We start from the raw sequence: 115343 nt of genomic DNA, 5'->3' as shown, positions 1-115343 counted from the left end.
CCAGAAATCGTTTGCTCCTCGTTCAGTCGGACAACCACGAGATCCGCCAGCGCCGCCGGAGTCGGGCACTGGTAGAAGACGTCCGCCGGCCATTCCACACCGGTCAGGACGCCCAGGTGGTCGCGCAGTTCGATCGCGGTCACGGAGGACAGGCCCAGATCGAAGAACTCGTCCTCGGCGCCGATCTCCACCGCCGAGTCGTGCCCCAGCACGGCGGCTGCCAGTTCCCGTACCCCGGTCAGGACCGCGACGTCCCACTGGTCGCGGGGCAGCGCCGCCAGGGCTGTTCGCAGACCTCCGTCCGGCGCGGGACCGACCGGGACCGGCTCGGCCACCGGTTCGGGACGGGCGACGGGTGCCGGCGGCTCCGGGACCCACGGGGGTGCGGCGGCCGTCGGCGCCCCGCCGGCCGGGTAGGCGCGGACGAGGCGTACGGCCGGGTCGGTGGCTGCCACGGCCTGCCACAGACCGGCCACCGCGGCCCGGGGGTCGAGGCCCGGATCGACCGCCACCGCCACCGTGGCCCGACCCCTGTCGACCAGCTCCGCCGCCGACGGGTCCGTCCGGTGTCCGACCGAGACCAGCGCGACGAGGGGCGCCGTCACCCCTTCGAGACCGGTGCCGGCGCGCACCAATGCCGCCGAGAGGGTCGTCAGGTCCCCCGGGTTCCCGGCCGGGAGCGCGCCGGGCGGGCACCCGACACCGCCAGTGACCAGGCAGCGGGCACCGGCCAGCAGGACCGCGTCCACCATCGCGGCCGTCAGCTCGTCCGCCGGCCCGGCGACCAGGACATCGCCCTGCGGTCGCCACCGGTCGGCCGGCGGCGCGTCGACATACTCGCTGACGAACACGCCCTCCGGCCGGATCCGCGCCTCGCGGTAGCCGGCGGCGATCACCGCGCACAGGCGGGTACGGGCCCGGGCGTCGGCCTCCGGTGGCAGGTCGACCACATGGTCGCCGGCCGCGCTGGTGCCGCCCCGGGTGAGGATCCACAGCGGTACACCCGGCGTGGCGACCGGCTCGGCGCCCGGCAGCGCGATCACCAGGTCCGGTCGCTGGGTGCCGTTGACCGACACCCGCGCGCCGTGCCTGGTCAGGGCGCCGACGAGGGCGTCGGTCAGCTCCTCGTCGCTCGTCGGCGATGGAAGAAGCGCAACGACACAATCGAGCGCCGGGACCGGCACGTCCGGCACGTGCCGCCATTCCACCCGCTGTCGGATCGGCGGAAGCACCCCCGCGCGGAACCGGGCCACGGCCGCGAGGACCTGGATCGGTGTCTCGTCACCGCGCAGGTCCAGCAGGCTCAACGCGGTGGTCGGATCGTCGAAGTCGATCGTCGGCCAGGGGGCGTCGGACGCGGGCCGCGCCGCCGGCCCACCCACCACCGGTTCCGGCCAGTAGCGGCGGCTCCGGAACGGGTACCGCGGCAGCGGGCGGCGCCGGACCGGCCGGTCCGCGTGCACGGCCCGCCAGTCGACGGGCAGTCCGTAGGTGTGCAGGGCGCCGAGCGCTTCGGCCGCGGCGCGAACCTCGTGCCGGTCACGCCGGGCCAGTGCCACCGCAACCACCGGGGCGTCCGGCAGGCAGGCTCTGGCGGCGGGAGCGAGCACGGCGTCCGGGCCGAGTTCGAGGAATGCGGTGGCGCCGGCCCGGTCCGCCGCGTGCACGGCGTCAGCGAAGCGGACCGAGCCACGCAGTTGGTCGACCCAGTACGCGGGCGAGATCATCTTCTCCTCGGTCCGTACCGTGGAGATGATCGGAATCCGGGGCTGCTGGAACGCGATCGTCTCGGCCACCGCCCGAAACTCGCCCAACGCCGGCTCCACCCGTGGCGAGTGGAACGCCACCCCGACACGCAGACGGCGCGTACGGTGCCCAGCGGCGGCCAGCAGATCGGCCAGTTCCAGCACGGCGTCCTCGTCGCCGGACAGCACGACCGCGCGAGGAGCGTTCACCGCGGCGATCGCCACCCGGTCCGCGTAACCGGCCGACAGCGCGAGCACCTCGTCCTCGGCGGCGCGTACCGACACCATCGCACCGCCCGGTGGCAGGCCGGCCATGGCACGCCCCCGCGCGGCGACCAGGGTTGCTGCGTCGTCGAGCGACAGCATGCCCGCCACGAAGGCCGCCGACAGCTCACCGATCGAGTGGCCGACCAGCATGTCCGGCCGGAGCCCCCACGAGGACACCAGCCTGTACTGGGCCACCTGGAGGGCGAACAGGGCAGGCTGTGTGTACTCGGTGCGGTCGAGCAGGTCGCCGTCGCCGAACACCGCGTCCCGCAACGGGGTGTCGAGCGAGAAGCGCGCACACACCTCGTCGAAGGCACGGGCGTACGCGGGAAACGCCTCGTAGAGGCCGCGTCCCATCCCCGGTAGCTGGCTGCCCTGACCGGTGAACATCAGCACCAGCCGCTGCCGCCCGGAAACGGCTCGCAGCACTCCCGGCACGGCGCGATCGCCGGCCAGCGCGGTCAGTCCCGCGCGCAATGCCGCCTCGTCCGGACCCGTGACCATCGCCCGATACCGGTGGGCGGCCCGGCCGGTGGCCAGGGAGTACGCCACGGCCGGCAGGTCGGCCGTCATCGTGGCCGCCAGCCGCGCCGCCTGCTCCCGCAACGCCGCCTCCGAGCGAGCCGACAGCAACCACGGCACGCCGTCCAGGGAGGGCTGGCCCGCCTCGACGGCCGGCGACGGTGGTGCCTGCTCGATCACCACGTGGGCGTTGGTGCCGCTGATCCCGAACGAGGAGACGCCCATCCGCCGCGGACCCGGATGCTCCGGCCAGGGCTGCGCCGACGCCAGCAGCTCGACGTCGCCCGCCGCCCAGTCGACGTGTGGGGACGGCGCGTCAAGGTGCAGGCTGCGGGGCAGCAGGCCGTGCCGGATCGCCAGGACCGCCTTGATGACGCCCGCGACTCCGGCGGCTGCCTGGGCGTGCCCGACATTTGACTTGATCGACCCGAGCCACAGTGGCCGTGGACGGTCGTGGCCGTACACCGCCAGCACGGCCTGGGCCTCGATCGGGTCGCCCAGGGCCGTGCCCGTACCGTGCGCCTCGACCGCGTCGACGTCCGCCGGGCGCAGGCCCCCGGCTTCGAGGGCCGCGCGGATCACCCGCTCCTGGGCGGGACCGTTCGGTGCGGTGAGGCCGTTGCTCGCCCCGTCGGAGTTGACGGCGCTGCCGCGCAGCACAGCCAGGACCTCATGGCCCTGGACACGAGCGCGGGACAGTCGCTCCACCAGGAGCACACCGACGCCCTCGCCCATGCCCGTACCGTCGGCGGCCGCGGCGAACGGTTTGCACCGCCCGTCCGGGGCGAGCCCGCGCTGCCGGCTGAACTCCACGAACACGGCGGGCGTGGCGAGAACGGTCACCCCACCGGCGAGGGCGAGATCGCACTCCCCCGCCCGGATCGCCTGCGCGGCGAGGTGCAGGGCGACCAGCGACGACGAGCAGGCGGTGTCGACGGTGACCGCCGGGCCCTCCAGCCCGAACGTGTACGCCACCCGTCCGGACAGCACCCCACCACCGACCCCCGGGGCGAGGAACCCCTCGGCAGCCGCGCCCTCCAGGAGCCGGCCGTAGTCCTGGTACATGGCACCGATGAAGACACCGGTCCGGGTGCCTCGCAGGGTGCCCGGATCGATCCCCGCGTCCTCGCAGGTCTCCCAGACCGTCTCCAGCAGCAGCCGCTGCTGCGGGTCCATCGCCACTGCCTCGCGGGGTGACACCCCGAAGAAGGCGGCGTCGAACTCGGCCGCGCCGGACATGAACCCGCCGGACCGGGCGAGGGAGGTTCCGGCCACGGCCGGATCCGGGTCGAGCAGTTGGTCGAGTGGCCAGCCCCGGTCCTCGGGGAAGGGCACGATCGCGTCGCGCTCGGCGACGAGCAGGTCCCAGAGGTCGTCCGGGCCGCGTACGCCGCCGGGCAGCCGGCAGCCGATCCCCACCAGCACCACGGGATCGTCCGCGTCGCCACCACCGGATCCTCCGGCCGGCGTCGTCGCCATCGCCGCGCCGGTTCCCGCGAGCCGGTCGTCGAGGTGCCGGGCCAGCGCGGTCGGGTTGGGATGGTCGAACACGAGCGTGGCGGGCAGCCGCAGCCCGGTGGCGGCGGCGAGCCGGTTGCGCAGCTCGACCGCGCTGAGCGAACCGAAGCCGGCGTCCTTGAACGCCCGATCCGGGTCGACCAGGTCGGGTGAGGCGTGTCCCAGCACGGCGGCGGCGTGCCCGAGCACCAGTTCGAGCAACACCTGACGCCGGTCGGCCGGGGTCTTCCCGGCGAGGCGTACGGCGAGCTCGGAGTCGACGGCCCCGCCTGCACGGACGGCAGTACGCCTCGTGGGTGCCCCGACGGTCGCACGGAGCATCGGCGGCACGTCCGCCCCCGCAGCCCGCAGCGCGGGCAGGTCGAGCCGGATGGGCACGAGCACCGGATCGGGTGCCGCCAGGGCGGCGTTCAACGCGGCAAGTGCGTCGTCGCTCGCGAACGGCGGGAAACCCGAACGGCGCAACCGGTTCAGATCGGCGCCGCCGGTCATGTCGCTCTCCGCCCCCCACAGCCCCCAGGCCAACGAGACGCCCGGAAGGCCGCGGGCCTGTCGCAGGCGGGCCAGCGCGTCGAGTCCGGCGTTGGCGGCCGCGTAGTTGGCCTGGCCCAGACCGCCGAGCACGCCGACCGCGGAAGAGAACAGCACCAGCCTGGCCTGCGGCCGGAGCTCGTGCAGGAGCCAGGCCGCGTCGAGCTTGGGCCGCAGCACCCGGGCGAGCCGCTCGGGCGTCAGGTCGGTGACGAGTCCATCGTCGAGAACACCCGCGGCGTGGACGACCGTGGCGATGTCGACCGTGCCGAGCAGCGAGGCCAGCTCGGCTCGGTCGGCGACGTCACACGCCACCACGTCGACGCGCGCACCGGCCGCGGTCAGCTCCGCCGCGAGCGCGGCCGCGCCCGGGGCGTCCGGCCCGCGCCGGCTCGCCAGCACGAGGGTACGGACGCCAAGCGCGTGCACGAGATGCCGGGCAACGAGCCGGCCCAGCGTTCCGGAGGCGCCGGTCACGAGTACCGTGCCCAGCTCACCGATCGGGGCCGGGGTCGGGGCGACGCGGACCAGCCGCAGTTCACGCCCGGCGCCGGCGGCGAGCCCGAGCTGCGGCTCGCCCGCGGCCAGCGCGGCGGGAACGGCCGCGATCGTGGCGTCGTCGTCGTCCGCGAGATCGAGCAGCGCGAAGCGGTCGGGATGCTCCAGCTGCGCGCACCGCACCAGGCCGGCAACCGCGGCTTCGCCGGCGTCGTCGAGCACCCGACGGGTGACGACGACGAGCGTCGACGTGGCGTGGCGTTCCTCGGCGAGCCACTCCCGTACCAGGGCGAGCGCGCGTTCGGCGGCCGCCCCGGGCGTGCCGGAGGGGGCCGGGACCAGGACGAAGCGCGCGGCGGCGTCGGTGGGCCGGACCTGGAGCAGCTCCGCGAGGCCGGGGTCGCGCACCGCGTACCCGTCGATCGGCCCGTCGGGCAGGGACCGTGCCGCCCATTGTGGGCGCAGCAGGTCACCGCGGTCCGGCAGGCCGAGGGCGCCTTCCGGAAGCGGGCTCAGCACGAGTGCCTCGATCGACGCGACGGGAGCGTTCGACGGGTCGACGAGTTCGACGCGGACCGTGTCGGCGCCGACCGCAGAGAGCGTGACGCGTACGGTGTCCGCGCCCGCCGCGTGCACCCGGACGCCCGACCATTCGAATGGCAGTGACGGACGGTCCGGTGGGCCGCTGAGGAAGCCACTGAGCGCCACCGGGTGCAGACACGCGTCGAGGAGGGCGGGATGGATGCCGAACTCGCCCGGCTCGGCCCCGGGCAGCGCGACCTCGGCGTACATGGTGCGGTCAGAACCCCGCCACATCGCCCGTACGCCCCGGAAGACCGGCCCGTACCGAAGCCCCGCACCCTCCAGCCGGTCGTACATCTGCTCCACGTCGAGCGGTTCGGCATCGACCGGCGGCCAGGTGCTCTGCGGCGGCCGTGGTTCGTCGTCGCCGGGCACGAGGATGGCGGTGGCGTGCGGCGTCCAGTGGCCGGCGCCGACCCGGGTGTGCACGGTCAGTGCCCGGGAGCCGTCCGGCTCGGGCTCGGCGACATCGATGCGCAGCCGGATGTCGACGTCGTCGGGCACGACGATCGGGGCGAGCAGGGTGAGCTGTGCCGTCGATCCGCAGCCGGCCTCGTCGCCGGCCCTCGACACCAGGTCCACCATCGCCGCTCCGGGCAGCACGACCTGCCCCTGGACCGCGTGGTCGGCCAACCACGGGTGGGTGGCCAGGGAGATCCGTCCGGTCAGCACGAGCGTGCCGGTGCCGGACGCGGCGGCCCGGAGGAAGGGATGCCCGACGGCATCGAGACCCAGGGTGGTCGCGTCGCCGCCGTGGGTCGTGGGCAGCCAGTACGACTCGGTCACGAACGCGGTGGTGGGCAGCTCGACGGGACGGGTGCCGGGCCAGACCATGGACCAGTCCGGCCGGACCCCCCGGACGTGCAGGTGTGCCAGGGCGCGGACCATCTGTTCGAGGCCGCCCTCGTCGCGCCGCAGGGTGTGCAGGACGGCGACGTCGGCGCCGATGGCCTCGACGGTCTCCTGGGCGCCCGTCGCGACCACCGGGTGGGGGCTTACCTCCAGCAGCCTCGTACAGCCGTGGTTGACGAGCGCGGTGACAGCCGTGTCGAAACGCACGGGTTCGCGCAGGTTGCGGTACCAGTATTCGGCGTCGAAGGCATCATCGCCGTCGATCCATCGACCTTCGACCGACGAGAAGAAGGGCACCGTGGGGACCTGCGGCGTCACCGGCGCAAGGGCGGCAAGCACTTCTTCCCGTACGGCCTCGACGTGCGCGCTGTGCGACGCGTAGTCCACGTCCACGCGTCGCACCCGGACGCCTTCGGCCTCAAGGGCGGCGAACAACTCGTCCAACGCGTCGCCGTCCCCGGAGACGACGACGGAGGTCGTACCGTTGACCGCGGCCAGCGAGAGTCTTCCCGCCCAGGCCCGCAGGCGGTCGCGGACCTCGTCGGCCGGCAACGCCACCGACATCATGCCGCCGAGGCCGGACAGTTCCACCAGTGCCCGGCTGCGCAGCGCCACCACCCGGGCGGCGTCCGGCAGCGACAGCGCCCCGGCTACGCACGCCGCGGCGATCTCGCCCTGGCTGTGGCCGGCGACGGCGGCCGGCCGTACGCCAACGGATCGCCACACCTGCGCCAGCGCGACCATCACCGCGAACAGCACGGGTTGCACGACGTCGACCCGGTCGTAGCCCTGGTCGCCGCGGAGCACCGCGGTCAGCTCGAAGTCGACGTACGGTCGCAGGGCGGTCTCGCACTCGGCGATCCGTTCGCGGAACACCGCGCTCGTCTCCAGTAGCCGCACCGCCATGTCGCGCCACTGTGCTCCCTGGCCGGGGAAGAGGAAGGCCACCGGGCCGGGCGATCCGGTCACGCCCTCGACCACGGCCGGCGACGGCCGTCCGGCGGCGATCTCGGCAAGGCCGGCCAGTAGAGCGGCACGATCGGTGCCGCAGACGACGGCACGGTGCTCGTGCCCGGCCCGTGCCGTCAGCAGGGACCAGGCGACGTCGGCCGGATCGAGATCGGGCCGTGACGCCAGGTGCTCGGCCACTTTCGCGGCTTGGGCACGCAGTCCCGCCGGCGAACGGCCCGACACGGCCCAGGCCGACGGCCACCGGCCGCCCTGCACCGCCACCGCGGCGGTGACGGCTGGTGCCTCTTCGAGAATCACGTGGGCGTTCGTGCCGCTGACGCCGAACGACGACACGGCCGCCCGGCGGGGTTCGTCGCCGGGTGGCCACAGCACCTCCTCGGCGAGCAACTCCACCGCACCCGCCGACCAGTCCACGTACGGGGTGGGCGCGTCCAGCCGCAGGGTACGGGGCAGCACGGCGTGGCGCATGGCCATGACCATCTTGATGATCCCGGCGACACCCGCGGCGGCCTGGGTATGCCCCAGGTTCGACTTGATCGAGCCCAGGCGCAGCGGGACCGGGCGCTCCCGACCGTAGACGGCGAGCACGGCCTGGGCCTCGACCGGGTCGCCCAGCGGAGTGCCGGTGCCGTGTGCCTCCACCACGGCGACCTGGGCCGGGGTGAGACCCGCGTCGACCAGGGCGTCCCGGATGACCCGTTGCTGGGCCGGGCCGTTGGGGGCGGTGAGGCCGTTGCTGGCGCCGTCGGAGTTGACGGCGATGCCGCGTACCACCGCGAGGACCCGCCGGCCGGCGGCGAGCGCGGCAGAGTGGCGCTCCAGGACCAGGACCCCGACACCCTCGGACCATGCCGTCCCGTCGGCAGCCGCCGCGAACGGCTTGCACCGCCCGTCGGGTGCGAGCCCGCGCTGCCTGCTGAACTCCACGAAGGCGCCGGGGGTGGCCATCACGGTCACGCCACCGACGAGCGCCATGTCGCACTCCCCCCGGTGCAGCGCACGTACGGCCTGGTGCAGCGCGACCAGTGACGACGAGCACGCCGTGTCCACCGTGACGGCCGGGCCACGCAGGCCGAGCTGGTAGGACACCCGTCCGGACACGACGCTGCCGCCGCCCTGGGAGCCGGGATAGTCGTGGTGCATCACCCCGGTGAAGACCCCGGTACGGGTGTCGCGCAGAGCGGTCGGGTCCAGACCGGCCCGCTCCACGGCCTCCCACGAGGTCTGCAAGATCAGCCGTTGCTGCGGATCGGTGTGCAGCGCCTCCTTCGGCGAGATGCCGAAGAAGGCGGCGTCGAAGTCCGCCGCGTCATGCAGGAAGCCACCGTCACGGACGGTGGAGGTGCCCGGGTGGTCCGGGTCGGGGTGATACAACAGGTCCAGGTCCCAGTCGCGGTTGCGCGGGAAACCGGTGATGCCGTCCCCGCCCTCGTGGACCAGGGACCAGAGGTCCTCGGGTGAGTCGACGCCGCCGGGATAGTGGCACGCCATGCCCACGATCGCGACCGGCTCACCAGCCCGCTGCTCCACCTCGCGGAGCCGCTGCCGGGTCGACTGCAACTCCGCGGTGACCCGCCGCAGGTACTCCCGTAGCCTGTCCTCGTTCGTCATTGGTTGCGCCCCTCCTGCCCCGGTACCGGGCTGCCGAGTTCGGCGTCGATCAGCGCGAAGACCTCGTCGTCCGTCGCGGTGGCGAAGGCGTCCAGCGACGCCGGACCCGGACCCGGCGCCAGGGCCGCGAGCAGGTCACGGACCCGCTCCGCCACCCGGTCGCGGGCCACGTCGTCGGCCGCCGCGCGTCTCAGCTCGGCGGCGAGCCGGTCGAAGTCGGCGAAGAGAGCGGGCAGGTCACCGGGGGCTGCCTCGCCGCCGAACCGCCCGTCGAGGTGCTCGACCAGGTCGGCCGGTGTGGGATGGTCGAAGACGAGAGTCGCCTCCAGCGACAGCCCGAGTGCGGCACCGAGTCGGTTGCGGAACTCCACCGAGCTGAGCGAGTCGAAACCCAGCTCCTGGAACGCCCGGTCCGGGTCGATCGCGGCGGCACCGCCGTAGCCGAGCACGGCGGCGGCCTGGCCACGGACCAGCATGGACAGGCGTGCCCGCCGCTGCGTCGGGCTGAGCTGGGTGAGGCCGTGCTCGACGGGCTCGATGGGGGCCGCTTGCAGGAGGCCACGCAGCAGAGGGGGCACGACGGCCGTCCCGTGCGGGTGCAGCCGGACGGCGACGACGTCCGGGGCCCGGCCGGCCAGGGCGGCGTCCAGCAGTCGCAGTCCCGCGTCGACCGGCAGACGCTCGATGCCGGTGCGCCCGAGCCGGTCACGGTCGACGACCATGCCGCCATCAAGGCCCCAGGGGCCCCAGGCGACGGAGACGGCCCGGCCGCCGGCCGCCACGCGATGCCGTGCGAGCGCGTCGAGGTACGCGTTGGCGGCCGCGTAGTTGCCCTGACCGGGACCGCCGAGCACGCCCGCGAGGGAGGAGAACAACACCAACTCGGCATCCGGCAACAACTCGTGCAGGTGGAAGGCGCCGTCGGCCTTGGGACGCCACACCACGTCGAGCCGGCGGGCGTCCATTGCGGTGACCACTCCGTCGTCGAGCACACCAGCGGCGTGCACGACCGTGGTGATCGACCGGCCCGCCAGCAGCGCCGCCAGGGCGTGCCGGTCGGCGACGTCGCACGCGGCGACCTCGACCCGGGCGGCCAGCCCGGACAGGCCAGCGGGCAACCGGCCGCCGCGGCTGACCAGCAGCACGTCCGTCACCCCGTGCCGCTCGACGAGGTGACGTACCACCGGCGCCGCGAGGGTGCCGCTGCCTCCGGTGACAAGCACCGTGCCGAGGCCGCGCGGCTCGGGCGCCTCGGTGACCGGGGCACGAACCAGCCGTGCCGCCAGTAGCTGACCGTCGCGCACGGACAGGTACGGTTCGTCACTGGCCAGCGCGCCGGCCAGTAGCCGGGCCAGCGCCCCGGGGTCGTCGGCGTCGATCAGCGTGAACCGGCCGGGGTGCTCGGACTGCGCCGACCGCACCAGCCCCCAGGCCGCAGCGGTGGCCGGATCGGGGTTCACGGCGACGAACACGAGTCGGGCGGCGGCGAACCCGTCATGGGCGAGCCAGTGCCGCACCTGGCCGAGAACGTCCCGGGTGAGCGCGTGGGCCGCGGCCGCCGCCGGTCCGCCCGACGTGACCGGCACGATCACCACCGGCGGGACGTCGAGCAACTCCGCCAGGGTGTTTACCCGGCGTACCCTCGCGCCGGCGGCGCCGAGTGCGGCACCGACGCCGGCGGAGTCGGGGCCGACGACGACGTGGCTTCCGGGCGGGCCGTCATCGGCGGTGTCCACCGGTAGCCAGTCGACGCGGTGCAGCGGCTCGGCAGCGGCACCCGCCGGGCGCAGCGTCACCGAGTCGACCGACGCCACCAGCTGACCGGCGGCGTCGGTGAGTTGCACCGCCACCGTGCCGGGCCGGACGGGGGTCACGCGGGCCCGGACGGAGACCGCCCCGGGGACATGCACACGGACACCGGACCATGCGAACGGCAGGTGCGGACGATCGCCGACGACGAAGCCACCAAAGGCCACGGAATGCAGGGCGGCATCGAGCAGGACCGGGTGCAGGGCGTACGGTCCGGCGTCGCCGCCGGGAAGGACCACGTCGGCGTACACGGTGTCGCCGGCGCGCCAGGCTCGGCGTAGGCCCTGGAAGGCGGGCCCGTAGCCGGACAGCCGCTGGTAGAGGCCGGTGAGGTCGAGTTCCTCGGAGGCGGCGGGCAGGGGCGGCGACTCGGCGGCGTCATGGCCGGCCGGGGCCAGGGCCCCTGTCGCGTGTCGGGTCCACGACCCGCCGGAGACCCGTGCGTGCACCTCGAAGGCGCGTCGCCCGCTCGGGTCCGGTGACGCCACGGTGAGTCGCAGGTCGGTGTCATCGAATGGCAGCGGCACCTCGGTCACCAGCTCGACGACGACCGGATGGCCGAGCCGGCCTCCCGCGTGCAGGGCCAGCTCGACGAGGAAGGTCCCGGGCACCAGTCCGGCACCGTCGACGGTGTGGTCGGCGAGCCAGTCCTCGGCGTCGCGCGAGATCCTCGCGAGGAACAGGTGACCGTCGGGAAGCTCCACCAGCTCGGGCCGTCGGTGGATGGCCCGGCGGCCGCCGCCGACCCAGTGCCGGTCGCGCGCGAACGGATAGCCGGGCAGCGACAGCCGGCGCGGACGATCGGGTGGCGGGATCGTGATCTCGGCACCGGTGACCCACGCCTCGGCCAGCGCGTCGAGGTCGTCGCCGATCACCGGTCCGGCCGTACGCCGTCGCCGTCCCCGATGACTTCCGACGCCGGTACGCAGCGCGGCGACGACCTCGGCGGTACTGGTGGCCACGACGGCGAGCCGCTCGTCGAAGTGGTCGCGCCCGGCCCAGAGGGTGAACGCGAGCGCTGCCGGATCCACCGGGACGGCGGTTGCCGCGAGCTTGACGGCCAGCTCGGCGGGGGTGGTCTCGCCGTCGATCGTGGGACGGACCCCGAACACGGCCTCGATCCGGTGCGCGAGCTCCGCGAGGTCCGGGTAGTCCAGGCCGAGTTCCGCGAACGGCTCGTTCGGATTGTCCGCGGTTCCCCCGACCTCGGCCAGCACCGCAGTGAGGGCCGCGGAGACGTCCCCGCCGGCGCTCTCCAGATAGGTCACCAGCTCCGCCACCGCCTGATCGAGACGGGTGGTGTCCTGGGCGGAGACCACGAACATCCGGGGCCTGACCGGCTCCGGCACGGCCTCCGGCGCGGGATGTTCGGCCAGGACGACATGCGCGTTGGCGCCGCCGGCGCCGAAGGAGCTGATCGCCGCGACGCGCGGTACGCCGTCACGCGCTTTCCAGGTCGCCAGGTCGCGCTGCACGCGGAAGCGTGACCTGTCCCAGTCCACCGCGGTGGTGAGCGGATCGGCGTGCAGTGACGGAACCAGTTCCCGGTGACGCAGCTGGAGCACCACCTTGGTGAGCGCCGCGATGCCCGCCGCCGACTCCAGATGCCCGACGTTCGACTTGACCGACCCGAGCGGCCAGGGGCCCCGGCCGGCTCCGATCCGGTCGAAGGCCTGCTCCAGCGCCGCCACCTCGATCGGATCGCCGAGGCTCGTACCGGTGCCGTGCGCCTCAAGGTAGCCGAGGTCCGCGGGATCCAGGGCGGACCGCTCCAGCGAGTCCGCGATGAGCGCGGCCTGCGACGCCGGGTTGGGGACGGAGAAGCCCCCGGTCCGGCCACCGTGGTTCACGGTGGTGGCGCGGATGACGGCATGTACGTGGTCGCCGTCGCGGATGGCGTCGCGCAGCGGCCGAAGCAGCACCACACCGACGCCCTCGCCGGGCACGTAGCCGTCCCCGCCTTCGCCGAACGCGCGGCAGCGGCCGTCCGTCGACAGGAAGGAGGACTGGCTCAGCAGCAGGTACTTGTTCGGATGGACCGCGAGGTTGACCCCACCCGCCAGAGCCGCCTCGCACTCGCCCCGCCGGATCGCGTCGACGGCGAGGTGCAGTGCGGTCAGGGAGGACGAGCACATGGTGTCCAGGGCGACGCTGGGTCCCCGCAGGTCGAGGAAGTACGACACGCGATTGGCGATCGACGCGCTGAACGACGAGGGCACCGGTCCGGGTTCACCGCCCACCCCGTGCAGCTGGTACTGGTTGTACATCACGCCGACGTACACTCCGACGGCTCGTCGGCGCCAGGCCGACGGCGCGTGCCCGGCCTCCTCGAACGCGTGCCACGCCTCCTGGAGGAACAGTCGTTCCTGTGGGTCCAGCACGGCTGCCTCGTTCGGCGAGATATGGAAGAACACCGCGTCGAACTCGTCCACGCCGTCGACGAACCCGCCCCACCTGCCGTACGAGCGACCGGGCACGCCCTTGCTCTCGGCGTGGATCGCGGCGTGGTCCCACCGGTCGGCGGGTACCTCGGTGACGCAGTCGCGGCCGGACCGCAGGTTTGCCCAGAATTCGTCGAGGTTGCGGGCCATCGGATAACGACCGCTGATGCCGACGATCGCCACGGCGTCGTCGACGTCGTCCGGTTCGCGGTTCCCCTCGGCGGTCGGTCCGCTCTCTTCCTCGGCGGTTGGTTCGCCGTCTTCCTCGGCAGGCGGTTCGGTGGCTTCCTCGGCAGCCGGCTCGGTGGGGGCGAACTCGGCGGTGATCCTGGCCGCGTCGCCAACGAGGGCCACGACATGGGACCGGCCACTGCCCACGGCCCGCAGCAGCACGTCCACGGCGGTCGGAGTGTCCATCGCCCGCAGGCCCATCCGCCGCAGCCCCTCGGCGTCGACCGGCATGCCGCCCTCGGCCCACGCCGGCCAGCCCACCGACACGATGTCCCGCCGGCCCTCCGCGAACCGGTCCAGAAAGGCGTTCGCGCACGCATAGTCCGACTGGCCCGGGTTGCCCCAGGTGCCCGCGGTGGAGGAGCACAGCACCAGGAAGTCGAGCGTGAGGTGTCGGGTTGCCTCCTCAAGGTGGCGAGCGCCGTCCACCTTGGGCGCCAGCACCGCGCGGACATCCTCGGCGCGCTTGCCCACGATCAGCCCGTCCCGGAGGATCGCGGCCGCGTGCACGACCCCGGTGAGGCCACCGAACCGGGCCAGTGCGGTGTCCACCGCCCGGCGGACGTCCTCCGCGCTGGTCACGTCCATGACGATCGTGGCGACCTCGGCACCCAGGCCGGTCAGCTCCGCGATCACGGCCGGATCGGCCGGCGTGCGCCCGCACAGCACAAGCCGCGCCCGCACGGTCCGGGCCAGGTGCCGGGCCAGGGCGAGTCCGACCCCGCCGAGGCCGCCGGTGATCAGGTAGACACCGTGCGGACGCAGCCGAGCGGCCCCGTCGGGCACCGGCATCGGGCGGACGGCGCGGACCTGACGGGTGCCGTCCACGTACCGGACGTCCACCTCGGGCAGGCCGGCGGCGAGCTCGGCCAGGGCGTCCGCCCGCCGGGGTGACCGCACCACGGCCGCACGAACGCCGGGGTGCTCGCGGGTGAGGGTCCGGAACAGACCGCTGACAGCGGCGACCGGTGTGTCGTCCGCGAGGTGGCAGACGAGCCGGAGGGAGCCTCTCCCGGCGTGCATGGCGGCCTTGGCGAACTGCGTCAGCGCGACCGCCTCGCCGGCGAGATCCTGCGGGTCCGCGGGGAGCCAGAGCACATCGTTCGCGGTGGTGGCCGCGAGCATCGCCGGCCATTCCCGCCGCGTCCGCGCGTCGATCGTGAGCAACGGCGCCGGTACCGGGCCGGACGGCAGCGGCGCCGCCCGCCAGTACGGCTCGAACCACACGACCTCGGTCGGTGCCTCGCTCACCGGGGCCTCCGGCACCGGCCCGGCCACCACCCCGTACGACCGCAGATGCTCGACCAGCGAGGCGTACGTGTTGTACTCGAACAGCAGGGTCGGTGAGAAGTCGGTGCCGAAGACCTGTTCCAGGTCCGTCGCGACGCCCAGCAACGCCGTGGAGTCCAGGCCCAGCTCGTAGAATCCGATCGTCTCGTCGAAGTCGGCACCGCCGACCCGTTCCTCGATCAGTTTGTGGACGACCCCGTCCACCGGTTCGGGGGAGGGTTGTACGGCGTCCAGCCGGGTGATGGCGGACTCGTCGCGGATCCGCTTGGACGTCAGGCCGTGCAGCCACAGCTGAACCGACCCGTTGTCGTCGTAGAAGTCGAGGTCGCACGTGGTCAGGTCACCGTCCGGACCGGCGTGGCGAGGCGGGGTGGCATGCACCAGGTTCCGGGACCCGAGCTGCCCGCGGGCGCGGACCGACTCGATCAGCATCGGGATGTACGGCCGCGCCGGGCCGCCGGTTCCGGCCGGGGCGAACTGGGTGGGCAACAGTGTCGACGAGTCGAGCGCGGCCGGGTGCAGGTGGAAGTAGCCGGCGTACGGGGCGGCCTGCGGGCTCAACGAGAGTTCCGCGAGCAGTTCCCCCCGGGCGACGTGCAGGGTGCCCCGGGCACGCATGAAGTCACCGTGCTCGATGCCGGTCGTCCGTACCGTCGCGTACAGGTCGGCCATGTCGACGATGTGGTCCGCCCGCGCCCGCAGAGCCGCCAGGTCTCGGGTCTGCTCCGGAAACGGCAGGTCGAGATGCAGCTGGCAGTCCAGTACCGCCTCGGTGAGCCCCGACGGGCGACGGGTCCCCGTGATCGACACCCGGAAACGTCCGCCGTCGGCGGTGAATCGCAGGGTCAGTTCCGTGTCGAAGTCCGGCCCGGCCGCGACCGGGTTGCGGAACAGCACCCGGCGCAGTTCGGCCTGTGCGGTGTCGATACCCCGGACGTGCAGGATCCGGTAGATCATGTCGAGAATCGACACGCCGGGCAGGATGCGCGTGCCGTGCACCCGATGGTCGCGCAGCACCGGATCGCTGCCCCGGACCAGCACGGAGCACGTCAGTCCGTCCAAGGTGTCCATGAGTTCCCTTCTCCCCGTCTAGAACTGGAGCTCGAAGAACGGCAGCGGCGCCTCCGGGTCCGTACGGTGCCGATGCCCGGTGCCGTTCGTGAGTGGCGGCACCGGCACGTCGAACCAGAACCGTCGGCGCCGGTACCGCGGCGGATCCAGCGCGGGCCGGAGCGCGGTGTGGTCGTCCGGGGCCTGTCGCACCACCAGGTGCGCGTTGGTGCCGCCGAAGCCGAACGAGCTGACCGCCGCCCGGCGTACCCCGTCGCGGCCGCTCCACGGCTGCAACCGGCGTACCGGGTACAGCGGTGACTGGTCGAACTGGAAGCGCCGGTTGAGCGTCGTGCAGTGCAGGGTCGGGGGCAGCTGCCCGTGATGTACCGAGAGCACGATCTTGATCAGGCCGGCGATGCCGGCCGCGCTGAGGGTGTGGCCGATGTTGGTCTTCACGCTGCCGACACCGCAGAATCCGGTCTCGTCCGTGGCCGCGCGGAACACCTCGGTGAGGGCCTTCAGCTCCATCGGATCGCCGATCATGGTGCCGGTGCCGTGCGCCTCGACGTAGCCGATCTGCTGCGGGGACACGGCGGCCGCCGCGAGGGCGGATTCGATGACCTCCCGTTGGGCGCGGGGGTTCGGCGTGGTGATGCCCATGGTGCGGCCGTCGTTGTTGACCGCGCTGCCCTCGATCACCGCGTACACCCGGTCGCCGTCGCGGACCGCGTCCGCGAGCCGTTTCAGGAGCAGCACGCCGACGCCCTCGCCGAGGACGATGCCGTCCGCGCGCTCGTCGAACGTGTGACAACGACCCGTCGGCGACAGCGCTCCCGCGCCGCTCATACCGACGAACGGCACCTCGTCGAGGAGAATCTCGACGCCGCCGGCGAGTGCCAGTTCCGACTCGCCGGTCCGCAGGCTCTGCGCGGCCAGGTGCACCGCGACGAGCGCGGACGAGCACGCCGTGTCGACGACCACGGCCGGACCCCGCGCGTCGAGGTAGTGCGAGAGGTGCGCGGCGATGAAGTTCTGCGCCATCCCGCTGATCGAGTGCGGGCCCGCGGTCGCGTGGTGCGCGCCGAAATTCGCCGCCCGGGCGCCCGCGAAGACGCCGATCCGCCGACCGGCCACGTCCGCGGGAGCGAGTCCCGCGTCGGCCAGGCACTCGGCCCCGGCTTCGAGGAACTGTCGCACCAGCGGGTCCACGTGGGCGGCACCGGCCGGATCCAGCCGGAAGTGCTCCGGGTCGAAGTCCTCGATCCCGTCGAGGAAGCCGCCCCACTTGCTGACCGTGGTGCCCGGTGCCGGCACCGGCCGCCAGAACCGGTCCGGATCCCAGCGCGAGCGCGGTACCTCGGTGACCGAGTCCACGCCGTCGACCAGGTTGCGCCAGAACGACGCGTGATCGGGTGCTCCGGCGAAGTGGGCCGCGATCCCCACCACGGCGATCCCGTCCGTCGGCGTCGGCCGGGGTACGGCTCGCGCCGGCTCCGGCGTACCGGCCGCCCGGTCCCGGGCAGCGGTCACCGGTGGTGTCGGCACGGGCTCCGGGTCCGGGGCGGGGGCGTCCGGCGCCGGCAGCTGCCCGCGCAGCGCGGCGGCGAGCAGTTCCACGGTCGGGTTCTCCAGGAGAGCGGACGGCTCGGCGACCACGTCGAGTTCGCGTTCCAACGCGGCGAGCAGCTGGGCGATCATGATGGAGTCCACGCCCAGGTCGGCGAAGTCCGCGTCCGGCCGGATCTGGGCGACGTCGAGGCGGAGCGTCGTCGCGAACACCTCGGTCAGCCGCCGGACGTCGCCGTCGCCGGCCGGGCCATCGACCGGCCGGGTCTCGGGCGCAGGGCCCGGCCTGACGGGCGCGGTCACCGCCAGCAGGGCACCGGTGTCGAAGCGTCCGGCGTCCACGACGCAGGGCAGGACGACCGGATCGGGTCCGGCCAGCGCCGCGTCGAGCAGGGCCAGTCCGGTCGACGGGCTCAACGTCCGCAGGCCGAGGTCCCGGTACACCGGCGTATCGACCTCCGGCATACCGGCGGCCTGCCAGCTCGGCCACTGTAGCGCCCGGACGACCGGTGTCCCCGCGCCCGTGGCGGTCCGGTACTCGGCGACCCGGTCCAGCACCGCGTTGGCGAGCGCGTAGTCGCTCATGCCGACGGCGAGCGCGGGCACCTGTCCGGCGGCGGACGAGTACAGCACGACGAACCGCAGCGGGTCGTCCGCGCACGCGTCCAGAACCGCCTGCAACCCCGTCGTCTTCGGCGCCAGGACCCTGCGCATGTCGTCGGTACGCTTTCCGACGAACGCCGGGTCGGTCATCACGCCGAGCCCGGCGCAGTGCACGATCCCGACGATCGGGCCCAGCTCACCTCGGGCGCGGTCGAGCACCGCGCCGGCTTCTTCCAGCGGCACGCTCTCGATCAGCACGCGTACCCCCGGACGGTCCAGCGCCTGGAGATTCCGCAGCCGCGCGGCCAGCGCGGGGTCGGTGTCGGGGGCGGCGATCAGCGCGGGCCAGGTCTCCCGGACGGGCAGCGGCGACTGACCGAGCAGGACCAGTCGGTTCGCGCCCCGCTCGACGAGCTCCCCGGCCAGCAGCCGCCCGAGGGCGCCCGTCCCACCGGTGATCACCACTGTCCGCCCGGCCAGGTCGGCCGACCAGCGCACCGGCGCCGGCGATGCGGGCGGGCCTGCCGTACGCATCACCGGCACGTACCGCACGCCGCCCCGCAGGCACACCTCGGTGACCGGGTCGGTCGCCGCGAGTTCGGTGGCGACCAGCTTCCGCAGGGCGTCCGGGTCCAGGGTGTCGATGTCGACGGTACGCGCGAACACACCCCGGTACTCCGCGGTGAGCATCCGCACCAGCCCCGCGAACGCCGCGCCCCGCAGGGTCGGGTGCTCCGCACCGAAGGTGGTCAGGCCACAGGTCAGATGCAGGTACGCGAATCCGGTGGTCCGATTCGCCGCTGTCAACTCCCGTACCAGCACGATCCGGGCCCAGTCGACCCGGACGGTATCCACCGGCACCGCGGACACGTCGACGAGGTCGACCACGGTGGACACCGGACCGACCGACGCGGCGATGCGCAGACCGGCCGCCTCGGCGTCGTCGTCCAGACGGATCACCGTCGCGGCGGGGCCGAACGCGGCCACAGCCAGAGCTTCGGTCTCCGCGTTGACGAGAACCACGACCTCGCCCAGTGGGCCGGCGGATCGCAGCGGGGCGGGTTCCCAGGACTTCACCAGTAGGGTCGCCGGATCCGCCGGCACCGCGTCGACCACGGTCGAGGTCCGCTGCTCGTCCGGGTACGGTCGCCCGTCGGCGGTCGTCAGCCAGTGCCGTTCACGCGCGAACGGGTAGGTCGGCATGGAGGTCAGCGCCGGTCGTTCCGTCCGCAGCGCGGGCCAGTCGATGTCGGCGCCGTCCTGCCAGAGCCGGGCGATCCGGTCGAGCCGGCCCTCGCGGGCCAGCCGCCCCAGATAGCTCGTCCCCTCCGGCTCGGCGAGCCAGGTGTGGTCGCCGGTCGCGGCACCGGCCTCGACATCGCCGCCGAGGAAGGCGGCCAGTTGGTCGCGCAGGTGGTCCACGGAATCGGCGACCAGCGCGAGGCGGACCGCCATGGGCACCCGGCCGGTCTGCGAGGTGTACGCGACGGAGGACAGCACGGGCCGCTCCCGCTCGCCGAGGAACGTCCACATGGCGGTGGCGTACCGGCGCAGTGCGTCCCCGTCCCGGGCGGACAGGAGGAACACCTCGGGGCCTCCCGAGGCGATCGGCGCCGTCGCGGGTGGCTCCTCCAGCACCACGTGGGCGTTGACGCCGCCGAACCCGAACGAGCTGACGCCGGCGCGCAGCGCGACGGGCCTGTCGTCGGTGTCCCGGGGCGCCCATTCCCGGGTCTCCCGTACCGGCTCGAAGGGCGTCCCACTGAAGTCGATCAATGGATTGAGCTGCTCCAGATGCAGCGTGGGCGGCAGCTGCCGGTGCCGCATCGCCAGCATCACCTTGATCACGCCAGCGATGCCGGCGGCCGGTTCGAGGTGGCCGATATTGCTCTTCACCGTTCCGACGCCGCAGGTGACCGCGGGTTGCTCGGCGAGCCTGGCCCGGGCCCGGATCAGGGCGTCGATCTCGACCGGGTCGCCCAGGGAGGTGCCGGTTCCGTGCAACTCGATGTAGGACACCGTCTCGATCGGCACCCCCGCGTCCCGGTACGCGTCGACCAACAGGTCGGCCTGGGCCAGCGGGTTCGGCGAGGTCAGTGACGACGCGCGACCGCCGTGGTTGACCGCGCTGCCGCGGATGACCGCGTGTACCCGGTCCCCGTCGGCGAGGGCGCGGGACAGTGGCTTGAGCACGAGGACTCCGACGCCCTCACCCTTGACGTAGCCGTCGGCCCGCGCGTCGAGGGCCTTGCACCGGCCGTCCGGTGACAGGACCCCGAGCTGGTTGCCGGCCACCACGGTCTGTGGGGACAGCACGAGGCTCACCCCGCCGGCGATGGCCAGGTCGCTCTCCCCCGACCGCAGAGCCCGGACGGCGCGGTGCAGGGCCACCAGCGAGCTGGAGCACGCGGTGTCGATACTCTCGCTCGGGCCCCGCAGGTCCAGCAGGTACGAGATGCGGTTGGCCAGCATCGTACGGGCCAGGCCGGTCCCGGCGTGAGCGTTGACCTCCTCGCCGCGCAGCACCATCGCCTCGTAGTCGGTGAACTGCACCCCCGCGAACACGCACACGCGACGGCCGGCGAGCTGATCGGCCCGGCAGCCGGCATCCTCCAGCGCGGCCCAGGTGTGTTCGAGGAACAGCCGGTGCTGCGGGTCCATGACCTGCGCCTCGGCCGGGGAGATCCGGAAGAACAAGGGGTCGAAGCGGTCGACGTCGGTGAGGAAGCCACCCCACCGGGCAGTGCCCTTGAAGCGCCGCGCGACCTCCCGCCAGTCCCACCGGTCGGCGGGGGTTTCGGTGATCAGATCCCGGCCTGCGGCGAGGTGCTGCCAGAACGACTCCAGGTCGGGCGCACCGGGAAGCCTCCCGGCCAGGCCGATGATGGCGATCGGCTCGTCGGCCAGTGACCGGGGGACGGCGGGTGCGGGTACGGGTGTGGGTGCGGGCACCTGGACCGGCTCGACCGCCGCGGCCGCGACGGGCGGCGTCCGGACCACCGTCGACGGGAGTTCCTCGGCCAGGTGGCCAGCCAGTTTGGTGATCGTGTTGGCACCGAAGAGCGTTGTGGTCGGCACGGTCACGTCGTACCGCTCGGTCAGCGCCGCAGCGAGATTCTGCATACCGAACGAGTCCAGGCCGTACTCGCCGAAGCCTGCGTCCGGGTCGAGCGTGGTCGGGGCGATCCCCAGAATCTCGGCGACGATCGCCCTGAGCTGGTCGGTCAGCTCAGCCGGAAGCCGGGACGGCTGGGGGCGGGACACCGGAAGCGGCGCGACGGTCGGGCCGTCGTCACGCAGCCGCATGCCCTCGACCAGCTCACGCATCCGCCCCGGCTCGCCCGGAAGGACGGCGACCTGGGGATGGCCCAGCCGAAGCACGAGGTCGAGCACCCGCTCGCCCTCGGCCGCCTCAAGGTAACGGAAGCCGGTGCCGACCAGGTAGCGGCGCTCGTCCTCGGCGTCCACGTGCATACCGCCGACCCGCCACATGGGCCAGTCCACGGATACCGTGCGGCCGTGGCGCTGGCCGGCGAGGCGCCGCTCCTCGCGTTCCACGGCGAACCCGTCGAGATACCGGGCGCCGACCGCATAGTCCACCAGGCCGTAGTCGCCGAGGTGCCCGGCCAGGGACGAGTACAGGACGAACAGGTCCAGCGGCAGATCGCGGGTGACCTCATCGAGCACCCGTGTGCCCACGAAGCGTGCCCGCAGGTGCGTGCGCAACTCGTCGATGCGCTTGTCCGGCAGCGGGTTGCGCGACGCGGTGCCCGCGAGGTGGAAGACACCGTTCAGGGTGCCCCAGGTGGCGGTCACGGCCGCCACCACGCCGGCCATCGCGGCCCGGTCGTCGACCGGGGCCGGGTAGTACTCGACGTCACCGAGAGCGCGCAGCTCACCCAGCTCGGCTGCACGATCGGCGGCCGGCGACCGACCGGTGAGCGCCACCCGCGCGCCGCGCGCCAGCAGCGTCCGGGCCAGCAGCAGACCGAGGCCGCCGAGGCCACCGGTGACGAGATAGACGCCGTCCGCGCGCAGCGACGACGACACCGCCGGCTGCGCCGCGATCTCGCTCAGCGCCCGTACGGTCCGGCTCGTGGCCGACAGTCGGACGGCCGCGCCGGAGAGCCGACCCGCGGCCACCTCGGCGAGCAACACCCCGGGGTCGACCGGGCCGGCCACCCGTACCACACCGAACACCGTGCCCGGCAGTGCCGCGCGCAACGACGCGTCGAAGCCTCCCCACGCCTCTGCCAGGGCGCCGTCGGCCACCAGCACCTGGATCCGGGCCCGGATGCCGGCCGCCATCAGCACCTGTGCGAGCAGGAACATCGCCTCGATGCCCAGCTCCGGGCGGTCGGGGGCGAGCAGTGGCCACTCGAACACGATCCGACCGGGCGGTTCGGCGAGCAACCGCGCGTAGTCGTCCGGCTCGCCGGGGCGGATCGTGATCACGGAACCCTCGACCGCGTACTCGACGCCGGGGCGGACGTGCACGGCGCCCGGCACCGGCAGGTCCCCGAAGACCAGCGGCCGGTCGGCGTGATCTGCCGCGACCGGCACCGGCTCCGCCGACCAGGTGGCGGCGAAGTAACTGACCGGCGGCACCTCGGTGGTTGACCGCACGGAATCCCCGTCGGTGAACCAGTGCCGTTCCCCCGCGAACGGGTAGGTCGGCAGGGACCGCCGGTTCGGCGTCCGGATCCACCGGGTACGCCAGTCCACCAGTGCACCCCGGACCCATGCCGCAGCTGCCTCGTCGTCGCCACCACCGTCGTACGGGCTCCGGTCCGCGCGCCGCTCCACCCGGCCCACGTGGACGCCGGAGGTGTCACCGGCGAGGAACCGCCGCAGGGTGGCGACCGCGTGCTCGGCAGTGTCCGTCACGAACGCGAGCCGCTCGGCGTGATCCCCCCGGCCGACCTGGAGGGTGTAGGCGGTGCCCGCCAGATCGTCCACCCACCTGTCCTGGCGGTCGACGAACTCCCGTGCGTACGCGCGCAGCCGGGCGTCGTCCCGGGCGGAGAGGGTGAACACGACCGGCGCCAGCGTCGGAGACGGTTCCCCGGCCCGATACTCCTCCAGCACGACGTGCGCGTTGACCCCGCCGTACCCGAAGGAGCTCACCCCGGCTCGGCGCGGCACACCGGGCGCGGGCGGTGCCCACTCGCGGCCCTGGGTCGCCACCTCGAACGCGCTGCCCGCCAGCGCCAGGTGCGGATTCAGCTCCGGGCCGTGGGGATCGCCGCTGATCCGGCCGTGCCGCAGCGACAACAGCACCCGCAGCACCGCGGCGATGCCCGCCGCCGGCTCAAGGTGTCCGATCGTGTTCTTCAACGCCCCGAGGGCACAGTGCGGCCGGGTGGGGGCGGCGTGACCCCACTCGCGGTAGAGCTCGGCGAACGCCTGGCGCAGGCCGTTGGTCTCGGCCGGGTCGCCGATGACCGTGCCGGTGCCGTGCGTCTCGACGTAGCCGATCGTCGCCGGGTCGACACCGGCCTCCCGGTGGGCTCGCTTGATCACTTCCGCCTGGGCCCGGGGGTTGGGCGCGGTCAGGGAGTTGGACCGCCCGCCGTGGTTGACCGCCGTGCCGCGCACCGTGGCCAGAATCGGGTTGCCGTCGGCGCGGGCCCGGCTGAGCCGCTTGAGGACGACGGCACCGACGCCCTCCCCACGGACGTAGCCGGCGGCGTCGGCGTCGAACGCCCTGCCGGTTCCGTCCGGGCTCAGCATTCCCGCGCGCTCCAGGGAGGCGAACGTCACCGGCGACAGCATCAGGCTGACGCCCCCCACGATGACCGTGCCGCAGTGCCCCAGCCGCAGGACTTCCACCGCGCGGTGCAACGCGACCAGCGAGCTGGAGCAGGCCGTGTCCACTGGTTCGCTGGGGCCGTGCAGATCCAGGAGGTAGGAGACCCGGTTGGCCAGCATGGACGGGGTCAGGCCGGTCGAGGAGTAGGCGTCGGTGGCCGCGCCGGACCGTTGGATCAGCTCGGCGTACTCCGAGGATCCGACCCCGACGAACAGTCCGGTGTCACTGCCCGCCAACTCGGCCGGGTCGATTCCCCCGTCCTCCAGCGCCGCCCACACCGTACGGAGCAGCAGCCGTTGCCGAGGGTCGATCCAGCGGGCCTCCCGGGGCGAGATGCCGAAGAACAGGGGGTCGAACCGGTCGATGCCAGCCATGAAGCCGGCGCGGGTGATCCGGGTCCGGTCGGGGTGCCGTGCGGGATCGCCGTAGTGCGCCCGCGCGTCCCAGCGGTCGGCCGGCACGTCGCTGAACAGGTCACCGCCCCGTTGCAGGTGTGCCCAGAACTCGTCCAGGTCGGCAGAGCCGGGCAGCACCCCCGCCATGCCGACGATCACCACCGGGTCGTCCGCCTCCACCTCCGCCTCCACCTCCGGCTCCACCTCCGGCTCCACCTCCGGCTCCGGCTCCGGACCGGGCGGGGCGGCGACCGGCGGGTGCTCGTCCACCAGCCACTGGGCCAGGGCCGTCGCCGTGGGCGTGGCCAGCAGTTGGTCGGGTCCGATCGGTACACCGAGCTCGCCGGAGACGTCACCGGCCAGCCGAAGCAGGCCCAGGGAGTCCAGTCCGTGGTCGTGGAACGAACCGGAGGGGTCGAGGTCGGCCACCGGGTAGCCGCTGACCGCACTCAACAGCCGCAGCACGGTGTCCAGCACCGGCGCGGTCGCCGGTCGGGACGGCAGCGACGGTTCGGCGGGGACCGACGGCGGGGCGGCGGGGCGGATCCAGCAGCGGTTGCGGGCGAACGGGTATCCCGGCAACGACAGCGGTCGCGGCCCCCCGCCGGGCCCACCCGACCACTCGAAGACCTCGCCGTCGACCCAGCCGCGAGCGACGTCGTCCGGATCGGCGGACGGCACGACCGCCGCGCCGGGCTCGACGGTGACAACGCCGGCGTACGCCCGGGACCGCCCGGCCAGGAAGCCGGCAAGCTCGTCGATCAGCTCGGGCACCGAGTGGGCGACCACAGCCAGCCGATGGGCCATCGACTCGCGCCCGGTCTGGAGGGTGTGCGCCACGCGGCCAAGGTCGACCGCCGGGCCGGCACCGGGCAACGCCTCGGCGAGTTCCCGCAGCGTGGATCCGCTGTGCACGGCCCCGCTGCGCAACACGGTGTTCCGGCCGACCAACCTCATGATCGCGGCGGGATCCAGCCCCAGCTCGTCGAGCGGCTCGTCCACCGCGCTCACCGGCACACCGGCAGCCGCAGCGACGCCGGCCACGTCGGTGCCGGACGACGCCGCCCGTAGCCAATCGAGCATCCGCTCGGCGACGCGGCGCAGCGCTTCGGCGTCGCGGGCGGAGAACGGGAACACGGCGGGTACGGCGACGACGCCGGACCACGGCGCGGACCGGTACTCCTCGACCACGAGGTGTGCGTTGGAGCCGCCGGCCCCGAAGGCACTGACACCCGCGCGCAGCGGCCCGGGGCCGGTCCAGGGTGCGGCCTCGCGCTGCACCCGGAACGGCACAGCCGCCCAGTCGACGGCCGGGTTGAGGGTCTCGGCGTGCAGTGACGGCGCCAGTTCCCCGGCGCGCAGTTGCAACAGGACCTTGGTCAGGGCGGCGATGCCTGCGGCCGATTCCAGGTGCCCGACGGCCGACTTCACCGAGCCGAGGGCGATCGAGCCGACGGGGCGGTCGCCGAAGGCGCGGGCCAGCCCCGCCACCTCCGCCGGATCACCCAGTGCGGTCCCGGTGCCATGCGCCTCCACGTAGGACACCCCGGCCGGATCGACGTTCGCGGCCCGGAGCGCGTCCGCGATGACCTCGCCCTGCGCCGCCGGGCTGGGTACGGCGTACCCCCCGGTCTTGCCGCCGTGGTTGACGGCGCTGCCCAGGATCACCCCGAGGATCCGGTCACCGTCGCGCTCTGCCGCTGCCAGGGGTTTCAGCAGGACCGCGCCGACGCCCTCGCCGGGGACCATGCCGTCGCCGCCGGCCGCGAAACTGCGGCACCGGCCCGTCTCGCCGGTGAACCCACCGGCGGCGAGCTGTCGGTACTTCCGCGGGTGCGGGGTGAGGTTGACGCCGCCGGCGAGCGCGTAGTCCGCACCGCCGCCGGCGAGCGCCTCGCAGGCAAGGTGAATGGCCGTCAGAGACGACGAGCACATGGTGTCGACGGCCAGGCTCGGGCCGTGGAGGTCGAAGAAGTACGAGACACGATTCGCGATCGAGGCGTACCCCATACCGCCGGCGAGACCACGCTCGTCCTCGAACAGCTGGTAGTGCCCGTACATCACGCCCACGTAGACACCGACCCGGCTGCCGCGCAGGCGGGCGCGCGGATATCCCGCGTCCTCAAGCGTGTGCCAGGCCGTCTGGAGGAACAGCCGTTCCTGCGGGTCGGTCAGCTCGGCCTCGCGCAGCGACATCTGGAAGAAGCGCGGGTCGAACTCGTCGATCCGGTCGAGGAAGCCGCCCCACCGAGTGATCGGCTTACCGTCCACCTCGGTCATCGTCGCCGAATCCCAGCGGTCCGCCGGCACCTCGCGTACGCAGTCGCGGCCCGCGCGCAGGTTGGCCCAGAACGCGTCGACGTCGTCCGCGAGCGGGTACCGGCCCGCCATGCCGATGATCGCGATCCGAGTGTCCGCCGCCGGTTGTGGTGTCGGTCGGGCCTCGACCACCTCGGCGGTGGCCGGCACGGGTACTTCGGGCAGCAGGGCACGGACGGCGTCCGCGTGCTGCTCGACGAGGTGGTCGGCAACCTCCCGGATCGTCGGGTACTCGAACAGCAGGGTGGCTGGCAGGTCGCCCATGCGTTCGGAAAGCAGGTCGGCGATCCGGGGCACCGCCAGCGAGTCGACGCCGAAGTTCTCGTACGTCTCGTCGAGCCACAACCGGTCCCTGGGCACCTGCAAGATCTGCACGAACGCGTCCTTGACGTATTCGCGGGCGGCCTCGGTCAGTCGGTCGCCGGCGGCGTGCTGCCTCGTCACCGCCCGCTTCGCAGAGGGCGGCACCGCGATCGCGATGGGCGCCTCGGCGGCCGGGTCTGTCTCCGCGATCACGACGTGCTGGGTGAGCCCCTCGTCGGCCGGGAAGGCGCGGCTGCGGGCGAACCCGGCCAGTTCGAGCGCCGTGCACCAGCCGGGTCCGGAGAGCAGCGGCGATCCCGGCAGTCGCAGCTCGGTGTCCTGGTGCAGCCACCAGCCGTCGAGCAGGCCGAAGGTCAGTGTGGCGGTGACGACGTTGCTGCTGGCCTCGTTGAGCACCAGTCGTCCACCGGGCTTGAGCAGCGTCGCCACCGCGCGCAGCGTGTGCAGCAGGTCGGCGGTCGCGTGCAGGACGTTCGCCGCCACCACCAGGTCGGCGCTTCCCGGCGTGAAGCCCTGCGCGGCCGGGTCGGCCGAGATGTCGAGCTGTTGGAACCGCAGTGTCGGGTACTCGGCCGCGAAGCGCTGCCGGCCGTGCTGCAAGAAGGCGTGGGAGATGTCGGTGTAGACGTAGGTCACCTCCGCGCCGGAGGAGGCCAGGGCGGGCAGCAGGCTGGCGGTGGTGCCGCCGGTGCCGGCACCGACCTCGACCACCGTGAACGGGCCGTCGTGGTGGGCCAGCCGGTCGAGGACAGCGGTGACCACGAGCCGGTTCGCCTGGTCGACGACGGGACTACCCCGGTACGCGCCCTCCACGAGGGCGGTGGACCCGCCGGGGAACATCACCTCGGTCGCCCGTACGGTGCCGCGCAGTACGCCGAACAGGTGGTCCATGCAGGGCCGCAGCAGCCGGTCGAATCGGTTCAGGGCGGGCTGCCGCTCGCACAGCGCGATCAGGTCGCTCTCCGGGTCCACCGGAGCCGGGCGCGTCGTGGGGAGCAGGTCGGTCCCGCTCTCCCGGAGGAAGCCGGCGACGGTGAGTACCCGCAGCAACTCGGTGAAGAGCCTGTCCTGCCCGGGAACGATCCGCAGCTGCCGCCTGAGCCGCGCCGCGGTCCATCGCTCGGCCTGGTCCAGGAACACGCCCTCGCGCCGGAAGAGGGTCCACAGCCAGCCGAGCACGATCTCGTCGAGCCGGTGCTGCTCGGCCTCGGTCAGCAGCCGCGCGACCGGGGGCAGCGCCGCCAACCCGGGGGCCAACTCCCGATCGTCGGCCGGGGCGTCGGCGGGCTGTTCGACCCCGCCGGCGGCGAGCACGGCGGGGTCCGCCTTGATAACCAGCACCTGCCGCTCGGTGCGGCCCAGTACGTCGTGCACCGCCGCCATGCCCTCGGCCGGCGTGATCGAGTGGATTCCGGTCCGCGCCAGCCGTTGCCGGTAGTGCTCGTCGGCGACGATTCCCACGGTGCCCCAGAAACCCCAGTTGATCACGGCGACCCGGGCGGCCAGGATCCCGTCGAGGTGATGTGCGAAGGCGTCCACGAAGGCCGACCCGGCGGCGTAGTTGGCCTGCCCGGCGCTGCCCGAGAGCGCCACCGCCGAGGAGAAGAAGAGCACGAAGTCCAGGTCGGCCGCGTCACCGAGCGCGGCGTGCAGCGCCACCGACGTACGGGTCTTCGCCTCAAGGACCGTCCTGAAGGTGTCCTCGGTCATCGTCGCGACGGTCCGGTCGCCCAGGACGATCGTCGCGTGCACCACCCCGTGCAGCGCGCCGTACGTGGCCCGGGTTTCCTCGACCACCTCACGCAGCGCCGTCACGCTGGTCGCGTCACACCGCCGGTACGAGACGAGCGAGCCCGACGGGTCGATGCGCCGCAGCCGCTCCAGCCGCTCGGGGCCCAGCTCGCTCCGCCCGACCAGCACCACCCTCGCCTGGTAGCCCCGGACAAGCCAGTCGGTGAGCTCCAGACCGATGCCCCCGGCCCCGCCGAGGATCAGGTAGACCCCGGCACGGCGGATCGCCTCCCGCGCGGGCGTGGTGTCGGCGGCGACCAGGCGCCGCCGGTGGAGGACGCCGGCGCGCAGGGCGTACGGGCCGCCGGCCGGCGCGTCGAGCACATCGGCGGAGACGGGATCGGTGGACGCCCGGTCCACCACCGCCACCCGCCACCGTGGATGTTCCTGGGCCAGCGACAGTGCCAGGCCGTGCAGGCTCGCCCCGTACGGGTTGCCGACGGCATCGGGCCCGGTGGTCAGCGCGTCCTCGGTGACCACGGTCAGCCGCACCGGCGTACCGGACCGCTGCAACACCTTGGCGATCCGGAAGAGTGCCAGTACACCGCGATCCTGTGCGGCGTCGAGCACGTCGGGGTCGTCGGTCCGACCCGCCACACCGGCGAGCACGATCACGTGGTCGGGCGGCCCGGTCGGCAGGTCGAGCCGGGTCGGGTCGAGTTCGGTGACGCTACCGCCGATCCGGGCCACGAGGGCCGCGGCGAGCGCCGCGCATTCGGGGCCGCGTACCAGCCAGGTGTTCCTGCCAACGGGTTCCGTGGCTTCCCCGGGCAGTGGCGACCAGCGCGGCACGTACATGAGGCCCGCCACCGACGGCGGCGTGAGCGCCGCTCCCTGTCGGGGCGGCACCGGTGCCGGTCGCGGCGCCGGCCGCAGGGAGAGGTCACGCAGCCGGGCGCAGACGCGGCCGGCCGGGTCGGTCAGGCTCAGGTCGTAGCGGTCGGGGCCGACGGCCCGCACGTGGGCGTACGCCCGCTCCGGCACCGGAGCCAGGACCTCGACGGCGGTGAGGGCGAACGGCACCATCGCGGGTCCGGCGGTGCGGTCGCGCAGGACCGCGAACGTGTGCAACGCGCCGTCGATCATGGCCGGGTGCAGCGCGCAGCCCGCGAACCGGGCGGCCTCGGCCGGAATACGCAGGCTCGCCAGCGCCTCGCCGGCGCCTACCGCCACCCACTCGACGGATCGTAGTGCCGGGCCGTACACCAGACCGGCCTCGGCGAGATCGGCGTAGATGCCGGCGCCGTCGTGCCGGTGAGGCAGGCGGTCCCGGATCTGATCGACCGCGACGGTCTCCGTCGCGGCATCCGACAACGCCTCGACCCCTCCTTCCACGAGCAGTTCACCGGCGTCGTCGTGGAGTGAGAACGCGAGACCCGTGCCGTTGCGGCGCAGCCGCGTGCGGGTGGACCGGGTGGCGCCGTTCACCACGAGCGGCCGGACCCACCGGACGTCGGCCAGGCGTACCGGCGTGGCGTACCCGACGTTCGCGGCTGCCGCCCGCGCCATCTCCAGCGCCGCTGCGCCGGGCAAGAGCCGGATGTCACCGACGCGATGTCCATCGATCAAGGGGTGTCCGGCGCTGAACTCGGTGCGGTAGGTCAGTCCGTCGAGACTCTCCGCGGGCTCGACGTCGTCGAGCAACGGGTGCGCGGCCCGGGTCGCCGAGGGCGGGGACCAGATTTCGTCCGTGAGCCAGCAGCGGAGCCCCTCGAACGGGTAGCCGGGTAACGGCACCCGGCGACCGGTCCCTTCCGGCCAGCCGATGGTGGCGCCGTCGGCCCAGGCGGCGGCGAGGTCCGGCAACTCGGCGGACGCGGGTTCGGCGACCCGGGACGCGGCACGACCGCGTACGGTGCCGGTCCACACGCCTCCCCCGGCGCCGGCCCGCAGCCGGGTCACCAGTTCCACGACCGACGAAGCCAGCACCACCATGCGGTCGGCCCACGCCTCGCGCCCGTGCTGGAGTGTGAAGGCCACGTCCGCGAGTGGGTGGTCGAGGCCCTGCTCCACGGCGTCGGCCAACTGCGCGGCCAGCACCCGCAGGCGCTCCGGCGTCCGGGCGGACAGCGGGAACAACCAGGGGCCCGCCCCGGTACGGGGTGCCGGCGCGACGAGGTGCTCCTCGACGACGAGGTGGGCGTTTGATCCACCCGCACCGAACGAGCTGATGCCGGCGCGACGCGGTGCCCCGGACCTTCGCGGCCACGGCGCGACCTCACGCTGCACCCGCAGTGGTGTCGAGTCGAAGTCGATGTTCGGGTTCACCGGGTCCGCGTGCAGCGACGGCACGAGCTCCCCGTGTTTCATTTGCAGCAGTACCTTGCAGAGCCCGGCCATTCCGGAAGCGGACTCAAGGTGGCCGATGTTGGATTTCACCGAGCCGATCGGCAGGCTGCCCGGCGGCAGCCCCGAGGTGCCCAACGCTCGGGCGAGCGCCCGGATCTCCACCGGGTCGCCGAGGGCGGTGCCGGTGCCGTGCGCCTCCAGATAGCCGAGCGAGGTGGCGCTGACGCCGGCCTCGGTCAGCGCCCGCTCCACAAGATCGCCCTGGGCCACGGGGTTCGGCACGGTGAAACCGTTCGTCCGTCCGCCGTGGTTGACGGCGCTGCCGAGGATGACGCCGTGGATGTGGTCGCCGTCGCGGATCGCGGTCGCCAGCGGCTTGAGCACGACGGCTCCGACGCCCTCGCCCGGCACGTACCCGTCCCCGTCCGCGCCGAAGCTGCGGCATCGCCCGTCGCTGGACGTGAAGCTGCCCTGGCCGAGGAAGCGGTACTTGTACGGATGGACGTGCAGGTTGACCCCGCCGGCGACGGCCAACTCCGCCTCTCCGGCGCGCAGATCGCGGACGGCCAGGTGAATCGCGGTCAGCGAGGACGAGCACATCGTGTCCACGCCGAGGCTGGGACCGGTCACCCCGAACGTGTACGAGACACGGTTGGCGATGGACGCGTGCGAGGACGCACCGATTCGGCCGTCTCCGGCCTCGTACAACTGGTACAGCCCGTACATGGCGCCCACGTACACCCCCACCCGACGGGAGCGCAGGTCCGCCCGCGTCCGACCGGCGTTCTCCAGGGCGTGCCAGGCGGTTTGCAGGAACAGCCGCTCCTGTGGGTCGACGATCTCCGCCTCCCGGGGCGAGATGCCGAAGAACAGCGGGTCGAACAGGTCGATGCCGTTGAGGAAACTGCCCCACCGGCTGTACTCGGCCGCCCGGTCGGCCGGCGTCGCCTGGTCGTACGCCCGCCAGTCCCAGCGATCCGCGGGAATCTCGGTGACGAGGTCGCGCCCGGCCCGCAGATTGGTCCAGAACTCCTCCAGGGTGTCGGACTCGGCGAAGCGGGCCGCGACGCCGATGATCGCGATGGGCGCCGAGCTGTCCGCGACCGATTCCTCCACGACGACCGGCCGTACCTCGTCCACGACGACCGGCTGTCCCGCGGCCACGACGACCTCGGCCGGCGTGGTCACCGCTTCGGCCGGGGGCGGCGCCAACTCGACGAGCCGGGCGGAGTGCTGCTCCACGAACCAGCCGGCGAGCCCACGCAGGTCCTGGTACTCGAAGAACAACGTCTTCGGCAGTGACCCGAAGTGCTCCTCCAGCCGGCGGGTCATGTCCATGATCAGCAGCGAGTCGATGCCGTACTGCTCGAACGCCGTGTCCGCGTCGATGTCCTCCGGCGGATAGTCGAACGCCTCCGCCAGCAGGACACGGAGGAAGTCCTCGGCCACGCGGGCGACAGGCTCCGCCACCTCCGCCACCTCCGCCACCGATGGCGGTACGGGTGCGGGAGCCGGTGCGTCGAGCAGCGTCCGGAGACGGTCGAGGTCACCGTGCGCCACCAGTACGTGGTCCCCGTCGTGACCCATCGCGCGGTCCCAGGCGCGCAGCGCGACCTCCGTCGGCAACGGCCACAACCCGACCCGGCGGGCGATCCTGGCCGCCGTGGCGTCGTCCGCGTCCATCCGGATCCCGCCGTCGGCCCACAACGACCACAGCACGCTCAGGCTCCGGCCGGGCCGGTTGCTGCGCCGCCGCCACCCGGCGAACGCGTCGAGGAAACGGTTCGCGTAGGCGTAGTCGGCCTGTCCGGGGCTGCCGGCGGCACCGGACATGGAGGAGAAACACACGAAGAAGTCGAGCGGATCGCCGGCCGTGGCCCGGTCCAGCTCCACGGTGCCACGGACCTTGGGCCCCAACACCTCCGTGATCTCCTCGTCGGTCTTCCGCATCAGGAAGGAGTCACGGGTGACGCCGGCCAGGTGCAGCACGCCGTGCAGCGGTCCGAACATCTCGTGTATCCGGGCGACGAGTTCCTCTGCCGCGCCGGGGACCCCCAGGTCGGACCGCAGGTAGTGCACGTCGAGGCCGGCAGCGCGCAGGCCGGTCAGGTCGGCGTGGGCGGAGCGGCCGGTCAGCACGTACCGCGCCGACGGGCCCAGGTGCGCGACGAGGTGCCGGCCGAGGGCGCCGGCCCCGCCGGTGACCAGCACCGTACCGTGCGGCACGAGCGGTGCCGCCGTCGGCGCGATCGGCTCCCATCGGGCCACCTGCCGGCCCGCGGCCGTGTACCTGACCTGGAACTCGTGGTCGGCCGCGGCCTCGGCCGACGCGACGTACGCGAGATCGGTGAGATCGGTGGTGACCACCGCGACCCGGAAGTCCGGATGCTCGTTGGCGATCGTCCGTGCCATGCCGTCCAGGGCGAGCACTCGCGCATCCCCGGCACCGCCGGTCGGCCGGAACAGGTGCAGCACCCGCACCGGATGCCGGTTCGTCTGCGCGGCCCACGCCCGGAACAGCCGCACCAGGCCGGGCAGGGGGTCGCTGTCCTCCACCCGGACGACGAGGATCGGCCCGGAACCGGGGAAGACGCCTTCCTCGCCGACCCGTTCGGCACCGGCGAGCACGATGTCGCCGAGCGTCACCATCCGCCGGTCCGGTGTGCCCACCGGCGTACGGGCGTCCTGCCAGCGCCGCGTCAGCAGGTGGGTCCCGGCGGACTCGTCCGGTTCGGCCGCCCCCTTCACCGCCCGGGTCACCACCCCCCGCAGACGTACGAGCACCCGGCCGTCGTCGTCGGCGAACGAGATGTCGTGGCCCGCCGGGGTAGCCACGGCATGGACGTGGCCGTGGTCGGGAAGCGGTCCGAAGATGTCCACACCGTCGACGGAGAAGGGCAGTTCGCGGGGCCGTGGCGCCGACGGGTCGGCGCTGGTCCAGAGCGCGGCCTGGAGCATCGCGTCGAGCAGTGACGGATGCAGGGTGAAGTCGGTGAACGGGAGGTCCACCGCCGCCGGAACCGCGACCCGGGCCAGCGCCTCACCCGGTGTGGACCACACCGATCGCAACCCCTGAAGGCTCGGCCCGTAACCGCCGCCGAGGGCGGCGAACACCGCGTAGCAGTCCCGGGCCGAAGCCGTCCGGGGCAGGCGGGCGCGTACCGCCGCCAGGTCGATGCGGGGAGCATCCGGGGTCCTGCCGAACCGGAGGGTGCCCGTCGAGCACAGTTCGCCATCCGGCGTGTCGTCGACCCGCCGCAGCTCGTACGACACGCCGTCGGCGGCCGGCGCCAGTCGCAGCCGTACCCGGACCGGCTCGTCGGTGACCAGGACCGGTCGCGCCCAGAGGACGTTCTCGATGCTGCTCGCCTGACCGTGCCCGGCCCGTGCGGCGGCGTCGACGGCGAACTCCAGTGCCGCCACCGCAGGCAGGACGCGCACCTCGCCCAGCGCGTGGTCTCGCAGGAAGAACTCGCTACCGGTCAGGAGCCGCTCCGCCGGGGCAGCCACCAGCGCGGCCGGTGGGCTTATCCAGTACCGGCGGGTGACCGGGGGCGGCTGGGGCAGCGACAGCCGGGGCGGACGACCGGACGGCATCGACGGCCAGCGGACCGGGGTGCCCTGCACCCAGAGCCGGGCGGCCTCCTGGAGGTCAGTGGTCGCGACCGGCTCGCCGCGGACGGCCGGGGCGGTGCCGAGTACGACACCGTCACCGTCCCGCAGCCGGGCGACCAGTTCCCCGACGGTCGACACGACCACGGCGAGTCGCTCGGTCAGCGCTTCCCGGCCGGTTTGCAGCGTGCCGACGATCCGGTCGAGCGATGCCTGTGGGTGCGCGTCCAGCCAGGTCAGCAACTCGTCCCGGTACTGGTCGAGCTGTTCGCGTCCGCCGGCCGACAACACCACCAGCCGAGCGGTACGGTCCTGCGTGGTCCCCATCAACGTTCCCCCGCTTCCGCCACGACAACGTGTACGTTGCTGCCACCCATGCCGAAGGAGCTGACACCGGCTCGTGCCGGTACGCCGTCAGGCGGCTCCCACGGCTGTGCTTCGACCTGTAGCCGAAACGGGCTGCCGGTGAGATCGATCATCGGGTTCGGGGTGCCGAGGCCCACCAGACCGGGCAGCAGGCGATGCCGCATGGCCAGCAGCACCTTCACCACGCCGGCGACACCGGCGGCCGCCTCCAGGTGACCGATGTTCGACTTGACCGAGCCGAGCCCGGTCCGTCCGGGGACGACCGGGATCCGCCAGTCGTCGTAGAGCTGTCGGAAGGCGTCCCGGAGCGCGTCGACCTCGATCGGATCGCCGAGCGGCGTCCCCGTGCCGTGGGCCTCGATGTAGCCGATCGTGTCGGGGGAGACCGCCGCCGACCGGTGCGCGGCGATCAGGACGTCCCGCTGGGCCTGTGGGTTGGGCACCGTGAGCGAATGGGTGTGCCCACCGTGGTTCTCGGCCGAGCCGATCAAAACCCCGTGCACCGGGTCTCCATCGGCCAGTGCCCGGTCGAGCAGCTTGAGTGCCAGGAGGACGACGCCCTCGCCCCGGCCGTAGCCGTCCGCCCGTTCGTCGAAGGTCTTGCAGCGCCCGTCGGGGCTGAGCATCCCGGCGCGGCGCAGCCCGGTGAATCCGTACGGGGACAGCAGCAGGTTCGCGCCGCCGGCCAGGGCGAGTTCGCAGTCCCCGTGCTGGAGCGCCCGAGCCGCACGGTGGATCGCCACCAGCGAACTGGAGCAGGCCGTGTCGTAGACCGCGCTGGGGCCGTGCAGGTCGTACAGGTAGGAGATGCGGTTGGCCGCGATGGAGGCGACGTTGCCGATCAGGAAGTGATCACCCATCTCCGGGGAGCCGGGGCCCAGCAGGCTGAGGTAGTCGGCCCCGCTGAGGCCGACGAAGACCCCGGTACGGCTGCCCGCCAGCCCGGCGGGAGCGTAGCCGGAGTCGAGCATGGCCTCGTGCGCGGCGTGCAGCAGGAGTCGGTGCTGCGGATCCATCTGTGCCGCCTCCCGCGGCGAGATCCGGAACAACGCCGCGTCGAACGAGTCCACGTCCCGGACGAAGGAACCACGGAAGCGCTCGGGGAACACCTGTGCGGAGAAGCCCCGCTCCAGCGGGTAGGGACCGGTGAGGTCGCGGCCGTCGGCGAGGTGGGTCCAGAACTCGCCGAGGGACCCGGACGCCGGCAGCCGTCCGCCGACGCCGATGATCGCCACCGGCGGGTAGCCGGTCACCGCGGCCGATGCGGCGGGCTCGCTCAGCCGGACACCGGCTGGTTGTCCGGGCGCCCCGAACGCGTCCGGGTGGCGGTCGGCCAGGTGGGCCGCGAGCGCGGTGAGCGCGGGATAGGCGTAGAAGACCGTGGGCGCGAGGGCAATACCGAAGCGGGTCCGCAGGGCCATCGCCAACCGGGTGAAGCCGACCGAGTCGAAGCCGGCCTCGCCCAGCGGGCGATCGACCGGGATCTCCTCCGGCGGCACCCCGGCCACGCCCGCCGACAGCGCCCGCAGGTCCGCAAGCAGCGTCCCGTCGCCGGCCGGACCGGTCACCGTCTCGGTACGGTGACCGTATCGGCGTACCAGGTCGTCGACGGACAGCGCGGTCAACGGCGCCACGTCGACCTTGGCGTTCGGGGTCAGGGGAAGACTCGTCAACGCCACCGTCCGGGACGGGATCATGTAGTCGGGAAGCCAGGCACCGATCCGGGCGGCGATCGTCGCCGCGACGTCGGGCGGAGCGACGACGAAGGCGACCAACCGGGGGTGTCCGGGCGAGTCCTCGCGCAGCACGACGCGGGCCTCGTCGACGGCGCCCGTACGCCGTACGGCGGCTTCGATCTCACCGAGTTCGATCCGGTGTCCCCGGAGCTTGATCTGCCGGTCGGTGCGACCGAGGAGCACCATCTCCCCGGTGTCCGACCACCGGCCCAGGTCACCGGTGCGGTAGCGGCGCGCTCCGGCCTGCCCGGTGCCGACGAAACGCTCGGCGGTCAGCGCGGGCCGCCCACGGTAGCCTCGCGCGACACCGTCGCCGCCGATCAGCAGTTCCCCGGGTGCGCCGAACGGCACCGGTCCGCCGTCCGGCCCGACGAGGTGGAACGTGGTGTTGGCGATCGGGGTGCCCACGGTGATGGGGCGGTTGCGGCGTACCCGCAGCACCGACGACCAGATAGTGGTCTCCGTCGGGCCGTACATGTTCCACAGTTCGCCGCACCGGTCCAACAGCGCGGCCGCGAGTTCGGCGCTCATCGCCTCCCCGCCGCAGAGCAGTCGCGGCAGGTGGCCCGCCCAACCGGCGGCCAGCAGCATCTGCCAGGTCGCCGGGGTGGCCTGCACGATCGTCGCGCCGCTGGCGTCGAGCAGTTCGGCCAGTGCGAAACCGTCCCGGACCACGCCCGCGGGTGCTATGTGCACGGTGGCACCCCGGGTGAGCGGCAGCAGCAACTCCAGGCCCGCGATGTCGAAACCGGCGGTGGTCACGGCCAGGATCACGTCGTCCTCGGCGCAGCCCGGCCGGTCCGCCATCGCGGTCAGGAAGTTGACCAGGTTGCCGTGGCTGACCTCGACGCCCTTGGGCTCGCCGGTCGAACCGGAGGTGTAGAGCACGTAGGCGAGGTCGGTGTCCCGGCAGGCCACCGGCTCGCCGGGGGTCACGGATCCGGGGTCGCCGAGCGGGATCCGGGCACCCGGCGCGTCATCCGGCAGCCGGTCGCCGAACTCCGGATCGACCAGGACCGCCGCGAGCCCGGCGTCGGTGGCGACGTGGGCGAGCCGGGCCACCGGAAAGTCGGGGTCGAGCGGGACGTACGCGGCGCCGACCGTCTGCACCGCCAGCAACGCCACGATCAGCGCCGCCCGCCGGCCCGACAGGACACCGACGAGGTCTCCCCGTCCCACGTCGCGGTCGCGCAGGGTACGTGCGAGAGCGTGTACCCGTCCGGCCAGCTCGGCGTAGGTCAGCGAGCCGTCGGCGTCCACGACGGCGACCCGATCCGGGATCCGCGCCGCGCGGTTGAGCACCAGATCCGCGGCGGTCACGTCGTGCGGCCGCTCGGCGTACGTGGCGTTGACGCCTTCGAGCAGTGTGCGCTCCGCGGGGGTGGTGAGGTCGAGGTCGGCGACCGTCCGGCCCGGATCCGTGGTGATGGCCTCCAGCAGCAGCCGGTAGTGCTCGGCCAGCCGCTCCACCGTGGCGCGGTCGAAGAGGTCCCGGTCGTACTTGAAGTAGACGAGTGCGGCCGATCCGCGCAGGACCACCTCGACGACGAGGGGGTTCTCTCCTTCCTGGGTCAAGCCCAGGGCGTCCCGGAAGACGGTCTGCCCGGCCGCCATGTCCTGGTCCCCGCCGACCCCCTGTTGCAGATAGAAGCCGATGTCGAAGCTCGCCCCGGTGTCCGAGGTCTGGCGCAGGTCGCCGACCACCGAGGCGAACGGGTAGGCGGCGTACTCCTCGGCCTGGACCATGTGGTCCTGAACGGCGCTCATCAGCTGGGCGCAGGTCCGTCCGGGGTCACAGTCCACCCGTACGACCACCGGGTTGATCAGGTAGCCGACGGTGCGGTCGAACCGCTGCGTCGGACGGCCGTCGGTCGGCACCATCACGCTGATGTCGCGGTGGCCGGAGTGCCTCTGCAACAGCGCGGCGAAGGCGCCGAGCACGACGCTGAACGGGGTCAGTCCCGCCGCGCGGGCGGTGTCCCGGACGGCGGTCCAGGTCGTTTCCGGCAGGCGGATCTGCACCATCGCGCCGGTGTCGCGCGGCGCCGGACCGGCACGGCGCCGGTCGGCGATCGCGTTCAGGACCGGGGCACTCGACGCACCGGCGAGCCGCTCCAGCCACCAGCGCCGGTGCGCGCCGGCCTCCGGCCCGTCGAGCATCGTCTGCTGCCACCGGACGAAGTCGCGGTACGGCGCGGCCGGTTCGATCGGCGGCAGGACGCCGGTGCCGGCCAACGCGTCGTAACAGGCCACGATGTCACGCAGCAGCAGGTGGCTGGAGACGCCGTCGGTGATCAGATGGTGGAACACCAGCAACAGCAGTGCCGCACCACCGGGCCCGGCGATGATCCACATCCGGTGCAACGCGTCCTGCTCCAGGTCGAACGGCAGGTGAACCAGACCCCGCAGGCGCGCCGCGAACTCGGTGTCGGTCACCTGGGTGAGATCCAGCCGGAACACCTCGGCGGGTCGATCGGTGACCTCCTGGACCGGCACGGTGCCGTCCAACCGGACCGTGATCCGCAGCCCCGGGTGCCGATCCACCACCGCGACGAGCGCCTCGGCGAGCACGTCCGGGTCGACCTGGTCACCGAGCCACAACCCCAGCGGCAGGTTGTACGACGTGGTGCCGGGATCGCTCGCGTGGATCGCCCACAACGCCGCCTGGCCGCGACTCAGGGGGTACGGTCCCGGCTCCGGCGCGGGGTTGATCAGGCCACGCAGCAGCGACTCCGCGATCTCGTCGGGGAGTTCTCCCGCGGCGACCGCGGCGAGTACCTCTCGCAGTGCCGGGCTCATCGGGTGGTCCCCCGCTGGAGCTCGGCCAGGGCGTCGTCCACCCGGACGGATCCGTCGCGCAGCCCCGCCAGGAGGGCGCCGAGGCCGTTGGCGGCCGGCGTCGGCTCGGGTTCACCCGCCGCCGGCAGGGGCCCGTACGCCTCGAACACCGAACGCGCCAGTACGCGCACTGTCTGCCCGACACCGAACATGCGGGCCGGTACGTCCACGCCGTAGGCGGCACCGAGGCGTCGGCTGAGCCGGCGCAGGCCCAGCGAGTCCACCCCGGCGTCGGACAACACCCGGTCCGGCGGCAAGCGGTCCGGCGCCACCCCCAGGTGTGCGGCGAGCAATCCGCGAACGTGCTGCCGGACGGCCGTCTCCGGATCGCCGCCGCCCAGCGCCGCGACCCCCACCGGCTCGGCGACGGGTTCGGGCTCAGGCTCGGCGACGGGTTCGGGCTCAGGCTCGGCGACGGGTTCGACGCCGTGGTCAGGATCCACGCCGACCAGTCCCGTACCGCCGACCTGCACCTGGTCGAACCGGGGTCCCGGGGTGATCCAGTAGCTCTCCCGGGCGAAGGGACTGGTCGGTGCCGGCACACGTCGCGGAGCCGTACCCGGCCACAGCTCGACCCAGTCGATCGCGGCGCCGTCGACCCACAACCGGGCCACCTTGTCGACCTTGCCGGCGTCCACCACGGCCCGCAGGTACTGACGTCCCTCGGGCCCGTCCAGCAGCAGGGCGGTGCTGGTGCCCCGACCGTTCCCGGCGAACACGCCGGCGGGGGTCGTGCCGGCCAGCCACGCCTCCAGGCTCGCCGCCAGGCCACCAGCGTCGTCGGCGACGACGGCGAGCCGCTCGGAGAACATGTCCCGACCGGTCTGCAACGTGTAGGCCAGTGCGGCCGGATCGAGGCGCTCGGTGCCGTGCATCCAGCGGGCGAGCCGCTCGGCATAGCCGCGCAGCCGGTCGGCGCTGCGCGCCGACAGCACGAACAGGTACGGGCCGGGGCGACCGACCGCCGGCTCCGGCCGGTACTCCTCCAACACCAGGTGCGCGTTGACCCCGCCGAGACCGAACGAGCTGACTCCGGCACGCAGTGGCGCGTCGGCGCCGTCGGATGTCCTGACCCGGCGCCACGGCTCGCGGTCACGCAGGACCCGCAGCGGGCTGCCGTCGAGGCGCAGGTGCGGGTTGAGCGTCTCCAGGTGCAGGTTTCCGGGGAGTTCCTGGTGCCGCATCGCCAGCAGCACCTTGATCAGCCCGGTGACGCCCGCGGCCGCTTCGAGGTGGCCCGTGTTGCTCTTCACCGCGCCGAGTGCGACGTGCTGCCCCGCGGCCGCGACGCCGTGATCGGCGTACAGCTGGGTGAATGCCGCCTTCAGCCCCTCGACCTCGACCGGATCGCCCAGCTCGGTGCCGGTGCCGTGGGTCTCCACATAGGTGACGGTCCGCGGGTCCACGCCGGCCCGGCGATGTGCCTTCACGATGCAGGCGGCCTGGGCCACCGGATTCGGCGCGGTCAGCGAGTTGGTGCGGCCGCCGTGGTTCACCGCACTGCCCCGCAGCACCGCGTGGATGACGTCGCCGTCGGCGATCGCCGCGCCCAGTCGCTTCAGCACCACCATCCCGGCGCCTTCGGCCCGGACGATGCCGTTGGCCCTGGCGTCGAAGGTCCGGCAGCGGCCGTCCGGGCTCAACATGTCGGCCTGGCTCATGTCGACGAACAGCGTCGGCGACGCGATCACGTTCACGCCGCCGGCCAGCGCGACCTCGCACTCTCCCCGGAGGATCGCGTCGGCGGCGCGGTGTACGGCGACGAGCGAGGACGAGCAGGCGGTGTCGATGGTCTCGCTCGGACCGTGCAGGTCCAACAGGTAGGACACGCGGTTGGTCAGGATGGCGTGTGCCCGGCCGACGGTGTTGTACCCGTCGAGTGGCACACCCAGGGCGTGCTGCAACTCGAAGTAGTCGTACGTGCTGCTGCCGATGAAGACACCCGTGTCGGTGCCGGCGAGGGCGGAGGGGCGGATGCCGGCGTCCTCGATCGCCGTCCACGCCGCCTCCAGCACCAGCCGGTGTTGCGGATCCATCGCCACGGCCTCGGTGGGTGAGATGCCGAAGAAGTGTGGGTCGAACAAATCCACCCGGCGCATGAAACCGCCCCAGCGGGCCGTGGTGCGGAACTGGCCCGGCTCCGGGTCGCCGTGTATGCGCCGCCAGTCCCACCGGTCCGCCGGGATCTCGGTGACCAGGTCGTCCCCGGCCACGAGATGGGCCCAGAACTCGGCCAGGTCGTCGGAGCCCGGCAGCATCCCGGCCATCCCGACGATCGCGACGGCGTCCGGGGTGTCGCCGGTGCCCGGCACGGAAGGCGGTACCGACCGGCGCGGTGCCGGTGGTGCCGGTGGTGCCGGTGGTGCCGCTGGTGGCGGTGGTGCCGCTGGTGGCGGTGGTGGTGGCGATGGTGGCGCGGTCTGCTTGGCGGGTGGCGCCTGGCGGTGCCGGATAGCGAGGGTGGGGCCGTACTCCTGAACGATCTTGGTCACGAGGTCGCCGGCGGTGGCCACGCCGAAGAACGCCGCCGGCGTCACGCCGAGGTCCCAGCGCACGTTCACCTGGTGGCTGAGCTTCGTGTACATGATCGAGTCGAAGCCGACCCGGCCAAGTTCGTCGTCCGGCGCCAGCTCACCCACCCGCAGCCCCGCCACCTCGTGCATCAACGCCAGCAGGTCCGCGGTCATGGCCTCGCGCCAGGGCGTCTCCCCGGGCGCGTCCTCCCCGGCCGGCGTCGACACACCGATGCCGGCCAGCGCGCCGTCCGTACCCGACACCACTGCCACCTGAACCTCCTGCTGGCCGAGCGCGACGGTCAATGCCTCGATTCCCGTCCGTGGTGGGAGCGGGTGAAGACCGGCCGCGGTCAGCCGGTCCCGGTGCTGCTCGGTGAGCGCCGAGCCGGCCCAGGGCCCCCAGTTCAGGACCCGGACCGGATAGGGCAACCGGGCCGCGAGCGCGTGCCCGATCGAATCCTGGGCGGTACAGGCGGCGGCGTACGCGGCCTGGCCGGGATTGCCGAGAAACGACTGGAGCGAGGAGAACACCGCCAGGAAGTCCAGTTGGCGTACGCCCAGCGCGTCGGCGAGTGCCAGGGTGGTCCGGGTCTTCGCGGCCAGGCCCTCGGCGAACCAGCTCTCGTCCAGGGCCGCCAACGACCGGTCCCGGGGCACGGTGACCGAATGCACCACCCCGTGGATGACACCCACCCGGTCGAACACCGCCCGGAGCTGGGCCGCGTCGGCGGCGTCGGCCCGATGGAAGTCCACCAGCGTGCCCGACGGGTCGAGATCGCTGATCCGGGCGGCTCTGGCCCCGTCCGGGCGGGAACGACCGACGAGGACCACCCGGGCACGGTGCTCGCGGACGAGGTACTCGGCCACGTCCAGGCCCACGTCGCCGGTGCCACCGACCAGCACGTAGGTGCCGCCGTCGCGAAACGCGGGAAGCGGCCCCGCCTCGTCGTCGAGCGGTCGCAGTATCCGCCGGTACCAGCGACCCGACCGCAGCGCGTAGTCGCCGGGGGTGGCGACCGACACGGTGGTGGGATCGTCGGCACCGACGTCGACCGCGCTGACCCGCCACCGCTCGCACTCCCGGCGGGTGGACTTCACCAGTCCGTGCGCGGCTGCGGACACCGGGTCGGTGATCGGGCCGTCCACCGGGACGGCGTTTCTCGTCACGACGGTCACCGACACCTCGCCCGCGCCAGCCGGCCGCGCCTGTAGGTGCTTGATGACCCGGAACAGATCGAGGACGGCCGGCTCTCCGCCGGTGACCACCGCGTGCACCACGGTGGGCGTGGGCAGGGAGTCGAGCGGCGCGGACGTGACCCGATGGACGTCGGCCGCCGGGTAGTCGTCGACGCCGAGCACCCACACGGGTCCGGTGGCCGGCGGGCGTACGGCGATGTCTCCGATCGGCTGCCAGCGGGGCGCGTACCGCCGGACCGGCGCCGCGGGCGCGGGTTGTGCCGGGGGACGCTGATCGATCCAACACCGGCGCCGCTCGAACGGATAGGTGGGCAGCGCGACCAGCGAGCCGCTGCCCGACCAGTCGACCGAGTGTCCCGCCACCCACCGGTCGGCCACCGTGGGGCCGCCGGGACGGGCCAGCGCGGGATGGTCCACACCGTCGATCGCCGCACCCAGGGCTGCGACGAGTACGTCCCGGTCGCCGGCGGTCACCGCCAGCCGTACGGTCATCGCGTCCCGGCCGTGCTGCATGGTGTACGCCACATCCGCCAGCTCGGCCGGCTGTGCCAGGTGGGCGCGCAGCGCGGTCGCGTAGCGACGCAGTGCCTCCGGTGTCCTGGCCGACAGCGGAAACACCCACGGACCGGCCGACGGTGATCGGGACGGTGCCGGTGCCGGTGCCTCTTCCAGCACGATGTGGGCGTTCACGCCGCCGTACCCGAAGGAGCTGACCCCCGCGCGGCGCGGGCCACCCGCCGGGCGCAGCCAGGGGGTGGCTTCCCGGACCAGGTGGAACGGGCTGCCTGCCAGACGCAGGTGCGGATTCGCCTCGGTGAGACCCGCCAGGGGTGGCAGGACGCCGTGCCGGATCGCCAGCAACACCTTGAGCACCCCGGCGATGCCAGCGGCGGACTCCAGGTGCCCGATGTTCGCCTTGACCGCCCCCAGTCCGCAGAACGGCTCGTCGGGCAGCGGGGTACCCCCACGACGCGCGAGTTCGTCGAAGGCCAGCCGCAGGCCGTTGATCTCCACCGGGTCGCCGAGCTCGGTTCCGGTGCCATGTGTCTCCACATAGCCCACGGTCGCCGGATCGACGCCGGCACGTTCGTAGGCGCGTACGATCATCGCCGCCTGTCCGGCCGGGTTGGGCGCGGTCAGCGACCGCGCCCGGCCACCGTGGTTGACGGCGGTGCCGCGCAGCAGGGCACGGACCCGGTGCCGGCCGGCACGGCTCGCCCTGGTCAGGACGACCAGGCCCAGGCCCTCGCCCCGGACGAAGCCGTCCGCGCGGGCGTCGAACGACTGGCACCGACCGGACGGGCTGAGCATTCCGGTGCGGCTGAGCAACAGATGGTTGTGTGGCGACAGGATCAGGTTCACCCCACCGGCAACCGCGATGTCACACTCCCCCGCGCGGATCGCCTCTGCGGCACGGTGGAGCGCCACCAGGGAGCTGGAACATCCGGTGACCACCGGCTCGCTCGGTCCGTGCAGGTCGAGCAGGTAGGAGACGCGGTTGACCAGGATGGTGGGCGAGGTCGCGGTGGCCGCGTGGGCGTCGATCGGGACGTCGGCCGCGCGCCGCAGTTCGTCGTAGTCGCTGGATCCGGCACCGACGAACAGGCCGACGTCGGTGCCCGCGAGCGTGCCGGGCGCGAGGCCCGCGTCCTCCAGCGCCGCCCATACCCCTTGCAGCAGCAGACGTTGCTGGGGGTCCATGCCGTTGGCCTCTTCCGGCGAGATCCCGAAGAACAGCGGGTCGAACATCTCGACGTCGGTGATGAACCCGCCACGGCGGGCGTGCACGTCGCCGGGCAGCGAGCGCCAGTCCCACCGGTCCACCGGCACGTCGGTGACCAGGTCGTCGCCGGCCACCAGATGCGCCCAGAAGTCCTCCAGGTCACGACTGCCGGGCAGGCTGCCGGCCACGCCGATCACCGCGATCGGGTCGTCGGTGGAAGGCCGCGGGGCCGGTGCCGGCTGGTCGGGGGTCGCGGGAGGCTCCGCCGGCACCGGTACGCCGGCCACGTACCGGGTGTGGAGACGGTCGGCGTAGTCCTGTTCGAGACGACCGATCAGTGCCCGCAGGGTGGCCGTCTCGTAGAACAACGCCGGTGTCACGTCGAAGCCGAACGTGTCGTTCAGTCGTCCGGCGAGCAGGCTGTAACTCACCGAGTCGAAGCCGTAGTCCCCGATCTCGGTGTCGAGGTCGAGTTCCCCGACGGGGATCCCCGAGGCGGCGGAGGTCAGGCCCAGAATCTCGGTGGTGAACGAGGGGCCACCCCGGGCCACGGGGGCTGGGCGCGCCGCCGTGGCCACGACGACGTGCTGGAAGTTCCCGGCGGTCAGGTCGCTACCCGGCAGCGCGACGACGCGGTCGTACCCGGAATCGGTCAGTACGGCGTTCCAGCCCGCCACGTTCAGCAGGGGTGACCCGGGCAGCCTCAGGTGTGCGTCGCTGTGCGCCCACCAACCGTCGAACAGGCCGTAGGTCACCGTGGCCGCCAGGGTGACGGTGGTCAGCTCGTTGAGCAACACCTCGCCCCCGGTACGCAGCACGGCGCGCAGGTGTCGGACGGCGCGGCCCACGTCCGACGTCGCGTGCAGGACGTTCGCCCCGACCGCGAGGTCGAACCCGTCCGCGGGAAAGCCCTGGGCGACGAGATCGCTGTCGAGGTCCAGCCGCTTGAACCGCACGAACGGATACCGCGAACCGAACTCCCGCTGACCGTGGGCCAGGAACGCCACCGACAGGTCGGTGTACCAGTATTCGAGGTGCTCGCCGTGGTGGGCCAGTGCCCGGAGCAGCCCTGCGGACGTACCGCCGGTGCCGGCGCCGACCTCCAGGACACGGATCCGGTCGCCGGGCCCCAGCTCCGGCCGACGCCGCTCGACGTGCTCTACGAGCCGCGCGGTGAGGATGTCGTTGTAGAGGTCGCTGATGGGGTTGCCCCGGTACACCCCCTCCATCAGCGACGTGCCGGAGGCGGGGAAGAGCAGGTCGGTGGCGAGCAGGTCACCGCGCAGCAGGTCCGGATAGCGGTCGAGGCAGCGGCTCAGCAGCCGGATGAACACCGCGGCGGCGGGGTGGGTCGCGGCCAGGTCGTCGAGACGCCGGGCGTGGCCATCGGCGAGTGCCTCGGCCAGCGCGGCGGGGCCCGGCCGCAGACGTCCGCCGCTGATGGCGACCGTACCGGCCTCGGCGAGCATGGTGAGCAGGGTGGACAGCAGCCGCTCGTACCGGGGGACGACGCCGACGCGGCGGGCGATCTCGGCGACGTCCGGATCGGGCCCGTGCCACGCTCCCATCCGATCCAGCAGTGCCAGCAACGCTCCGCGCGCGATGGCCGTCATCTGCTCGTCGACGGCGTGGAAGTCCCCGACGACCCGCAGGTCCGTGCTGCTGAGCAAACCGTCGGTGGGCGTCACGGCCGGTGCCTTCCTTTCGCTGGGGGCCATCCGTTCCCGGAGCGCGGCCGTGCCCGGCACCACGACGACCTGGCTGGCGGGCCGGCGCAGCGCGTCCGCCAAGGCGGTGAAGCCGGTCTCGGGGGTGATGGAGTGGAATCCCGCCGCGATGAGGTCGGCCCGGTACCTCTCGGTGGAGACCGAGCCGACCGTGCCCCAGAAGCCCCAGTTGATGACGCGGACCGGGTACGGCAGGCGGTCGTCGAGTGCGTGGGCGTACGCATCGAGGAAGGTGGACCCCGCCGCGTAGTTGCCGAGACCGGGGTCGCCCAGGAACGACTGGGCGGAGGAGAAGAGAAGCAGGAAGTCCAGGCTCCGCCCACCGAGCGCGTCGACAATGGCGGCGGCCACCCCGGACTTGGCCGCCAGGCTCTCGCCGAGGTCGTCGTCGGAGAGGTTGCGGACCAGCCGGTCCCGCTGGACCATCGCCGCGTGCACGATCCCGTGCACCTGGCCGACCTCGTCAAGCGCCGCCCGCAGCTGCCGGCTGTCGGTGGCGTCGGCTCGCAGGTACCGGATCCCACCGGCGGTGGCGACGTCCGGGCGCTCGCGCCGACCGATCAGCACGACCTCCGCAGCCCAGTCGGCGGCGAGGTGCCGGGCCAACGCCAGGCCGATCCCGCCCGCACCACCGATGATCACGTACCGGCCGCCGCGGCGCAGGAGGCCCGGCCCGTCGGCGGCCGGGGCCGGGCGCAGCACCTGACGGTGGCGGGTCGTCCCGGCGTACGCGACGCGGGTTCCCCGCTGTCCCACGGTCACCAGGTCGGCGGAGAGGTACGCCGGATCGAGGTCGACGGTCGCGACGGACCAGCGCGGATGCTCGTTCTCCAGCACCCGGGCGAAACCGACGACCCCGGCCACGTACGGATCGGTGACCCGGCGGCCCGGTGCCGGCATGGCGCCGGCGGTCACCAGGACCCAGTCGAGTTCGGTCAGGTGGGCCCAGCGGCGGGCATAGCCGGCCAGGGCGCGAACGCCGGTCGCCTCGCCGCTTGCGACGCGCGCGGCCTCGGACTCTCCGATCGTCCCGGGCCCGGCCAGGAGGTACACCACGCGTGGATCGCTCGTGATCGGGGTGCCGAGTTCGGCGAGAAGCGCGTCGTGGTGCCGGCCGGCGAGTTCGGCCGCCAGGCCGGCCCATGAGGGCGTATGGAGCACCACGATCGGGCCGTTCGACGGCACCGGCGCGGGCGGCGGTGCACAGGTCTCCCATGACGCGGTGTCCGGGACCGCGGTCGGGTGCCGCACCGGCGTCGCCGGGGAGCCCGTGTCGACCCAGCAGCGCACCCGGGCGAATGGGTAGCCCGGCAGGGCGACCTTGCGCCGGTGGCCCCGGTGCAGCTCACGCCAGTTCGGCGCGGCACCGGCCACCCATGCCCGGGCCAGGGCGTACGGGTCGGTCGTATCCCCGGCGACCGCGGTGGTGCGCCCCGTGACCGTTCCCCGGTACGCCCCCACCTCGGCGCCGTCCAGGAAGCCGCGCAGCGCCCGCCGCAGTTCCTCGACGTCGCTCGCCACCACCGCGAGCCGCTCGCCCATGGGTTCACGACCAACCTGGGTGGTGTACGCGATGTCCGCCAGTCGGATGTCCGCTCCGGGTCGGGGCGGGAGCGCCGCGGCGAGGGAGGAGAGGCTGGACTGGGCGTTCACCTGTGGTGACCGGTCGGCGCGCCCGTCGGTGAGCACGAGGGTCAGCCTGCGGAGGTCGTCGGCGTCCAGGCCGAGTTCGTCGAGTGGGGCCTCCGGGTCGGCGTCGGCGAGTCCGGCGAGTTCCGCCAGCTCCGCCACCCGGTCGGACGCCGGCAGCTCCAGCTCCGCGTAGCGTTCGGCCAGTGCGCGCAGGGCCTGCGGCGTACGCGCGGAGAGCAGCACCACCTGTGGCCCGGCGATGATCCCGTCGGCCACCGTCGGCTGCGGGAACTCCTCGACGATGACGTGGGCGTTGCTGCCCCCGGCACCGAACGCGCTGACGCCGGCCCGCCGAAGTGTCCCCGCTTCGGCGGCCCACGGTGTGACCTGCCGCTGAACGCTCAACCGCGCCGTGTCCCAGTCGATCGCCTCGTTCGCCGGCTCCGCGTGCAGTGACGGGACCAGGGTGCGGTGACGTAGCTGGAGCAGTACCTTCGTCAGCCCGGCGATCCCCGCGGCGGACTCAAGGTGGCCGATCCCGGACTTGACCGATCCCAGCCGGCATTGCCCGGCGCCGAAGACCTGGCTCAGTGCCGAGACCTCGACGGGATCGCCGAGTGCCGTGCCGGTGCCGTGCGCCTCCAGGTAGCTGACCGACGCCGGGTCGACGTCCGCCCGGTGCAGCGCCCGCCGGACCACGTCCGCCTGTGCCGCCGGGTGGGGTACGAAGAAGCCGCTGGCCCGTCCACCGTGGTTGACCGCACTGCCCTTGACCACCGCGAGCACCCGGTCGCCGTCGTCGAGTGCCCGCGCCAGCGGCTTGAGCACGACGGCTCCGACGCCCTCGCCGGGCACGTACCCGTCGCCGCCCGCGCCGAAGGCCCGGCACCGGCCGTCCGACGAGACGAATCCGACCTGGCTGAGGTGCAGGTACTTGTACGGGTGGACGATCACGTTCACGCCGCCCGCCAGCGCCAGCTCGCATTCCCCGGACCGCAGGCTCTCGCAGGCCAGGTGCAGTGCGGTCAGGGAGGACGAGCACATCGTGTCGAGCGCCAGGCTGGGCCCGCGCGCGTCCAGGAAGTAGGAGACCCGGTTCGCGACCGCCGACGAGAAGGACGTCGGCAGTACCGGCAACCGGTCCTCGGCGCCGAGACCCAGCATCTGGTACTGGGTGAACATCACCCCGGCGAAGACTCCCACCGCCCGGCCGGCGATGTCGGCCCGGGTGAGCCCGGCGTCCTCCACCGCGTGCCACGAGGTCTGCAAGAACAGCCGTTCCTGCGGGTCCATGGCCTCGGCCTCGCGTGGCGTGATGCGGAAGAACCCGGGATCGAACTCGTCGATCCCGTCCAGGAAGCCACCCCACTTGCTGTACGACCGGCCAGGGGTGCGGGACGGCTCGTAGAAGCCGGCCATCGTCCAGCGCTCCGCCGGGATCTCGGTGACGCAGTCCCGCCCCGCAAGCAGGTTCGCCCAGAATTCGTCCAGGTCCCCGGCCATCGGGTAGCGCCCGGCGACGCCGATGACCGCGATGTCCCCGCCGGACGGTCCCCGGCCGCCGGCGCTCACCGACGGCACGGCCTCGGCCGACACGCGGCCAGAAGGCACAGACTCGGCCGACACCGGGACAGAAGGCACAGACTCGGCCGGCGCTAGGCCCAGTGCCTCGCGGGTCCGGTCCGGGTCGCCGTGCAGCACGACGATCTCGGAGCCGCGGCGGCTCCGGACGGCCTCGAACACCGCGAGACCGGCGGCCGTCGGCAGCGGGAGCTGACCCTGGCCACGGAACATCGCCGCCGTCGCGGCATCGGTACGCATGCCACCGTCGGCCCAGAGCGGCCAGGCGATCGAGGTGAAGCCGCGCTCGCGGGCGCAGGCGTCGAGGAAGGCGTTCGCCGCCGCGTAGTCCGCCTGCCCCACGTTTCCCGCGACGCCGGTCACCGAGGAGAACGCGACGAAGAAGTTGAGATCGAGATGCTGGGTCGCGTCGTGGAGCAGGAGCGTGCCCCGCACCTTGGGTGCCAGCACCGCCGCCAGGTCCGCGGGGGACTTCCCGGGTAGCAGGCCGTCCCTGAGCACGCCGGCCGCGTGCACCACCCCGTTCAGTCTGCCGTGCCGGGCGACGATCCCGGTGATCAGCGCCCGTACGTCGGACGGCACCGTGATGTCGGCCCGGACGAACTCCGCGTCCAGCGGCTCCGGCGGCGGGGTACGCCCGGCGAGCACGACCGTCGCACCCTGCGCGGTCAACGACGCGGCCAGGGACCGGCCGAGGCCACCGGCCCCGCCGACGATCAGGTAGGTGCCGTCGAGCCGCGCCGACGGCGTACCGTCGAGGTTCACGCTGCGGTAGCGGCGGACGTACCGCCCACCCGCGTGCCGCACCCACGCCTCGCCTTCGGCCGCGAGCTCCGCGAGCAACGCCCGGGGGTCGGGGTCACCGGCGCACTCCACGGCGGTCACCGCGAGTCGGGGCTGTTCCAGGCGTATGGTGCGGGCCATCCCCGCCACGGCGGCGGCGACCAGCGGCTCCGACACGTGCACGATCGGCACCGGCGTGTCCAGCAGGACCTGTGCGAGGGCGAGCACCTCGCCGCAGGCCGACTCCACAGCCTCGGACGTGTTCCGGCCGACCGCTTGCCCGATGTGCACGACCGCCTCGGGTCGGCCGTCGAGATCGGCGAGGAGCGCTCGGAGATCGCCGCTGTCGCCGGGGCGGAGTTCGTAGTCGTGGTGACCCAGTCGCCGGAAGGCCGGGCCGCGCCGCACGGTGATCTGGCCCGGCAGCAGCCGGAGATCGCCGATCACCAGCAGGGACGCGACCGGCGGTACGGCCGGTCGGGGGGTCGCCTGCCAGACGCCGGTCAGGCACGTCGTCGTCGGTGGCGGGTCCGCCCGCCGCGCGGCGATGCTCGTGCTGCCGTTCCGTCCCTCGGGAAGCAGTTCCAGGAGGTGAGCCGCGACCGCGTCGACGGTCGGGTACTCGAACAGCAGGGTGGGGTAGAGCGTCACATTCCACCGTTGCTCGAACGACCGGACCAGCGCGAGCAGATGCGTCGACTCCAGACCGAGTTCGTAGAAGCCGCGGTCGCCCTCCACCTCCAGGCCCTGGTCGTCCGCAACCCGCCGGACCAGCGCGACGATCTCCGTCCGGACGGCCGCGAGGTCACCGGCCGGGTCCGCCGCTGGCGGAGCCGGCACGGAATCGGGTACGGGCGGAGGCGTCGGCGTCGTGAGCCGGGTGATCGCCGAGGTGGAACGGACTCGTTTGAGGACCAGTCCCACGAACTGGGCGGCCGGCGCGCCCGACCGGTCGTACAGGTCTATGTCCGCCTTCACGATGTCGGCGGCCGGCCCGGCCGGTGCGAGCCTCAGCTCGACGGTGCAGGCATCGCCAAGTGGCCGGACGGCGCGGAAGGACTCGATGTGCAACGGGATCAGGGGGCGGCCGTCGGCATCGACACCGGCGAACGCCAGCGCGTAAGCCTGCATGGTCGAGCCGTCGAGCAGGGCCGGATGCAGCAGGAAATCCTCCACCGTGGCGCGAGCCTCGTCGCCGAGCTCAAGCTCCGCCCGTACCCGATCCGTCGTGACCTGCATGGTGCCGAGGCACCGCATGAACGTCCGATGTTCGATCCCCGCCGATCGGCCGGTCGTGTAGACCTCGGCGATGTCGCGTGACGCCGTGGCCGTCACCGGGCGCGGCGAACCGGTGAGCGTTCGGGCATCGGTCCGTACGGTGGCCCGCAGATGCGTGGTTTCCGTATCGTCGAGCGGGGCCCCGCCGTGCACGCGCCGGCTCGTCGCCGTGACGCGGAAGACGGCGCTGTCCGGCTCAACCAGGACGACCAGCTCACGGTCGAACGTCTCGGTGGTCACCACCGGCTCGACGAAGAACACATCGGTCAGCTCCGTACGGTCCAGCGGGAATCCGCTGTCGTCGAGCAGGCGGTACACGATGTCGAGGAAGGTCACACCCGGCAGGGTGCGCACCCCGTAGACCCGATGATCGTCGACGATCGGGTTGTCTCTGGTCAGCTGAAGGACGCAGCGAACGGCCGGACGTTCCACGTGTTCTCTCCCGTTGGTGGCGACTCAGCGGAGGGACGGATCGCGCCCGGGCGCCGTCGCCCGCGTCACGGTGAGGTCGAGCCGGGCCGACCGGGCCGGTACGGCGAGCCGGCCGGGCCCGGCCGAACGGTGCCAGAACCTGCGGCGCTGGTAGGCCGGTGGCGGAAGCGGGGCCCGGCCCACCCCGTCGGGTGTGCCCCGGCCGAGAACGACGTGGGCGTTGGTACCGCCGAACCCGAAGGCGCTGACCGCCACCCGGCTGCCGGCGGGCAACTCCACCGCCGCGCGTACCGGGAAGAACGGCGATTCGGCGAATGCGAAACGCGGATTCGGCCGGTCGCAGTGCAGCGTCGGTACCAGCCGGCCGTGCCGCAGCGTCTGCACGGCCTTGATGAACCCGGCGATGCCCGCGGCGCTGAGCAGGTGACCCATCGAGCTCTTCACACTGCCGATCCCACAGTAGGACCGGTCACTCGTGTGCCGTCGGTAGACGGCGGTGAGCGCCTGTAGCTCGATCGGATCGCCGATCATCGTGCCGGTGCCGTGAGCCTCGACGTACCCGATCGTGCGCGCGTCGATTCCGCCCCGGGCGAGCACATCGGCGATCAGCGCACGCTGGGCGCGGCCACTCGGCGTGGTGTGACCCATGGTCCGGCCGTCGTTGTTGACGCCGGACGACTCAATCACCGCGAGGATCCGGTCGCCGTCACGCTCCGCGTCGGCCAGGCGCTTCAACAGCACCATCCCGGCGCCCTCACCCGGGACGAAGCCGTCGGCGGATTCGTCGAACGTACGGCAACGGCCGGTGGGTGACAGCGCCTTGCCGGCGCTGAGCATCAGGTACGGTTCCTCGTCGAACAACAGGTCCACACCGCCGGCCAGGGCCACCTCCGACTCGCCCAGCGCCAGGCTCTGCGCCGCCAGGTGGACGCTGACCAGCGCGGACGAGCACGCACTGTCGATCACGAGGTTCGGTCCGGTGAGGTCCAGGAAATGCGACACGTGTGCGGCGATGTAGTTCTGGTTGACCCCGATGATGGATTCCCGGGTCAGCGGTCGAAGATGTTCGCGGTGGTTGCCCGTCCTGGAGCCGACGAAGACCCCCACCGGGCGGCCACGGAGTTCCTCCTCGGTGTACCCGGCGTCGCGGACGCACTCGACGGCGACCTCCAGGGTCTTGCGGACCAGCGGGTCGAGCTGTCGCGCGGTCTCGTCGTCGAAACCGAAGTAGCCCGGATCGAACAGCGCGGCGTCGTCGAGGAAGCCGCCCCACTTGCTCTGGCTCCGCCCGGGACCCCCGCCGGGGTGGTAGAGCGACGCGATGTCCCACCGGTCCGCCGGCACCTCGGTGACCAGGTCACGTCCGCCGAGCAACGCGTCCCAGAGTCGCCCGGGATCGGCAGCGCCCGGCAGACGGCAGCCCATGCCGATGACGGCGATACGCGTCGGCCCGCCGTCCGCCGCCCGCCCCGCCCCGACGGCCGGCGCGGAGGTCGGTGCCGGCGTGCCGTCCGGCGCGGAGGGCCGGGCAGGTATGTCGGCCGGCGCTCGTGGACCGGTGGGAGCGATCGCGGCGGCGAGGCCAGCCAGCGTCGGATGTTCCTGCAACAGGCTCGGATCGACCACGTCGCCGAGCACCGCCTCCAGATCCCGGACCAGTTCGGCCATCAACAGCGAGTCCACGCCGAGGTCGGTGAGGGTTGTCCCGGGTCGCAGCAGGGCCGGCTCGGACCGGGTCGTGCGAGCCACCACCTCGGTCAGCCAGCTGATGTCCGTCGCGGGTGGCGGACCGGGCTCCCGGTGGGTGACGAGCGGGGGCGCCAGGAAAAGTTCGTCCGTCGCCACCGCCGTCCTGCTGGTCACGCAGGGCAGCAGGACCGCCTCGTCCGGCACCCGCAGGGCGAGATCGAGCAGGCGCAGGGCGTCGGTCTCCGTGAGATCGGGAATTCCGAGGTCACCGCTGACGCTGGTCCGCCGCGTGCCCATACCCACGTCTCGCCAGAGCGGCCAGCGCAGGGAACGGACCACGCATGCGGCACCGTCGGAGTGGGCCTCGGCGAAGTCGTCGAGCGCGTTGTTCGCCGCCGCGTAGTCGAGATAGCCCGCCGCGAGTCGTGGCGAGGTGCCCGCCACCGACGAGAACAGCACCATGAGCCGGGGCAGGTGGGTTCCGAACGCCCGCCACAGCGCCTCGATGCCATCGGCCTTCGGCCGCAGTACCTCGGAGATCTCGTCGGCGGTCTTGGCCAGGAACGACCGGGGAGGGTGCATGACGCCCGCGCAGTGGAAGACGGCCGTGATCTCGCCCGAACGGCTCCTGACCCCGTCGAGCAGTCTGCCCAGCGAGGGCACGTCGTCCAGCGCGTGGGTGTGGACGGACAGGGTCACCCCCCGGTCGACGAGAGCCAACAGGGCCGTCAGCCGCGTACGCACTAGCGAATCGGTCGACTCCGCCGCGACGAGCGACGCCCACTCGCTGGGGGCGGGCAGGTCGGAACGGCCGATCAGGACGATGTGCCGGGCACCCCGGTCGGCCAGATGGGCCGCGAGACGCAGACCGATCCCGCCGGTGCCACCGGTGATCAGCACGGCGCCCCGGCCCAGCTCGCCGAGCGGGTCGCCGCCGGTGGTGGCAGACGCGAACTCCGTCACGCGACGGCGGCGCTGGAGCCCCGCGTACCGGAGCTCGGTCTCCCGGTCCTCGGCCGTCACCTCGGCCGCGACGACGGCCGCCAGATCGCTCAGCTCGCCGTCGACCCGGACGGTTCGCGAGACGACGGCGGGAAGTTCGCCGGAGAGTGCCCGGTAGAAGCCGGCGAGCACGGAACGCCGGGCACCGCTGACGTGCAGGAAGTGCAGGCCCGATCGTGGATGCGTGCGCAGAACGTGTTGCAGCAGGGCGATCCGCTCCGTGATCAGGGCACCCGGCTCGGTCCAGTCCACCAGGTCGACCACACCGGTCAGGCCGTCCACCACCGGCAGCGGCTCGCCGGGCAGGTACGCGATGCCTCGACCGCCGAGCACCGCCGGTACGAGCCCCGGTTCGGTCGTGACGACCAGGAAGGGACCGCTGGGAACCGGGGCCGGCATCGGCACGTCCTGCCAGGCGACGGTCAGGATCTCGGCTCCCGCGGTGGGCGCCGCCCAGTGCTGGTTGCGGCTGAACGGGTAGGTCGGCAGGGACACCGGTGGGGCCTGCGGGATGCTGCTGTCGGGGTCGACGACCGGCTCGCGGTCGAACACCGAGGCGAGTCCCGCCGCGAGTTCGCCGAGGTCGGCGGCCTCCACGACGACGCGGCACGCCAGTGCGGCCCGTCCGGTCCGCATCGTCCGCGCGATCGAGGGCAACGGTGGCGCATCCGGCGACCTGACCACGTCCAGCAGCGCGGCCACGGCTTCCCGTAGTGCTTCCGGGGTACGGGCCGAGACCGGAACGGCCACCCGGCCCACCGGCGGCACGTGCGGTGGCGGCGGCGCCTCCTCCAGCACGACGTGCGCGTTGGTACCGCCCATGCCGAACGAGCTGACCCCGGCCCGGCGCGGCCCACCACCGGCCGGCGCTTCCCACGCCGCGCGCTCAAGCTGTAACCGCAGTGGCGAGCCGGTCAGGTCGATCATGCGGTTCACCTGCCGGACGTTGCGGGTCGCCGGAAGGATCCGGTGACGCATGGCCAGGATCACCTTGATCATGCCGGCGATTCCCGCTGCGGCCTCCAGGTGGCCGATGTTGGTCTTGACGGACCCGACGCCGCAGTGCGGTTCGCTCGGCACCACGCTCGTGGATCGCTTGTAGAGGCGCCGGAACGCCGCCACCATGGCCGATACCTCGATCGGGTCCCCCAGTCGGGTGCCGGTGCCATGTGCCTCGATATAGCCGACGGTCGCGGGATCGACACCCGCGGCGGTGTACGCGCTGACGAGCAGATCGGCCTGGGCGTCGGGATTCGGCGCGGTGAACGACTGCGCCTGCCCGCCGTGGTTGACCGCTACCTCACGGATCACCGCGTGCACCTGGTCGCCGTCGGCGATCGCCTGGTCGAGGGGCTTGAGCAGCAGGGCGCAGACCCCTTCGCCGCGGACGTAGCCGTCGGCGCTGTCGTCGAACGTGTAGCAGCGCCCCCGCGCGCTCAACACGCCGGTTCGGTCATAGGCGCTGTGCCGGCCCGGATCGCACAGGACGTTCACCCCGCCCGCGAACGCCTGGTCGCACTCCCCGCTCCGCAGCGCGGCGACGGCATGGGCAACCGCCACCAGGGACGACGAGCACAGGGTGTCCACGGTGACGCTTGGCCCGCGCAGGCCGAGGGCGTAGGAGACGCGGTTGGCCACCAACGACGGTGAGATCGCCACGCTCAGATGCGGTTCGTCCCGGCCGGCGTGTTCGGCCAGGACCGAGGCATAGTCGGAGTGGCAGACCCCGGTGTAGACCCCGGTCCGGCTGCCCGCCAGCGTGGTGGGATCCCACCCGGCGTCCTCGGCCGTCGCCCAGGCCACTTCGAGCATGAGTCGTTGCTGGGGGTCCATCAGGGCGGCCTCGCGCGGACTGATGCCGAAGAACTCGTGGTCGAAGCGGCGGATGTCATCGAGCAACGCGGCCCTTCCCACCGTGTCGGGGTGGGCGGCGGTGTCCCAGCGGTCGACCGGGATGTCCCGTACGGCATCCTCGTCGCGGCCGAGAAGGTCCCATAGCTCGGTGACGTTGGCGGCGCCGGGGAAGCGACCGGCCATGCCCACCACGGCAATGGGCATCGAGGTCGCCGGCCGCGACGCGACCGGCGCAATCACCGGGTCGGCCTCGCGGTGTTCGCCGCGCAGCACCCGGACCATGCCGGCGACCGTGGATGCCCGGAACATCGTGCTCGGGTCGATGTCCAGCCCGTGCTCGTCCCGGGCCAGTACGACAACCTCCGACATCGAGAGGCTGTCCAGGCCGCGCCGACGCAGGTCGTCGTCTGCGGTGAGCGTGCCGGCCGGCTGCTCCAGCGCTCGCTCCAGCAGCGGCAGGAGCACCTCTTCCAGGTCGTCCATCCGGGACGGCGGCGGGGCGGCGGTCTTGGCGGAGGCGACCTCGTCGCCCCACAGCCGGCCGAACACGCTGTGCCCGTTGAGGGACCTCACCGTCTCGATCCGGGCCAACGGCCTGCCGTCGCGCTCCCGCACCAGTGTCGAGGTCAGCACCGCTCGGTGGCCCGGCTCCAGGCGGCACTCGTCGACCCGGTACCGCACCGTGTCCTCGACGCCGCAGTTCGCCAGGTAGACGATGTCACGGCTGACGGTGGCCGCCGCGGTGGACCACTCCCCGTCCGGCACGAGCGAGTGAAGGTACTTGCGCTCGCCGTGGTCGTTGATGGGCGAATACGAGGCGAAGTAGAGCAGGCCGAGGGCATTGACGTCGGCGACCGGATTGAGCTCATAGCGTTCGGTGTGCAGGCCGGGGCCATCCGTCTCCCGCCCGGCCTGTGCCCGGAAGTCGCGGAAAAAGGCCAGCTGATCGGCGGCCGGTTCCCGCACCGGCAAGCGGGCGGACAGTTGTGGCACGCCGGGGGTAAGCCAGTTGTCGGCCGTTCGGCGCACGAACACCGTGAGCAGCCGGACATCGACGTGTGCGGTCGCCGTGGCGAAACGGACGTCGGAGAGGAAGGTTCGCTCGTCCAACCTGATCAGCTCGCCGCTGATTTCTCCAGCGTCGAGTTCGGCGAACGAGGCAAGCGAATCACTCGCCGTGAGGCGTACGCGGACGAACGCGGGAAGCAGCCGAGTGCCGTCGCTGTCGGTGAGCTCGGTGACCGGAACTCCGAAGTGCTCCCCGATGAGCGACCAATGGAGATCGCCGGACTCCCGCAACAGCCAGTTCTCGGACAGCCCACCGGGAGCGAGGCTCGGCAGTCCCAGAACCACGTTCCGGACCATCATCTCCGGGTACCCGAGGGCCTGGTCGGCCCGAGCGAAACGGAGACGTGCTCCCACCCGTCAAATCGTACTTTTTCGCAGGATAGACTGAACCCGATCTGGCAGCCAGGCATCAAAACCTCACTCTGTGTCATCCAACGAGTTCCTACCGTAGCGCAGCCGGAAGCAAAGGTCGATAGACATAGGTGATTGGATAACGGTGACCTGACCCGTAGTGCCCTGTGACATTTTGGTCTAGGGTGGTCCCTCGATAGAACAGTCTCGTTGATGTCACTGTGGACCTACTTGAGGCTGTTCACCTGCACGGTGCCCCGGCCGGGGTTCGCCGGCAGGTCCGAATCGTTGACCATGGCCGGGTGGCAAGACCGGGTGGTGTCGTTACCAATCGGGGGGCTGATACCTGACTGGCGACGGAAGCCGATCCGACCGATGGCGGGTCGACCGGAAGGCGAACATGACCAAACGTTGAACAGTTCGTGACGTACACCGGTGAGACGTAAGCCCGGTCTGGTCCGGCTCGCTCAGCGGATGAATACCGCTATCGGCCCGGTGGAGTGTGAGCTCGATTACATCGGCGGACTCAAGGGCGGTCCGCGTCACCGGGCCTTCCCCGGCAATACACCGTGTTTTCGTTACCGATCACCGGAATCAATTCCCGCCGCCGAACCTGTCACCGGCCGGGCGACCGCCACGCCCAACCGAGCAGCGAACGGTACGCGGCCATCATCGAGAGGCCACCACCGGCGGCCCACCGTTGCGGACCCGCGGCTCAGTCGGCCAGCTCGACCAGTGGGAAGGCCCGGTGCCGTCGGGGCGGGACCAGGAAGTTCTGCCGACGGGTGCAGGTCAGGAAGCGTTCCAGGCCGTTGTCCTGCTCGGCCACCCGGTGCTTGCGCGCCAGATCCACCGCGGCCTGGCTGTGCCGCATCCGGGCGAAGACGTCGGCGGTCGGCACGAAGAGGCTGAAGTGCAGCTTGGGCTGACTGCTGCCGTCCGGAACGTCCATCGCGTCGAAGCCCGGGCCGTCCACCCGCAGGTGCATCGGCGTGCCGTCCGGCGCCCGAGAGCTGCGCTGGAGGGTGGACAGGTGACCCATCCGACGCTCGCCCGAGGGCAGGCCGACCCCCTGGGCGGTCCGTTCCGCGTAGTCCGGCCCGCGGTTGTCGGCGGGCAGGAAGGACGGCCCACCGCCGTCGGTGAGCTGGTCGGCGTTGCCGGGGTGCACCGGCGGGGCGTGGAACATGTACTGCACCCGCTTGCTGAAGTTGCCGTTCTCGCTCGGCGGGGTGTCCGGCGAGGCCATGTCGTAGAACTGGAGCATGTCGAGGATGACGTGCGACACGTGCTGGATCCCGCCGTTGTCGAGGTAGTCGCCGGGGCGGGCGGTGGTCAGCCGGGCCGAGGGATGGCCGGCGAAGGTGCAGATCGCCGGTGGGCCGGAGGCGTTCACCTGCTGGTCCGAGAAGCCCATCCACATCGGTGAGTCGGGCTGGATGAACCGGGCGTAGGGCAGCCGGTTCTGCTCGGCCACCGAGCGCGGCAGACCGGCCTGGGTGAACATGTGCCGGCTCGATGTGACGGTGAGCAGCCCGGCGAAGTCCGGCGAGGGCGTCGGCGTACCGGCCAGCGTACCGCTGCCGTCGAACCAGCCCAGCACGTCCTGGATCACCGCCGCGCGGTCGCTGCGGAAGGTGAACAGGAGGTCGTTCTGCTCGATCCGGACCGGCACGGTGAAGCGTTTCTTGGTGACCCCCGGATTGTCCGGGTGCACGTCGGTGGGTGCCGGCACCGCCTCCTCCAGCACCGACCGGGTCGGGTCGGCGAGCAGCCGGGGCAGGTGCGCACCGACCAGGTCCCCGGTGAGACCGCCGGGCAACCGCCGGAAGTACGGCAGACCGTACGACACGAAGGTCAGCAGCCCGGCCGCACCGAAGGCGTACCGCGACTCCAGCAGGGTGAGCACCCGGTTCAGCTCCCGCTGGTCGTCGCGGCCGGGACTGCGGCCGAGCGCGGCGGTCAGGTAGACGGTGTGCACCGGTGGCGTGACGAACGGCCCGCCGGTGGGCGAGGACTGTTCGGGCGCGCTGAAGCGGGCGACGTCGAACTGGATGTCGGGCAGGTCCGCCGCCGGGTCGGACGCGGCGGGACGGATCGGCGTACGGGCGTCGGCCGCGCAGGCCGCCAGCGCGGACGCGGCCATGGCCAGCGCTCCCCCGGCCAGCATCGTCCGGCGGCGCAGCCGGGACTCGTCACCCACCGCTCAGTGGGACCGGTCGAGTGCCGCGCGCAGGGTCCGGCCCAGTTCGTCGTCGTCCGGGTCGGTCAGCCGCACCGCGTGCTCCCCGAGCCCGACGAAACCCTCTCGCGGGCCGCCGTTGCGGGTCGGACTCACCAGCACCTTGTCGGCGTCCCCCTCGATGTCGACGTGCCGGGTGCCCTTGGCGTACGTGGCGAAGGAGCGCAGCCCGAGCGCGTCGAGGACCGGCGCGAAGGGCGACGGCCCACCCCGCAGGTCGGGAGCTGGCACGCCGGCGTGCGAGGCGTCGAGCATCCGGCGCACCGCCGCACCCAACTCCCGGTCGTCGGCCGGCTCGTCGAGGAGGTCGAAGACCCCGTTGGCGACCCACATGCCGTCGGTGGTGAGCGAGGAGGAGTGCGCGACGTACCGACCTCTGCGCAGGTCGAGTGCGGCGAGTCTGGTCATCGGGGTCCTCGGTCGGTGGAGGGGGACGCCCAAGGATATCGGCAGGGCGTCCCCGACGGTTCCTATCTGATCGGGATGATCCGTACGGTGACCCCCTTCTGCGCGCCGTACTGGACTATCTGGTTGAGCGCGTTGCGCTGGGCGGCGGTGGCCGTACCCTGCCGTACCGCGATCTCCAGCTCTCGGGCCGCGACCTGGCCCGGTTTGATGGTGACCCCGTCCCAGCTGACCGGGTTGTTCTTGGCGAAGCCGGCCGCCTTGTCCACATAGCCCTGCAATCGGCTGGTGAGCTGGCCGGCGCTCTGGTAGCTCTTGGCGGTCAGATCGACGCTCTTGATGCTGGTGGCGGTGCCGTTGGCGAACCGGTCGATGGTCGGGAAGCTGCGCGGCAGGTTGCCGCCGAGCTTCGCCTCGATGGCCAGGCCACGCTCGAACTGGTTGAGCTTCCAGACCGAACTGCCGGCCTTCAGGTACGCCCCGAGGCCGCCGCTGATCGCACCCAGCGCGCCGCCGATCGCGAAGTCCCGCAGCGCGTCGCCCATGCTGTACTTGCGCCCGGTCAGGGCGGCGACACCCGCGCCGATGCCGACCGAGGAGGCCCCGCCGATCAGCGCCCCGATCAGGATCGGTACGCAGATCGGGCAGTCGCCGTTGGGGTCGGAGAGGTTGACCGGGTCGTTGAGGGCGTACGTGTAGAGGTTCGCGCTGCCGCCGCCGAATCCCGCCGGGTCCTGGCTGAGGAACCGCCCCGTCTCCGGGCTGTACCAGCGGGCCCGGTTGTAGGACAGCCCGGTGGCGGCGTCGCGCTCCCGGCCGGTGAACTGCTGGGTGTTGCCGCTGGCGGCGCCGCTGGTGGTGACCGCGCCGAACGGGTCGTAGCTGTACTGGGTGGTCAGCGTGCCGGCGGAGTTGGCCAGACCGAGCACGCTGCCGAGCGCGTCGGTGATCGGCATCCGGGCGCCGTCGCCGTCGGTACGGACCAGCGTCTGGTCGAGCCCGGCGGTGAGCCGGTCGGCGGCGGTGGCACCGGTCTGCTCCCGTACCAGGTTCGGCCCGTCGTAGAGGAAGCTGGTGCTGGCCCCACCGGCGGTACGGGTGCCGAGGCGCCCGGCACCGTCGTAGCCGTACGAGACGGCCAGCCCCGGCCCGGTGACCCCGGTCAGCTCGTTGCGGGCGTTCCAGGTGTAGCCGAGCAGGCCATCGCCGGTCAGGTTGCCCTCGTCGTCGTAACCGAACGTCCGGTCGCCCCGGCTGGTCAGCCGGTTCGCGGCGTCGTAGCTGACCGCCGGCCCGGTGCCGGGAATGGTGACGTTGGCGAGGCTGCCGGTCAGGTCCAGCACCCGCCCGGCACCGTCGTACGAGTAACCGAGGTCGCCGATCGGCACCCCGCCGGCGCTCTCGTAGAACATCCCGGTCAGCTGGGAGGCGCTGTCGTACGTGTACCGGGCGGTGACGCCGCCCTGCTCGACCCGGTCGGTGCGGCCCGCGGCGTCCCGGTGCCAGGTGGCGGTGGTGCCGCCCTGGGTGATCCGCTCGATCAGGCCGGTCTGGTCGTAGCCGTAGGAGATCGCCGCCTGACCGGGCACGGTCATCCCGGCCCGCCGACCGGCCGCGTCGTAGGAGTAGCCGATCGTGCCGGCCGGGCCGGCGACACTGACCACCTGGTCGAGGTCGTTCCAGGCGAGGGTGACCAGCCCGCCGCCGGCGGAGTCGTCGATGGTGGCGAGCCGGTCCCGGACGTCGTAGTTGAACCGCTTGGTGCTCTCGTAGCTCGGTCCGGCGGTGGCGCCGTACCCGATGAACGTGGTCCGGCCGAGGACGTCGTACTGGGTGACGGTGGTCTTGCCGCGCCGGTCGGTGGCGGAGACCACCCGGCCGAGCACGTCGTAGGTCTGCCGGGCCTGCTTGCCGAGCGGGTCGGTGACGGTGATCGGGCGGTCGGAGTTGTCGTAGGCGACGGAGGTGCTGTTGCCCCGGGCGTCGGTGACCTTCGTCAGGTTGCCGTTTCCGTCGTACTCGAAGGCGGTGACCCGGCCGAGGCCGTCGGTGCTGGCGACGATCTGGTTGTCCGGGTCGTGGCGGACCTGCTCCAGCACCCCGGTCGGGTCGGTGACGGCGACCGGGCGGCCGACGGCGTCGACGAAGCTGCGGGTGGTCCGGCCCAGCGGGTCGGTCACCGCGACCAGGTCGCCCTGCTGGTACGTGTAGCCGGTGGTGTTGCCCAGCGGGTCGGTGTACGAGGTGACCTGACCGGCGGTGTTGTAGGCGTAGTGCCGGCTCCGGCCGGCGGTGTCGGTCGCCTTGACCAGGTTGCCGGTGGCGTCGTACTCCATTCCGATGGTCCGGCCCTGGTCGTCGGTGACCGAGGTGATCTGCCGGTACGGGCCACCGGAGGTGACGGTGGCGGACTGGGCGGCGGCGGTGCCGGCGAGCGCGGTGAGCGAGGTGAGCTTCCCGCTCGGGTCGTAACCCAGCGTGGTCTGCCGCCCGTACGGGTCGACCAGCATGGTCGGCAGGTCGGTGACCGGGTCCCGGGCGGTGGTGGAGGTGCGCGCCTGGGCGGTGCCGGCGGCCGTGGTCTCGGCGACCACTCGGCGGTCGGCGTCGAAGCTGGTCTCCCGGACGGCGCCGTCCGGCTCGGTGACGGCTGTCTTCACCACCTTGCCCGCGGCGTCGGTGGTGTAGGCGAAGCCGTAGGTGACACCGTCGGGCATGGTCTGGGCGGACACCCGTCCGGCGGCGTCGTAGGTGTTGGTGAGGTAGGTGATGCCGCGCGCGTCGGTGACGGTGGTCATCCGGTTCGCGCTGTCGTAGCCGTACCCGGTGGTCCGGCCGCCGGGCGAGGTGACGCTGGTCAGCCGGCCGGCGGTGTCGTAGCCGTAGACCACGGCCCGGCCGGCGTTGTCCTGCGCCCGGACGACCCGGCCGCTGGCGTAGCTGAGCTTGATCCAGCGTCCGTTGGGCGAGGTGATCTGGGTGATGTCACCGGACTGTCCGCCGCTTGCGCGGGTCAGGGTGATCTGGTTGCCGTGCCGGTCCCGGATGGACTGCAACGGGGTGTTCTCGCCGAAGACGTAGACCATGCCGTCGGTACGGACCAGGTCCCAGCCGTCGCCGTTCCAGCTCATCACCGCGTCCCGGAACGGGCCGGTGGTGCCGACGGCCTTGAACACCGCGTCGGTCCAGCCGGTTCCGGGGCTGATCCGGTCCATGTGGACCTTGCCGCTGTCCGGGAAGACCAGGTCGGCCTCGGTGTACTCGTGTTCGGAGTAGATGAAGATGCCGTAGGTGAAGTTCGCCCCGATGCCGAACTCCCGCATCTGGGTGTCGTTCTGCCGGTAGGTGCGGGTGATCGAGATCGGCAGCACGTCGTTGACGGTGAGGTCGGTGTGCTCGTCGACGAAGAGCCCGCTGGCCAGGTCGACCGGGTCGCCGCCGGCGTCGCCGTCCTCGCCCGGACCGGTGCCGGCGGGGCGCTTGCCGCTGCCGTTGAACATCGCCCCGGTGAACTCCCAGACCCGCACGTCCGGGTCGGGTACGACCTGCCGGCCGTCCGGCGTGACGGTGCCGCGGCCGTAGACGTACCAGCCGGCCGCCGCGCCGGTCACCGCGCAGACCGAGGGCGCCTTCGCCGCCGTGCCCGGCTTCTTCGGGTACGACTTCACCGGCGCGTTGGTGCACGGGACCCGACCCGGGTCGTAGTCCCAGAAGTCCAGCCGGCTGCCCGGCGCGAGGCCCTGGGTGTTCGGGTAGATGATCTGCGCGCCCTTCGGCAGGATCACCGACCCGCCGGGCTGCACGGTGAAGTAGACCGGGGTGCGTACCCCGGCGGGGAGCGGGAACGGCGGCTGGTCCACCGGCAGCGCGGTGATGGACAGTTCGGTCACGGTCTTGCCGGCCCGGTCGCGGATCACCGAGCCCTTGGGCAGCCGCACCTCGAAGCCGGGAATCGCCGGGGTGGTGATGACCGTCTGCCTGGTGGTCGGCGAGGGGAAGCGGACGCTGTTCGCGGTGTCGAGCCGGGTCATCCAGATCGGGTACGACAGCTCGACGGTCTCCCCCGCCCGCAGGTCCACCCCGGTCTCGAAGCGGCCGAAGGCGCGACCCGGACTGCTCGCCGTGGCGCCGTCGATGACCAGTACGTGGTGCCCGGCGGTCAGCCCGGTGAGCAGGAACCGGCCGGTGCCGTCGGTACGGGCGCTGTGCCGGCCGACCGTGAGGGTGACGCCCGCGAGCGGGCGGCCGTTGAGCAGCAGGGCCTGCCCGGCGAGCGCGGTGGTCCCCCGCTGCGCGCGCAGCGCCGGCTGGAGGTTGCCGTAGGCGCCGGTGCGGTGGCTCTCCCAGTCCTCGCCGGCGAGGTTGAACCGGTCCGGGGTCCAGGTCTCGGTCACGTCGGCGACCGGCTGGGCCGGTGGCGTCTTCGCGACGGCGGGCGCGGCGGGCAGCCGTACCTGGCCGGTCAGGCTGCCGACGGTGCTGGACGACGGGTCGACGAAGACGGTGTACGTGCCGGCGGTGGGCAGGGTGACCGAGGTGAAGGTGCAGCTGGCGCCGCAGTACGCGCTGCTGCCGAGGTTCGTCCCGTCCGGTTTGCGGATGATCGCGGTGGCGTTGTACTGGCTGTAGGTGCCGGCGGTCATCGCCACGGTGACCACCTGGCCGGCGGAGCCGGGGAAGGTGAGCGTCGCGTTCTGGCCGGGCACGGTGGTGGTCAGGGTGGTGGCCGGTCCGCCGGGGGTGGTGGCCGAGGTCGGGTCGGCGGGGACGGCGTGCACCTGGAGGGAGACCGCGCCGGTGTACGTGGTGTCCGGGTTGAGCAGGATGGTGTACGTGCCGGCCACCGGCAACGTCGCCACGTCGAAGAAACACGTCGCCCCGCAGTACGCGCTACCGACCAGGTTCGACCCGTCCGGCTTACGCACCAACGCCGTCGCGTTGTACGTCCCGTACGTACCGGCACTGCCCTGCACCGAGATCCGCTGCCCGACGGTGCCGGTGAACGACAGCACCGCGTTCTGGCCGGGGACGGTGGTGGTCAGGGTGACCGGGGCGGCGCCCGGTGTGGTGCTCGCCGCCGCGTCGGCCGGGACGGCGTACAGCTGGAGGGAGACGGCACCGGTGTACATGCCCTCCGGGTTCAGCAGGATGGTGTACGTGCCGGCCACCGGCAACGTCGCCACGTCGAAGAAACACGTCGCCCCGCAGTACGCGCTACCGACCAGGTTCGACCCGTCCGGCTTACGCACCAACGCCGTCGCGTTGTACGTCCCGTACGTACCGGCACTGCCCTGCACCGAGATCCGCTGCCCGACGGTGCCGGTGAACGACAGCACCGCGTTCTGCCCCGGAGCCGTGGTGGCCACCGACACCGCCGGCCCGCCGATGGTGGCGTTCACCGCCGCGTCCGCCGGCACGTCGTAGACCCGCAGGGCCACCGCTCCGGTGTAGGCGCCCTCCGGGTTCAGCAGGATCGTGTACGTGCCGGTGACCGGCAGCGTGGTGACGTCGAAGAAACACGACGCCCCGCAGTAGGCGCTACCGAGCAGGTTCGACCCGTCCGGCTTACGCACCAACGCCGTCGCGTTGTACGTGCCGTACGTGCCACCGGTCCCCTGCACCACTATCCGCTGACCCGCCGAACCGGCGAACGACAGCACCGCGTTCTGCCCCGGAACGGTGGTGGTGAGGGTGACCCCGGCCCCGCCGATCGTCGCGGTCGCGGCGGCGTCGGCCGGCACGTCGTACACCTGGACGGTGAGCGCGCCGGTGTAGGTGCCCGCCGGGTCGAGCAGGAGGCTGTACGTGCCGGTGGCCGGCAGCACCACCGTGTCGAACAGGCAGGACGCCCCGCAGTACGCGCTGCTGGTCAGGTTCGACCCGTCCGGCTTGCGCACGATCGCCGTCGCGTTGTAGGTCCCGTACGTGCCGCCGGTGCCCTGGACGAGAATCCGCTGCCCGGCGGTGCCGGGGAAGGTCACCACGCCGTTCTGCCCGGGGGTGCTGGTGGTCACGGTGACCGGGGCGCCGCCCGGGGTGGTGCCGACGGTGGCGTCCACCGGCACGTCGAAGACCTGCGCGGTGAGGCTGCCGACGGCCGCGGCGGTCGGGTCGACCAGCAGGGTGTAGGTGCCGGCCACGGCCAGCGACACCGAGCTGAACGAGCAGGTCGTCGCGCAGGAGGAGGAGCTGGTGAGCGTGCTGCCGTTGGGCGCGCGCAGCGCCACGAGCACGCTACCGCCGCCGAACGCGCCGGCGGAGAGGCTGGCGGTGACGACCTGTCCGGCCGTACCGGGGAAGGAGATCACGGCGTTCTGACCCGGCACCGTCGTGGTCACGGTGACCGCGGCCCCGCCGGGCGTGGTGCCGACGGCGGTGTCGGCCGGAACGACGTACACCCGGGCGGTGAGCGCGCCGACGGCGGTCGTCCTCGGATCGACGAACAGGGTGTACGTGCCGTCGGCCGGCAGGGTGGTGACGTCCAGGAAGCACGCGGTGCCGCAGGACGAGTTCGACACGATCGAGGTCCCATCCGGCCGACGCAGCGTCACCACCGCCTCGGACGAACCGAACGTGCCAGCCGAAAGCTGCACCGCCACCCGCTGACCCGACGTACCCGGAAACGACACCACCGCGTTCTGCCCCGGCACCGTTGTCGTCACCGACACCGCCGCCCCACCAGCGCTGGCGGTCGCCGCGGCGTCGGCCGGCACGTTGTGCACCTTCGTGGTGATGCCGCCGACGACCGTGCCCCTCGGGTCGATCAGCACGGTGTACGTGCCGTCGACCGGCAGGGTCGTGACGTCCAGGAAGCACGCGGTGCCGCAGGACGAGTTCGACAGAATCGAGGTCCCGTCCGGCCGACGCAGCGTCACCACCGCCTCGGACGAACCGAACGTGCCAGCCGAAAGCTGCACCGCCACCCGCTGACCCGACGTACCCGGAAACGACACCACCGCGTTCTGCCCCGGCACCGTCGTGGTCACCGGCACCGCCGCACCACCCGGGGTGGTGTTGGCGACCGCGTCGTTCGGCAGGTCGTGAACCTGGGCGGTGATGGCGCCGAGGGTGGCGTCGGTGGGGTTGACCAGGACCGTGTACGTGCCGGTGGCCGGGAGCGTGATCGCGTTGAACGAGCAACTGGTGCCGCAGTAGGTGTCGGCGACGACGGTGGAGCCGTCCGGGGCGCGCAGCCTCGCGTAGGCGTTGTAGGTGCCGAAGGTGCCGCCCGACATGATCACCGAGACGGCCTGCCCGGCGGTGCCGGGGAAGGAGACCACGGCGTTCTGTCCCGGGACGGTGGTGGTCAGGGTGACCGCGGCCCCGCCGGGCGTGCTGTTCGCGGCGGCGTCCGGTGGCACGTCGTGGACCTTGACGGTGGCCTGGCCGAGGTAGGTGGTGTCCGGGTTGAGCAGGATCGTGTACGTGCCGTCGACCGGCAACACCACCGTGTCGAAGAAACACGACGCCCCGCAGTACGCACTACCGGTCAGATTCGCACCGTCCGGCTTACGAATCACCGCACTCGCGTTGTACGTCCCGTACGTACCACCGCTGAACTGCGCCGAGATCCGCTGCCCGGCCGTGCCGGTGAACGACACCACCGCGTTCTGCCCCGGCACGGTGTTGCCCACGGTGACCGGGGCACCGCCTGGTACGGCGGTCGCCGTGGCGTCGGCCGGCACCAGGTGGACCTGCACCGCGACCTGGCCGACGGTGACGCCGTCCGGGTTGAGCAGGATCGTGTACGTGCCGTCGACCGGCAACACCACCGTGTCGAAGAAACACGACGCCCCGCAGTACGCACTACCGGTCAGATTCGCACCGTCCGGCTTACGAATCACCCCGGTCGCGTTGTATGTCCCGTACGTACCACCGCTGAAGTGCACCGAGATGCGCTGGCCGGCCGTACCGGGGAAGGAGACCACGCCGCTCTGGCCGACGGTGGTGGCCACGGTGACCGCACCCGCGCCGGGCGTGGTGCTCGCCGTCGCGTCCGCCGGTACGACGTGGACCTGCGCGCCGACCGCACCGACGTAGGTGGTGTCGGGGTTGACCACGATGGTGTACGTGCCGTCGACCGGCAGGACCGTCGTGTCGAACAGGCAGGACGCCCCGCAGTACGCACTACCGGTCAGATTCGACCCATCCGGCTTACGGATCACCCCGGTCGCGTTGTACGTCCCGTACGTACCGCCGGTGAGGTGGACCAGGACCCGCTGCCCGGCGGTGCCGGGGAACGAGAAGACGCTGTTCTGGCCGGGGACCGTGGTGGTGGCGGTGACCGCCGGCCCGCCGGGCGTCACCGCGACCGAGGCGTCGGCCGGCACGTCGTACACCTGGACGGTGATCGCGCCGGTCGAGGTGGACTGCGGGTCCACGAAGAGGGTGTACGTACCCTCGGTCGGCAGCACGGTGGTGTCGAGGAAGCAGGCGGTTCCGCAGGAACCGTTGGAGACGACCGTGCCGCCGCCCGGCCGGCGCAGCGTCACCGCCGCGTTGTAGGTGCCGTAGGTGCCGTCGCCGAGCCGGACCGAGACCCGCTGGCCGGTGCTGCCGGCGAAGGTGACCGCGGCGTTCTGCCCCGGCACGGTGGTGGTGACGGTCACCGGGCCGCCGCCCGGCGTGGTGCTCACCGTGGCGTCGGCCGGCACCTCCCGTACGGTCGCCGAGATCGAGCCGGTGGCCCCGTTCGCCGCCGCCAGCAGCAGGGTGTACGTGCCCGCCGTCCGGGCCGTCACCACGTCGACGAAGCCGGTGGCGCCCACACACCCGGACGACGCCGCGGTACGCCCGAACGGGTCGAGCAGCTTCGCGCTGGAGATGCCGCAGGAACCGAGGGTGCCGCCCGCGAGTTGCACGCTCGCCCGCTGTCCCTCGGTCAGGTCGAAGACGACCAGGGCGATGTCGCCCGCGCTCGGGATCGACACCGACCCGGTGCCGCCGAGCGCGACCCGCGAGCTGTGCGCCACGTCGGCGACGGTGTACGGGGCGGGCGCGACGAACACGTCGGCGGTGCCCTCCCCGCTGCCGTACCGGGTGCGTACCCCGATCCGGCCGGAGCCGGCCCCGGCCGGCACCTGGACGGTGAGGCTCGCGGCGGCGGACGTCGGGGTGAACGCCCGGGTGCGGTTGAGGGTGACGGCGTTGTCGACGGCCTCGGCGGCGAAGCCGGCGCCGGTGACCGTGACCGTGTCGCCGGGTGCGACCACGTTCGGGGAGACCGCGGTGACGGTGGGCGCGGACTCGGCCGGCCCGGTGACCACGAAGGACTGTGGGCCGGTCGCGGTGGCACCGCCGACGGCGACGGTCACCGGTCCGGTGGTCGCTCCGGCGGGGACCCGGGCCACCAGGCGCCGGCCACCGGCCGAGGTGACCGTGGCCGGTACGCCGTTGAACGCGACGGTGTTCTCGGCGATCACGTCGGAGAAGCAGCCGCCCTGGAGGGTCACCTCGGCGCCGACCGCCGCCCGCGCCGGCACCACCGACAGGAGACTGAGGGCGGGGCTGCCGTCGTTGGTGACGGAGGTGATGTTGCCCGCCGCGTCGTACCCGTACCGGGCGGTCCGGTCGCTGCGGTCCTGGGCCCCGGCCAACTGCCCGGCGGCGTCGTACGCGTAGCCGATCGAGTCGCAGAGGACCGAGGCCGGGACGATGTCCGGCAGGTCGCCCCGCACGCCGAGGCCCAGCAGGAGGGTGAGCGCGGCAAGCGTCGCGGTCGACCTCGTTCGGGCACCCGCCCAGACCCTCGATCGGATGGTGCGGTGCCCAGCGGGTCCCGACATGCTGCCTCCTCAGACGCGACCTCTGGAAGGCAAGTTAGGCGAGATCCATCGACCAGAATAGACAGTCGATCGGTCGAAGGTCCCTTCGAGCCCACTCACCCACAGTGATCGCGCCCTTTACCGGCAGGAACCATCGATGCCATAGATGGCGGTGTCGACTATCAGACAGTCGATTGCCCTTTCGTCGGGCGGGCTACTGCGCGATCCGCGAGCGGACAAACTCGACCCGAACGCCCCAGCCACATCTGTTCGAGCCAGGCGAGTACGGGGGCGGCACCATCCTCGCCCCGGATGCGGTCCGCGAGGTCCCGTGCGCGCTCCCGGTAGGCGGCAACGGAGACCGCTTCGCGGATCGCGGCGGCGAGCCGGTCGGCGGTGAGCTGTCTTAACGGGACCGGAGCCGGTCCGGTACCGAGTTCGGTGACCCGTCGCGCCCAGAACGGCTGGTCGGTGTACATCGGCACGGTCACCGCCGGTACGCCGGCACGCAGCCCGGCCGCGGTGGTGCCGGCGCCGGCGTGGTGGACCACCGCCGCCATCCGGGGAAAGACCCAGTCGTGCGGCGTGTCGCCGACGGCTTTGCAGGCGCGCGCCCAGCCCGGCGGCCGGGACGACGTCACCCCGGGTGCCGGGTGCGACCATCGGGATTCGCATGGGGCTTCTCCTCGCCGCACGTCGAAGTTTGCGAACAGCGTTGCGACCCGCGACGAACTCGTCGACCTCATGGTGGACGCCGTCGCCGGGGAGTACGAACTGGTTCCGCCCAGCGACGACTGGCTCGCGGACCTGGTCGACCTCGCCCGGCAGACCCGTACGATCACGCGCCGTCACCCGTGGCTGGTTCCCCTCGTGACCGGCCAGCCCGGCATCGGCCCGAACTCCCTCGACCTGGTCGAACACGCCCTCGCCCTGCGACACGTCGCCGCCCAGGGACGGCATCCGCGCCTCGCTCGGGCCATCAGCCGGGACCCGACCGGAATCACGGCCGAGCAGGACCAGTTCGAGCTCATCGTCGCGCGCACCATGGTCGGCATCCTCGGGCCGGCGACGGACGCATGAGGAAACCGAGACGCGGCGAGTGGTGACGAGGCATACGACTACGGCGTGATCGGGACGTACCGGTCATTCCTCCGACCCACCCGTTCACCTGTCGGGTTGTAGTCATTGCCCTACTGTCGGTATTGACGACGGAGCCGGGGCGACCGCGTGTACGTCAGACTGCCTAGATCGCCATAAGGAGCCAGTAATGCGGCCAACCCCTGCTCGCGTACTCGTCTCGGCACTCTTCGCCGTCGCCGTACTGACGGGCTGCGGCCAGCCCTCGTCCACCTCGCCCGGCCTGCCCGGCGGACCCGGCGGCGACACTCCGGTCTCCGCGACCCATCCGCCGGCCGATCCCAGCCGGGCGAGCAACCGGGGCATGGTCACCGGCACCGTCGCCCGCGCCGACGGCTCCCCGGTGCCCGGCGTGGGGATCGAGGTGAAGTCAACGGACAAACCGGCGAAACCCGTCCCCGAGCTGGTCGTCACCACCGACGCCAAGGGTGTCTTCCAGTGGAACCTGGAGCCGGGCCGCTACGAGTTCCACATCCGGACCGGGGGCACCTCGATCTCGGGCCGGGCGGCACCACAGCCGGCCACGGTGACGGTCGGGCAGACCTCGACGGTCAACTTCACCCTCACCTGAGCGGCCGTCAACGCCGGATGCGTTGCCGTGCCGCCGTACGGATCGCGGGCAGGTGGTCGGTCAGGGTCCGGGCGTACTCCGCCAGGACGTCGGTCGACCGATCCACGTACGCCCACAGTGCCTCCTCCTCCGCGCTCAGTCCGGGTTCGCATTCCTCGGAGTCGACGTCCCTGAGCCGTGCGATCCGATATGCGGCGCCAAGGACCTCGTCCACCGCCAGGCTGGCGGTCCGGATGGCGTCGACGACGGTGGCCGGAACGCCGCCGTTGGTGAACGCCGTGGCGAGTTCGTCCGAGGGCAGGAGCAGGGGCATCTGGTGGTCGATCCAGGTGTCACCCCACATCCGACGCATCCGGGCATCCGGGAACGGGTCATCGACGACGGTCACGTCGCCCGTCGCCGAGCGTTGCAGGGCGAGTCCCGCCCGTGCGGCGAATTCCCGCGCGTCCAGGCGAGGGGCGTCGGCGATCGCTCCCAGGTTCTGGGGCGTGTCCACGAAGAAGGCCGCGAGTCGGGCCAACGTCCTGACCTCCTCCGACGGTCCCGGGAGGTGACGGAGTTCCTCATCCTCCAGATAGGCGCTGGGATCGGCACCGGCCGCGCGCACGGGATTGATCGGTTCGCCGGCCGCGGTGGACAGCGCGACATAGGTCGCCAGGTCCGCCCACCATGCGACGAGTTCGCGGCTGGACCGTCGCAAGTGGCGGGCGTGGTGGATCGCGTGGGTCAGGCGCAGCGACGTGAGCGCCCGTTTCGGGTGCGGACAGCTGCGCTGGCCGGCGGCATGCGCGCCCCGGGTGAGCCACCGCTCGTCCTCGTCGTTACGTTCGTCGAGTTCACGGTGGGCGGCGGCGCATTCCGCGACGAGAAGGTCGCTTACCTCGGCAAGGTCGGCCAGGACGGCGTCGATGGCCTCGGCTGTCATCTCGGCGGTCGCCGGCGGTGTCGCGTGTTCCGGAGAATCGGTGGTGTCCCGCACAGGTACTCTCCCTCGTCGCGTGGTGGGGTCGGGGCGATGACGGCCGCCAAAAGCTGGCGTCGATGGAGGCTATGCGGCCTCCGAGACCGAACCCACTACGACGCGCGAGCGAAGCGAGACTTTACGTAGTTGCGCCGATCGTGGGACACCTCCGCGACGGGACCTCCCGCCCCTGACCGCGAGCAACCTCCTCGCCGGCTCGGGTCTGCCGGTGACCGTGCCGGCCCGCGGCTGTCTGTCGCATCGAGCCGGGCGAGGTGATGGCTCAGGAGCGCGTCGCCGTGACGGTCACCGTGGTGTACCGCATCGGGAAGCTGCCGCCCACCGCGTCGATCGCGGCTCCGACGCCGACGAGCAGTCGGTCGAGTGTCGCGGCCGGGAGGTTGGTGTGCAGCCCCTGGGTGGGCAGCAGATCCAGCCAGGCTTCGCGGGTGTACGTGCGTTGCCAGTCGTCCCGCCACCGCTCGGGTTCGCCGAACGCGCCCGTCTGCCGGATCCCGTCGGCGGCTGTCGCACACAACGGGTCGTACGCGTCCGGGCCGACCGCCCGCATCCGGCCGGTCATGGGCGAGTCCGGCAGCACCCGCCGATACACCTCGGCGAACGCCTCCGCGAGGTCGGCCGGCGGCTGGTCGACGTTCCAGAAGGCGGCGAACCGGCCGCCCGGCCGCAACGCCTCGGCCGCCTTCGCGGCACCGGCCACCGGGTCGACCCAGTGCCAGGTCTGGCCGGCGACGACCGCGTCGAACGTCCGACCGGCCGGATCCCAGCTCTCGAACGTCGCCATCTCGACGGCGAGGCCACGTTGGCGCGCCCAGGTGGCCATCCGCGGGTCGGGTTCGACGCCGACGACGGCACAGCCGGCGGCCTGTAACTGTCGGGACGCGATGCCGGTGCCGCAACCGACATCGAGCACCTCCGACCCCGGACTGCTGGCGGCGATCCGCCGGATCAGGTCGTCGGGATAGTCGGGCCGGGTGCGGTCGTACCGGCCGGGGTCGACGCCGAACGACTCGGCCACCCCGCGGTGGCGATACGGCGGGAGGTCGGCCCCGTCCGGGGCGGCACTCGGCGATGTAGTGGGCACGCGCCCACCATAGTGGGCACGCGCCCACTCGACAAGGTCACGCTCACCCATCGCCACCGAAAGCGGGACGCGGCGCCAACCGGGACGCAGCGCCAACCGGGACGCAGCGCCAACCGGGACGCAGCGCCAACCGGGACGCAGCGCCAACCGGGACGCAGCGCCAACCGGGACGCAGCGCCAACCGGGACGCCTCTCGGGCCCGGCGTAATGCGACACAACAAGGGGCAACACACTCAAGTTGGTCGATCTACGGAATGTCCTGCGGGACGTCGACGCGACCGCACGCGGTGCTACCTTCCCGCCACGCGACAACCCTGGCGATACCAGCGGCGGCCGCCGGGCTGCGCCAGAAAGGTGTCCGATGAGCAGTCGGGTCGAACCGCGCACCTGGCGGATGACGGTCAACGGTATCCGCACGCCGGTCCGTGAGGTCGGGCCGGGCGACGACCGGGAGGCCGTCGTCTTCCTCCACGGCAACCCCGGTTCCGGCGCCGACTGGCTCGGCCTGCTGGGCCGGGTGGGTGGCTTCAGCCGCGCCGTCGCCTGGGACGCGCCCGGCTTCGGCCAGGCCGACAAGCCGTCGGACTTCCCGCAGGACGTCGACAACCACGCCGCCTTCGTCGCCGCCGCCCTCGACCAGCTCGGCATCGAACGCGCACATCTCGTGCTGCACGACTTCGGCGGGCTGTGGGGCCTGGCCTGGGCGGCAACCGACGCGGCCCGGTTCGCCAGCGTCGTACTCGCCGACACCGGGCTGTTGGTGGACTACCGCTGGCACCGGCTGGCCCGGATCTGGCAGACACCCGGACTGGGCGAACTGTTCATGGCCGCCACCACCGGGCCCGCGTTCCGGGCCCTGCTCAGGCAGGGCAACCCGCGCGGGCTGCCGCGCGACTTCACCGACCGGATGTACGACGACTTCGACCGGGGGACCCGAGCGGCGGTGCTGCGGCTCTACCGGTCGGCGATCGACATCGGGACCCCGAGCAGGCGACTGTCCGCCGCGTTGCGGCCGTTGAACCGACCGGCGTTGGTGCTGTGGGGCGCACACGACCCGTACCTGCCGAAGACACTGGCCCGGCAGCAGCGCGAGACGTTCCCGGACGCGGAGGTGGTGGTCCTCGACCGCAGCGGGCACTGGCCGTTCGTGGACGACCCGGACCGCTGCGGGGACCTTGTCGCCGGGTTCCTCCGACGGGTACGGACGACCGACCCGCGGCCGTGATCGTCGTACGCGTGGCGGCGATGCTGGACCTGCCCACGGGACCACCCCTCGGACAGGAGTCCGGCCATGGCCGAACCGGATGCCGACCTGGCCGCGACCCTGCGGCCGGCCCCGACCCGACGGCGAGCACGGCGGTGACGACCGTCGTCGTTCCGCTCGGTTGACGATCGGCGACGCGGCCGGCCGGCTCGATCGACGGTACGCGTGGGTACCGGTGCCGGTTGCCACACCGTCCACTGGGGACAGGGTGAGCTAGCACACGTCTTCGCGCGGGGATGGCCGTGCGAGCGGGTGACCCTGTGATGCTGGATCTGGAAACTGGCGTCCGCACGGCTGGATGGCCGTTGGCTTCCACCCCGACCTACGCAGGTTGACGTGCACTGCGTCGGCATCTCCCCACCGGCCAACTGGACCCGGAGAGTTACGTGACCAATCAAGCCGTTGCGGCGCCCGCAAAACTCGACGCCGCCGTCCTCAAGATCGCCGGAGTGGTCGTACTCGGCGCAATCATGTCGATCCTCGACATTACCGTCGTAAGCGTTGCACTACCGACCTTCCAGACCGAGTTCGACGCCACGTACGCCGAGGTCGCCTGGACGATGACGGGCTACACCCTGGCACTGGCCACGGTAATCCCGCTCAGCGGCTGGGCCGCCGACCGGTTCGGCACCAAGCGGCTCTACATGCTCGCCCTACTGCTGTTCACGCTCGGCTCGGCGCTCTGCGCCACCGCCGACTCGATCGGTCAACTCATCGCGTACCGGGTGCTCCAGGGCCTGGGCGGTGGCATGCTCATGCCGCTCGGCATGACGATCATGACCCGTGCGGCCGGCCCGGCGCGAATCGGCCGACTGATGGCGGTCCTCGGCATTCCGATGCTGCTCGGCCCGATCGGCGGACCGATCCTCGGCGGCTGGCTGATCGACGCGGCGAGCTGGCACTGGATCTTCCTGATCAACGTCCCGATCGGCGCGGTCGCGCTCGTGTACGCCCTCTTCGCGCTACCGAAGGACAGTGCCGAACCGTCCGAGTCGTTCGACTTCATCGGCATGCTGATGCTCTCGCCGGGTCTCGCCCTGTTCCTCTACGGTGTCTCGTCGCTACCGGAGACCGGCACGATCACCGCCACCAAGGTCTGGTCCACGATGCTGGCCGGCGCCATCCTGCTGGTCGGCTTCGTCCTGTACTCGTTCAAGCCACGGCACCCGCTGCTCGACCTGCGACTGTTCCGCAACCGCAACCTGAGCGTGGCGTCAATCTCGCTGTTCGTGTTCATCATCGCGTTCATGGGCGCCGGGCTGCTGTTCCCGAGTTACTTCCTACAGGTCGGCGGCGAGTCCACCCTGAAGGCCGGTCTGCTGATGGCGCCGCAGGGCATCGGCGCGATGCTCACGATGCCGATCGCCGGCATGCTGGCCGACAAGATTCCGATCGGCCGTACCGTGCCGTTCGCGATGGCCCTCATCGCCGCCGGGTTCTTCGCGTTCACCCAGGTCGGTACGGACACCTCGTACTGGTTGCTGTGCGGTTCGCTGTTCGTGATGGGCCTCGGCATGGGCGGCACGATGATGCCGATCATGACGTCGGCGTTGCGTACGCTGACCAACCACGAGGTGGCGCGCGGTTCCACGCTGGTGAACATCCTCCAGCAGATCGGCAGCTCGATCGGTGCCGCGATCATGTCGGTGATCCTCACCAGCCAGCTCAACGGGTCGGACCCGATCCCGGGCCTGACCGACCCGCGTAGCGGCGAGCCGATCACCGAGGCCGGCGCGGCGATCGCCAGCCAGCACGGCAGCCAACTGCCGGTCGAGCCGTCGGTCATCCAGCGCGGCCTGGAATTCGTGGCGGACTCGTTCGCCACGACGTTCTGGGTCGGCTTCGCGCTGGTACTGGCGACCTTCATCCCGATCGCATTCCTCCCCCGCAAGCGTGAGGTGTCGCACCTGCTCGACGACCAGGGCGGGGACGGCGTCGACCGGGCGGCGACCCCGGTGCTGATCCACTGAGGTTCCCCGCCCGGCGCCGGATCGATCGACGCGCCGCCCGGCGGGAAACCGGGACCGGTGGTCGCCGAATTGGCGACCACCGGTCCGACGCCGTTTCAGGGCCGGTGCGGTCGGGAAGAACCGGGACCCACGGCTACGGTGAGAGCGTGGTTACCGCCGCCGACGTACGCGCACTGGCGCGGAGTGGCACGGCGGCTGACCCGAGCCGAAGAGGTTCTCACATGCCGCAAATCCGCCCCAAGCACACCCGGTTTCGACCATGCTCGAAAAATGGACGCGACGGGGCAGCCGGCGCTGATCCGGCCGATGCTGGCCACCGCCGGTGACCTACCGGCCGAGACCGGCTGGGCGTACGAGTTCAAGTGGGACGGGGTACGCGCGGTCGCGTACGCCGAGCGCGGTGGACGACTGCGCCTGCTCTCCCGCAACGACCGGGACATCACCTCGGCGTACCCGGAAATCGCGATCCTGCCGTCGCTGCTCGGTGGCCGAACCGGCGTGTTGGACGGCGAGTTGGTGACCCTGGACCGCCGCGGTGCGCCGAGCTTCTCGGCCCTGCAACGCCGGATGCACGTACAGGCACCGAGCGCGTCCCTGATCGCGTCCGCCCCGGTGCGCTACCTGGTCTTCGACCTGTTGCGGCTGGACCGGACCCGGCTGGTCGACCGGCCGTGGTCGCAGCGCCGGGCGGAGCTGGAGCAGCTCGGGCTGCAAGAGCAGCAGGTGACGGTTCCGCCGGTGTTCGACCGTGACCCGGATTCGGTGATGAGCGCCGCCCGCGACCGGGGGCTCGAAGGCGTTGTATCCAAACGGGTCGAGTCGAGGTACCTACCCGGCAGACGATCACCGGCCTGGCGCAAGACCGCACTGATCCAGACGACCGAGGTGGTGGTCGCCGGCTACAAGCCCGGTTCCGGCCGGCGCTCGGGGCTGGTCGGGTCGCTGCTGCTCGGGATCAACGAACCCGCCGGGCTGGTCTTCGTCGGCGGCGTCGGTACGGGTTTCACCGACGCGATGCTGGCGGACCTCGGCGAGCGCCTGCGCCGGCTGGAACGGGACCGGCCCGCGTTCGCCGCACCGATGCCCTCGGCGGAGGCCAAGAACGCCCGCTGGGTCGAGCCGACGCTGGTCGGCGAGGTGGTCTACCGGACGGTCACCCCGGATGGGCGGCTCCGGCACGCCTCCTGGCGCGGGCTGCGGCCGGACCGGGACCCGGACGAGGTCCGCCGCCCGCGCTCCACCACCTGAGCGGTGCGGACCGACCTCAGTCGCAGGCGGCAGCCTGTTCCGGGCCGTTGCCGCAGGGCCGGTTCCCGCTGATGACCGTCCTGTCGTCGACCTTGACCACGACGTCCTTCGCGGCCACACCGCCCGGCTCCCGAGCGGCACCGTTCCCGGTCACCCTGCTGTTGAACAGCGACACCTGGCCCCCGACGACGGAGACGCCGCCGCCCTTCGACTCCGGGCCGGTCGCGGTGTTCCGGCTGCTCTCGCTGTACCGCACGAGTACGTTCGACTTCTCGGCGAAGATGCCGCCGCCGTCGCCGGCCGTGGTGTTGTCCACGACGGTGCTGTCGTCGACGGTGAGCAGACCCTGGACGCTGGAGATTCCGCCGCCGGTGACCTCGGACCTGTTGTGGCTGATCGTCATGTTCCGCAGCGTGATCGTGGCGTCCTTGTTGGCGACGCCGCCGCCGACCCTGGCGGTGTTCGCGGTGACCCTGGTGTCCCAGACCTTGGTCCGGGCGGCGAAGCTCGCGATCCCGCCGCCCTCTCCGGCCGTGTTGTGGTTCAGGGTGCTCTCGCTGATGTCGGCCGCGCCCTGGTAGTTGGCGAAGCCGCCGCCGAACCCGTTCGCCCGGTTGTTGGTGAACTCCGAACCCTTCACGGTGAGGACACCCCCGTTGAGCAGGCCCCCGCCCCGGCCCGCCCAACCGGCGGCGCTGTTGTCGACGAACGTGCTCCCGACGACGGTGAGGTGACCGTCGTTGAAGATGCCGCCACCGCCACCCTCCGGGGCGAGCGCGGCGCTCTCGGCGACCGTGATGCGCTCGACCACCGCGGTGCCGCCGTGGTCGAGCGAGATGCTGCCGCCGTTGGCGGCGCGGCCGTTCGCGAGGGTGAGGTCGGTCAGCTTCAGTTCGCCGCCGTTGCGGACGGTGAAGAACCGGAATTCCTCGGCCTTCGCGTCCCGGATGATGGTCGCGCCCTCGCCGGCGATGTTGATCGGTTGGTAGATCACCGGTAGGCCGGACCTGTCGTTGCCGCCCTCGACACCGCCGTCCGCGTACCCGGCGAGCAGGTACGTGCACTTCGCCGCGAGTTTGAGGTTGCCCCCGCCTTCGGCGTTGGCGTGGTTGATAGCGGCGACCAGTTCCGCCGGGTCGCAGGGCACCGACCTCACCTCGCGCAGTCCGCCGTCCGCCGCAGTACCCGAATCCGGGCCGGTGGGGGCGGATTCCCGGGCGAGCCCTGGCCCTGGCGCCCCGGTGCTCGGGCCGACGGTCGAGGACAGGTGCGCCAGGCGCGGCGCGGTCGGGCCGCCGTCACCGGTCACCGGGGCGAGGGCGGTCAGACCGGCCGCTCCCGCCACCACTCCCCCGGCCACCAGGCCCTTGACCAGCAGCCATCGTCGCCCCGTTGGCCGTACTGCGCAGTGATCGGGATTCCCGTGGTCCCCGTGATAACCGGACATAAAGCTTCCCGCCTTCCCTACCGGACCCGCCGCACCACGTGGGCCGCGGAGGCTACAGAGGTTGCAACCACTGAAAGCCACAGTACGGCGACCATCGGGGCAAGAGAGGCTTATACGAACAAACCACATGTTCTCCGAGAAACGGATACCAGGTATGGAACAAGCATTGTTTCGGTCCGGGCCACCGGCCGGGCGGAGCCGGGTCGGCTTGGGGCGTACCGATAGCCTGGCGCCGCAGGCGGTAGGGGTTCGCACGGCGGGTCGGAGGTTCGACGGTGGCACGGCAGCGGGTGGGGCAGCAGCGACCGGGCCAGAGCCGCCTGCCGTACCGGGGTCCGGGCCGGGTGCGCCCACCGACGCTGGGGGTGGACGTGGGCGGGGTGATCGTCGCCCTGACCGGCCGGGACGAGGACACCTCGTTCTTCGGCAACCGGCCATTGGAGACCCCCGCGATGGCGGGCGTCTTCGACGCGCTCGCCGCGCTGACCGTCGAGCCGTTCGCCGAGCGGGTCCACCTGGTCTCGAAGGCCGGGCCGAAGGTGGCCGACAACACCCGTGCCTGGCTGATCCACCACGACTTCTTCGACCGCACCGGCATCCCCGCCACCCACCTGCACTTCGTCCGGGAACGGCGGGACAAGGCACCGGTGTGCCAGCGCCTCGGCATCACCCACTTCGTCGACGATCGTCTGGACGTACTGGCCCATCTCGACGGCGTCGAGCACCGTTACCTGTTCCGGGGTGGGATCGGTGACCAGGCTCCGGAGGCGGCGCTTCCCGACTGGGTGACAACGGTGGACACCTGGGCCGGGCTCGCCACCCGGCTGGCCGGATCGGTCCCCGCCCAGCCCACCGATCGTCGGTAACCGGTCGCCCGGTACGGCGAGCCGGGCCGGGCGGATCAGCGCGGGTCGGCCCCGACGCCCGTCCGGCTTCGGCGGGACGCCCGGCGGGCTCGACGCAGCTCCACCAGGGCGAGGATGACGACGAGTACGGCAGCGACGCCGACCAGGCCCCACGGATAGGTCGCCACGGTCACGCTGAATCGGGCCGGTCGATCGGACCCCACCTCGCCCCGGACGGTGTAGGTGCCGACGGCTGGGGCGCCGATGGTCACCGGTAGGCGTACCGTCCGCTGCTCGCCGGGGTCCAGGGTGTCCAGCAGGGGCGGGGGCACGAACCCGGTCGGTTCGGCGCCCCGGCCCAGGGTGACCGCGATCGCGGGCTCGACCGCCGGTACGGCGCCGTTGTTGCGTACCTCGACCAGCAGGGTGCGTTTCGCCGGGCCGGCGAACAGGTCGGACCAGGACCACCGCCCGGTCACGGTGACCCGGGTGACCTCCAGGTCGGCGGTGGCCGACAGCCCGTGCCCGGCTTCGGGTGGTGCGGGCAGGACGCTGATCCCGGCGACGACCACCGGCACCGTGCCGCTGATCCGGCCGCTCAATCCGGTCACCCGGACCACGCACGGGCAGCCGACGGGTGGCGCGGTCACGGTCAGCGTCGCGTGTGCGGTGCCGGCCGTCGGGACGTAGGTCTGGACGCCGGCATGGACGGCGCAGTCGGCCGACCCGCGCCGGGCACCGTTGCCGCAGATCTCGATCACGGCGGTGCCGGCCGGCCAACCGCCGAGCCGGACCAGGACCCGGTCTCCGGGTGCGGTCCGGTCCCGGTCGATCGCGATCACCGGCGTGGTCCCGGCCGGCGGGGCGGCGGGGGTGGCGGGAGCCGGGAGGGCAGCGGTCAGCACCGCCGTCACCAGCGCCAGGGCGGGGACTCCGGCCACCGTCACCGCCGCCCGTCGACGGGGGCCGCCGGTCCGATGGAAGCCGAGGAGGCAGCCGGTGCCACCGGGTCGGCGGGGGCCGGGGAGGCGGGGGCCGGGGAGGCGGGGGTACGGCGGCGCCTGGCCCGTCGCAGCGGCGCCACCACGCAGAGCAGGGCGAGCGCCGCGATCAGCAGCCACGGTGGCGCCCAGACACCGCTGGTCCGGGTCACCCCGGGCAGCGGTACGTCCATCGTGGACGGTGTCACCGCCACCGCGACGGTCAGCCGGCCGGCCGCCGGTAGTCCGGTGACCCGTTCGCGGACCTCGAAGGCCGAACCGGGCAGCAGTTCGGGCAGGTCGAGGGTTCCGGTACGGGCCAGGGACCAGCCGAGCGGACCGCTGACGGTGACCCGGCCGGTGCCGCCGATCCGTACGTTGCCGGTGTTGCGCAGCCGGTAGTTGACCGTCATCGTGCCGCCGTCGAACGGGTTCAGCGGGAAGTGGTGTGTCACCCGCAGCGTCTCGACCTGTAGTGACGGGTGCAGTGGCCCGGCCACACGGAGGTAGACGCGGGCCGCGGCCCGGCGGTCGAGGTTGACCCGCTGCCCGTTGGCGTCGGTGCCCACCCCGGTCACCGAGGCGACCAGACCGCCGGTGTGGTCCCCCGGTGTGGCGTTGGCCGGTACGTCGAGATGGAACGGGACGACCACCCGCTGGCCGGCGGGCACGGTCCGGGTACGCGTCCCGAGGCTCGTCCAGGCGCCGGGGCCGGTCGGCCGCTGACTCGCCGGCAGCAGGCCGAATCCGCCGTCGGCGGCGGTGAACGCGTCGGTGGCGTAGATGGTGAGGGTCAGCGGCGTGGTACCGAGGTTGCTGATCGCGACGTGGTCGTCGATGCGCTGGCCGGGGCGGGCGTCGTAGGCGAAGTAGCTGCGCCCGGTGGGTCCGGCGGCGTCGGAGGGTTGGACCGCCCAGGTGATGTCGGGCGTGGTCGCGGGCGCGGCGTGGCCGGGTGACGCGGACAGGACGGCGAGCAGGGCCACGGCCAGCGCCGACAGCGATCGGTGGATCATGTGCAGCTCCGCGGAGGGGGCGGCGGGGGCATCCGGCCCGTGGACCGGATGCCCCCGCCGTGAGGGGTCAGGACAGGGTGACGGTCAGCGTCGCGGTGTAGTCGCCCGGCGAGGTCGACGCCGGTACACCGAGGTCGAGCCGGGCCCCGCACTCGAACTGTCCGGCGCTCGCGCCGGCGGCCGAGGCGCAGAGCGTCCGGGCCGTGGCCAGCCCGGTACCCGTACCGGGGTTGGCCACCGCACCCGGCGTCACCACGCCCGGTACGCCGACCAGCCCGTCGTCCACCACCGACGCGTTCGGCGTCCAGCCGAGGTTGTCGGCGGCGATCACGCCTCCGGCGGCACTGGTGAAGTTCTCCACCTGGCCGACCAGGCTCCAGCCGGCGTTGGTGCCGCGCCGGTCGGTGACCGTGACCTTGTTGAGAGTGCCGGTCGCCGTACCGCCGGGGTCGACCGCGCCGAGGGCGACGGTCGATCCGGCCGAGGCCAGGATCAGCGCGCCGGTCTGGCGGACCTGCGCGGTGATCTCCTGTTCGGCGCTGCCGCCGGCCCCCGGTGCGGTGGCGAAGCTGACCGGGGTGAAGGTGTCCTGGCTCCGGTCGGCCGAGCCGTGTGCGGCGAAGGTGAGGACGTAGCACTGCACCGAGGTGCAGTCGACGGCGTTGCCGTTGCCGTCGGTGTACTTCGCGGCGAGCGACAGCGTGGTGCTGAAGGTACCGTCGCCGTTGAGCGTGTCCTGTCCCCCGCTGGGGGTGGTGACGTTCTTGTTCACCCACTTCACCGACTTGTAGCGCCGGGCGTTGACCCAGTAGTCGGTGTCGTTCTTCGGGCCGAAGGCAACGTAGATGCCGTTGCCGCCGGCGCCGTCGGGGTTGAAGTCGGAGCCGGTGACGGCGATCGTCGCCTGTTCCGGGTCGATGCCGGTCGACGGGGTGACCTTGACCGCCGGTGCCGCCGGGGTGCCGGCCGAGGTGAGACTGAACGAGGCCGGGTCCAGGACCGTGCCGGCACCGTAGAAGCCGGCGAACGCCGCCGCCCCGATCTCGGTCATGGTCGTGGTCAGGTTGGTCCAGCTCACCGTCGTACCGGACGACTGCGGTCCGGTGGACGCGTCCAGGGTGGCGATCGCGGCCTGGTCGACCGAGACCGGTTCGAAGCCGCCGCCGCTGACCTCAAGGTCGACGTCGGCGAGCAGCGAACCCGTTCCCCCGTTCAGTACCACCGTGGGGTTGGCCATGGTGATCTTGAAAAAGTGGGCCGGGTACGACAGGACCACGGTGCCGCCGTAGTGGACGGTGGCCGCACCGGTCGCCGGGTCGTACGAGCCACCGAGGGCGGCGAACCCGAAGGTGCCGTCCGCGTTGCGGGTGGCACCGTCGGCGACCGCGATCGGCGGATTGCCGTTGCCGGTGGAGACGTAGTTGCGGAACGACGCCTTGAATCCCCAGTCGAGGTCACCCGCGGTGACATCGGCCGGGGCCGCCGCCACGGGAGCCACCGCCACGATCGAGGCGGCGGCACCGAGGACGACCGCGGCCGTCCAGCGCAGCGACGTACGCCGGGCGTTGCCGGCGTTCAGTTTGCCCATTCTGCTTCCTTTCCGAGAAGACCGGGGGAACACGCACCCCCAAGAGCAACTTAGGTTAGCCTAAGCTAAGTTGCGGTCAATCCGGCAGCCGGGCCACAGGTCGACGCTGAAGATCCACAAGAAACAGGCCGGTCAGACGACTTGTCCGGAGACGAGATCCGGTCTTAGGTTAGGCAACCCTTAGATCTCTGTCGTCAACCAATCGGAGTAACCCCGATGTCCACTCGTCCCGGGATCAGCCGCCACCGGATCGGCGCGGTCCTGCTGCTCAGCGCGGTCGCGACCGGCGTGCTGTCCCCGTCACCGGCGCACGCCGACACCGTGGGGCAGGGTCCGAACGGACAACGGCTCACGGTCGCCAAGACGGCCGGCATCAGCCGGGCCGGGGAGACGATCACCGTCTCCGGCTCCGGCTACGACACCAACAAGGGCATCTACGTCGCGTTCTGCGTCGACAACGGGAAAGGCGCCCTGCCCTCGCCGTGCGGCGGCGGCGCGGACACCAGCGGCAGCTCCGGCGCCTCCCAGTGGGTCTCGTCGAACCCACCCTCGTACGGCGAGGGACTGGCCATCCCGTACGGGCCGAACGGCACGTTCCGGGTCCAGATCAGGGTCAGCGCCACAATCGGCGACATCGACTGCACCGTACGCAGGTGTGCGGTGGCCACCCGCAGTGACCACACCCGCAGCAGCGACCGTACGCAGGACGTACTCGTGCCGGTGAGTTTCGCGGCCACACCCGGTTCCGGGACCGGCACGACGACCGGGCCGACGCCGTCGCGTACCGGTGCGGCCACCACCCGACCGGGCACCGGGCCCACCACCCCCGCTGCACCGGGCGCGGTCGGCGTACCGAGCGCCGGCACCCCGGCCACCGGCACCGCGGCGACCGGCGCGGTCGACGGACCGGGTGCCGGCGACCCGGCGGCGGCCGGCCCGATCGAGGTGACCCGGGTCAGCGAGAGCACCTCCACGGGTCGCCTGTGGACCGGCGCGCTGGCGGTCGTCGCCGCCGCGCTCGTCGGCGTACTCCTGCTCCGCCGCCGCAACCGGCGCGGTGCCGCATGAAACGACGACCCGGCCACGCCGCTCTCGTCCTGGCCGCCGTGCTCGGACTCGCCGGCTGCGCCGGCACCCCGACCGACGCCGGCCGCGACCCGGCCGCCGGCTGCGGACCCACCACCGCCCGGGTCGAGACCACCGACGTGGTCCCGGTCGCGGACAACCCGCCGACGACCCTGCCGGTCACCGTCAACAGCGCCGACGGTACGAGCGTGACGGTGACCGACACCAGCCGGATCCTGCCGGTCAACCTGTACGGCTCGATCGCCGAGATCGTGTTCAGCCTCGGCCTCGGCGACCGGGTCGTGGGCCGGGACACCGCCACCACCTTCCCGACCGCCACCCACCTGCCACTGGTCACCCCGGCCGGGCACGACCTGTCCGGTGAGGCGATTCTGCGGCTCAACCCCACGGTGGTGGTCGCCGACGAGAGCATCGGACCACCCGAGGTGCTCAACCAGCTCCGCCGGTCCGGCATCCCGGTGGTGCTGATCGACGACGAACAGACGCTGGCGGCGGTGCCCCGGCACATCCGCTCGATCGCGACGGCACTGGGCGTCCCGGCCGCCGGGGAGGCGCTGGTCGGCCGGGTCGACGCGGACATCGCCGCCGCCCGTCGCGCCGCCCCCGCCGGGCAACCGCCCCGGATCGCCTTCCTCTACCTGCGCGGCACCGCCGGGGTCTACCTGATGGGCGGCAAGGGCGCCGGCTCGGACGAGATGATCCGGGCGATCGGCGCGGTCGACGCCGGTACGGAGATCGGACTGGCCAAGTTCCGCCCGCTGACCAGCGAGGGTCTGATCAACGCCGCCCCGGACGTACTCCTGGTGATGACCGAGGGACTCGAATCGGTCAAGGGCGTCGACGGGCTGCTCGCCATGCCGGGCGTGGCGCAGACCCCGGCCGGCCGCAACCGGCGCATAGTCGACATGGACGACGGGGTCCTGCTCAACTTCGGCGCCCGGACCGGCCGCGCCATCAGCGCACTCGCCACCGCCGTCTACGAGTGCGGGGGACACCGATCGTGAGCGAACCCCGTACCGTCGTCGAGCCGTCATCCCGCTCCGCCGTAGGGGGCGGGATCCGATCCGTACCGTCGCGGGGGCGGCGCCGCCGCGACGCGATGCTGCTGGCCGGGCTGGGCGCCGGACTCGTGCTGATCTGCCTGGTCGCCGCCGGCACCGGACAGGTGCACGTGTCACCGGCCGAGGTGCTCGGCTCCGTACTGCACCGGCTCGGCCTGCCCGTCGGTCCGCTGCCCAGCGCCGCGCAGGGCGAGAACGCACTGTGGGTGGTCCGGTTCCCCCGGGTCAGCCTGGCCGTGGTGGTCGGTGCGTCACTGGGCTGCGCCGGCGCGCTGATGCAGGGCGTCTTCGGCAACCCGCTCGCCGAGCCCGGTGTCATCGGCGTCTCCTCCGGCGCGGCGGTCGGTGCCGCCGCCACCATCGTCACCGGCGTCGCCACCCTCGGCGGCTGGACCGTGGCCGCGGCGGCCTTCGTCACCGGCCTGCTCACCACCGTCGTGGTCTACGCGATGTCCCGCGCCGACGGCCGCACCGAGGTCGTCACCCTGGTCCTGACCGGCATCGCGGTCAACGCGGTGGCCGGTGCCGTACTCGGCCTGCTGATGTTCTTCGGCGACGCCGACGCGGTCCGGGCGATCGCCTTCTGGCAGCTGGGCAGCCTGGCCCAGGCCACCTGGGGCAGCGTCGCGGTCACCCTGCCGTGCGCCGTGGTCGGGATCGGTGCCGCCCTGGCCGCCGCCGGCAGGCTGGACCTGCTCGCGCTCGGCGAGCGACCGGCCCGGCACCTCGGTGTGCCGGTGGAACGACTGCGACTGCTGATGATCACGGTAACCGCGCTGCTCGCGGCCTCCGCGGTCGCCTTCACCGGCATCATCAGCTTCGTCGGCCTGGTAGTGCCGCACCTGATCCGGCTCGTCGCCGGCCCCGGACACCGGGTGCTGATCCCGGCCAGCGCACTCGGCGGGGCGATCATCGTGGTCGCCGCCGACCTGGCCGCCCGGACCCTCATCGACTACCAGGAACTACCGCTGGGCGTACTGACCGCGGTCGTCGGCGGCCCGTGCTTCTTCTGGCTGCTGCGCCGGGCCCGCAACCGCGCCGGAGGCTGGGCGTGACCCCGCCGGAACACCTCCCGCCCGGCACCGGCCCGGTCCCGATCGAGGTACGCGACCTGCGGGTCCGGCTCGGCGACCGGCTCGTCCTGGAGGACGTCAGCGTGGACGTCCGAGCCGGTCAACTGCTCACCCTGGTCGGCCCGAACGGCGCCGGCAAGTCCACCCTGCTCGCCGCGCTCTGCGGTGACCTCCGGGTGGCCGACGGGCAGATCCGGCTCCAGGGCTCGCCGCTGCACCGGTGGACACCCGGCCAACTCGCCCGGCGGCGCGCGATGCTGCCGCAGCGTACGACGCTGGCCTTCCCGTTCACCGCCGGCGAGGTGGTGGCGATGGGCCGCGCACCGTGGGCCGGTCGACCGGAGCAGGCGCAGGACGACGAGGCGATCGCCGAGGCGATGCGGCTCACCGAGATCGGCGACCTCGCCGGCCGCCCGTTCCCGGCCCTGTCCGGCGGCGAACAGGCGCGGGTGGCACTGGCTCGGGTGCTGGCGCAACGTACCCCGATCCTGCTGCTCGACGAACCCACCGCCGCGCTCGACCTGCACCACCAGGAACTGGTCCTGCGGGTGGCCAGGGCACGGGCCCGAGCCGGGCACACGGTGGTCGCCGTGCTGCACGACCTCGGGCTGGCCGCCGCGTACGCCGATCGGATCGCCCTGCTCGCCGACGGCCGACTGGTCGCCGACGGCCCCCCGGACCGGGTACTGACCGCGGACCGGCTCAGCGCGGCGTACCGGCACGACATCGAGATCCTTCCCCACCCCCGCACCGGCACCGCACTGGTGCTGCCGATCCGATCGAATGAGGACGACAGATGAGCGACACACCCACCCTGACCGAGGCGGACGGTCTCGCCGCCCGGCTGCGCGCGGCGACCGACGCGGCCCACCGCGCCGCCGAGTCGACGCCGTACATCACCGCGCTGATCGCCGGGCAGATCCCCCGCGCGGGTTACGCCGCCCTGGTGGCCCAGCACTACTTCGTCTACGAGACCCTCGAAGAGGCCGCCGAGGCGATGCGCGGCGACGCGGTGGCCGGCCCGTTCGTCGCCGACGAGCTGACCCGGTTACCCCGGCTGGCCGAGGACCTGGCGTTCCTGCTCGGTCCGGGGTGGCGGGACCGGATAGCGCCGAACGCCGCGACCGAGGCGTACCGCGACCGGTTGCGCGAGGTCTGCTTCACCTGGCCGGCCGGGTTCGTCGCCCACCACTACACCCGCTACCTCGGCGACCTCTCCGGCGGGGCGTTCGTCGCCGCCGCCGTACGCCGCACGTACGGCTTCACCACCGACGACGGCACCCGGTTCTACCAGTTCGAGCAGATCCCCAGCCGGGGCCGGTTCAAGCGGGAGTACCGGGACCGGTTGGACGCGCTCGCGCTGGACCCGGCCGAGTTCGAGCGGACGGCGGACGAGGCGGTCATCGCATTCGAACTCAACCGGGAGCTGTTCCACCACCTGGGCGCGGCCCACCCGGCGATGCAGTAGGGCCGCTGTCGGCGACCATGCGGGGCGGGGCGGGGGCGGACGGTGTAACCGCCCACTCCCCGCCCCGGCACCCCGCTACCGGCCAGCCGGTCGAACCGACCTCAGAAGTCGCCGACGTCGTTGCGCCACCTGCGGCCACTGCGACCGATCAGACGCTCGGCGTCCGTCGGGCCCCACGAGGCGGCCTCGTACGTGGGGATCGGGGACGAGTCCTTGGCCCAGTGCTCGATGATCGGGTCGATGATCCGCCAGCACTGCTCCACCTCGTCGGTACGGATGAACAGCGTCGGGTCGCCCAGCAGCGCGTCCAGCAGCAGCCGCTCGTACGCCTCCGGCGACTCCTCGCGGAACGTCTTGTCGTACGAGAAGTCCATGCTCGCCGTACGCACCCGGAACGAGTGGCCGGGCACCTTGGCGCCGAAGCGCAGCGAGATGCCCTCGTTCGGCTGGATCCGCAGGATCAGCGCGTCCGCCTCCAGTTCGGTGAGCTGGTCGGTCGGGATCGGCAGGTGCGGTGGGCGCTGGAACTGCAACGCGACCTCGGTCACCCGGGCCGGCAGCCGCTTGCCGGTACGCACGTAGAACGGCACCCCGGCCCAGCGCCAGTTGTCGACGTTGAGCCGCATCGCCGCGTACGTCTCCGTCCGCGACAGCGGGTCGACGCCGGGCTCGTCGCGGTAGCCGGCCATCAGGTCGTCGCGGGTGCCGCCCCGGGTGTACTGGCCGCGTACGGCCAGGTCGGCGATGTCCCGGTCGGTGGGCAGCCGGATCGCCTGGAGCAGCTTCACCTTCTCGTTGCGCAGCCCCTCGGCGTCGAACGAGGCCGGCGGCTCCATCAGCGACAGGGCGAGCACCTGGAGGACGTGGTTCTGCACGATGTCGCGCATCGCCCCGGCGCTCTCGTAGAAACCACCCCGGGTGCCGACGCCGAGCGTCTCGGCGACCGTGATCTGCACGTGGTCGACCCAGCTCCGGTCCCAGATCGGCTGGAAGATCGAGTTGGCGAAGCGCAGCGCGATCACGTTCTGGACGGTGTCCTTGCCCAGGTAGTGGTCGATCCGGAAGACCTGCGGCTCGTCGAAGCTGGAGTGCACGATGGCGTCCAGTTCGCGGGCGGTGGCCAGGTCCCGGCCGTACGGCTTCTCGATCACCAGTCGGGAGAACGAGCCCTCCCCGGCGTGGTTCAGCCCGGCGCCGGCCAGACCGTTGATGACCGGCTCGAACGCCTCGGCGGGCGTCGACAGGTAGAACAGGCGGTTGCCGGCCGTCCCGCGCTCGGCGTCGAGTTGGTCGAGCGTCTCGGCGAGGCGCTTGTACGTGTCCGGGTCGTCGTAACCGCCGGACACGTACCTGATCCCGCCCTCGAACTGCGGGGTGCTCCCCAGCCCCTGTCCGGTGAGGGCGGAGTCGGCGAACTGCTCGTCACTCATCGCGGTACGCGCGACCCCGACCAGGGCGAACTCGCGGGGCAGGCGGTTGTGCCGAGCCAGGCTGGCCACCGCGGGGATCAGCTTGCGCCGGGTGAGGTCACCCGATGCGCCGAAGATCACCAGGGTCGCCGGTGGGGCGTTTCGCTCCTGCGCGAGCTGAGGGATGTTGTCCATGGTCCTTGAGTCCTCCAACCGCGCGAAGCCGTTCGACCCGCGCGAGTGTCCGAATGTCGCTGGGTAGCGCTACCGAACTCGCCGTCGACATCGGTGGCGACGGTCATCGACGTAGGGGGCGATGCCAGTCGTACCACTCCCCGCCGTCGCTGATAACCAGGAAGCTTGCCAGGATCTTCCGAGGGCGCCCGGACAGGGTCGGGCCGCGCACCGGGAACACCCTGGCCGGGCCACATCCGGTTGCGCGGTACGACTTGCACGCCGGTGCGGGTAGTGTCGCAGCTCACCTCGACGGGAGCCGACCCGCCCCGGTACGGAAGGTTCCGCCCCGGAACGCCGGCAGGGAGAACGGGAACGACCCCGGACGGTGCGACGCGCGGGATCAGACGGCGGCCGGCAGGTCGTAGCAGACGCCGGTCAGCTCCTCGGAGAGCTTCCAGAACCGCACGGCGGTCGCCGGGTCCTCGGCAGACGCCACCGGCCGCACCCTCGTCGGGTGCCCCCTGCTCTCGCCGACCCCGTCCGGGCCGATGAACTCGCCTCCCTCGGCGCCGGGATCGGTGGCCGCGTAGAGCTGCGGTAGCGCCCCCACCTCTACGTCCTGGCCGAGGAGCCGGTTGGTGAAACCGCCCAGCAGTTTCGTCAGGCCGGTCGGTGCGCTGGACTGGAGGTTGGTGGCCGTGTAGCCGGGGTGGGCCAGCACGCTGCGTACGGGGCTGCCCGACGCCCGCAGACGCCGGTCGAGTTCCAGCCCGAACAGGGTGGTGGCGAACTTGGACTGGGCGTAGAACGCCAGCGGCGAGTACTTCCGGGCGCCGGTCAGGTCGTCGAAGCGGATGCGACCCCGACGGTGCAGGATCGAGCTGATGTTGACCACCCGGGGATCGTCATGGTGGCGCAGGCTGCCCAGCAGCAGACCGGTGAGCGCGAAGTGGCCGAGATGGTTGGCGGCGAGCTGGATCTCGTGGCCCTGCGGGCTGAGCGTACGCGGCGGCATCATCACGCCGGCGTTGTTGACCAGGACGTCGACCGATACGCCGTCGGCGTGGATCCGGTCGGCGAACGCCCGCACCGAGTCGAGATCGGCGAGGTCGACGCGGCGCAGTTCGAGGCGGGCGTCCGGCTGCGCGGCGGTCAGCTCGGCGATCGCCTGCCGACCCTTGGTCTCATCGCGCACCGCCATGATGACGTGGGCGCCGCGTCGGGCGAGCTGTCGGCTGGTCGCCAGGCCGAGGCCGCTGTTGGCCCCGGTGACGACGAAGGTTCGCCCGGTCTGATCCGGGATACGACTGGCGGTCCACTTGCTGTCGTCCATGCGATCCAGCATGAACCGGCCTGCACCCGGTGTCCACAAAGGCCGCAGCCAGCAAGAAGTCGCGCCGGTCTTCAACCCGGTCGACGATGGCGCGGAGGATCCGTTGTACGACGCTGGCACGATCAGCCCCATGAAGCAGATCGATGCCCTGGCTGGTACGGCGACCTCGGGATCGCCACGGAACGTCGCCCCGGCGAGCACCGACCCGTCGGCGATCGGGGTCGTCCTGACGGAGTTCACCGCACTGCGCAACGAGATAGACAACCTCGCCAGCGCGCACCGTACGATGATCAATCTGAATCTGACGGTGGTGGTGGCCGTGATCGGCCTGGTACTGGCGAACCGGGTGGACCAGCACCTGCTGCTCGCCCTACCGCTCGCCTCGGCGGCGATCGGCCTGGTCTACCAGTGGTACGTCCTGCACGCGAAGAACATCGGCGACTACATCGACCAGACCCTGCGACCGTTGCTGGCGGAATACACGAACGACGACCGGGTGCTGGCGTGGGAACACCAGTTGCGTACCACCGTCTACCGGCGGCGGGGCAGTGCCATCGCCGGCCAGCTCTCGTACATCCTGCTCTTTCCCAGCGTCCCGGTGGTCAGCCTGGTCGCCACCGTGCACATCCTGGACACCCCCTGGTACTGGGTCGCCTGGTGCACCGGCGTCGTCCTGTCGGTCGCCCAGCTGACGATCTGGTGGGTGCAGGCGCGGCACTGGGTGTGCTGGACCTGACCGAGCCCCACCCCCCGGCGGCCGGAGCTGACGCGCCGCGCGCCGGTCGGGGCGGGACCCGTCCGGGTGTTCAACGGGAGAACGAGCGGGCGATCACCATCCGTTGGATCTGGTTGGTCCCCTCGACGATCTGCAACACCTTCGCCTCGCGGAAGTAGCGTTCGACCGGGTGGTCGGCGACGTAGCCGGCACCGCCGAGCACCTGCACCGCGTCGGTGGCCACCCGCATCGCCGTGTCGGTGGCGAAGAGCTTTGCCTTGGCCGCCTCGATCCGGTACGGCCGCCCGGCGTCGCGCAGCCGGGCCGCCGCCAGGGTCAGCGCCCGCGCCGCGGCCACCTGGGTGGCCATGTCGGCGAGCATGAAGCCGAGTCCCTGGAAGTCGATGATGGGGCGGCCGAACTGCTGCCGCTCGCGGGCGTATCCGACGGCGTAGTCCAGGGCACCCTGGGCCAGCCCGACCGCGCAGGCGGCGATCCCGAGCCGGCCCGAGTCGAGCGCGGCCATGGCGATCCGGAAGCCGTCGCCCTCCCTGCCGATCAGCCGGTCGACCGGCACCGGGGCGTTGTCGAACACGATCTGGGCGACCGGCGAGGACCGCAGGCCCATCGTCCGTTCCGCCCGCTGCGGCTCAATACCCGGACCACGGGCGGGGGCGAGCAGGCAGGAGATGCCGTCGGCGCCCGGCCCGCCGGTCCGGCAGAAGACGTTGTAGAAGTCGGCGGTGGCGGCATGGGTGATCCACGCCTTGGTACCGGTCACCCGGTAGTGGTCGCCGTCGCGGGCCGCGCGGGTGGTCAGCGCGGCGGCGTCCGAACCGCCCTGCGGCTCGGAGAGGCAGTACGCACCGAGCAGGTCGCCGCCGAGCAGGTCCGGCAGCAGCTTGCGCTGCTGTTCGGTGCCGTACGCGACGGTCGGGTAGCAGGACAGGGTGTGCACGCTGACCGCCTCGGCGACCGCGAGCCACCGGCTGGCGAGGATCTCCAGTGCCTGCAAATAGACCTCGTACGGCTGCTCGGCGCCGCCGTACTCCTGCGGGTAGGGCAGGCCGAGCAGTCCGCTGCGGCCCAGGGTGCGCAGCACCTCCCGGGGGAACTCGCCGCGCGCCTCGAAGTCGGCGGCGCGGGGCGCGAGTTCACGGTCGGCCAGCTCGGTGACGAGTTCGAGCAGCTCGTGTGCCTCTTCGGTGGGGAGGATGCGGTCGACCGTCATAGCTGCACCAGCTCCGTCGGGATGAGGTTGAGTCGTTCGACGCCGTCCGCGGTGCAGACGACGATGTCCTCGATCCGGGCGCCGTGCCGCCCGGCCCGGTAGATGCCCGGCTCGATCGAGAAGGCCATGCCCGGTTCGAGCGCCCGACCGTTGCCGGTGACGAGGTAGGGGTCCTCGTGCCCGTCCAGGCCGATGCCGTGGCCGGTACGGTGCAGGAACTCCGGCCCGTACCCGGCGTCGGTGATCAGGTCGCGGGCGGCGGCGTCCACCGCCTCGGCCGGTACGCCGGGTCGGACGGCCGCGACGGCGGCGCGCTGGGCGGCGTACAGCACCCTGTAGTAGTCGACGAAGTCGGCCGGTGCGTCGGCCCCGACGACGTAGGTGCGGGTCGCGTCGGAGCAGTAGCCGCTGGGCATGGTCCCGCCGATGTCGACCACCACCGGGTCGCCGGGAGCGATCGGGCGATCCGAGGTGTCGTGGTGCGGGCTGGCGCCGTTGGGGCCGGCGGCGACGATGACGAAGTCCACGCTGGCGTGCCCGGCCTCCCGGATCGCGGTGGCGATGTCGACGCCGACCTCGGCCTCGGTCCGCCCCGGCCGCAGCCACCGCCCCATCCGGGCGTGTACGGAGTCGATCGCCGCGCCGGCCTCGCGCAGCGCGGCCACCTCGGCCGGTGACTTACGCAGCCGCAGTTCGCGCAGCACCTCGCCGGCGAGGCGCTGGGTGCTGCCGGGCAGTGCCGCCCGCAGTGCCAGCACCTGTTCGGCCCACATCCGGTTTCCCAGCCCCACGGTGCCTACCGGTCCGCCGAGGGCGGCCACCACCAGCGGGTACGGGTCGGTGCCGTCGCCGTGCGCGACTATGCGTACGCCGGTGCCGGGGGCCGGGGAGGCTTCAGCCGCGGGCCGCTCCAGGGCCGGTACGACCAGCGTCGGCTCGCCCTGGGCGGGCAGCACCAGGCAGGTGAGCCGCTCCTGCGCGTGCGCGTGGTAGCCGGTGAGGTAGCGCAGGTCGGAGCCGGGGGTGAGCAGCAGCGCGTCCAGGCCGGCGCGGGCGGTGGCCCGTTGGGCGGCGGCCAGCCGCTGCGGTGGGTAGAGGTCGTCTAGGCGCACCCGGTTAGCTTAACGGTCGTTCGGGTGAGGGGCGTCACCCGAGGAGGTCACACCGGCGATGCGCCGTTCACCCTGCCGTCACCCCGGTACCGGGGACCAGCGCCGGGCATGGGACGGGAGTCGGATACCGGACAGCCGGGCGCATACGCTCGTCGCCATGACAATGGAATACGTACGGCTCGGCGGCACCGGCCTGCGGGTGTCGCGGGTCTGCCTGGGGATGATGAGCTACGGGTCGCCGACCTGGCGGGACTGGGTGCTCGACGAGGAGGCCGCACTTCCGCTGGTCCGTCGCGCGGTCGAACTCGGCGTCACCTTCTTCGACACCGCCGACATGTACTCCCTCGGCGCCAGCGAGGAGGTCACCGGCAACCTGCTGCGTACGCTCTTCGACCGCCGTGACGACTACGTCCTGGCCACCAAGGTCTACCAGCCGATGGGTGACGGGCCCAACGATCGGGGCCTGTCCCGCAAGCACGTCCTCTCCTCGATCGACGACTCGCTGCGCCGCCTCGGCACCGACCACGTCGACCTCTACCAGACCCACCGCTGGGACTACGACACCCCGATCGAGGAGACCATGTCGGCGTTGCACGACGTGGTCCGCGCCGGCAAGGCCCGCTACCTCGGCGCCTCCAGCATGTACGCCTGGCAGTTCGCCAAGGCCCAGCACGTCGCGCGGGTCAACGGCTGGACCCCGTTCAGCTCCATGCAGCCGCACTACAACCTCGTCTACCGGGAGGAGGAGCGGGAGATGCTGCCGCTCTGCCTCGACCAGGGGGTGGGCGTCATCCCGTGGAGCCCGCTGGCCCGCGGGGTGCTCGCCGGCACCCGGGGCCGCGACGGGGAACGGCGGACCACCCGGGCCCACTCCGACGGCATCGCCGACACGCTCTACGACGAGTCGGACTTCGCCGTGGTCGACGCGGTCGAGCGGATCGCCAACCTGCGCGAACTGTCGCCGGCGCGGGTGGCCCTCGCCTGGCTGATGCACCAACCCGCGGTCACCGCGCCGATCGTCGGGGCGACCAAGCCCGGCCACGTCGAGGACGCGGTCGCCGCCGTCGGGGTCCGGCTCGGCGACGACGAACGCGCCGCCCTGGAGGCCCCCTACCGGCCGCACCCGGTCAAGGGTCACTCCTGAGGCGTACGGTCGGTCGATCCGGCCGCACGACCCGACCCGACCCGACCCGAGCGGGTGGCGGTCACCGCCCTCGTGACCCGTGCCGGGGCGTCGACTCCGGCGCCGGTCACCGCCCTCGTGACCCGTGCCGGGGCGCCGGCTTCGGCACGGGCCACGGCTGTGCCAGGCTGTCGGGTGTGACCGACCGACGCCCCCTGCTCCTCGTCGACGCTCCCAGCCTCTACTTCCGGGCCTACTTCGGCATTCCGGAGTCCGCCGCGCGGGCTCCCGACGGCAGCCCGGTCAACGCCGTCCGGGGCTTCCTCGACATGATCGCCTCGCTCATCCGCAGCCGGCGACCGGACCGGCTGGTCTGCGCGCTGGACTACGACTGGCGACCGGCCTTCCGGGTGGCGCTGCTGCCGTCGTACAAGGCGCACCGGGTCGCGCCGGCCGGTGGCGAGGTGGTGCCGGACACCCTGGCCCCCCAGGTGCCGCTGCTGCTGGAGGTGCTGGCGGCGATCGGTATCCCGGCGATCGGTGCCGACGGCTACGAGGCGGACGACGTACTCGGCACCCTGTCCGTCACCCAGCCCGGGCCGGTCGAGGTGGCCTCCGGCGACCGTGACCTGTTCCAACTCATCGACGACAACCGCGGCGTACGGCTGCTCTACTGCGGCCGGGGCGTGGCCAAGCTGGAGGACTGCGACGACGCGGCCGTACGCGCCAAGTACGGCGTGCCCGCCGCCGGGTACGCCGACTTCGCCGCGCTGCGCGGCGACCCGAGCGACGGCCTGCCCGGAGTGGCCGGAGTCGGCGAGAAGACCGCCGCCCGGCTGATCGACCGGTACGGCAGCCTGGCCGGCATCCTCGCCGCGCTCGACGAACCCGACTCCGGTTTCGCACCCGGACTGCGGACCAAGCTCGTCGCCGCCCACGACTACCTCGCGGTCGCCCCACAGGTCGTACGGGTGGCGCTGGACGTGCCACTGCCCGCCGTCGACACCCGGCTCCCGACGGTCCCGGCCGACCCGGAACGGCTGTTCGCACTGGCCGAGAAGTGGAACCTGGCCGGCTCCTGCCGCCGGCTGGTCGACGCGCTGGCGACCGACCGCTGACCCCGGACCCGGCTGGTCGTGGGCGGGTCAGCCGCGTTCGGCCATCCGCGCGTTGAGGTACGCCACCGCGGCGCGGTCCTCCTCGGTCGGCGCGGCGAGCACGGCGTAGACCAGCCCGACCACGCCGAAGATGACGGTCAGCACGATCGGCAGCAGTAGAGTCGACACGGCCGCGCCGGCCAACGTGCCCATGTTCTCGTGCAGGTGCACCGACATCGCGGACATGCCGGTGTAATGCATGCCGCTGACCGCGATGCCCATCACCAGCGCGGAACCGATGATCGCCAGCGGGGTGCGTACGGTCACCGCGAGCCAGAGCGCCACGGTCGCGGCGACGACGGCGATGACCACCGAGGCGATGACCGGGCCGGTGGCGTACTCGACCCGGCCGTCCAGGCGCATGGCGTTCATGCCGACGTAGTGCATCGCGGCCACGCCGAGGCCGGTGAGCAGGCCACCGACGAGGATCCTCGGCAGGGTCGCCCGACCCATGCCGACGACGAACAGTCCGATCCCGACGGTCACGATGGCGAGCACCGCACTCGCGACGGTGATGCCGATGTCGTAGCGGATGCTCGTGCCGACCACGGAGAAGCCGAGCATCGCCATGAAGTGCATGGTCCAGATCGCCGTCCCGCCGATCGCCCAGGCCGCCAGGACCAGCCACCAGGCCCGTTGCCGCGCGTTCGGCGCCTGCCGGACCCGTACGGTGCAGGTGAGGCCGAGCACGGAGCCGAGCACCGCGAGCAGGTAGCTCGCGGACGGGGTCAACCACCCGTACGCAAAGTGATGAATCTCGGCCACCATCGCCCCTAAGCCACGTTGTTAACAGCTTGTAAAAGGTCCCCGAGGCATAGTGATCAACTGAGGTGGCCAGGTGCAACGCGCACATTACGCAGATCGGGCAAAGATCAAGGAAATACCGGGCCGGGCCGACAGGACCAGCCGAAGGTTGCCGAGCGTGACCGGAGAGCTGATCGCCCGCTCAGGCGGTCGCGTGATACGCGAGGACTCCCCGGTTGATCGCCACCATCGCCTGCCGGGCGGTGGCCCGCAGGTCGGCGCTCGCACCGGCGGCGTTGGAGAGCTGACCGAGCAGGTCGACCACCTGCCGGGTCCACCGGACGAAGTCGCCCGCCGGCATGTCCCCGTCGAGGTTGTGTCCGCTGCCCAGGACCTTGGTCAACGCCTCGCCCCGGGCCCACCGGTAGATCGGCCAGACGAACCCCAGATCCGGCTCACGGGTCGACTCCAGCCCCCGGGCTGCCTCGTCGGCCTCCAGCTCGCTCCAGAGCTGCGCGGTGGCGTCGACGGCGTCGGAAACGCCGCCACGCGGCACCGAGGCCCGCTCCTCGGCGTCCCGCCGGGCCTCGAACACCACCACCGAGACCGCCGCCGCCAACTCGGCCGGGGCGAGCCCGTCCCAGATTCCCCGGCGCAGGCACTCGGCGACCAGCAGGTCGGCCTCGGTCCAGATCCGCCCGAGCATCCGGCCGGCGTCGGTCACCTCACCCTCGGCGGTGAGATATCCGCGCGCGGCGAGCAGACCGCAGATCCGGTCGAACGTACGGGCCAGCGAACCGGTACGCCCCGCCACCCGCTCCCGCAGCTCGTCGGTGTCCCGCTCCAACCGACGGCGCCGCTCCGCCCAGCGGGCGTGTTCCTCCCGGTCGGCGCAGGCGTGGCACGGGTGCCGGCGCAACTCGGCCCGCAACTGGGTGAGCCGGTCGTCCTCGCCGCTGCCCCGGCCCCGGCTACCCCGCCGCGAGTGGCGGTCCAGACCCAGCCCGTTGAGCGCCGCCCCCAGGTCCCGGCGGGCGGCCGGCGAGCGGTGGTTGAAGTTCTTCGGCACCCGCACCCGGGCCAGCACCTCGGCCGGGGTAGTGAAGTCGGCCGGGGTGATCCGACCGGCCCACCGGTCCTGGGTGAGCACCAGTGGCCGGGGCTCACCGAAGCCCGGCGCACCCGGTTCGAGCACCACCGCGAGCCCGGCCCGGCGACCGGCCGGGATCCGGATCACGTCGCCGACCCGCAACCGCTCCAGGGCGGTAATCGCGGCGTTGCGCCGCTGGGTCTGCCCCTGCCGGTTGAGCGCCCGCTCCCGCTCGCCGATCATCGAACGGAGCGCGAAATACTCGTCGAAGTTGCCGTGGTGGCACTCCGCCTCGACGCCGTACGCCTCGATCGTCTCGACGTTGCGCTGCACCTGCCGGGCCAGGCCGACCACCGACCGGTCCGCCTGGAACTGCGCGAACGAGGATTCGAGCAGCACCCGCGCGGACTCCGCGCCGACCGAGCCGACCAGGTTGACCGCCATGTTGTACGACGGGCGGAAGCTCGACCGCAGCGGGTACGTCCGGGTGGACGCCAGCCCGGCCACGTTCCGGGGATCCACCTCCGGCGACCAGACCACCACCGCGTGCCCCTCGACGTCGATGCCGCGCCGCCCGGCCCGCCCGGTGAGCTGCGTGTACTCCCCCGGCGTCAGGTCCACGTGGGCCTCGCCGTTGAACTTCACCAGCCGCTCCAGCACCACGCACCGGGCCGGCATGTTGATGCCCAGCGCCAGGGTCTCGGTGGCGAAGACCGCCTTGACCAGGCCCCGGACGAACAGCTCCTCGACCACCTCCTTGAAGGCGGGCAGCATGCCGGCGTGGTGGCTGGCCAGGCCGCGCTCCAGCCCGTCGAGCCACTCCCAGTAGCCGAGCACCGCCAGGTCCTCGCCGGGGATGCTGGTGATCCGGGACTCCACCACCCGGCGGATCTCGGTCCGCTCGTCCGGCGTGGTCAGCCGCAGGCCGGCGGCGAGACACTGCTGTACGGCCGCGTCGCACCCGGCGCGGCTGAAGATGAACAGGATCGCCGGGAGCAGGTCCTCGCGCTCCAGCCGCTCGACGATCTCGTGCCGCAGCGGGCCGCGCCACCGTGGCCCACGACCACCGCTGCGCCCCCAGCCGGGCCCGTGCGTACGCCCGTCGCCGAGTTCGAGCCGGCGCAGCATCTCGCGGGTGTACCGCAGGAGTTCCGGGTGTACGTCGTGCTTGCGGGCGGCGTCGGCGTCGTGGAACAGGTCGAAGTTGCGCCGGCCGACCAGCATGTGCTGCCAGAGCGGGACCGGCCGGTGCTCGCTGACCACCACCTCGGTCTCGCCCCGGACGGTGACCAGCCAGTCGGCGAACTCCTCGGCGTTGGAGACGGTCGCCGACAGCGACACCAGGGTCACCGACTCCGGCAGATGGATGATGACCTCTTCCCACACCCCGCCCCGGAACCGGTCGGCCAGGTAGTGGACCTCGTCCATCACCACGTACGCCAGGCCGGCCAGGGTGGCGGAGCCGGCGTAGAGCATGTTGCGCAGCACCTCGGTGGTCATCACCACCACCGGGGCGTCCCCGTTGATCGCGTTGTCACCGGTGAGCAGGCCAACCTGGTCGACGCCGTACCGGTCGACCAGGTCGTGGTACTTCTGGTTGGACAGCGCCTTGATCGGCGTCGTGTAGAAGCACTTCCGCACGCCCGGCGGCTCGACCGCCACCGGCTCACCCGGGACCGCCGGCCGGCCCCGCAGCGCCAGGTGCACGGCGAACTCGCCGACCACCGTCTTGCCGGCGCCGGTGGGGGCGCAGACCAGCACCCCGCTGCCGCGCTCCAGTGCCTGGCACGCCTCACGCTGGAAGTCGTCGAGGTCGAACCCCAGATCGAGGGCGAACTCGTCCAACGCGGGAAACATGGTGACCTGCGCGGACCGGCGGCGCGCCGCTGCGTACCGCTCGGCGGGGCTCGACATAGGGTCAAGATTAATGCGTGCCGCCACCCCTTATCTGGTGAGGCCGTCGAGCAGACGGGTCGGACCCGGTCGGTAGGGTGCACGGCGTGCCGGACCATGCCGAACCGCCCAAGCCCCGTACGCCGAGCGGACCCGCCGACGCGCTCCCGGCGCCACCACGCCGGCCCGTCGACGCGGTGCTCTTCGACTTCCACGGCACCCTCGCCCAGGTGGAGGACCCGCTCAGCTGGGTGATCGCCGGCGCGGCCGAGTGCGGCACCGCGCTGGACCGGGGACGGGCGACCGTGCTCGCCGACCGGCTGATCACCGCCGGCCGGGCCGGTGGGCCGTTGCCGAACCGGGTGCCGCCGCAGTTGGCCGAGGTGTGGGCCAACCGTGACCTCTACGAATACGCGCACCGGGCCGCGTACACCGGGCTCGCCGGCACGGTGAACACCGGTGTGGAGGGCCTCGCCGAGGCGCTCTACGAGCGGCTGCTCCGGCCGGAGGGCTGGGTGCCGTACACCGACACGGCGGCCACCCTGCGGGCCCTGCGGGCGGCCGGGGTGCCGGTCGCGGTGGTCAGCAACATCGGCTTCGACATCCGGGGGTTCTTCACCGCCTGGGGGCTCGCCGACCTGATCGACACCTACGTGCTCTCGTACGAGGTGGGCCGCTGCAAGCCCGACCCGGACATCTTCCTGCGCGCCTGCGGTGCGCTGCGGGTCGACCCGGAGCGGGCCCTGATGGTCGGCGACAGCCCGGCGGACGCGGGCGCGGTGCGCGCCGGCTGTGCCGCGCTGCTGCTGCCGGCGGCCGAGGCCGGCCGACCGAACGGTCTGGGCGCGGTCCTCGACCTGGCGATCCCCGACGGCGACTGAGTCACAGCGGCAGGCCCGGTCCGGCCCGGCCGTCCAGCGCATCGGCCGTTCAGCGCAGCAGTCGGGCCGCGCCCGGCACCGCCTCCACGGTCACCGGCAGCGGGCCGATCCGCTCGCCGTCGGCGTAGCAGACGATCCGCTCGGTCGCGGCGAGTTCCACCGTCCGGGCCCGGTACGTGCGCACCCGAGGGTGGTCCACGTGGGTGCCCCGGTAGACCTGCGGCTTGATCCGGACCAGCGTGCCCCGCCCGACGGCCCCGGCGACCACCACGTCGAGTTGCCCGTCGGTGGGGTCGGCGGCCGGGCAGATCCGCATACCGCCGCCGTAGCTCGCGCAGTTGCCGATCGCGACCAGCACGGCCTCGATCTCGTGCGCGACCCCGTCCAGGCGCAGCGTGTAGGACCGTGGCCGGAGCCGGGCCAGTTCGACCAGGATCGCCAGGTCGTAGCGGATCGGGCCACGCGGCCAGCGCATCCGGTTGGCCCGTTCGTTCACGATCGCGTCGAAGCCGGCCGCGAGCACCGCGCCGTACCAGCGGGGCGGTTCGCCCGTACCGGTCAGTCGGGCCAGGTCGACCGGGCGGGCCCGGCCGTCGCGGAGTGCCTCGGTGATCACGTCGGCCGCGGCGAGCGGTTCGGCCGGGAAGCCGGTCTCCACCGCGAAGTCGTTGCCGGTGCCGACCGGCACCGGGCCGAACCCGACCGGTGTGCCGGCGACCGCCTGTAGGGCCAGGTGCGCCGTGCCGTCGCCGCCGACGGCGACGAGGGCCGCGACGCCGTCGGCCACCGCGGCGTGGCAACCGGCCAGGGCCTGTGCGGCCGTACGCGCTTCGATCAGGCGCACCGGGCGGCCGGCGGTGCTCAGCCGGTCCAGTACGGCGGGCAGCAGGTTCCGGTACCGGCCCCGCCCGGCGGTCGGATTCGCCAGCACCGCCACCGGCCCGTCGCCGATCGGAACGAAGGTAGGACCGAGCGGAACGGAGGAAGGACCGAGCGGGACGGAGTTAGGGCCGAGCGGGACGGAGTTAGGGCCGATCGGGTCACGATGCTCGGGCACGCTCACGGCGAGCACGGTACCGCCCGGCGCCGGGGATCGCCGATCCCTCGTTCGCCGGGCGGTAGTTGACAATCAGGTCGACCGCTGTGCGGCCGATCAGGTCATGTCGTCGTAACGGCTGTCGATCGGCTTCGGCGGCGCCACCGGTGCCACCGTGTCGACCCGCGCCCCGGCCTCGACCGGCTCCGGCTCGTGCGTCAACGGGGAGACCTCGTCGTCGTCGAGCCCGGCGTAGACCTCCTTGCCCCGCCCGCGCCGCTTGTCGTTGATGAACGCGACCCCGACGGCGGCGAAGTAGAGCAGGGAGAGGCAGATCGCCAACGCGGTCATGCCGAACGGGTCCGGGGTCGGGGTGACGATCGCGGAGAAGGCGAAGAACAGGAAGATGACGACCCGCCACCAGCTCAGCAACCGCCGGGCACTGGCGATGCCGACGAAGTTGAGCATCAGGATCACCAGCGGGAACTCGAACGCCACCCCGAACATCAGGATCATGCTGGTGACGAACGAGATGTAGCGGGTGACCTCCAGTTGGGTGTCCAGGCCGGTGACCCCGGACTCAAGCAGGAACTGGAGTCCCTTGTGTACGACGAAGTAGGCCAGGAACGCGCCACCGGCGAACAGCGGGGCGGCCAGGCCGGTGAAGGCGTAGGCGTACCGCCGCTCGTGCCGGTGCAGGCCGGGTGCGATGAACGCCCAGAGCTGGTAGAGCCAGACCGGCGCGGCGACGACCAGACCCACCCACAGGGCGATCTTGAGGCGGAGCAGGAAGCCGTCGGCCGGGCCGAGCTGCGTCATCTGGCAGCTGCCGTCGGGCTTGGTCATCCCGGGCAGGTCGCAGTAGGGCGCCTTGAGCAGTTCGAAGACCGCGTCGGCCAACCACATGCCGACGGCGAACCCGACCACGATCGCCAGCGACGCGCGGAAGAGCCGCGTACGCAGGTCGCGGACGTGCTCGATCAGGGTCATCGAACCGTCGGCGGCCCGCTCGAATTGACTCGGTCCGCGCTTGCGGAGTGCGAAGGCCACGATGCTCGGGCCTTTCCGGGTCAGTTGTCGCGGACGCGCTGCACCGGGTCGGTGACCGGCGGCGCGGGCGGCTGGTAACCCGGCTGGTGGACGCTGCTCGGCTGGATCACCGGTTCCGGCGTGTACGGCTGACGGCTGTGCTGCGCGTCGGCCTTCTCCGCCAGGTCCTTGTCATCGTCGGTGAGGCTCTTGGTCTCGGCCTTGATGATGCGCAGCGAACGGCCCAGCGAGCGCGCCGCGTCGGGGAGCCGCTTCGCGCCGAAGAGCAGGATCAGCACGACCACAAGTACGGCGATATGCCACGGCTTGAGGGCACCCATGGGAAGCTCCAGTCGGTCTTCGTGGAATAACGAGTGTCGGGGCCCATCGTACGTGTGTTCACGGCCCGTGCCACCCGTCGGGATGCATCCGGTCGCATCCGGTCGGTGAAGTCTTGACCAACACAGACGCCTCGTCAACCCGCACAACGGCCTCTTGCTGCCAGAACAGTCCCGGAGCGGAGCAGCGAGCCGATCACTCTCCGTGTTTTGCCTTGATCAAAATGAGACGTTGCCGGGTGACCTCCGCCTGCCGTTGCAGGACGAGCAGCCGCTCCTGGAGCGTCTCGGCACGCGAGGCGAGCGCCTCCACCTGCCCCTGCCGGCGCAGCAGGGCCAGCGCGGCCCGTTCCAGGCCGGGCAGCCGCACCAGCACCGGCCGGGCGGCCAGCACGAGCACGAACAGCGCGAACAGCACCACCGCGAGGACGATCCAGGTCACCACGTCGGCCAGCCTAGTGCCCGACGACGGCCGGCGCCGGCACGGCGTACGCGTCGAGCGCGGCGGCGGCCGAGTCGCGTACCTGTTCCACCAGGTCGACCGGGGACACCACGGTCACCTCCGGGCCGAGGCCGAGAACGAACCGACGGGCCCAGTCCAGGTCGGTGACCCGCAGCGAGACCAGCCACTGGTCACCGTCGCCCGGCTCGACCTGCTCGCACGGGTAGTACTCGGTGATCCACCGGCCGCCGCGGCCGACCCGCAGGGTGACCAGGGGCAGGTCGGGTGAGGGTCGGAAGACACCGGCGCTGAGGTCGTGCCGCTGGGCCTGCGGCGGCGGTGCGACGGCCGGCTCGTCCAGCTCGGTCCGCGCGTCGATCCGATCGGCCCGGAACAGCCGGACCGCCTCGGCCCGCCGGCACCACGCCTCAAGGTAGGCGCGGCCGCCGACCATCAGCACCCGGATCGGGTCGACGGTGCGCTCGGTCGTCTCGTCCCGGGCGGCGGTGTAGTAGGTGATCCGCAGCGCCCGCCCGCGCTGCACGGCACCGTGCAGCGCCTCGACCCGCTCGTCGTCGCCGGCCATCCGGACCTCGACCGGGGCGTCGGCCAGATCCCCGGCAGCGTCCTCGATCTTCGCCAGCGCCCGCTCGATCGCGTCCCGGTTGGCGATGCCCGGTGTCTCCACCAGCATCCGCAGTGCCACCACCAGCGCCAGCGCCTCGTCGGGGGTGAGCCGCAGCGGGCGGTCGATGCCGGCGTCGTAGGTGATGGTGACCCTGTCCCCGTCGAAGGCCATGTCGATCAGGTCACCGGGACCGTAGCCGGGCAGGCCGCAGACCCAGAGCAGTTCCAGGTCCTCACGCAGCTGGCGCTCGCTGACGCCGAGGTCGGTGGCCGCCTCGGCCAGCTCGATCCCCGGCCGAGCCAACAGGTACGGCACCAGGTTGAGCAGCCGGGCGAGCCGGTCGGCCGAGGTGCGCGATCCAGTCATTGCGTCACTCCGTCGGGTGCTCACGTGCCTGCCCCGCCGACCATCACGTCGTGCTGGGCGGCGATCTCCTTGAGGCGCTGGATGACCGCGTCCCGCACCTCCGGCGGGTCGAGCACCCGGACGTCGGGACCGTAACCCACCAGGGTGCCGGCGAGCGCCTCCGGGTCGGCGTACGGCAGCACCAGCCGGTCCCCGTCCGGACCGGTGACGATCTCCCGGGCCCAGCGGCGCAGGCCGGCGGCCCGCCCCGGCCGGGCCAGTACGGTCGCCCGGCCGGTCCGCTCGACCGGGCCGAACCAGCGGGCCACGTGACTGATCAGGTCGATGCCCTCCGGCGGGGCGTAGCCGCCCGGCCGGCCGACCATCCGGACCGTGCCGACCACCCGGGACAGCCGGAAGCACCGGGTCGCCGCCCGGTCGAGGTCGTGCCCGACGACGTACCAGCGGCCGCGCCAGCAGACCACGCCCCACGGTTGCAGCCGCCGGCTGGTCGGCAGGTCGTCGTCCGGCACCCGGTAGTCGAAGGTGACCGCCCGGCGGTCCCGGGCGGCGGCGGTCAGCGGGGCGAAGGCCGGGTCGACGGTGACCACCGGTTCCATGCCCAGGGTCGCCTGCGGATCGACGTCGATGCCGGCGGCCCGCAGCTTGGCCAGGCCGGAGGAGGCGGCGGCGGCCAGACCGGCGTGCTGCCAGAGCCGGGCGGCGATGCCGACGGCGGCGGCCTCGTCGGGCTCCAACGGGATCTCGGGCAGGGCGTACTCGCGGTGTGCGATCCGGTAACCGGGCTCGGTGTCGAACACGCTGGCGGTCCCGGTCTCCAGGGGTACGCCGAGTTCGCGCAGCTCCGCCTTGTCGCGTTCGAACTTGCGTTGGAACGCCTCGTGGTCGCGCGGGTCGTCCGGATCGTGCTCGTAACCTGGCACGGTCGCGGCGATCTGGGCGGCGGTCAGGAACCGCCGCGTGGACAGCAGACATATCACCAGGTTGACCAGGCGTTCGGTGCGGCTCCGCGACACGTGCAAGACGCTAGCAGTGTCGGCCCGTCGCGTACGCACCCACACGGGTGCCGGCAGCAATCCGATCCATCCGTTATGTCGACCAGCGGGACCATAGGCTGGCGCCATGGCGAGGTCGCCGGAGGGTACCCAGAGTGTCGGCACGGTGATCATCGCCGGTGTCGCCAACCTGACGATCGCCGCGGCGAAGACGCTCGCGGGCCTGCTCAGCGGCTCGGCGGCGGTGCTGTCGGAGGCCGCCCACTCGTTCGCCGACACCACCACCGAGGTCCTGCTCTTCGTCGCGCTGCGCCGGGGCACCCGACCGGCCGACGCGGAGCGACCCTTCGGCCACGGGCGGGAGAGTTACGCGTGGGCGTTCCTGGCCGCGTGCTTCACCTTCGTCGGTGGCGGCGTCTTCTCGATCACCCAGGGCGTGCAGGCCATCCAGACCGACCAACGCCAGGACGACAACCTCATCTCGTACGTGGTGCTGGCCATCTCGGCCGTTGCCGAGGGCATCTCGTGGCGCCGGGCGAGACGGCAGATCCAGGGCCGGGCGCGGCGGTTCTCGGTCAGCTCGTGGATGGTGGTGCGCCGTACCCCGGACACCACGGTGAAGGCGGTCTTCTTCGAGGACAGCGCGGCCCTGATCGGGCTCGTGCTGGCGGCCGCCGGCGTGGGGGTCTCCCAGCTGACCGACAACACCTTCTGGGACGGGCTGGCGTCGATCATGATCGGCCTGCTGCTGCTGGTGGTGGCCGTGACCCTGGCCAGGAGCAACCTGTCGCTGCTGCTCGGCCGGGCGGCCGGGCCGACCACCCGCGACGAGATCTACCGGGAACTGGCCGGCGTGCCGACGGTCAAGCGGATAGACACCCTGCTCACCCTGCAACTGGGCCCGGACGAGATCCTGGTCGCCGCGAAGATCGACTTCGAGGACGACGCCACCGGCGCCGCGATCGAGGCCGCCGCGGACGAGGCCGAGCGGCGGTTGATCGCCCGCAACCCGGCCGTACGGTTCGTCTTCCTCGACCCGACCGGCTCCGGTGCCCCGGACCTGCAACGCGACGACACCGACTGACCCGCCGCCCCCGACGGCCGCCGACCCGGCTACCGTGCCGGACATGGTGCGATGGCGGTCCGCGACGGTGACGGCGGTACGGCGGCAGTGGCGCGGCGCGATCGAACTGGAGGCGACGCTGCCCGACGGCTCGACCGTCCGAGCGCTGGCCTACCCCGCGCTGGTCGGCACTCCGGAACCCGGCGACCGGGTCCTGCTCAACGTGGGCGCGCTGCTGATGGGCCTGGGCACCGGCGGGTACGCCCTGGTGGTCGCACTGCCCGACCGGCTGCCGGTCGACCCGCCGGACCCGGTCGACACCCGCGACGGCGGGCACCTGGTGAAGGCCCGCTACACCCCGCTGCAACCGATCCTGCTCGGCGCGGACGAGGAGGCGTCGCCGCACCGGGCCGCCCTGGTCAACGCCGACGACCTCGCCGGCCTGCCGGTGGTCACCGCCGACCTGCACTCCGCGCTCCCGGCGATCGTGGCCGGGATCCGGGCCGACGCGCCACGGGCCAGGATCGCCTACCTGATGACCGACGGCGGGGCGCTCCCGGCCTGGTTCTCCCGCACGCTGGCCGGCCTCGACGGCGAACTCGTCGGCACGGTGACCGTCGGTCAGGCCTTCGGCGGTGACCTGGAGGCCACCAACCTGCACGCCGGGCTGCTCGCCGCCCGGCACGTGCTGCGGGCGGACATCGCGATCGTGGCGCAGGGGCCGGGCAACCTCGGCACCGGGACCCGCTGGGGGTTCTCCGGGGTGGCGGTCGGTGAGGCCGTCAACGCGGTGACCACGCTGGGCGGGCGGCCGGTCGGCGCACTGCGCATCTCCGCTGCCGACGCCCGGGATCGGCACCGTGGCCTGTCCCACCACAGCGTCACCGCGTACGGTCGGGTCGCCCTGACGTCGGCGGACCTGGTGCTGCCGGACGGGCTGGAACCGGCGCTGGCGGCAGAGGTGGAGGCGGCGCTGGCCCCGCTGACCCGGCTACACCGGGTGGTCCGGGTCGACACCCGGGGGCTGGACGCCGCGCTGCGGGCCGCCCCGGTGCCGCTGTCGACGATGGGTCGGGGGCTGGACGCCGACCACGCCTACTTCCTCGCCGCGGCGGCAGCCGGCCGGCACGCGGTCACCCTCGCCGGATGATCCGGGCCGGCCGACCTAGCTGAACACCACCACGGCGATCCAACCGCCGACGAGCAGCACCAGCGCGGCCACCAACACCCACGTGGGTACGGCGTAGTCGCCCCGCCGGTTGCGCGCGATCTCTTCGACGATCTTCTCGCGGCGCCGGTTGACCCACCCGTGACGCACCTGTTCGGCGTTGTGCTCGGGCGGTTCGTCGGCGGAAGGGTCAGGAGACGTCATAACGCCCCGAGACTACCCGGCACCACCACCACCGCGTACGCCGACCCGGTTTCGCCCAACGCGCGCCCGGCACACCGCTCACATGCTCGCGATCAGCCGCTCCACCCGCTCGTCGTACGCCCGGAACGGGTCCTTGCACAGGACCGTGCGCTGCGCCTGGTCGTTGAGCTTCAGGTGCACCCAGTCCACGGTGAAGTCCCGCCGCTTCTCCTGCGCGTGTCGGATGAACTCGCCGCGCAACCGGGCCCGCGTGGTCTGCGGTGGCGTCTCCTTGGCCTCGAAGATCTCCGGGTCGGTGGCGATCCGGTCCACCTGGCCGCGTCGCTCCAGCAGTCCGTAGAGCCCACGGCCCCGGCGCACGTCGTGGTAGGCCAGGTCCATCTGGGCGATCCGGGGGTGGGACAGCGGTAGGTCATGCTTGGCCTGGTAGCGCTCGATCAGGCGCAGCTTGCTGACCCAGTCGATCTCCCGCGAGACCGGTTCGAGGTCGCCGCTCTCCACCGCGTTGAGCACCCGGCCCCAGAGTTCCACCACCCGCTTCGCGGTCTGGTCGCCACCGCGTCGCTCGACGAACTCGGTCGCCTTGGCCAGGTATTCCTGCTGGATCTCCAGCGCGCTGATCTCCTTGTTGGAGGCCAGCCTGACCTTGCGGCGACCGGTGACGTCGTGGGAAACCTCCCGGATCGCCCGGATCGGGTTTTCCAGCGACAGGTCCCGCATCACCACTCCGGCCTCGATCATCCGCAGCACGATGTCCGCGGTGCCGACCTTGAGCAGGGTGGTGACCTCGTTCATGTTGGAGTCGCCGACGATCACGTGCAGCCGGCGGTAGCGCTCGGCGTCGGCGTGCGGCTCGTCCCGGGTGTTGATGATCGGCCGGCTCCGGGTGGTCGCCGACGAGACGCCCTCCCAGATGTGCTCCGCCCGCTGGGACAGGCAGTACACCGCGCCGCGCGGGGTTTGCAGCACCTTGCCCGCCCCGCAGATCAACTGCCGGGTCACCAGGAACGGGATCAGGACGTCGGCCAGCCGGCCGAACTCCCCGTGCCGGGAGACCAGGTAGTTCTCGTGGCAGCCGTACGAGTTGCCGGCCGAGTCGGTGTTGTTCTTGAACAGGTAGATCTCGCCGGCGATGCCCTCGTCGTGCAGCCTTTTCTCGGCGTCGACGAGCAACCCCTCAAGGATCCGCTCGCCGGCCCGGTCGTGCGCGACCAGGTCGGTGACCGAGTCACACTCCGGCGTCGCGTATTCGGGATGGGATCCGACGTCGAGGTAGAGCCGTGCGCCGTTGCGTAGGAAGACATTGCTGGATCGTCCCCAGGACACCACCCGACGGAAGAGGTAGCGGGCGACCTCGTCCGGGGAGAGTCGCCGCTGACCGCGGTAGGTGCAGGTGACGCCGTACTCGGTCTCAAGACCGAAGATTCGCCGCTCCATGAACAGACACTAGCCGCCCGAGGCCGCCGATTGGTCGCCCTCGCGGCTCGCATTCCGCGCGTCGGCGCCGAAACTCCCCGCAGGACGGCCGACTTCGGTCGGGTGGGCCGGGCCGGGGGCCGGCTCAGCGAAGCAGGTTGAGCAGGTATTCGCCGTACCCGCTCTTGAGCAACGGGAGGGCGAGCGAGCGGAGCTGATCGTCGTCGATCAGGCCGGCCCGCCAGGCGACCTCCTCGACGCAACCGATCTTCAGGCCCTGGCGCTCCTCGATCACCCGGACGAACTCGGCCGCCTGCATCATCGAGCTGAAGGTGCCGGTGTCCAGCCAGGCGGTCCCCCGGTCGAGCACGGTCACGTTCAGCTCGCCTAGCTCGCGGTACGCCTCGTTGACCGCGGTGATCTCCAGTTCGCCCCGGTCGCTCGGGCGCAGGTCCCGGGCGATCTTGACCACCCGGTTGTCGTAGAAGTACAGCCCGGGGACCGCGTAACGGGACTTCGGCGTGGCCGGCTTCTCCTCGATCGAGAGCACCTGCCCGCGCTCGTCGAAGTCGACCACCCCGTACTCCTCCGGGTTGGCCACCTGGTAGGCGAAGACCCGCCCGCCGACCAGGTCGTCCTGCCCGGCGAGCTGCGTACCGAGGCCGACGCCGTGGAAGATGTTGTCGCCGAGGACCAGCGCCACCGAGTCGTCGCCGATGAAGTCCGCGCCGAGGACGAACGCCTGCGCGATACCCTCCGGGCGAGGCTGGGCGCAGTATTCCAGGCGCAGGCCGAACTGGCTGCCGTCGCCGAGCAGACGACGGAACTGGTCCTGGTCGTCGGGCGTGGTGATGACCAGGATCTCCCGGATACCGGACATGACCAGCGTGGAGAGCGGATAGTAGATCATCGGCTTGTCGAAGACCGGCATCAGCTGCTTCGATACCGCCTTGGTCAGCGGCCAGAGTCGAGAGCCGGTGCCACCGGCAAGCAGGATTCCACGCACTCGGGGAGAGTACCGACTCTGCGTGACATCGGCACACCCACGCGCCGCCCGGTTCCGCCCACTCGTCGCGTAGACTCACCAACCCGTACGGATCCCCCGTCGACGGGCCGGATCCCAGGGCTCGGCCGGTGAAGCGAGGCGGGGAATGAGCGAACGGAACGACAGCTGGCTGGTCACCGGTGCCGGCGGCATGCTCGGCCGGGACCTGGTGACGGTGCTCGGTGCCGATCCCGCCCGCCGGTTCACCGCCGCCACCCGGGCCGAGCTGGACCTGACCGACCCCGAGGCGGTCCGCGCCGCGGTGACCGGGCACGACGTCGTGATCAACGCCGCCGCCTGGACCGCCGTCGACGCGGCCGAGACACACGAGGACGAGGCCACCGCCGTCAACGGGGCGGGCGTCGAGAACCTGGCCCACGCCTGCGCCCTGGTCGGCGCGCGGCTGCTGCACGTCTCGACCGACTACGTCTTCCCCGGCGACGCCGACCGGCCCTACCCGGAGGACGCCCCGACCGCCCCGGTCAACGCGTACGGGCGCAGCAAGCTCGTCGGTGAACAGGCCGTGTCGCGGCTGCTGCCGGAGACCGGTTACGTGGTCCGTACCGCCTGGCTCTACGGCACCCACGGCCGCAACTTCGTCAACACCATGTTGCGGCTCGCCGCCGAACGCGAACACCTCACCGTGGTCGACGACCAGCTCGGCCAGCCCACCTGGTCGTACGCGCTGGCGTCCCGGCTGGTCGAGCTCGGTGACGCCGCCCGGTCGGGACGGGCGCCGGCCGGGAGCTACCACGGCACCGCGTCCGGGCAGACCACCTGGTTCGGCCTGGCCCGCGCGGTGTTCGCGCTCAGCGGCCTCGATCCGGACCGGGTCCGGCCCACCACCAGCGCGGACTACCCGCTGCCGGCGGCCCGCCCCGCCTACAGCGTGCTGGGCCACGATCGCTGGCGGTCGGCCGGCCTGGCTCCCATGCCAGACTGGCACGAGATGCTCGGTCGCGCGCTGGCCAGCCGGGGCCTCGTCGCCACCACCTGATCCACCCGCAGCCCGATCCACCCGCGCAGCCTGATGATCCACCCGCGCAGCCGAGCGAGAATCCGACCCCCCGGGAGAAAACGCCGACATGCCCGACCCGAACACCGGTTCCTTCGACCACACCCGCCTGCCGCGGGTGAGCGCGATCGTGCTCGCCTGGAAGGCCGAGCCACTGCTACGTCGTTCCGTGGAGTCGCTACTCGCCTCGGCAAAGGTGGAGGTCGAGGTGGTGCTCGTCGACAACGGCTGCACCACCGACGACGTTGAGGTGCTGGCGAAGCTGCCCGGTGTGGTGGTGGTCGGCGAGGGTGAGAACATCGGCTTCTCCGCCGGCTGCAACCTGGGCGTGACCGCCTCCAGCGGCGACTACGTCGCACTGGTCAACGGCGACGCGATCGTCGAACCGAACACCCTGGCCCGCCTGGTCGAGGTGGTGGACCAGTCGGACGTGGGCATCGCCGCCGGTGCGGTACGCCTGGCCGACGAGCCCGAACTGCTCAACTCCTCGGGCAACGAGGTGCACGTGCTCGGGGTGAGCTGGATCGGCGGTTTCCGGCAGCGGGAGACCCGGTCCGAGCCGACCGAGACCGCCGGGGCGATGGGCGCCTGCCTGGTGACCTCGCGCAGCCACTGGGACCGGCTGGGTGGCTTCGACGGGCACTACTTCGCCTACCACGAGGACGCCGACCTCTCCATCCGTACCTGGCGGGTCGGCCTGCGGGTGCTCAACGTGCCGGACGCGGTCGCCCTGCACCGCTACGAGTTCAGCCGCAACAGCTTCAAGTACTACCTGGTGGAACGGAACCGGCTGATGTTCGTGGCCACCCTCTGGGGTCGCCGCTCGCTGCTGCTGCTCGCCCCGCCGCTGCTCGCCCTGGAACTGGTCATGCTGCTGCTCTCGATCAAGGAGGGCTGGCTGCGGGACAAGCTGCGCGGGTACGGCTGGCTCTGGCGGCACCGCAAGCACCTGGGTGAGCGCCGCCGGCAGCTACAGGCCGAGCGGACCGTGCCGGACCGGGAGTGGATGCGGGTGCTGACCGACCGGTTCAACACCCCGCTGATCAGCCCGCCCGGAGTGGGGCTGCTGAACGTGATGATGGCGGCCTACTGGCGGATGGTCGGTCGCTGGATCTGACCCCACCCGCCCCGCCGGACACCGGGTCAGCCCTCGGGCTGCTCGGTGTCCTTCGTTTCGGTGTCCTTCGATTCCAGGTCGGCCGAGGCGGCCGAGACGGCGGGCTTCTCCGGGCCGGTGGCCGGGGTGGCGGGCCCGGCCGGGCCGGGCGCGTCGGGTTCGACGTTCTTCGGCTCCGCCTCGCCGTCGAGCAGACCGGTCAGGGCGGCACCGGTGATCCGGCGGAAGGTACGACCGACCCGGTGCCGGTCCAGCACCGCGACCTCAAGCTGGTTCGCCGCGATCGTCCTGGCCGCACCGCCCTCGCCGCCGACGCTGCCCAGGGCCTGGACCGCGAGCCGTACGGCCTCGCTGAGCGACATGTCGTTGCGGTGGTTGTCGCGCAGCTTGCCGGTGATCGCCTCGCTCTGCCCACCCATCGCCATCCGACCGGGCTCGTCGTTGACCGAGCCGTCGTAGGTGAGCCGGTAGATCTCGTCGTCGTCCGGGGCGCCACCGACCTCGGCGACGCAGATCTCCACCTCGAACGGCTTGGACTGCTCGGTGAAGATCGCACCCAGGGTCTGCGCGTACGCGTTGGCCAGGGCCCGGCCGGTCACGTCCCGCCGGTCGTAGCTGAGCCCGTTCAGGTCGGCCATCCGTACGCCCGCGCGCCGGAGGTTCTCGAACTCGTTGTACCGGCCGACCGCGGCGAACCCGATCCGGTCATAGATCTCACTGACCTTGTGCAGGGCGCTGGAAAGGTTCTCCGCGACGAAGAGGATCCCGCCCTCGTAGCTGAGTACCACCGCGCTGCGGCCCCGGGCGATGCCCTTGCGGGCCAACTCGGAGCGATCGCGCATGATCTGCTCTGGCGAGGCGTAGAACTGCATGGCCACGGCGGCGGTTCTCCTTACGGGCGGGTCTGGCGAGGTAGCGGGCTGACGACGTACGGGCGCTGGATGTTGGTCGGCGTCAGCCGCCCGGGTTCTCCATCCGG

The 115343-nt window shown here is 72.3% G+C and carries 52 protein-coding genes (2 of these 52 running past the window's edge); 19 read left to right on the top strand and 33 right to left on the bottom strand.

Going from position 1 to position 115343, the window contains the following annotated elements:
- The 10 genes from OG792_RS14870 to OG792_RS14825 all read right to left on the bottom strand — a co-directional run.
- Positions 1-9098: the 5' portion of an SDR family NAD(P)-dependent oxidoreductase gene (locus tag OG792_RS14870; RefSeq protein WP_329110179.1), read on the bottom strand. The gene continues 4 nt to the left of window position 1, outside the view; 9098 of the gene's 9102 nt are visible here — the first part of the coding sequence; it begins with the start codon at positions 9096-9098; its stop codon lies off the left edge, out of view.
- Complete coding sequence (locus OG792_RS14865) at positions 9095-15940, bottom strand: SDR family NAD(P)-dependent oxidoreductase (RefSeq protein ID WP_329110178.1); 6846 nt, start codon at positions 15938-15940, stop codon at positions 9095-9097. Before OG792_RS14865 ends, OG792_RS14870 begins: the two co-directional genes overlap by 4 nt.
- Before the next feature lie 18 nt (positions 15941-15958).
- The gene (locus OG792_RS14860) at positions 15959-34960 is read right to left on the bottom strand and encodes an L-histidine N(alpha)-methyltransferase (RefSeq protein WP_329110177.1); all 19002 of its coding nucleotides are present in this window, start codon (positions 34958-34960) and stop codon (positions 15959-15961) included.
- Positions 34960-39534 carry a non-ribosomal peptide synthetase gene (locus OG792_RS14855; protein WP_329110176.1) on the bottom strand — a complete coding sequence of 1525 codons (4575 nt, stop codon included), beginning with the start codon at positions 39532-39534 and terminating at the stop codon, positions 34960-34962. Before OG792_RS14855 ends, OG792_RS14860 begins: the two co-directional genes overlap by 1 nt.
- Complete coding sequence (locus tag OG792_RS14850) at positions 39531-52442, bottom strand: SDR family NAD(P)-dependent oxidoreductase (RefSeq protein WP_329110174.1); 12912 nt, start codon at positions 52440-52442, stop codon at positions 39531-39533. The genes OG792_RS14855 and OG792_RS14850 overlap by 4 nt, the downstream gene beginning before the upstream one ends.
- A gap of 24 nt (positions 52443-52466) precedes the next feature.
- A complete protein-coding gene (locus tag OG792_RS14845) occupies positions 52467-58409 on the bottom strand; it encodes a beta-ketoacyl synthase N-terminal-like domain-containing protein (protein WP_329110173.1) in 5943 nt (1980 codons plus the stop codon).
- 712 nt (positions 58410-59121) lie between these two features.
- Positions 59122-60609 carry a DUF7405 family protein gene (locus OG792_RS14840; RefSeq protein ID WP_329110172.1) on the bottom strand — a complete coding sequence of 496 codons (1488 nt, stop codon included), beginning with the start codon at positions 60607-60609 and terminating at the stop codon, positions 59122-59124.
- 3 nt (positions 60610-60612) lie between these two features.
- Positions 60613-61056 carry a hypothetical protein gene (locus OG792_RS14835; RefSeq protein WP_329110171.1) on the bottom strand — a complete coding sequence of 148 codons (444 nt, stop codon included), beginning with the start codon at positions 61054-61056 and terminating at the stop codon, positions 60613-60615.
- A 62-nt stretch (positions 61057-61118) separates the two neighbouring features.
- The gene (locus tag OG792_RS14830; RefSeq protein ID WP_329110170.1) at positions 61119-70838 is read right to left on the bottom strand and encodes an RHS repeat-associated core domain-containing protein; all 9720 of its coding nucleotides are present in this window, start codon (positions 70836-70838) and stop codon (positions 61119-61121) included.
- A 161-nt stretch (positions 70839-70999) separates the two neighbouring features.
- Positions 71000-71458: a glycosyltransferase gene (locus OG792_RS14825; protein ID WP_442932417.1), complete on the bottom strand. Its 459-nt coding sequence runs from the start codon at positions 71456-71458 to the stop codon at positions 71000-71002.
- Between the two features lie 103 nt (positions 71459-71561).
- On the opposite strand from OG792_RS14825, the gene OG792_RS14820 reads away from it, so the two are divergent.
- Together OG792_RS14820 and OG792_RS14815 are read left to right on the top strand one after the other, a co-directional pair.
- Entirely contained in the window at positions 71562-71897 is a 336-nt protein-coding gene (locus tag OG792_RS14820) for a TetR/AcrR family transcriptional regulator C-terminal domain-containing protein (RefSeq protein WP_329110169.1), read from the top strand.
- 187 nt (positions 71898-72084) lie between these two features.
- A complete protein-coding gene (locus OG792_RS14815; RefSeq protein ID WP_329110167.1) occupies positions 72085-72525 on the top strand; it encodes a carboxypeptidase-like regulatory domain-containing protein in 441 nt (146 codons plus the stop codon).
- Positions 72526-72532: 7 nt separating this feature from the next.
- Here OG792_RS14815 and OG792_RS14810 read toward each other — a convergent pair whose 3' ends face one another.
- Together OG792_RS14810 and OG792_RS14805 are read right to left on the bottom strand one after the other, a co-directional pair.
- On the bottom strand, positions 72533-73504 hold the full coding sequence (locus OG792_RS14810) for a hypothetical protein (protein WP_329110166.1): 972 nt from the start codon (positions 73502-73504) through the stop codon (positions 72533-72535).
- Positions 73505-73769: 265 nt separating this feature from the next.
- Positions 73770-74591: a class I SAM-dependent methyltransferase gene (locus tag OG792_RS14805; RefSeq protein ID WP_329110164.1), complete on the bottom strand. Its 822-nt coding sequence runs from the start codon at positions 74589-74591 to the stop codon at positions 73770-73772.
- Positions 74592-74952: 361 nt separating this feature from the next.
- On the opposite strand from OG792_RS14805, the gene OG792_RS14800 reads away from it, so the two are divergent.
- The 3 genes from OG792_RS14800 (at position 74953) to ligD (ending at position 79073) form a co-directional block, all read left to right on the top strand.
- The gene (locus OG792_RS14800; protein ID WP_329110163.1) at positions 74953-75816 is read left to right on the top strand and encodes an alpha/beta fold hydrolase; all 864 of its coding nucleotides are present in this window, start codon (positions 74953-74955) and stop codon (positions 75814-75816) included.
- A 425-nt stretch (positions 75817-76241) separates the two neighbouring features.
- A complete protein-coding gene (locus OG792_RS14795) occupies positions 76242-77825 on the top strand; it encodes a DHA2 family efflux MFS transporter permease subunit (RefSeq protein ID WP_329110162.1) in 1584 nt (527 codons plus the stop codon).
- A gap of 270 nt (positions 77826-78095) precedes the next feature.
- Entirely contained in the window at positions 78096-79073 is a 978-nt protein-coding gene (gene ligD / locus OG792_RS14790; RefSeq protein ID WP_329110161.1) for a non-homologous end-joining DNA ligase, read from the top strand.
- A 16-nt stretch (positions 79074-79089) separates the two neighbouring features.
- Here the strand turns inward: ligD and OG792_RS14785 are convergent, their stop codons facing one another.
- The gene (locus OG792_RS14785; RefSeq protein ID WP_329110160.1) at positions 79090-80418 is read right to left on the bottom strand and encodes a hypothetical protein; all 1329 of its coding nucleotides are present in this window, start codon (positions 80416-80418) and stop codon (positions 79090-79092) included.
- Positions 80419-80795: 377 nt separating this feature from the next.
- Between OG792_RS14785 and OG792_RS14780 the strand changes: the two genes are divergently transcribed.
- Positions 80796-81386: a hypothetical protein gene (locus tag OG792_RS14780; protein ID WP_329110159.1), complete on the top strand. Its 591-nt coding sequence runs from the start codon at positions 80796-80798 to the stop codon at positions 81384-81386.
- Between the two features lie 35 nt (positions 81387-81421).
- Here the strand turns inward: OG792_RS14780 and OG792_RS14775 are convergent, their stop codons facing one another.
- From OG792_RS14775 to OG792_RS14765, 3 genes are all read right to left on the bottom strand, one after another.
- The gene (locus OG792_RS14775) at positions 81422-82306 is read right to left on the bottom strand and encodes a hypothetical protein (protein ID WP_329110158.1); all 885 of its coding nucleotides are present in this window, start codon (positions 82304-82306) and stop codon (positions 81422-81424) included.
- 2 nt (positions 82307-82308) lie between these two features.
- Complete coding sequence (locus OG792_RS14770) at positions 82309-83361, bottom strand: WxL protein peptidoglycan domain-containing protein (protein WP_329110157.1); 1053 nt, start codon at positions 83359-83361, stop codon at positions 82309-82311.
- 67 nt (positions 83362-83428) lie between these two features.
- Complete coding sequence (locus tag OG792_RS14765; RefSeq protein WP_329110156.1) at positions 83429-84949, bottom strand: HtaA domain-containing protein; 1521 nt, start codon at positions 84947-84949, stop codon at positions 83429-83431.
- A gap of 216 nt (positions 84950-85165) precedes the next feature.
- Here OG792_RS14765 and OG792_RS14760 point away from each other — a divergent pair, with 216 nt between their 5' ends.
- The 5 genes from OG792_RS14760 to OG792_RS14740 are packed head-to-tail and all read left to right on the top strand — an operon-like array spanning position 85166 to position 89637.
- Positions 85166-86017, top strand: coding sequence for a hypothetical protein (locus OG792_RS14760; protein ID WP_329110155.1), 852 nt, complete (start codon positions 85166-85168; stop codon positions 86015-86017).
- Complete coding sequence (locus tag OG792_RS14755; RefSeq protein ID WP_329110154.1) at positions 86014-87039, top strand: heme/hemin ABC transporter substrate-binding protein; 1026 nt, start codon at positions 86014-86016, stop codon at positions 87037-87039. The genes OG792_RS14760 and OG792_RS14755 overlap by 4 nt, the downstream gene beginning before the upstream one ends.
- A complete protein-coding gene (locus tag OG792_RS14750; protein WP_329110152.1) occupies positions 87036-88151 on the top strand; it encodes a FecCD family ABC transporter permease in 1116 nt (371 codons plus the stop codon). The genes OG792_RS14755 and OG792_RS14750 overlap by 4 nt, the downstream gene beginning before the upstream one ends.
- Positions 88148-88969 (top strand): heme ABC transporter ATP-binding protein, encoded by an 822-nt coding sequence (locus OG792_RS14745; protein ID WP_329110151.1) that lies wholly within the window; start codon positions 88148-88150, stop codon positions 88967-88969. The genes OG792_RS14750 and OG792_RS14745 overlap by 4 nt, the downstream gene beginning before the upstream one ends.
- Positions 88966-89637 carry a biliverdin-producing heme oxygenase gene (locus tag OG792_RS14740; protein WP_329110150.1) on the top strand — a complete coding sequence of 224 codons (672 nt, stop codon included), beginning with the start codon at positions 88966-88968 and terminating at the stop codon, positions 89635-89637. Before OG792_RS14745 ends, OG792_RS14740 begins: the two co-directional genes overlap by 4 nt.
- Before the next feature lie 101 nt (positions 89638-89738).
- Here the strand turns inward: OG792_RS14740 and zwf are convergent, their stop codons facing one another.
- Entirely contained in the window at positions 89739-91241 is a 1503-nt protein-coding gene (gene zwf, locus OG792_RS14735; RefSeq protein WP_329110149.1) for a glucose-6-phosphate dehydrogenase, read from the bottom strand.
- Positions 91242-91623: 382 nt separating this feature from the next.
- On the bottom strand, positions 91624-92556 hold the full coding sequence (locus tag OG792_RS14730; RefSeq protein WP_329110148.1) for an oxidoreductase: 933 nt from the start codon (positions 92554-92556) through the stop codon (positions 91624-91626).
- 130 nt (positions 92557-92686) lie between these two features.
- On the opposite strand from OG792_RS14730, the gene OG792_RS14725 reads away from it, so the two are divergent.
- Positions 92687-93292, top strand: a complete 606-nt coding sequence (locus OG792_RS14725) for a hypothetical protein (RefSeq protein ID WP_329110147.1) — start codon at positions 92687-92689, stop codon at positions 93290-93292.
- Between the two features lie 70 nt (positions 93293-93362).
- Here OG792_RS14725 and OG792_RS14720 read toward each other — a convergent pair whose 3' ends face one another.
- Both OG792_RS14720 and OG792_RS14715 read right to left on the bottom strand, forming a co-directional pair.
- Positions 93363-94502: an acyl-CoA dehydrogenase family protein gene (locus OG792_RS14720; RefSeq protein WP_329110145.1), complete on the bottom strand. Its 1140-nt coding sequence runs from the start codon at positions 94500-94502 to the stop codon at positions 93363-93365.
- On the bottom strand, positions 94499-95614 hold the full coding sequence (locus OG792_RS14715) for a M24 family metallopeptidase (protein WP_329110143.1): 1116 nt from the start codon (positions 95612-95614) through the stop codon (positions 94499-94501). Before OG792_RS14715 ends, OG792_RS14720 begins: the two co-directional genes overlap by 4 nt.
- 163 nt (positions 95615-95777) lie before the next feature.
- Between OG792_RS14715 and OG792_RS14710 the strand changes: the two genes are divergently transcribed.
- A complete protein-coding gene (locus tag OG792_RS14710; protein ID WP_329111269.1) occupies positions 95778-96758 on the top strand; it encodes an aldo/keto reductase in 981 nt (326 codons plus the stop codon).
- Between the two features lie 176 nt (positions 96759-96934).
- Entirely contained in the window at positions 96935-97855 is a 921-nt protein-coding gene (locus OG792_RS14705; RefSeq protein WP_329110141.1) for a 5'-3' exonuclease, read from the top strand.
- Between the two features lie 27 nt (positions 97856-97882).
- On the opposite strand, the gene OG792_RS14700 is transcribed toward OG792_RS14705, so the two are convergent.
- On the bottom strand, positions 97883-98626 hold the full coding sequence (locus OG792_RS14700) for an MHYT domain-containing protein (protein ID WP_442932416.1): 744 nt from the start codon (positions 98624-98626) through the stop codon (positions 97883-97885).
- Positions 98627-98840: 214 nt separating this feature from the next.
- A complete protein-coding gene (locus tag OG792_RS14695; protein WP_329110140.1) occupies positions 98841-101642 on the bottom strand; it encodes a DEAD/DEAH box helicase in 2802 nt (933 codons plus the stop codon).
- An 86-nt stretch (positions 101643-101728) separates the two neighbouring features.
- Here OG792_RS14695 and OG792_RS14690 point away from each other — a divergent pair, with 86 nt between their 5' ends.
- Positions 101729-102502, top strand: coding sequence for an HAD family hydrolase (locus OG792_RS14690; RefSeq protein WP_329110139.1), 774 nt, complete (start codon positions 101729-101731; stop codon positions 102500-102502).
- Between the two features lie 49 nt (positions 102503-102551).
- Here the strand turns inward: OG792_RS14690 and OG792_RS14685 are convergent, their stop codons facing one another.
- From OG792_RS14685 to OG792_RS14660, 6 genes are all read right to left on the bottom strand, one after another.
- Positions 102552-103454, bottom strand: a complete 903-nt coding sequence (locus tag OG792_RS14685; RefSeq protein WP_329111267.1) for a diacylglycerol kinase family protein — start codon at positions 103452-103454, stop codon at positions 102552-102554.
- Positions 103455-103655: 201 nt separating this feature from the next.
- Positions 103656-104588, bottom strand: coding sequence for a twin-arginine translocase subunit TatC (gene tatC, locus OG792_RS14680; RefSeq protein ID WP_329110137.1), 933 nt, complete (start codon positions 104586-104588; stop codon positions 103656-103658).
- 20 nt (positions 104589-104608) lie between these two features.
- The gene (tatA, locus tag OG792_RS14675) at positions 104609-104908 is read right to left on the bottom strand and encodes a Sec-independent protein translocase subunit TatA (RefSeq protein ID WP_329110136.1); all 300 of its coding nucleotides are present in this window, start codon (positions 104906-104908) and stop codon (positions 104609-104611) included.
- 193 nt (positions 104909-105101) lie between these two features.
- Positions 105102-105350 (bottom strand): hypothetical protein, encoded by a 249-nt coding sequence (locus OG792_RS14670; protein WP_329110134.1) that lies wholly within the window; start codon positions 105348-105350, stop codon positions 105102-105104.
- A gap of 10 nt (positions 105351-105360) precedes the next feature.
- Complete coding sequence (locus tag OG792_RS14665) at positions 105361-106341, bottom strand: helix-turn-helix transcriptional regulator (protein WP_329110133.1); 981 nt, start codon at positions 106339-106341, stop codon at positions 105361-105363.
- A gap of 20 nt (positions 106342-106361) precedes the next feature.
- Positions 106362-107357, bottom strand: a complete 996-nt coding sequence (locus OG792_RS14660; protein WP_329110132.1) for a helix-turn-helix transcriptional regulator — start codon at positions 107355-107357, stop codon at positions 106362-106364.
- A 106-nt stretch (positions 107358-107463) separates the two neighbouring features.
- Between OG792_RS14660 and OG792_RS14655 the strand changes: the two genes are divergently transcribed.
- Positions 107464-108420 carry a cation diffusion facilitator family transporter gene (locus OG792_RS14655; RefSeq protein ID WP_329110130.1) on the top strand — a complete coding sequence of 319 codons (957 nt, stop codon included), beginning with the start codon at positions 107464-107466 and terminating at the stop codon, positions 108418-108420.
- 43 nt (positions 108421-108463) lie between these two features.
- The gene (locus tag OG792_RS14650) at positions 108464-109549 is read left to right on the top strand and encodes a DUF3866 family protein (RefSeq protein ID WP_329110129.1); all 1086 of its coding nucleotides are present in this window, start codon (positions 108464-108466) and stop codon (positions 109547-109549) included.
- A gap of 15 nt (positions 109550-109564) precedes the next feature.
- Here OG792_RS14650 and OG792_RS14645 read toward each other — a convergent pair whose 3' ends face one another.
- From OG792_RS14645 to rfbA, 3 genes are all read right to left on the bottom strand, one after another.
- A complete protein-coding gene (locus OG792_RS14645; RefSeq protein ID WP_329110128.1) occupies positions 109565-109771 on the bottom strand; it encodes a hypothetical protein in 207 nt (68 codons plus the stop codon).
- 78 nt (positions 109772-109849) lie between these two features.
- Positions 109850-111208: a Pup--protein ligase gene (gene pafA, locus OG792_RS14640; protein WP_329110127.1), complete on the bottom strand. Its 1359-nt coding sequence runs from the start codon at positions 111206-111208 to the stop codon at positions 109850-109852.
- 124 nt (positions 111209-111332) lie between these two features.
- Complete coding sequence (gene rfbA, locus OG792_RS14635; RefSeq protein WP_329110125.1) at positions 111333-112193, bottom strand: glucose-1-phosphate thymidylyltransferase RfbA; 861 nt, start codon at positions 112191-112193, stop codon at positions 111333-111335.
- 145 nt (positions 112194-112338) lie between these two features.
- Here rfbA and rfbD point away from each other — a divergent pair, with 145 nt between their 5' ends.
- Both rfbD and OG792_RS14625 read left to right on the top strand, forming a co-directional pair.
- On the top strand, positions 112339-113229 hold the full coding sequence (rfbD, locus tag OG792_RS14630) for a dTDP-4-dehydrorhamnose reductase (protein WP_329110124.1): 891 nt from the start codon (positions 112339-112341) through the stop codon (positions 113227-113229).
- Positions 113230-113317: 88 nt separating this feature from the next.
- Positions 113318-114364 (top strand): glycosyltransferase family 2 protein, encoded by a 1047-nt coding sequence (locus OG792_RS14625; RefSeq protein WP_329110122.1) that lies wholly within the window; start codon positions 113318-113320, stop codon positions 114362-114364.
- 26 nt (positions 114365-114390) lie between these two features.
- On the opposite strand, the gene prcA is transcribed toward OG792_RS14625, so the two are convergent.
- A complete protein-coding gene (prcA, locus tag OG792_RS14620) occupies positions 114391-115242 on the bottom strand; it encodes a proteasome subunit alpha (protein WP_329110121.1) in 852 nt (283 codons plus the stop codon).
- Between the two features lie 76 nt (positions 115243-115318).
- Positions 115319-115343: the final stretch of a proteasome subunit beta gene (gene prcB / locus OG792_RS14615; RefSeq protein ID WP_329110120.1), read on the bottom strand. The gene runs 815 nt beyond the window's last position; the window shows 25 of its 840 coding nt (coding positions 816-840); the start codon falls outside the window, past its right edge — the gene reads right to left on this strand; its stop codon occupies positions 115319-115321.

This window comes from Micromonospora sp. NBC_01699, assembly GCF_036250065.1.
Classification (GTDB): Bacteria; Actinomycetota; Actinomycetes; order Mycobacteriales; family Micromonosporaceae; genus Micromonospora_G.
The sequence above is the reverse complement of the archived record's forward strand: the minus strand, read 5'-3'. Positions and strand labels throughout refer to the sequence as shown.

Bases quoted from the DNA above. Each gene is read 5' to 3' on its own strand.
- OG792_RS14765 (WP_329110156.1), bottom strand. From the start codon at position 84,949: ATGGGCAAACTGAACGCCGGCAACGCCCGGCGTACGTCGCTGCGCTGG.
- OG792_RS14830 (WP_329110170.1), bottom strand. From the start codon at position 70,838: ATGTCGGGACCCGCTGGGCACCGCACCATCCGATCGAGGGTCTGGGCG.
- pafA (WP_329110127.1), bottom strand. From the start codon at position 111,208: ATGGAGCGGCGAATCTTCGGTCTTGAGACCGAGTACGGCGTCACCTGC.
- OG792_RS14865 (WP_329110178.1), bottom strand. From the start codon at position 15,940: ATGGACACCTTGGACGGACTGACGTGCTCCGTGCTGGTCCGGGGCAGC.
- OG792_RS14625 (WP_329110122.1), top strand. From the start codon at position 113,318: ATGCCCGACCCGAACACCGGTTCCTTCGACCACACCCGCCTGCCGCGG.
- OG792_RS14770 (WP_329110157.1), bottom strand. From the start codon at position 83,361: ATGATCCACCGATCGCTGTCGGCGCTGGCCGTGGCCCTGCTCGCCGTC.
- OG792_RS14820 (WP_329110169.1), top strand. From the start codon at position 71,562: ATGGTGGACGCCGTCGCCGGGGAGTACGAACTGGTTCCGCCCAGCGAC.
- OG792_RS14655 (WP_329110130.1), top strand. From the start codon at position 107,464: ATGGCGAGGTCGCCGGAGGGTACCCAGAGTGTCGGCACGGTGATCATC.
- OG792_RS14740 (WP_329110150.1), top strand. From the start codon at position 88,966: ATGAGCGACACACCCACCCTGACCGAGGCGGACGGTCTCGCCGCCCGG.
- OG792_RS14800 (WP_329110163.1), top strand. From the start codon at position 74,953: ATGAGCAGTCGGGTCGAACCGCGCACCTGGCGGATGACGGTCAACGGT.
- OG792_RS14815 (WP_329110167.1), top strand. From the start codon at position 72,085: ATGCGGCCAACCCCTGCTCGCGTACTCGTCTCGGCACTCTTCGCCGTC.
- OG792_RS14730 (WP_329110148.1), bottom strand. From the start codon at position 92,556: ATGGACGACAGCAAGTGGACCGCCAGTCGTATCCCGGATCAGACCGGG.
- OG792_RS14710 (WP_329111269.1), top strand. From the start codon at position 95,778: ATGGAATACGTACGGCTCGGCGGCACCGGCCTGCGGGTGTCGCGGGTC.
- OG792_RS14725 (WP_329110147.1), top strand. From the start codon at position 92,687: ATGAAGCAGATCGATGCCCTGGCTGGTACGGCGACCTCGGGATCGCCA.
- zwf (WP_329110149.1), bottom strand. From the start codon at position 91,241: ATGGACAACATCCCTCAGCTCGCGCAGGAGCGAAACGCCCCACCGGCG.
- OG792_RS14835 (WP_329110171.1), bottom strand. From the start codon at position 61,056: ATGACCAGACTCGCCGCACTCGACCTGCGCAGAGGTCGGTACGTCGCG.
- OG792_RS14645 (WP_329110128.1), bottom strand. From the start codon at position 109,771: ATGACGTCTCCTGACCCTTCCGCCGACGAACCGCCCGAGCACAACGCC.
- OG792_RS14650 (WP_329110129.1), top strand. From the start codon at position 108,464: ATGGTGCGATGGCGGTCCGCGACGGTGACGGCGGTACGGCGGCAGTGG.
- OG792_RS14720 (WP_329110145.1), bottom strand. From the start codon at position 94,502: ATGACGGTCGACCGCATCCTCCCCACCGAAGAGGCACACGAGCTGCTC.
- OG792_RS14695 (WP_329110140.1), bottom strand. From the start codon at position 101,642: ATGTCGAGCCCCGCCGAGCGGTACGCAGCGGCGCGCCGCCGGTCCGCG.
- OG792_RS14860 (WP_329110177.1), bottom strand. From the start codon at position 34,960: ATGGGGACCACGCAGGACCGTACCGCTCGGCTGGTGGTGTTGTCGGCC.
- OG792_RS14855 (WP_329110176.1), bottom strand. From the start codon at position 39,534: ATGAGCCCGGCACTGCGAGAGGTACTCGCCGCGGTCGCCGCGGGAGAA.
- OG792_RS14755 (WP_329110154.1), top strand. From the start codon at position 86,014: ATGAAACGACGACCCGGCCACGCCGCTCTCGTCCTGGCCGCCGTGCTC.
- ligD (WP_329110161.1), top strand. From the start codon at position 78,096: ATGGACGCGACGGGGCAGCCGGCGCTGATCCGGCCGATGCTGGCCACC.
- OG792_RS14665 (WP_329110133.1), bottom strand. From the start codon at position 106,341: ATGACTGGATCGCGCACCTCGGCCGACCGGCTCGCCCGGCTGCTCAAC.
- OG792_RS14760 (WP_329110155.1), top strand. From the start codon at position 85,166: ATGTCCACTCGTCCCGGGATCAGCCGCCACCGGATCGGCGCGGTCCTG.
- rfbD (WP_329110124.1), top strand. From the start codon at position 112,339: ATGAGCGAACGGAACGACAGCTGGCTGGTCACCGGTGCCGGCGGCATG.
- tatA (WP_329110136.1), bottom strand. From the start codon at position 104,908: ATGGGTGCCCTCAAGCCGTGGCATATCGCCGTACTTGTGGTCGTGCTG.